98 protein-coding genes and 4 pseudogenes (1 of these 102 cut by a window edge) are annotated in these 115,343 nt (G+C 35.2%); 71 read left to right on the top strand and 31 right to left on the bottom strand.

Annotated features, from left to right (window positions below; genetic code table 11):
• Positions 1-334 precede the first annotated feature (334 nt).
• From A5880_RS06185 to A5880_RS06065, 25 genes are all read left to right on the top strand, one after another.
• Positions 335-634 carry a phosphopantetheine-binding protein gene (locus tag A5880_RS06185; RefSeq protein WP_179190453.1) on the top strand — a complete coding sequence of 100 codons (300 nt, stop codon included), beginning with the start codon at positions 335-337 and terminating at the stop codon, positions 632-634.
• 1 nt (position 635) lies between these two features.
• Positions 636-1,841, top strand: coding sequence for a beta-ketoacyl-[acyl-carrier-protein] synthase family protein (locus tag A5880_RS06180; protein ID WP_086331084.1), 1,206 nt, complete (start codon positions 636-638; stop codon positions 1,839-1,841).
• Positions 1,834-3,060, top strand: coding sequence for a hypothetical protein (locus A5880_RS06175; protein WP_086331085.1), 1,227 nt, complete (start codon positions 1,834-1,836; stop codon positions 3,058-3,060). The genes A5880_RS06180 and A5880_RS06175 overlap by 8 nt, the downstream gene beginning before the upstream one ends.
• A 5-nt stretch (positions 3,061-3,065) precedes the next feature.
• On the top strand, positions 3,066-3,512 hold the full coding sequence (locus A5880_RS06170; protein WP_086331086.1) for an acyl-CoA thioesterase: 447 nt from the start codon (positions 3,066-3,068) through the stop codon (positions 3,510-3,512).
• Positions 3,484-4,236: a hypothetical protein gene (locus A5880_RS06165; RefSeq protein ID WP_086331087.1), complete on the top strand. Its 753-nt coding sequence runs from the start codon at positions 3,484-3,486 to the stop codon at positions 4,234-4,236. The genes A5880_RS06170 and A5880_RS06165 overlap by 29 nt, the downstream gene beginning before the upstream one ends.
• A 2-nt stretch (positions 4,237-4,238) precedes the next feature.
• Positions 4,239-5,255: a BtrH N-terminal domain-containing protein gene (locus A5880_RS06160; protein ID WP_256924837.1), complete on the top strand. Its 1,017-nt coding sequence runs from the start codon at positions 4,239-4,241 to the stop codon at positions 5,253-5,255.
• 4 nt (positions 5,256-5,259) lie between these two features.
• On the top strand, positions 5,260-5,694 hold the full coding sequence (gene fabZ / locus A5880_RS06155) for a 3-hydroxyacyl-ACP dehydratase FabZ (protein ID WP_086331089.1): 435 nt from the start codon (positions 5,260-5,262) through the stop codon (positions 5,692-5,694).
• 5 nt (positions 5,695-5,699) lie between these two features.
• Positions 5,700-6,758 (top strand): beta-ketoacyl synthase N-terminal-like domain-containing protein, encoded by a 1,059-nt coding sequence (locus A5880_RS06150; protein ID WP_086331090.1) that lies wholly within the window; start codon positions 5,700-5,702, stop codon positions 6,756-6,758.
• Positions 6,755-7,495 carry a 3-oxoacyl-[acyl-carrier-protein] reductase gene (gene fabG / locus A5880_RS06145; protein WP_086331091.1) on the top strand — a complete coding sequence of 247 codons (741 nt, stop codon included), beginning with the start codon at positions 6,755-6,757 and terminating at the stop codon, positions 7,493-7,495. Before A5880_RS06150 ends, fabG begins: the two co-directional genes overlap by 4 nt.
• 19 nt (positions 7,496-7,514) lie before the next feature.
• On the top strand, positions 7,515-8,231 hold the full coding sequence (locus A5880_RS06140; protein ID WP_086331092.1) for an SDR family NAD(P)-dependent oxidoreductase: 717 nt from the start codon (positions 7,515-7,517) through the stop codon (positions 8,229-8,231).
• Positions 8,232-8,252: 21 nt separating this feature from the next.
• Entirely contained in the window at positions 8,253-9,599 is a 1,347-nt protein-coding gene (locus A5880_RS06135) for an aminotransferase family protein (RefSeq protein WP_086331093.1), read from the top strand.
• Positions 9,600-9,622: 23 nt separating this feature from the next.
• Positions 9,623-11,038: a phytoene desaturase family protein gene (locus tag A5880_RS06130; protein WP_086331094.1), complete on the top strand. Its 1,416-nt coding sequence runs from the start codon at positions 9,623-9,625 to the stop codon at positions 11,036-11,038.
• The gene (locus A5880_RS06125; RefSeq protein WP_086331095.1) at positions 11,035-11,730 is read left to right on the top strand and encodes an ABC transporter ATP-binding protein; all 696 of its coding nucleotides are present in this window, start codon (positions 11,035-11,037) and stop codon (positions 11,728-11,730) included. The genes A5880_RS06130 and A5880_RS06125 overlap by 4 nt, the downstream gene beginning before the upstream one ends.
• 2 nt (positions 11,731-11,732) lie before the next feature.
• Positions 11,733-13,997, top strand: a complete 2,265-nt coding sequence (locus tag A5880_RS06120) for an FtsX-like permease family protein (protein ID WP_086331096.1) — start codon at positions 11,733-11,735, stop codon at positions 13,995-13,997.
• Positions 13,998-14,039: 42 nt separating this feature from the next.
• A complete protein-coding gene (locus A5880_RS06115) occupies positions 14,040-14,822 on the top strand; it encodes a 4'-phosphopantetheinyl transferase family protein (RefSeq protein WP_086331097.1) in 783 nt (260 codons plus the stop codon).
• 15 nt (positions 14,823-14,837) lie between these two features.
• Entirely contained in the window at positions 14,838-16,586 is a 1,749-nt protein-coding gene (gene accD, locus A5880_RS06110) for an acetyl-CoA carboxylase, carboxyltransferase subunit beta (protein WP_086331098.1), read from the top strand.
• Positions 16,576-17,046 carry an acetyl-CoA carboxylase gene (locus tag A5880_RS06105; protein ID WP_086331099.1) on the top strand — a complete coding sequence of 157 codons (471 nt, stop codon included), beginning with the start codon at positions 16,576-16,578 and terminating at the stop codon, positions 17,044-17,046. The genes accD and A5880_RS06105 overlap by 11 nt, the downstream gene beginning before the upstream one ends.
• Positions 17,043-18,425: an acetyl-CoA carboxylase biotin carboxylase subunit gene (locus tag A5880_RS06100; RefSeq protein ID WP_086331100.1), complete on the top strand. Its 1,383-nt coding sequence runs from the start codon at positions 17,043-17,045 to the stop codon at positions 18,423-18,425. The genes A5880_RS06105 and A5880_RS06100 overlap by 4 nt, the downstream gene beginning before the upstream one ends.
• Before the next feature lie 613 nt (positions 18,426-19,038).
• Complete coding sequence (locus A5880_RS06095; RefSeq protein WP_086331101.1) at positions 19,039-19,641, top strand: accessory gene regulator AgrB; 603 nt, start codon at positions 19,039-19,041, stop codon at positions 19,639-19,641.
• Positions 19,638-19,772: a cyclic lactone autoinducer peptide gene (locus A5880_RS06090; protein WP_143353653.1), complete on the top strand. Its 135-nt coding sequence runs from the start codon at positions 19,638-19,640 to the stop codon at positions 19,770-19,772. The genes A5880_RS06095 and A5880_RS06090 overlap by 4 nt, the downstream gene beginning before the upstream one ends.
• 448 nt (positions 19,773-20,220) lie before the next feature.
• Positions 20,221-21,267, top strand: coding sequence for a sensor histidine kinase (locus tag A5880_RS06085; protein WP_218776226.1), 1,047 nt, complete (start codon positions 20,221-20,223; stop codon positions 21,265-21,267).
• Positions 21,268-21,276: 9 nt separating this feature from the next.
• Positions 21,277-22,011 (top strand): LytR/AlgR family response regulator transcription factor, encoded by a 735-nt coding sequence (locus A5880_RS06080; RefSeq protein ID WP_086331103.1) that lies wholly within the window; start codon positions 21,277-21,279, stop codon positions 22,009-22,011.
• Between the two features lie 656 nt (positions 22,012-22,667).
• Positions 22,668-23,645 (top strand): trypsin-like serine peptidase, encoded by a 978-nt coding sequence (locus A5880_RS06075; protein ID WP_179190456.1) that lies wholly within the window; start codon positions 22,668-22,670, stop codon positions 23,643-23,645.
• A 16-nt stretch (positions 23,646-23,661) separates the two neighbouring features.
• Positions 23,662-24,027, top strand: a complete 366-nt coding sequence (locus A5880_RS06070) for a hypothetical protein (protein WP_086331105.1) — start codon at positions 23,662-23,664, stop codon at positions 24,025-24,027.
• 150 nt (positions 24,028-24,177) lie between these two features.
• The gene (locus tag A5880_RS06065; protein ID WP_419469607.1) at positions 24,178-24,492 is read left to right on the top strand and encodes a DUF960 family protein; all 315 of its coding nucleotides are present in this window, start codon (positions 24,178-24,180) and stop codon (positions 24,490-24,492) included.
• Here A5880_RS06065 and A5880_RS06060 read toward each other — a convergent pair.
• A pseudogene (locus tag A5880_RS06060) lies at positions 24,455-25,134 on the bottom strand (transposase); the annotation flags it as partial. The gene A5880_RS06065 and the pseudogene A5880_RS06060 sit on opposite strands and share 38 nt — an antisense overlap.
• Before the next feature lie 618 nt (positions 25,135-25,752).
• Between A5880_RS06060 and A5880_RS06050 the strand changes: the two are divergent.
• The 6 genes and pseudogenes from A5880_RS06050 (at position 25,753) to A5880_RS06025 (ending at position 29,760) form a co-directional block, all read left to right on the top strand.
• A complete protein-coding gene (locus A5880_RS06050; protein WP_086331107.1) occupies positions 25,753-26,475 on the top strand; it encodes a GntR family transcriptional regulator in 723 nt (240 codons plus the stop codon).
• A gap of 17 nt (positions 26,476-26,492) precedes the next feature.
• Positions 26,493-26,909: a PTS sugar transporter subunit IIA gene (locus A5880_RS06045; RefSeq protein WP_086331108.1), complete on the top strand. Its 417-nt coding sequence runs from the start codon at positions 26,493-26,495 to the stop codon at positions 26,907-26,909.
• A gap of 15 nt (positions 26,910-26,924) precedes the next feature.
• On the top strand, positions 26,925-27,668 hold the full coding sequence (locus A5880_RS06040) for a BtpA/SgcQ family protein (RefSeq protein ID WP_086331109.1): 744 nt from the start codon (positions 26,925-26,927) through the stop codon (positions 27,666-27,668).
• 3 nt (positions 27,669-27,671) lie between these two features.
• Positions 27,672-28,145 (top strand): PTS sugar transporter subunit IIB, encoded by a 474-nt coding sequence (locus tag A5880_RS06035; protein ID WP_086331110.1) that lies wholly within the window; start codon positions 27,672-27,674, stop codon positions 28,143-28,145.
• Positions 28,146-28,161: 16 nt separating this feature from the next.
• Positions 28,162-28,935 (top strand): PTS mannose/fructose/sorbose/N-acetylgalactosamine transporter subunit IIC, encoded by a 774-nt coding sequence (locus A5880_RS06030; RefSeq protein WP_086331111.1) that lies wholly within the window; start codon positions 28,162-28,164, stop codon positions 28,933-28,935.
• Positions 28,919-29,760: pseudogene (locus A5880_RS06025) on the top strand (PTS system mannose/fructose/sorbose family transporter subunit IID). The gene A5880_RS06030 and the pseudogene A5880_RS06025 overlap by 17 nt, the downstream one beginning before the upstream one ends.
• Here the strand turns inward: A5880_RS06025 and A5880_RS16185 are convergent.
• The 6 genes and pseudogenes from A5880_RS16185 to A5880_RS16170 form a co-directional block, all read right to left on the bottom strand.
• A pseudogene (locus A5880_RS16185) lies at positions 29,752-30,773 on the bottom strand (transposase); the annotation flags it as partial. The pseudogenes A5880_RS06025 and A5880_RS16185 sit on opposite strands and share 9 nt — an antisense overlap.
• A pseudogene (locus tag A5880_RS06010) lies at positions 30,691-31,604 on the bottom strand (transposase); the annotation flags it as partial. The pseudogenes A5880_RS16185 and A5880_RS06010, both read right to left, overlap by 83 nt.
• Before the next feature lie 140 nt (positions 31,605-31,744).
• The gene (locus A5880_RS06005; RefSeq protein WP_336577007.1) at positions 31,745-32,677 is read right to left on the bottom strand and encodes a helix-turn-helix domain-containing protein; all 933 of its coding nucleotides are present in this window, start codon (positions 32,675-32,677) and stop codon (positions 31,745-31,747) included.
• A gap of 772 nt (positions 32,678-33,449) precedes the next feature.
• On the bottom strand, positions 33,450-33,722 hold the full coding sequence (locus A5880_RS16180; RefSeq protein ID WP_419469621.1) for a transposase: 273 nt from the start codon (positions 33,720-33,722) through the stop codon (positions 33,450-33,452).
• A gap of 119 nt (positions 33,723-33,841) precedes the next feature.
• Positions 33,842-34,060: a transposase gene (locus A5880_RS16175; RefSeq protein ID WP_419469620.1), complete on the bottom strand. Its 219-nt coding sequence runs from the start codon at positions 34,058-34,060 to the stop codon at positions 33,842-33,844.
• Between the two features lie 63 nt (positions 34,061-34,123).
• Positions 34,124-34,423 (bottom strand): hypothetical protein, encoded by a 300-nt coding sequence (locus A5880_RS16170; RefSeq protein ID WP_419469606.1) that lies wholly within the window; start codon positions 34,421-34,423, stop codon positions 34,124-34,126.
• Positions 34,424-34,759: 336 nt separating this feature from the next.
• Here A5880_RS16170 and A5880_RS05995 point away from each other — a divergent pair, with 336 nt between their 5' ends.
• Positions 34,760-34,903, top strand: a complete 144-nt coding sequence (locus tag A5880_RS05995; RefSeq protein WP_143353655.1) for a DUF960 family protein — start codon at positions 34,760-34,762, stop codon at positions 34,901-34,903.
• 428 nt (positions 34,904-35,331) lie between these two features.
• On the opposite strand, the gene A5880_RS05990 is transcribed toward A5880_RS05995, so the two are convergent.
• The 5 genes from A5880_RS05990 to A5880_RS05970 form a co-directional block, all read right to left on the bottom strand.
• Positions 35,332-35,550: a DUF1648 domain-containing protein gene (locus A5880_RS05990; protein WP_086331113.1), complete on the bottom strand. Its 219-nt coding sequence runs from the start codon at positions 35,548-35,550 to the stop codon at positions 35,332-35,334.
• A gap of 18 nt (positions 35,551-35,568) precedes the next feature.
• Positions 35,569-37,128, bottom strand: coding sequence for a hypothetical protein (locus tag A5880_RS05985; protein ID WP_086331114.1), 1,560 nt, complete (start codon positions 37,126-37,128; stop codon positions 35,569-35,571).
• Positions 37,121-37,831 (bottom strand): ABC transporter ATP-binding protein, encoded by a 711-nt coding sequence (locus A5880_RS05980; RefSeq protein WP_086331115.1) that lies wholly within the window; start codon positions 37,829-37,831, stop codon positions 37,121-37,123. Before A5880_RS05980 ends, A5880_RS05985 begins: the two co-directional genes overlap by 8 nt.
• Before the next feature lie 110 nt (positions 37,832-37,941).
• On the bottom strand, positions 37,942-38,559 hold the full coding sequence (locus A5880_RS05975) for a TetR/AcrR family transcriptional regulator (protein WP_086331116.1): 618 nt from the start codon (positions 38,557-38,559) through the stop codon (positions 37,942-37,944).
• A gap of 370 nt (positions 38,560-38,929) precedes the next feature.
• Entirely contained in the window at positions 38,930-39,751 is an 822-nt protein-coding gene (locus A5880_RS05970; protein ID WP_086331117.1) for a hypothetical protein, read from the bottom strand.
• Between the two features lie 738 nt (positions 39,752-40,489).
• Between A5880_RS05970 and A5880_RS05965 the strand changes: the two genes are divergently transcribed.
• The 7 genes from A5880_RS05965 to A5880_RS05935 all read left to right on the top strand — a co-directional run bounded on the left by A5880_RS05965 (position 40,490) and on the right by A5880_RS05935 (position 53,036).
• Positions 40,490-41,392: a MurR/RpiR family transcriptional regulator gene (locus tag A5880_RS05965; protein ID WP_086331118.1), complete on the top strand. Its 903-nt coding sequence runs from the start codon at positions 40,490-40,492 to the stop codon at positions 41,390-41,392.
• Between the two features lie 112 nt (positions 41,393-41,504).
• A complete protein-coding gene (locus tag A5880_RS05960) occupies positions 41,505-42,908 on the top strand; it encodes a 6-phospho-beta-glucosidase (RefSeq protein ID WP_086331119.1) in 1,404 nt (467 codons plus the stop codon).
• An 18-nt stretch (positions 42,909-42,926) separates the two neighbouring features.
• Positions 42,927-44,783 carry a beta-glucoside-specific PTS transporter subunit IIABC gene (locus tag A5880_RS05955; protein ID WP_086331120.1) on the top strand — a complete coding sequence of 619 codons (1,857 nt, stop codon included), beginning with the start codon at positions 42,927-42,929 and terminating at the stop codon, positions 44,781-44,783.
• A gap of 446 nt (positions 44,784-45,229) precedes the next feature.
• A complete protein-coding gene (locus A5880_RS05950; protein ID WP_086331121.1) occupies positions 45,230-46,120 on the top strand; it encodes a helix-turn-helix domain-containing protein in 891 nt (296 codons plus the stop codon).
• A gap of 500 nt (positions 46,121-46,620) precedes the next feature.
• On the top strand, positions 46,621-46,887 hold the full coding sequence (locus tag A5880_RS05945) for a hypothetical protein (RefSeq protein WP_086331122.1): 267 nt from the start codon (positions 46,621-46,623) through the stop codon (positions 46,885-46,887).
• Between the two features lie 736 nt (positions 46,888-47,623).
• Positions 47,624-52,417 carry a BspA family leucine-rich repeat surface protein gene (locus A5880_RS05940; RefSeq protein WP_336577006.1) on the top strand — a complete coding sequence of 1,598 codons (4,794 nt, stop codon included), beginning with the start codon at positions 47,624-47,626 and terminating at the stop codon, positions 52,415-52,417.
• 55 nt (positions 52,418-52,472) lie between these two features.
• Positions 52,473-53,036, top strand: a complete 564-nt coding sequence (locus A5880_RS05935) for a BspA family leucine-rich repeat surface protein (protein WP_179190457.1) — start codon at positions 52,473-52,475, stop codon at positions 53,034-53,036.
• 257 nt (positions 53,037-53,293) lie between these two features.
• On the opposite strand, the gene A5880_RS05930 is transcribed toward A5880_RS05935, so the two are convergent.
• Together A5880_RS05930 and A5880_RS05925 are read right to left on the bottom strand one after the other, a co-directional pair.
• A complete protein-coding gene (locus A5880_RS05930; RefSeq protein WP_086331125.1) occupies positions 53,294-54,139 on the bottom strand; it encodes a hypothetical protein in 846 nt (281 codons plus the stop codon).
• A gap of 23 nt (positions 54,140-54,162) precedes the next feature.
• Positions 54,163-54,975: a hypothetical protein gene (locus A5880_RS05925; protein ID WP_086331126.1), complete on the bottom strand. Its 813-nt coding sequence runs from the start codon at positions 54,973-54,975 to the stop codon at positions 54,163-54,165.
• 952 nt (positions 54,976-55,927) lie between these two features.
• Here A5880_RS05925 and A5880_RS05920 point away from each other — a divergent pair.
• The 3 genes from A5880_RS05920 to A5880_RS05910 all read left to right on the top strand — a co-directional run bounded on the left by A5880_RS05920 (position 55,928) and on the right by A5880_RS05910 (position 59,459).
• Positions 55,928-57,697 (top strand): DNA-binding protein, encoded by a 1,770-nt coding sequence (locus tag A5880_RS05920; RefSeq protein WP_336577005.1) that lies wholly within the window; start codon positions 55,928-55,930, stop codon positions 57,695-57,697.
• Between the two features lie 494 nt (positions 57,698-58,191).
• Positions 58,192-58,620: a hypothetical protein gene (locus A5880_RS05915; RefSeq protein ID WP_086331127.1), complete on the top strand. Its 429-nt coding sequence runs from the start codon at positions 58,192-58,194 to the stop codon at positions 58,618-58,620.
• 329 nt (positions 58,621-58,949) lie between these two features.
• Positions 58,950-59,459 carry a DinB family protein gene (locus A5880_RS05910; RefSeq protein WP_086331128.1) on the top strand — a complete coding sequence of 170 codons (510 nt, stop codon included), beginning with the start codon at positions 58,950-58,952 and terminating at the stop codon, positions 59,457-59,459.
• A gap of 87 nt (positions 59,460-59,546) precedes the next feature.
• On the opposite strand, the gene A5880_RS05905 is transcribed toward A5880_RS05910, so the two are convergent.
• The 3 genes from A5880_RS05905 to A5880_RS05895 are packed head-to-tail and all read right to left on the bottom strand — an operon-like array spanning position 59,547 to position 61,590.
• Positions 59,547-60,317: an ABC transporter permease gene (locus A5880_RS05905; RefSeq protein WP_086331129.1), complete on the bottom strand. Its 771-nt coding sequence runs from the start codon at positions 60,315-60,317 to the stop codon at positions 59,547-59,549.
• 13 nt (positions 60,318-60,330) lie between these two features.
• Positions 60,331-61,245 carry an ABC transporter ATP-binding protein gene (locus tag A5880_RS05900; RefSeq protein ID WP_086331130.1) on the bottom strand — a complete coding sequence of 305 codons (915 nt, stop codon included), beginning with the start codon at positions 61,243-61,245 and terminating at the stop codon, positions 60,331-60,333.
• Between the two features lie 21 nt (positions 61,246-61,266).
• A complete protein-coding gene (locus tag A5880_RS05895; RefSeq protein ID WP_086331131.1) occupies positions 61,267-61,590 on the bottom strand; it encodes an ArsR/SmtB family transcription factor in 324 nt (107 codons plus the stop codon).
• A 160-nt stretch (positions 61,591-61,750) separates the two neighbouring features.
• Between A5880_RS05895 and truA the strand changes: the two genes are divergently transcribed.
• Entirely contained in the window at positions 61,751-62,488 is a 738-nt protein-coding gene (gene truA / locus A5880_RS05890) for a tRNA pseudouridine(38-40) synthase TruA (RefSeq protein ID WP_086331132.1), read from the top strand.
• 167 nt (positions 62,489-62,655) lie between these two features.
• Here the strand turns inward: truA and A5880_RS05885 are convergent, their stop codons facing one another.
• The 3 genes from A5880_RS05885 to A5880_RS05875 all read right to left on the bottom strand — a co-directional run bounded on the left by A5880_RS05885 (position 62,656) and on the right by A5880_RS05875 (position 65,581).
• A complete protein-coding gene (locus tag A5880_RS05885; protein WP_256924829.1) occupies positions 62,656-63,564 on the bottom strand; it encodes an ROK family protein in 909 nt (302 codons plus the stop codon).
• A gap of 34 nt (positions 63,565-63,598) precedes the next feature.
• A complete protein-coding gene (locus tag A5880_RS05880; protein ID WP_086331134.1) occupies positions 63,599-64,471 on the bottom strand; it encodes an alpha/beta hydrolase in 873 nt (290 codons plus the stop codon).
• A gap of 222 nt (positions 64,472-64,693) precedes the next feature.
• On the bottom strand, positions 64,694-65,581 hold the full coding sequence (locus A5880_RS05875; RefSeq protein WP_086331135.1) for a LysR family transcriptional regulator: 888 nt from the start codon (positions 65,579-65,581) through the stop codon (positions 64,694-64,696).
• A 122-nt stretch (positions 65,582-65,703) separates the two neighbouring features.
• Between A5880_RS05875 and A5880_RS05870 the strand changes: the two genes are divergently transcribed.
• From A5880_RS05870 to A5880_RS05840, 7 genes are all read left to right on the top strand, one after another.
• Positions 65,704-66,303 (top strand): DapH/DapD/GlmU-related protein, encoded by a 600-nt coding sequence (locus A5880_RS05870; RefSeq protein ID WP_086331136.1) that lies wholly within the window; start codon positions 65,704-65,706, stop codon positions 66,301-66,303.
• Positions 66,303-67,049, top strand: coding sequence for an SDR family oxidoreductase (locus A5880_RS05865; protein ID WP_086331137.1), 747 nt, complete (start codon positions 66,303-66,305; stop codon positions 67,047-67,049). Before A5880_RS05870 ends, A5880_RS05865 begins: the two co-directional genes overlap by 1 nt.
• Positions 67,050-67,212: 163 nt before the next feature.
• A complete protein-coding gene (locus tag A5880_RS05860) occupies positions 67,213-68,151 on the top strand; it encodes a DUF4767 domain-containing protein (RefSeq protein WP_086331138.1) in 939 nt (312 codons plus the stop codon).
• A gap of 616 nt (positions 68,152-68,767) precedes the next feature.
• Positions 68,768-69,835 (top strand): WxLIP family cell surface protein, encoded by a 1,068-nt coding sequence (locus A5880_RS05855; protein WP_086331139.1) that lies wholly within the window; start codon positions 68,768-68,770, stop codon positions 69,833-69,835.
• A 1-nt stretch (position 69,836) separates the two neighbouring features.
• Entirely contained in the window at positions 69,837-74,102 is a 4,266-nt protein-coding gene (locus A5880_RS05850; RefSeq protein ID WP_086331140.1) for a hypothetical protein, read from the top strand.
• Between the two features lie 234 nt (positions 74,103-74,336).
• Positions 74,337-75,650 carry an NCS2 family permease gene (locus tag A5880_RS05845; protein WP_086331141.1) on the top strand — a complete coding sequence of 438 codons (1,314 nt, stop codon included), beginning with the start codon at positions 74,337-74,339 and terminating at the stop codon, positions 75,648-75,650.
• Positions 75,651-75,809: 159 nt separating this feature from the next.
• Positions 75,810-77,018, top strand: a complete 1,209-nt coding sequence (locus A5880_RS05840; RefSeq protein ID WP_086331142.1) for a WxL protein peptidoglycan domain-containing protein — start codon at positions 75,810-75,812, stop codon at positions 77,016-77,018.
• A gap of 195 nt (positions 77,019-77,213) precedes the next feature.
• Here A5880_RS05840 and A5880_RS05835 read toward each other — a convergent pair whose 3' ends face one another.
• Positions 77,214-77,624, bottom strand: coding sequence for a hypothetical protein (locus A5880_RS05835; RefSeq protein ID WP_086331143.1), 411 nt, complete (start codon positions 77,622-77,624; stop codon positions 77,214-77,216).
• A 111-nt stretch (positions 77,625-77,735) separates the two neighbouring features.
• Positions 77,736-78,605, bottom strand: coding sequence for a hypothetical protein (locus tag A5880_RS05830; RefSeq protein WP_086331144.1), 870 nt, complete (start codon positions 78,603-78,605; stop codon positions 77,736-77,738).
• 145 nt (positions 78,606-78,750) lie between these two features.
• Here A5880_RS05830 and A5880_RS05825 point away from each other — a divergent pair, with 145 nt between their 5' ends.
• From A5880_RS05825 to A5880_RS05760, 14 genes are all read left to right on the top strand, one after another.
• Positions 78,751-79,191, top strand: coding sequence for a GNAT family N-acetyltransferase (locus tag A5880_RS05825; RefSeq protein WP_086331145.1), 441 nt, complete (start codon positions 78,751-78,753; stop codon positions 79,189-79,191).
• Between the two features lie 100 nt (positions 79,192-79,291).
• Positions 79,292-80,476, top strand: coding sequence for an AbrB/MazE/SpoVT family DNA-binding domain-containing protein (locus A5880_RS05820; protein ID WP_086331146.1), 1,185 nt, complete (start codon positions 79,292-79,294; stop codon positions 80,474-80,476).
• Between the two features lie 266 nt (positions 80,477-80,742).
• Entirely contained in the window at positions 80,743-81,135 is a 393-nt protein-coding gene (locus A5880_RS05815) for a helix-turn-helix domain-containing protein (RefSeq protein ID WP_086331147.1), read from the top strand.
• Positions 81,136-81,178: 43 nt separating this feature from the next.
• Complete coding sequence (locus A5880_RS05810; RefSeq protein WP_086331148.1) at positions 81,179-81,670, top strand: AraC family transcriptional regulator; 492 nt, start codon at positions 81,179-81,181, stop codon at positions 81,668-81,670.
• 82 nt (positions 81,671-81,752) lie between these two features.
• Positions 81,753-82,202 (top strand): LytTR family DNA-binding domain-containing protein, encoded by a 450-nt coding sequence (locus tag A5880_RS05805; RefSeq protein WP_086331149.1) that lies wholly within the window; start codon positions 81,753-81,755, stop codon positions 82,200-82,202.
• A complete protein-coding gene (locus A5880_RS05800) occupies positions 82,199-82,606 on the top strand; it encodes a DUF3021 domain-containing protein (RefSeq protein WP_086331150.1) in 408 nt (135 codons plus the stop codon). Before A5880_RS05805 ends, A5880_RS05800 begins: the two co-directional genes overlap by 4 nt.
• A 280-nt stretch (positions 82,607-82,886) precedes the next feature.
• Positions 82,887-83,642: an ABC transporter ATP-binding protein gene (locus A5880_RS05795; protein WP_086331151.1), complete on the top strand. Its 756-nt coding sequence runs from the start codon at positions 82,887-82,889 to the stop codon at positions 83,640-83,642.
• Positions 83,623-84,465 carry an ABC transporter permease gene (locus A5880_RS05790; RefSeq protein WP_086331152.1) on the top strand — a complete coding sequence of 281 codons (843 nt, stop codon included), beginning with the start codon at positions 83,623-83,625 and terminating at the stop codon, positions 84,463-84,465. The genes A5880_RS05795 and A5880_RS05790 overlap by 20 nt, the downstream gene beginning before the upstream one ends.
• A 107-nt stretch (positions 84,466-84,572) precedes the next feature.
• On the top strand, positions 84,573-84,941 hold the full coding sequence (locus tag A5880_RS05785) for a MarR family winged helix-turn-helix transcriptional regulator (RefSeq protein ID WP_086331153.1): 369 nt from the start codon (positions 84,573-84,575) through the stop codon (positions 84,939-84,941).
• 86 nt (positions 84,942-85,027) lie between these two features.
• Positions 85,028-86,131: an NADH-dependent flavin oxidoreductase gene (locus tag A5880_RS05780; RefSeq protein WP_086331154.1), complete on the top strand. Its 1,104-nt coding sequence runs from the start codon at positions 85,028-85,030 to the stop codon at positions 86,129-86,131.
• 192 nt (positions 86,132-86,323) lie between these two features.
• Entirely contained in the window at positions 86,324-87,580 is a 1,257-nt protein-coding gene (locus A5880_RS05775) for a hypothetical protein (RefSeq protein WP_086331155.1), read from the top strand.
• A gap of 486 nt (positions 87,581-88,066) precedes the next feature.
• Positions 88,067-89,608: an ABC-F family ATP-binding cassette domain-containing protein gene (locus A5880_RS05770; RefSeq protein WP_086331156.1), complete on the top strand. Its 1,542-nt coding sequence runs from the start codon at positions 88,067-88,069 to the stop codon at positions 89,606-89,608.
• Positions 89,609-89,853: 245 nt separating this feature from the next.
• Entirely contained in the window at positions 89,854-90,657 is an 804-nt protein-coding gene (locus tag A5880_RS05765) for a helix-turn-helix transcriptional regulator (protein ID WP_086331157.1), read from the top strand.
• Positions 90,658-92,216: 1,559 nt separating this feature from the next.
• Complete coding sequence (locus A5880_RS05760) at positions 92,217-93,308, top strand: acyltransferase family protein (protein ID WP_086331158.1); 1,092 nt, start codon at positions 92,217-92,219, stop codon at positions 93,306-93,308.
• 80 nt (positions 93,309-93,388) lie between these two features.
• Here the strand turns inward: A5880_RS05760 and fabI are convergent, their stop codons facing one another.
• Positions 93,389-94,141 carry an enoyl-ACP reductase FabI gene (fabI, locus tag A5880_RS05755; protein ID WP_086331159.1) on the bottom strand — a complete coding sequence of 251 codons (753 nt, stop codon included), beginning with the start codon at positions 94,139-94,141 and terminating at the stop codon, positions 93,389-93,391.
• Between the two features lie 301 nt (positions 94,142-94,442).
• Here fabI and fabF point away from each other — a divergent pair, with 301 nt between their 5' ends.
• Together fabF and fabZ (A5880_RS05745) are read left to right on the top strand one after the other, a co-directional pair.
• Positions 94,443-95,681 (top strand): beta-ketoacyl-ACP synthase II, encoded by a 1,239-nt coding sequence (fabF, locus tag A5880_RS05750; protein ID WP_086331160.1) that lies wholly within the window; start codon positions 94,443-94,445, stop codon positions 95,679-95,681.
• 2 nt (positions 95,682-95,683) lie between these two features.
• Positions 95,684-96,118: a 3-hydroxyacyl-ACP dehydratase FabZ gene (fabZ, locus tag A5880_RS05745; RefSeq protein WP_086331161.1), complete on the top strand. Its 435-nt coding sequence runs from the start codon at positions 95,684-95,686 to the stop codon at positions 96,116-96,118.
• Between the two features lie 281 nt (positions 96,119-96,399).
• Here the strand turns inward: fabZ (A5880_RS05745) and hisS are convergent, their stop codons facing one another.
• From hisS to A5880_RS05705, 8 genes are all read right to left on the bottom strand, one after another.
• Positions 96,400-97,710, bottom strand: coding sequence for a histidine--tRNA ligase (gene hisS / locus A5880_RS05740; RefSeq protein ID WP_086331162.1), 1,311 nt, complete (start codon positions 97,708-97,710; stop codon positions 96,400-96,402).
• A 104-nt stretch (positions 97,711-97,814) separates the two neighbouring features.
• Positions 97,815-99,356: a histidine ammonia-lyase gene (gene hutH / locus A5880_RS05735; protein WP_218776231.1), complete on the bottom strand. Its 1,542-nt coding sequence runs from the start codon at positions 99,354-99,356 to the stop codon at positions 97,815-97,817.
• 793 nt (positions 99,357-100,149) lie between these two features.
• Positions 100,150-101,079, bottom strand: a complete 930-nt coding sequence (locus A5880_RS05730; protein ID WP_086331164.1) for a nitronate monooxygenase — start codon at positions 101,077-101,079, stop codon at positions 100,150-100,152.
• A gap of 14 nt (positions 101,080-101,093) precedes the next feature.
• Entirely contained in the window at positions 101,094-102,311 is a 1,218-nt protein-coding gene (locus A5880_RS05725; protein WP_086331165.1) for an L-lactate MFS transporter, read from the bottom strand.
• Positions 102,308-103,873, bottom strand: a complete 1,566-nt coding sequence (locus A5880_RS05720; protein ID WP_086331166.1) for an acyl CoA:acetate/3-ketoacid CoA transferase — start codon at positions 103,871-103,873, stop codon at positions 102,308-102,310. Before A5880_RS05720 ends, A5880_RS05725 begins: the two co-directional genes overlap by 4 nt.
• 362 nt (positions 103,874-104,235) lie before the next feature.
• Entirely contained in the window at positions 104,236-105,594 is a 1,359-nt protein-coding gene (locus tag A5880_RS05715; protein ID WP_086331167.1) for a sigma-54 interaction domain-containing protein, read from the bottom strand.
• 50 nt (positions 105,595-105,644) lie between these two features.
• Entirely contained in the window at positions 105,645-106,892 is a 1,248-nt protein-coding gene (locus A5880_RS05710) for a dicarboxylate/amino acid:cation symporter (RefSeq protein ID WP_256924830.1), read from the bottom strand.
• Positions 106,893-107,146: 254 nt separating this feature from the next.
• The gene (locus A5880_RS05705; protein WP_256924831.1) at positions 107,147-108,835 is read right to left on the bottom strand and encodes a PucR family transcriptional regulator; all 1,689 of its coding nucleotides are present in this window, start codon (positions 108,833-108,835) and stop codon (positions 107,147-107,149) included.
• A 157-nt stretch (positions 108,836-108,992) separates the two neighbouring features.
• Between A5880_RS05705 and A5880_RS05700 the strand changes: the two genes are divergently transcribed.
• From A5880_RS05700 to A5880_RS05680, 5 genes are all read left to right on the top strand, one after another.
• The gene (locus A5880_RS05700; protein ID WP_086331169.1) at positions 108,993-109,889 is read left to right on the top strand and encodes an oxamate carbamoyltransferase subunit AllH family protein; all 897 of its coding nucleotides are present in this window, start codon (positions 108,993-108,995) and stop codon (positions 109,887-109,889) included.
• An 84-nt stretch (positions 109,890-109,973) separates the two neighbouring features.
• Positions 109,974-111,524, top strand: coding sequence for an acyl-CoA synthetase FdrA (gene fdrA / locus A5880_RS05695; protein ID WP_086331170.1), 1,551 nt, complete (start codon positions 109,974-109,976; stop codon positions 111,522-111,524).
• Entirely contained in the window at positions 111,521-112,945 is a 1,425-nt protein-coding gene (locus A5880_RS05690; RefSeq protein WP_086331171.1) for a YlbE family protein, read from the top strand. Before fdrA ends, A5880_RS05690 begins: the two co-directional genes overlap by 4 nt.
• A gap of 22 nt (positions 112,946-112,967) precedes the next feature.
• The gene (locus A5880_RS05685) at positions 112,968-114,110 is read left to right on the top strand and encodes an ankyrin repeat domain-containing protein (RefSeq protein WP_086331172.1); all 1,143 of its coding nucleotides are present in this window, start codon (positions 112,968-112,970) and stop codon (positions 114,108-114,110) included.
• Between the two features lie 24 nt (positions 114,111-114,134).
• A protein-coding gene (locus A5880_RS05680) for a cytosine permease (RefSeq protein WP_086331173.1) crosses the window boundary here: on the top strand, positions 114,135-115,343 show its 5' portion. Its footprint extends 243 nt past the window's final position; 1,209 of the gene's 1,452 nt are visible here — the first part of the coding sequence; its start codon is at positions 114,135-114,137; its stop codon lies off the right edge, out of view.

The following is a 115,343-nucleotide window of genomic DNA, read 5'->3' as shown; positions in this document are numbered from 1 at the left end:
TTTTTGTATCAGAGACTTTATCGAAGTGTTACAAGGAAGTCTTGAAGTAAACTTGCTATTTTTTGGAAACTTTTTTCTATTTATTCATTCGTTTGATGAGTGCTAGTGCAAGTTTTTTTACTTTTATATAGCTTCAATGAGCTGCTTGGTAAAGGAAACGACGAATAAGATGGCAAAAGTGCGGTTGTTCGTGAAGAATAAAAGCAAAAATGTATGATTTGGACGATTGTATGAAAAATCGCATTGTAGTGATTCATTTGGCGATATAGTTAATGCAACAAATACATGGCATTAACCATTATTTGAAAAAATGGATTTATTGGAGGAATTTGAGATGACAGAACAAAACGTAAAGGTAGCAAAAGAAAGCTTGGAAATGAAAGTATTAGAAATGATTATTGACAAATTGGATCTTGATGATGTAGATGTAGAAAATTTTGATTTTGAGGCTCCGATTTTTGAATCTTATTCTGATGAAGAAATTGGTTTAGGTTTGGATTCAGTTGATGCTTTGGAATTAGTAGTGGGATTGAATGAAGTATTTGAATTGAAAGTAAGCGATGAAGACATGGCGATTTTCCGAAGTGTTCAAAGTATTGCTGATTACGTAAGAGAAGAAAAAGGAATGGAATAATATGACGAAACATCGAGTAGTTGTAACCGGAATCGGCGTTATTTGCGCAAATGGTAATAATAAAGATGAATTTTTTGAAAATACTATAAATGGTGTAAGTGGATTGAAGGAATGTTCATTATTTGATGGTTCAAAGCTTAGTACGTCCTTTGTAGGTGAAATTGAACGAGAGATGCCCTATCTTACTACAAGTTCTGATGAACCTGAAAGAATTGATCATATCGTTAAAAATTCTGTAGAAGAGTTGCTGGAAGACAGTGGATTAACGAAAGAAAATATTCAGCAAATGGAAGATCGAGCGTGTCTTTCATTTGCCACTTCTTTGGCATCGAATGGCCGGATTCTTGGGTATGTGAATGACAAAGAAAATGGCAAGAAAAATGCAGACTGGTTAGTCAAGATTCCTCAATTTGTTTCTACGATCAAAGAAGAAACAGGTGTAGAAGGTGGCTGTTATACAACCATGTCAGCTTGTGCAGCAGGAACAACAGCAGCTGGGATCGCTTTTGATTTAATACAACAAGAAAATGCTGAGTTGGTCATTGTTGGTGGAGCAGATCCAATGACGGAGTTTTCTAATTATGGTTTTCATGCATTACGTTCGTTGAGTAATAACCAATGTCGCCCATTCGATAAACAGCGAGATGGTATCAATATTGGTGAAGGCGGAGCGTTTTTCACTTTTGAGACATTAGAACATGCGAAAAAAAGAGGCGCTAAAATTTATGGTGAAGTTTTAGGCTATGGAATTAACAATGATGCGTATCATATTACTAGTCCAGATCCTAAGGGAGTGGGAGCTACGGCTTCTATGAATATGGCGGTAAAAGATCATCCACATGTGCTGGATAAAATTAATTATGTGAATGCTCACGGTACAGGAACAAAATTGAATGATGTGATGGAAGCTGGAGCCATTGATCGATTTTTCGAAAAATCTCAAAAACAGCCGTATGTATCATCAAATAAATCAATGATTGGTCATTGTTTAGCTGCCGCTGGTGCATTGGAATTGGCGTCGACGATGTTATCGATCCATCATCAAATCGTACCACCGACGATTCGATTGGAAGACAAACTGGATGAGTGTGGAGCGAATCACTTCAACACTTCTAAGGAAGAACTGGTTGTAGACTATGCACTCTCTAATTCATTTGCTTTTGCCGGCAATACAGCAAGTATCTTTGTAGGAAGACTTCATGAATAAGCGCATCGGAATTATTGGCAATAGTCTGTCAGGTGATTTAGCTGCGTCATTGTTGAAGAAGAAATATAAGGTTTATCGCTTTACTGACAAGACAGAGGATGTATCTGTGTACCCTTTTTTTGGAAATGATTTAAAAACAGGAATCATGAAACAGTTTTTTGAAGACACAGTTGAGGACTCATTAGAAATAAGAAAAAACGCTGTTCAGCTATCCATTGTATTAGATAAAGAAGAATATGTATATGAGATGAACATTCAGAGTTTTCAAAAAAAATTAGAAAACGATTTTCCGGAAGAGGTAGATGGTATTAACTATTTCTTTTCAGAAATTGAAAGAATAGGAGTTGAGTGGTCAGATTTTATTACAGGTAGATTTGATGGAAAGAAAGTAAAATTTTCCGCTTCTGCAAAATATTACAATAAAAATGTTGAGGATGTAATTGAGCATATTGGTATTCAAGATCGGACATTGATCAGGATTATAAAAACGATTATACCAGTTAAAGAAATTGCTTTTTCTGTTTTTGCAGGATATCTCTATACTCAATTCTTTGATGTTTGTGCGTTGCCATTTGATGCTTTGACTTATTGTCAGAAAGTAGGTAAACAATCCGCTGAGCAAAGAATGATTCATGATATATCAAGGTTTAAGATAGAAAAGTGTTCAAATGATACGGCTGAATTTGCAGAAACTATGGATGCCGTTATTGATTTGAGACAGACTATGAAAAGTAGTGGAAATTCAATCAAAGTCGGATCTTTATCCTCTCAGATAGAGTTGTCTTCGGATACGTTATATCTGATAAATCAAGGAGATCAAATCATCACGAAGGTATGGAACAGACAACTACTAAATTACAATGCTCCATCTCAATGGTGTTTTGAAGCAGTCTCTTATGCTCAAGAAACTATTTCCATGGGTCAAGTAGAAGAATGTTTGACACCTTTTGTGACAAGCAGCAGCGAAACTGGAGTCGTAGACGATTTAAAAATAAATCAAAAGTTTGACGTAGTCAATGGTGCAGGATACGCATGGGCCTTTAGTAAAAAAGAATCGCTCAAAGATCCTACTAATTTAATTAGAAAACATACTTCTACAGATTTTGGCTGTACTCATTGGGGATTTGCTTGGTTTTCAGCGGCTTATCACATTTTGAATGTTGTGGATAATCAAATGAATTTTACATCTGATAGATATAAAATCAGTGAAATGAGGTGAAAAGGATGAATTATGAATATAGAAATCAAGTTCGTTTCAGAGATACTGATGGTTATGGGATTGTTCATCACAGTAACTATTTCTGCTATTTTGAAGAAGCTAGAATGGCTTTTTCGAGAAACATATTAGGATTTAGTGGCAATATGTTGAATGGACGAGCGTTAAAATTTCCGGTAATCGAAGCCACATGTAAGTATCGTCAGGCGGTCCAGTATAATTTTGAGGAAACACTGATTCAATTGGAGTTTTCTATTATCAATAATTGCAAAGTCCGATTTACCTATAAGATGAAATCAGCTTCTGGGAAAGTCATCGCAACAGGTGAAACGATTCATGCCATGGTAGACGATCAAGAACAGCTACTTTTAAGTGTTCCAAAATGGATAATGGAAAGAATCGAAGCTTATGAAAGAGGTGAAATTGGTGAAAAGATGTTTTCCACGTTTAAGTAAGTTTTGGATTAAAAGACGCGATTTAGAGTTGAGCACCTATTTCAATGTATTGAAATATGCAGGTTCTTCCGTTGATCAGGATATATTATATCTAACTTATGGTGGCTTTCTTGTGAAAAACGGAGAGCATCAGGAATGTAGAATCGGTAAAGAAGCCAGTATGGCATACAGCTTGGGACTTTACTTGGAGAGTTTTCATCACGATGATCCGAAATTATTTATGGAGAATGTAAAAAAGAATATCAAGATGAGATTAGCGCCACCGATTGTTTTTGTAAAAGGAGAACTATTTGATGAATCAATACAGCAAGTCCCAGTTGTTTGTTGTGGTTACTCGGAGGATGCCTTGCTGATTGTTAATCCTAAAACTGGAGAGGAACAATGTATAACTATCGAAAGCTGTATAAGAACAAACGGACAATGGGAAATGATCATGTTGAACGTTCCCGGAATGAGTAAGATCACAGATGTTTCGATAAAATTTTCCGTTCAGTCAGCGGTGTCTTATTACTTAAAACGATTTAATGCAGCTATGGTTACTAAGAAACAAGAACAACTATTAAAAAATATTTATATGAGTCAAGGAAATTTGCAGCAGTTGAAATGGCTGGAAATCGCTGAAGCTTATCAAGAGCTTTTAACGAAAGAAACAAGAACACAGTTGCAGGCAATGGCAATCTATTATGAAACTGTGACCAGAATGAAAGGAGAGATAGTCGTTTGAGTATGTTGACAGTTGATGTAGCAAATACACATACACCAGGATCAAATTGTGGTACCAATGCTTCAAAGGTGCTGCTTCAGGCACAAGGCTATCCTTTTTCTGAAGCAATGATCTTCGGCTGTGGTTCTGGTTTAGGTTTCATTTATCAATATTACAAAGAATCAGATGAATGCTTTTTATCAGGAAAAAATGAGAGTTTGGAATTGAATTTAGCTACATTATTAGGTGGAGAGTATGTTAGTGGCAACTTTGACGATCCTGATAAAGCCTTTAGTACAATCCTTACAATGGTGGATGAAGGAATTCCAGTTATTTTAGACCTATCGATCAAACATTTGCCATACTTTAAACCTTATTTGGCCAGTTTGAATAATATCGGTTTTGGGCTACATAATGCAATTGTTACAGACTGTGATCGAAAGAATCAAACCGTGACATTATTGGATCATCGTTGGGCAGAACCAAAAGTTATTGCTATCGAAGACCTCAAATTGGCAATGGGGGCAACGGAAAGCGGAGTAAATCCAAGAAGCAATTATAGAAGTATTATTTTACCATTTTATTCAGGTAGTCATCATCAAGAAATTGTTCAAGCGGTAGAATTAAATATTCATAGATTGAAGTATCCGTTTGCCTTCAAAATGGGTTTGAAAGGACTTAGTGCATTCCGTAAAGAACTACTAACGATCGTATCAAATAATGAGCTTTATGAGGAAAAACAAGAAACTATAGCAACCTTCGGTATTTTAATGGAAAAATTAGGAACTGGCGGTGGCAATTTTAGACGTATTTATGGGCGCTTTTTACAAGAAGCGGCAGAAATTACTGGAGATAAGCGATTTTTAGAATCTGCAATTCATTATAAAGAAGCTGCCAAAGAATGGAAACTACTTTCAAAGCTTTTGACAGGTTCAATGATGAATCAAGAAGAACAACAACAGTTAGACCGTTGTTTGTCAAAAATCATAGAGATAGAAAATCAGGGAATCCAATTATTAGAGTGGATAGTAAAGGAGTAAAAGGATGGAGTACAGCAAAATTTTAGAAACCTTACCTCACAGATATCCAATGCTGTTTGTTGATGATATTCAGGAAATAGATTTTGGAAAATATGTAAGAGGAATTAAATGCGTCAGTGTAAACGAGCCTTGGGCACAAGGTCACTTTCCAGATGAGCCGGTTTTCCCCGGTGTGTTATTGATTGAAACGATGGCCCAAATTGGTGGCTTTATGTTTTACAGTGATGATGAACGTTCTTTAAAAGCCTATTTATCAAAAATTGAAGATGTTAAATTTCTTAAAAAAATTCGTCCTGGTGATCAAGTCATTGTTGAAGCAGAATTTGTACAAAAAGTATCAAAATTTGTTCGAGTGAAATGTAAAGCAAAAGTTGATGGGAAGATTGCTGCTAAAGGAATTATTACCTACTATTTTGATACTAATTTTGAATTGGAGTGAACACATTGGAAAATATAAAAGTAATGGGAATTGGTGTTATCAGTAAGCTTGGAAATAATCTTGATGAGATTTGGGCGAATTTAGATATGAGAGCTGAGTCAGCAGATAGTCACGGCAAAATCGACTTTGAATCTGTCGTTCCTAAGAAGAAAAGACGGAGAATGAACCGTTATTCAGAAATGACGGTTTACACAACACATAAAGCATTGGAATCGAGCCGAATTGATACGGAATCTTTAGACAAAACTAAAGTAGGAACAATTTTTTCAACAGGATATGGTCCCATGGTTTCTAACTTAGCTTTTGCTGAAATGGTTCATGAAGGAGATCAGGATTTATGCAGTCCAACTGTTTTTGCAAATACAGTTTCTAATACCTGTGTAGGACATGTATGTATGGAATATGGTTTCCAAGGTGTGAGCACGATTTTGATGGGCAGCAATAACATTGCTTATTCCAGCTCGTTATTGAAAAAAGATGTTGCAGATCATATTGTTACTGGATCGGTTGAGGAGTATTGTGAAGAACTTTATGAAGCTTTCAATCAAAAAGAGATTACGAAAGCTGTTCCTGTTCAAGAAGCCTCTGTTACCTTCGTTTTAAAGAAATCAGATAAATCAAACAAAGGATACTGTGAAATTATTGAAACGAAAGATTGTAATTTAGGAATCTATCCATTGATTGAAAAAGTGAACGAAGCAAGAGTAAAGCAAAATCTCACGAAACTTTTGAAGCAAGTGAATGGAGGAAATCACTCTGAAATTGATTTGATTATTGATTCCAGTAATGGCTCATACTTTGATGCATTAGAAAGTGGTATTTTGACGGATATCTTTGGAACGCAAATCTCTCGCATCGACAATGTGAAGCAGTTATTCGGTGAAACGTTAGGCTCTTCGTGTAATGTTGGACTCTTAGTAGGAGCATTGATTTTGAAGAACGGATATGTCCCATCAAAATTGGGGGGGAATATCAAAACAGACCATTTAAAAACTATTCTGGTCACTGGATATGATGTTTCAGGAAATTATACAGCAACGGTTATTACAAAGGAGAGATCATGAGATTAGATGGTAAGAAAGTCATTGTTACTGGCGGATGCCGCGGAATAGGCAAACACATTACAAAAAAGTGTTTGGAACTAGGCGCAACGGTTGCTGTTACATATGTACATTCAAAACAACATGCAGACCAGTTAAAAAAAGAATTGCCTGAATTTGAGAAAAAACTGCACATTTTTCAATTAGATGTTTCTAAAAAGGATGTTGTGAAAGCTCAGGTAAAAGAAATGATTGAAACCCTAGACGGAGTCGACTGCTTGGTGAATAATGCAGGAATTACAAAAGACAAACTGTTTTTCATGATGACAGACGAGGAATGGGAAACTGTTATTGAGACAAATTTAAATGGAAGTTTTTACATGTCCAAACAGGTGATTATGGAAATGGTTAGAAATAAATCTGGCTCGATTATTAATATGAGCTCAGTCAGCGGTGTTATCGGAGTTGCTGGTCAAGCCAATTACTGCGCCTCTAAATTTGGAGTAAATGGTTTAACGAAGTCTTTATCAAAAGAGCTTGCAGCAAAAAATATTCGAGTGAATGCTATTGCTCCAGGATATATTGATACGGAGATGGTGCAGCAAATTCCAGAGAAGAAGCTTAAAGAATTAAAAGGATCCATTCCCATGAAACGATTGGGAACGCCGGAAGAAGTGGCAGATTTGGTTGCGTTTCTTTGCAGTGATCATTCAAGCTATATTACTGGACAAACATTGGTGATTGATGGTGGTTTGACATAAAAGGGATGGGATAACTGAAATGAAAAAAAAGATACTTATTTTCGGCGGTTCTGGCGGGATTGGCTCAGAAATTGTTGTAAATCTGACTGAGAAATATGAGGTTATCGTTTTTGATAAGAATGAAAAAAAGCATTTAGCGTATCAGCGTGCGGGCATTAAAAGCTTTCTGGTTGATTTAACAGAAGAAGCATCAAAAAAGGTGGTGTTGGATTATGCTCATCAAGCTAGTGAACTATACGGAGTGATATTTGCCAGCGGATTGATGATTCCAGGAAGTGTCACCGAACTTTCGAAAGAAGAATGGCTGATGACAATGAACGTCAACTTAAATCTAGTGTTTGAATATTCTCAATTACTATTACCTTACTTAACGAAACATACACACGCCCATATTATTGCTTTAGCATCTCACTTAGGTGTTGTTGGCACCTATAATATGAGTGCGTATTCGGTATCGAAAGCAGCTGTAATCGAATTGGTTAAATGCATGGCGTTAGACTATGGAGATCAAGGTGTGTTGGTAAATGCTGTTAGCCCGGGTTTCGTAAAGACAAACATGCTGTCGAATGCAATGAAGCAGCTTACAAAGAATAAGAAATGGATGTTTACAACAGGCGGTCTCCCAAAACAATACATTCAAAACAGTGATATTGCCCAAGCAATTACCTTTATTTTAAAACAAACGAGCATGACTGGAGAGAATATTGTGATCGATGGCGGTTATACAGCTAGATAAGCAGTATAGAAAGGAGAAATAATGAAAAAACGATATAAGAAAGAACAAGGAAAAGCGGTTTGGAATTCATTTAAACAAATGAAATCATACTTAGATAAAAATTTTCAAGTATTAATAGAAGTTGATGAGGAAAATAATTTTATCAATCAAGATGGCAAAAAGATTTATGATGGGGTTTCCAATCTCTTAAGTGCAAATGTGGGTCACAAAAATCCACGCGTTATCAAAAGTATTGTAGACCAGCTGCATACGTTAGATAATTCTACGCTGTATACAACGACAAATGATCGAGCTATTGAATTTTCTGAAAAAATGAAGGAATTGACAGATCAACATTTTCATAGCTGTTTTTTTACAAACAGCGGATCAGAAGCATGTGATACAGCTATTAAGATTGTTAGAAAATATCGATATAACCAACAGAGTCGCAAAACAGGGATTCTCGCATTAAATGGTGGATTTCATGGTGCAACGATTGCTGCTCAAATGGTCGCACAGGATTGCTATAACAATGAAGAATATGCACTTTCACCTCAAGGCTTCTTTCAAGTAGAGCCACCCATCCTTTCATGTAATGATTCTGAGTCAGAAAAAGCGCAGAAGATTACAGAAGCTGTCAAACGTTTTGAGGCATATATAAAAAGAGAAGATGCTGCAATAGGTGCGTTTATTTTTGAATTGATACAGTTGTCAAATGCAGTTAATGTGTTGCCGCAAGACTATGTTGAGCAAGTATTCTCTATTTGTAAAGAAAATGATGTGCTAATTATTGTTGATGAAGTAGCCACAGGATTTGGTCGCACAGGTAAGATGTTTGCTTCACAGCAATACGAGGTATACGGAGATCTAATGATGACTGCTAAAGGGATGACTTCGGGTTATATACCGATGGGGTGTGTCATGGTTACCGAAAAGATTTTCAATGGATTTTGGAGTGACTCAGAAGGTGCAATGTTGGATCACGGCTATACTTCTGGAGGTCATCCGGTTGCTTGTGCTGCTGCGTTAGCCACAATTACTGAATTAGTAGATCAGAAGCTTTCTAAAAACTCGGAGAAAATGGGGAGCTATTTAACAGAAAAGTTGACGTCTGAATTGAAAAATAACTCTTTATTAGAAGAAGTAAAAGGCAGCGGTTTGATGATTGCGTTGATTTTTAAAGAAATTCCTATGAAGGGAATGAGTCAATGGGGAATTGCTGAAATTGCATCTAAATTTATGTTAAACAAAGGATTGATGCTTTATCCAGACGATACGAATGTCTTGATCGTAGCACCACCGTTAACAATCACTAAAGAAGCTTGCGATCAAATGGTAGCGATCATTACTGAAACATTGAAAAAAATTGAATTATTTGCAGAGACTTAGCATTAGGAAAGGAAGTCAATAGTATGAAGAAGAAAATCAGCGTCATCGGAGGTGGAATATCCGGTTTAATAGCGGCAGCGCTAATGTCCAAGGGAAATGAAGTGATTGTTCTTGAAAAAAGTGAGTCTCTAGGTGGATTATGTCAGACAATCACTTCTGGAACAACGAACTATTATCTAGGCGCTCACCATCTAGGTGGAATATCTAAATCTGGACCCATTGGAAAAATTCTTAATCAGTTGGCTATTGATTACGATGCAACATTCACTGAAACAGAATATTTGACGATCCTTCTTGCTGGAAAATCATACCAGTTACCGGTCAAACTTTCAGAGCTATCCATTTATATTAGAGCAAATTTTCCAGATGAGACAGCAGTTGAAGCGTTTATTCAAAAACTAATCAGCTACCAGAAAGCGTTCATTGCGAATGACGATGCGCTGCTTTTAAAAATGTTTATGGAAACATCTCAGAAAAGCTTTGATCAGTTTTTATCAGACTATTTTAGAAGTGATTTACTAAAAAAGTTGCTCCTTTCATTTGGACCAGGCTATGGTGCCGTTCTAGGAGAAGATTCAGCTTTTACAGTTTTAAGCCTCATTATTTCATATAGCATTGGTGCCTGTTATGTAAAGGGAGGACCACAACAATTAATTCAGAAACTGAAACAGCAAATCATCGCAAATGGCGGAAAATTTCAAAAAAATACAGAGTGCCTCGAGTTGCTTGTTGATAAGGGCAATACCGTTACAGGAATTCGTTGCAAAGAATTAGAAACAAACACAATTTTCGAGATAAAAGCAGATAAAATTATTTCCACTGTTTTTCCGTTCAATATTTTGCCAGAAAGCTGTCAAATGCTGAGAAATACTGTAAAAATGAAAAAACTGGAAAAAGGGCCGTCGGTATTTCGGGTTTTTGCGGAGTTGACGGAGGATGTCCAAGGTCTAACGAGTGATAACACGTATCTAGGAACAGATATGTCTCATTTGACGAAGGAACAACTGTATCTAACTCCTTACAGCAAACAATTGCCGATTTGCATGATTAGTCTTCCTTATAAAGCTGATCCTCTATTTAATAAATCGAAAAAAACAATAATGTTTACTTTCCTATTACATAATCATAAAGAAAAAGTAGAGATGGCAACGGCTCTAAAACTAATTAGAGAAGCAATGCCGGAAATCTTCGATAAATTAGAGGCACCATTTGCTTTGGAAAATGATGATTATTCTAAAGTTGTCTCTGTAGATGAAGGATCTGTGTTTGGCTGGGTCAGAACAGGAAAATCTGTACAGAATACGAATAGCTTTTCACCCGTCTTTAAAGGGATCAGCGGTCTGTATATCTGTGGTAACTGGTCAACCGATTTTGGCGTATATGGAGCATTTAGAAGTGCATATAAAATTTATACAATTTTGGAGGAGAACGAGACATGATCAAAATAGAAAATTTAGTAAAAAAGTATCTTAATGGAGAAAGTAATCTATATGCAGTAAATAAAGTGTCATTTACAGTAGAGGAGCAAGAATTTCTAGTCATTTTAGGCCCATCAGGTTCAGGAAAATCGACCTTGATGAACCTGATGTCTGGCTTGGATACAAGCGATCAAGGAAAAATCATCTATGAAAATAAAGAGATAAGCAAGCTTTCTGAAAAGCAACGGACAAAATTCAGAAGAGATAAAATTGGTTTTATTTTTCAAGGGTATTATCTAATGCCGGAGTTAAACGTACTAAACAATATTAGAATGGGCGCAAATCTAGTGAACAACCGTGACTTTTCTAAGATTATAACATCTTTAGGCTTGGATGATTTATTGGATAGAATGCCGCATCAACTTTCTGGTGGACAGCAGCAGCGTGTTGCTATTGCCAGAGCCTTGGCGAAAAAACCAAACTATCTTTTCTGTGATGAGCCAACTGGAGCACTGGACGAAAAAACCAGTAAACAGGTATTGAAGCTGTTGATCGAACTTCAAGAACAGTTGGGTTTTTCCATTGTGATGGTGACTCATAATACTGGTATCGCTGATATTGGAACAAAAGTGATGAGAATGAAGAACGGAGAAATTGAAGAGATTTATCAAAACACAAATAACAAGTCAGTCGATGAGATTAGGTGGGGATAATTATGAGCTTTTTATCACATTTCAAGAAAAATAAATTAGACACATTATGCACAATGGTTGTTGTATTTTTGGCGATTGCGATAGGTACGATATTCACTGAGAGCAACCTTGATCTGAAACAGTCATTAGATAACGTGAAAGAAAAAGGAGCAGTCAGTGACTTTAGCTATTATCCTTTAGTAACAGAACAGGACATGCTGGAAACAGGAGATGTGACTAAGTTCATTGAAGCAAAGAATCAAGAGCTAGCTAAAAAATACGATTTTACTTGGGAAGAACACAGATATTCCATGGTAAGAGAGAATAAACTTATTTACAGAGTAATAAGTGTCGATAGAAAAATGGATAGAATTCTTATCGAAGAAGGAAAGTTGCCAGTCAAAGATAGAGAGTTAGCTATAGATAAGAATTTTGCAAAAAACAACCAACTAAAAGTCGGCCAAAACTATATTTTAAATGATGCGAAATATAAAATATCAGGAATTATTACAGTTTCCAATATGCTATCACCGGTAGTGGATGATACTGGGGAACTTTACGATGAAGAAAGCCAAGGAATCATCGCGCTATCAGAATCCGCCTATGATCAGAAATATTCAAGCAGCAGTAGCAGTGCATTTGTCGGGAAATTTTCTGGTAAAACATCTAATTTCAGTGAAATGCAGAAGGACACACAATTTTATCAACTGGAATCAAACGAAGAAAATCCCGTGGTATATGGCACGATCACTTCTATAATGAATATGAATAGGATTATTGCTGTATTTGCAGTGAGCTTATTACTGATGATTGCGTTCATACTGATTATGGTTTCAACAAGAAAACAGGTTGACCATGATATTGTCAATATTGGTGTACTTAAAGCGATGGGCTATTCAAGTTTGGAAATCGTAAGAAAATACTTTGTGACATTCTTCATCGTGTTGATTCCAGCTGGGATCGGCTATCTGGTAGGAAATCTACTCTCATCATATTATTATGAAATGATGTTTCATTCTCTCCTTTTACCAAGGCATGAGCATGGAATAAGAGCGATGCTTTTATTATTGTTCGTTTTGCTTCCTTCAACTTGTGCGGGATTGTTTGCTGCTGCTACCTGTCTTTTAAAGATAAGAAAGCCGGCACTGCAATTAATGAAAGGTCAAGTGAAAACAAAGATAAGCAAGCGAATTGTGAAGGCAAATGTCAGAATAAAAGAAAATAATTTTCTGCTGGGATTGAAACGTATTGTTGTACGTTCTAGCATAAGCACACTATTCTTTGTCGGTTTTGGTGGATTTGCATTAGGCGTTCAAAGCCAATTTGCGTATATGACGTATTTTATGACTGAAAATATGGCGGAAAATGCCACAGAAGGTATTGATTATGAGCGAGAGGTTCATTACACAGAAGAATTGAAACCCAATGCAAACTTAGCGGATACCGTTTACTACTATTATTCATCTGCTTCTTTAAGTAAAGGAAATCAAAATCTGACGAATATCACTTTGAATATCTTACAACAGGAATCTGATTCGCTGTTGACCTTACATGAGAGGACGGGGGGACAAAAGAAAATTAACTTAGCTGACGAAAACGGATTGGTCATCAATCAATGGATGAGTCAACGATATGACTTAAATGTTGGTGATTCAGTATCTGTCACATTAAGAGGTAAGGAGCATGAATTAAAAATCTCGGCAGTGGACCAGAAAAACTACGGGAAAGCTGTGTACCTTTCACAAGACACAGCTTTGAAAACACGACTACTCAACAAAGAAACATACAACAGCGTGTTGACAAATCTTGCCCCTGAAAAGATTCAACGTAATCCTGTAAGTATCATCGAAACCAGTAGCTTAGAAGCTAAGATGCGTTCTGAGAACGAAACCTATCAACTGTTAGCTGTGTTCTTATTTATGTCTGGTTTAATTATGGGCTTGGCGATACTGATTCTGGCATTCTTAAATGTTCTAAAAAGCTATAAGAAATATATTGCAACGATGAAAATGATGGGCTATTCAGCAGAGGAATGTAATCAAGCGGTATACAGCGGTTTTAGAAAAATTGCCTTTATTGGTTATATTATATCAGTCCCATACTCAATCCTTTTATCTATGATGATGTTTGGGTTCTTATCTAAAACAACAGATATGCTGTATCCGATGAATGTTAGTCCGTTGTCTGTAGTTATATGTCTCGTACTGACGGCTGTATCGATTGAATTATCTATTATGATTGCTAAAAGACAGCTTAAAGAAGTATCTTACAAAGAAATACTAGAATAAAATGGCGTGAAAAAACTGTTCATCAGGAAGAAGTGAAATTAAATGATTATACAAGGAGAGATTACATGCTTCGAGAAAAGGCAGGATAAAATTGAAATTGTTGAAGGGGTATGGCATAGGTATGCATATACTTTCAAAGAGGATTTGGAAGAACACAGCAGAAATTACGAAGAGTTTTTAAGTGAAGAAGAACTGTCTATCCTAAAAAAGAAAGAACGTCGTAACAAAGGAAAAGAATATGTTCATAGCCGTGCGTTTGCAAAAGAATTTTTCCGTCAGATGATTGACAGTGAACATTTATTTCTTGATATGAAGGACGTTGAGATTCGAAATGATGTCAATGGTTTAACCAAGGGGAAACCTAGAATACATGTCAACAATCGCAGTATCAAAGGATCAACCTCACTTTCTCATAGTGATTCCAGCATTCTTATCAGTCATGGTAAGAATTGCTGGATGGGGGTTGATGTGCAGGAAGTGATTACCAGTGAAGCGATAGTAGAAAATGAAAGTATCTTTTCTTTTGAGGAACGCAGAATCATTGATTCTGGAGAGTGTTTTCCAAAAAATAAAACCTTGACAGCAACGTTAATATGGAGTATCAAAGAGGCTGTCGGTAAAGCTCTTGGCGTAGGCTTAAGTTTAGGCTTGAAATCAATCAGTGTGATGGAGATTCGAAACGGGCAGATCTGGATCAATCTAATTCCAGAAGTTGAGAATGTATTGCTTAGTCCAGATAATCGATTGATTATCTATTACAAACAACAGGGGAAAACATTTTTTGTCATATGCTGCATGTTTGAAAAAGCGAAGCTAGAAGCATAAAGGGAGGGGAGTCATATGACGACGTATAAAGTCAAGCCAAAGAAAAAAATATACAGACAATTAAAACAAGGAGATCAGACAACAATTATTGAAGATTGTTATATATCTTGTAAAAGTTGTAGTAGTCGCTTACTGCAAAGCGTGTATCAAGAAAACCACTATGTCTGTTATAAGTGCGGATGTCACCAGAATATACATGGGAGAGATCGAATAACATTATTGTGTGATAAAGGGTCATTTTTGGAATTTAATCAGGCGTTTAAAACCAAAGATCCTCTAAATTTTGATGGATATAATGACAAATTGATTTTTGATAAAAAAAAGAGTGGGTTACAAGATGCTATCATTACAGGTAAAGGAAAGCTTCAGGGGCAAGACTGTGTGATTGCTGTTATGGAAAGCTCATTTCGCATGGGGAGTATGGGTGTTGTTGTTGGAGAAAAAATATATAGAGCAATACAAAGTGCCTGTGAGCTTGAGCTGCCATTTGTAATTTTCACAGCTTCTGGCGGGGCACGTATGCAAGAAGGTATGTACAGTTTAATGCAAATGGCCAAAACAATTCAAGCTTTTGAGCTATTAAGAGCGAAAAAATTATTGAGTATTGTTGTAATGACTCATCCAACAACAGGTGGTGTTTCTGCTAGCTTTGCCAATGTTGCAGATATTATTATCGCGGAGCCTCAGGCGACGATCGGTTTTGCGGGGCGAAAAGTGATTGAGAAAACACTGAAGGAGAAGCTACCAGAAGATTTTCAAACTGCCGAATTTCTTTTCAAACATGGGCATATTGACGATATTGTCTCAAGGAAAGAACAGCGTGACTATTTAATAAAACTCTTTCAAGTGTTTGGTAAAAAAGGGAAGCCATCTCGAAAAGGAAAAACATTTCGAGCAAGGGCAGAAATGCCCTTAGATAAGAGTGGTAGTAATGCAAAGGATCATTTGGATTTGGTTAGAAAAATGGAGCGTCCGAATGCTGAAGATTACATTCAACGGCTGTTTCCGGATTTTATCGAATTGCATGGTGATCGAACATCTGCTGATGATCAAGCTGTTCTTACAGGGCTATCTGTATTTCATAATATTCCAGTAGCGGTCATTGGGCAAAACAGAGGAAAAAACTACAAAGAAAATAGTGAGCGAAATTTTGGAATGGTTTCACCAGCGGGATTTCGAAAAGTTCAACGAGTAATCGAATTAGCAGAAAAATTTAATTGCCCTGTTCTCTCTTTTGTAGATACCAAAGGGGCAGATCCTACTGCAAAGTCTGAAAAGTCTAACCAAAGTTGGGCAATCGCGCAATGCATTCAAACGATGTTAAGAGCAGATATTCCAACATTTTCTTTAGTGATTGGAGAAGGCGGCAGTGGAGGTGCACTAGCAGTGAGTGCAACAGACAAGCTATTCATGCTAGAAAAATCCGTTTATTCGGTTATTTCTGCTGAAGGAGCAGCTTCTATATTATGGAAAGATAGTAATTTAGTTGCTAAAGCAGCTGAAAGTTTAAAGATAACAGCGGCGGATTTGGCGGAACGAAAGATTATTGATGGAATCATACCTGAGATTACTCCAGATGCTAGTCAGGATATTGATAAACAAGCAGGAGTGATTGATGCATTTTTGTTTCATGAGTTATCAAAATTATTGTTGCTTGATGCTTCTGAAAGGATGCAGCGTAGAATTGAAAAATATTTATCTATGGGAACGGATCAAATCGTGGGTGACAAAAGTGAAGAGGAGCTGATAAAAGATGTCCAATAGCACAAAATTACTATTTGAAGCGATGAGGTATTGCGAGCAGACAAAAATCAAAAGTTTTGAATATGAAGCTGAAGGCTTGCGCATCATTATCAAAAAGGAACCGCAAGAGATGCTAATTCAAACGAATGACAAAGAGTCACCGAAAAAAAGCGTATCAGAAGCAACTGTTTTTGAGGCAGAGGAAAAACGTTATCAGAATATGGCCCCGATGAATAGTAAAGAACTGATATCAGAAATGACGGGTATTTTCTATGATCGTTCAGCACCTGATCAAGAACCGTATTTAAAAATCGGCAAAAAAATCAATGTGGGTGATGTTATTGGTCTAGTAGAAGTGATGAAGTGCTTTATGGAAATTAAAGCTGCAGCTTCAGGTACTGTTCAAGAAATTTTGATATCTAACGGAATGATGATTGAGTATGGACAGCCTCTAGCAGTGATTGAGGAGGCGTCAACATGATTCAAAAAGTGTTGATTGCCAATCGTGGTGAGATAGCTATCCGAATCATCAAAGCTTGTAAGGAGCTAGGAATCACTACGGTTGCTGTGTATTCAGAAGCTGACAAAGAAGCGCTTCATGTGGCGTTTGCTGATGAGGCTTATCAAATTGGGCCGGCTTCATCTATTGATAGCTATTTAAAAGTAGAAGCTATTGTTAATGTTGCAAAAATTACTGGTTGTCAAGCTGTACATCCAGGATATGGTTTTCTATCTGAAAATATGGAGTTATGCCGCATGTGTGAAGAGGAAGGAATTACATTTATTGGTCCATCCTTAGATAATCTGTCACAGCTGGCAGATAAGTTTGAAGCTAAAAGACTTGCTAAAACTGCAGGTATAACAGTAATTCCAGGAAATCATGAGGTGATTGAAACAACTGAACAACTGCAAAAAGAAGCTGGGAAATTAAATTTTCCGATTCTCCTTAAGGCTACACATGGCGGAGGTGGGAAAGGAATCAAACGTTGTGAAAACCTAGAAGAGTTACTTCATTATTATGAGATCATCAAAAAAGAAGCAGAAAAAGCCTTTAATAACCAAGGCTGTTATATTGAAGAATGCATTCAACAGTTTTTACATGTAGAGGTTCAAATACTAGGGGATTCGCAGGGAAATATCATCCACCTAGGTGAACGAAACTGTTCGATTCAAAGAAAGATGCAAAAAATTATAGAAGAAACACCGTCTCCGCTATTGGATGAAGAAATTCGGACGGAATTGTGTGAAGCAGCCTGCCGTTTTAGTGAACGTCTAAATTATCTTGGTGCTGGTACGGTAGAGTTTTTATACGATTATAAAAAGAAATGCTTCTATTTTATGGAGATGAACACACGTGTTCAAGTTGAGCATCCTATTACAGAAATGATCAGCGGGGTAGATATTATAAAAGAACAGATAACTATTGCTGCTGGACTTCCACTTAGCTGTACGCAAGAAAATATTCAATTAGCGGGATATTCCTTAGAATGTCGAATTAATGCAGAAGATCCGGAAAATAATTTTTTTCCATCGGCAGGAAAAATTGATTTTTTAGTATTGCCCACAGGTTCTCCAGGTGTTCGAGTCGATACATTCATTTATTCAGGGTATCAAGTCCCTCTATTTTATGATTCAATGCTAGGGAAAATTATTGTTCATGATAAAACAAGAGCAGGAGCTATTAAAAAGCTAAAAGTAGCATTAGAAACAACAATTATCAGCGGAATTAAAACGAATGTATCCTTTCTTTTGGCCGTTTTATCTGACCATGACTTTATTAGTGGTCACTATGACAATCACTTTATAGAAGAAAACATTCAGAATGAGTATTTTAATCCGAAGATTTTAAAAAGAGCATGAGAAGAATGGATATAGTAAGAATGTGAATATTACTGAAAGAAAGAGTAAAATCAATAAGAGAATTGCTAAAATCTGATAAGCTTCAAAGTAATGATAGAAAGTTCTTAAGCGAGTTAGTTCAAACCGGTGACTTTCGTCCGTTCCTTTTTGACATTTTTTTCAAAATGGACTCTTTATTTGATTTATCCAGTGATTGCGCACTGATAGTTATCAATGAGAATGTTTTTACATAAGAGAAGAAGAGATGATTGAAATACTAGAAAATGTAGATTTTCCAGAATTCGTTGCAGGTAGTTATTTACTTATGTCTCTACCAAGGATGATTTGACAACAAAGTCATACAGAAATTTGTTAAGCAATATTTAAAAGACAATGCCATATACTATGAAATTCAGGAAATTACGTTTAAAAATAAATATATGCTAGTTACTAAAATTGAGACAGAAACGATTCAGAGAATCAAAACATACTAGAAATAAGCACTTTTGCTTGCAAAAGTGCTTATTTCTAGTATGTTTTTTTGCAGTTCTGCTCATTTTTTGTATGCATATGAAAAAAGAAACAGTTTGTTCAAATTAGTTGTTATTATAAATTCAAGAGGTGAGCAAGTAAGATGGAAAAAATTAGTCAAAAGCTGTCATTTACAGATCGACTTGTCGATCAGAGCGCAGAAGCAATTTGTCAAAAATGCAATCTGGATAGGATTGAACAGTTGAAACTGAAACTGGGGTTAAATGTATTTGTAATCAATGTCACAAAATTAGTTATTATTTATTTTTTGGCATACTTGTTTCAATTATTAACAGCTGTCATTATTTTCCATGTTGGTTTTATGATGGTTCGAACATTTTCTTACGGTTCACATGCTAAATCTAGTCAGTTTTGTACGATATTCAGTGCCATTTTATTTTTAGGTTGTGCTAAATTTTGTATGATGGTTCCTTTTTCACTCTATGTTCTCATGATCTTGTTTGCAGGAACCAGTTCAATTTTATGGATCTATGCACCAGGAGTAACAAAAAAGAATAAGATCCGCTATGAAGAAAAGAAAAAACTGTTGAGACAAAAGGCGTTGTGTTCTAACATGATAGTTTTCCTTATTTCTTTAGGTTTTAATCAAACGTATATTGCAAACTTGTTAATGACAGGTGCTTTTGTGGCAGCCGTGCTGACCATGCCTGTACTATATAAATTATTGGGAGATGAAAAAATATGATGGAAAAATTAAAGGGAAAAATGATGGATTGGTTGGCGTTTTTATTAGTATCAGGTGGAGAATTATCGATTAATCAGTGTTGTTATTTTTTGAATTATGAAATTGAGATACCAGAAGAGTTGATTAAATAGTCCTAACTTATAATAAGTTTTCCCTCAATTACAACAACTATGATGGGTAGATTTTTAGAAACAGTTTATATAACTAAGCAAAGAAATTCATCTATTATGAATATTGATTTAGTTATTAAATGTATGCTAAAATATTTTTATTGTCTGATATTGTTTTTTTGGGGGAAGGTGTGTTATTTTGGGTTTAGATAATATCTATGTTTTTGGGTATATTCAATGCATACTCGTTTGGTTATTTGACTCTTACTGTGTTAATAATAAATTATTGAGTTTCAAGCAACATGTAATAGCTTTTTTTTCTAGCTTAATAATTTGTACAATGTATTTATATATGGGGGTATACGCTCAAATTATTGTCTTTTTGTCGTGTGTCATTTTGAATATGTCGTTGAAAAAAAAATGGAGTGAAGTACTTTTTTTTGCATCTTTTAGCGCTGGAATAATGATTTTGTTAGATCATCTGATTTCTTTTTTTCTCTTCTCTAATGAGCTAGAGATAATCGAAAAAATTGGTTTAGAAGGTGACTCACAGTTACGAATTCTATTAAGAGTAGGTTTGTATGTAGCATTTATGGTATTTACAGCTATCTGTTTTAAGGTGGGGCAACAATTTTTGGGTAAAAAAGTGAGATTTGATGATAATATTTTGAAAGTAATCGCCATACTATCTTTTGTTTTATACCTTATTTTGTATATTTCGATAATATTCACTGTTATTGAAGGCAATCAATTGAATACAATCCGTTTAAATAATATTTTTTTTTCTTTGTACGTTCTTTTTACATTTCTTCTTATTGCTATCACCTACTTCTACATGAAAAAACGTAGTGAAGATCAATACAAAGAGAAAGAGAAGCAGAACCTGAAAGAATATACAACATATCTTGAGAGTAATTACAATGAATTGAGAAAATTTCGTCATGATTATCAGAATATTTTAACGTCGTTAGAGAGCTTCATTGAAGAGGATGACTTTGAGCGGTTAAAAGACTACTATTATCAGTCTATCCAAAAAACGCAACGTTTGATGCAGAAAAATGATTTTAAATTGTCAGAGATCAGCCACTTGGAAGTCACGGAAATCAAAAGTATCGTGGTTTCAAAATTGTTGCAGTCCCAATGGGCAGGAATTGATACGGAGCTAGAGATGAAGGAAGTAATTGATGATATTAATATGGATCCGGTGACGTTGATTCGTTGTTTAGGTATTATTTTAGACAATGCGATCGAGGAGACCAAAGGAAACGCAGAAGGATTTATCCGAATGGCGATCATCAAAGAGATACACAGCCTCAGCTTTATTGTACAGAATACTATCAAAGCAGATCATCCAAAGCTTTTTGAAATGAACCGCAGTGGTTTTTCTACAAAGGGAGAAAATCGTGGTTTAGGATTAAGTAATTTGAAAGAAATGATTGACAAACAAGCCAACGTGACATTGGAAACTAGCATTGACGATAGATGTTTTGTTCAAAAAATTGAAATTACTAAATAGAGGTGAACTATGTTAAGTATATATGTGTGTGAAGATAACCCAAAGCAGTTAGAGAATTTAACGACGGCAATTAAAAATTACATATTGATGAAAGATTATGATTTAGAATTTGCTCTGGCAACGGCTGATCCTCAAGAAATATTGACTCAGGTAAAGGAACGCCAAACGATAGGACTATATTTTTTAGATGTGGATTTATGTAATGAAATGACGGGGATTGGTTTAGCAGTTGAATTGAGAAAACTTGATACAGCTGGGAAAATTGTTTTCTTTACTACGCATGCAGAATTATCCTATTTGACATTTTCTTATAAAGTTGAGGCGATGGATTATATTGCTAAGGATGATCCAAATGCAATCAGAAAAATAGAGGATTGTATCGATGTAGGTCACGAACGTTATTTGAACGATCTTAACCCCAATAAATCATTTTTTCAAATTAAATCTGGTGAAAAAGTTATCAAGTTGAATAAAGATGAAATTCTATTTTTTGAGTCTTCTTCAACACCTCATAAGGTTGTTGTTCATTTAGAGAACCGTCAAATTGAATTTTATGGAACAATTAAAGAGCTGGCGGAAAGAGATCGTAGCTTTTATCGATGCCATCAATCATTTGTCATTAATTTGAATAATATCGCAGAAGTGAAAAAAGCTGAGCGGGTAGTTATTATGAAGAATGGCGAAACTTGCTTTGTGTCGACTCGGTATTTGAAAAAGTTGTTGGGTTTGATTGATCAAAAATAGTTCGATGATGGCTATGGTTAAGAGCAATCTGTATATTCAACTTTAGAATTAGTGGTAGGTATTATTTTCTCAGCTTAAGTATTAGCTACACGTATCTTTGTAGAATCGATAGAATATTTTTAGAGTGTATCTTTTTAGAAATCTGAGGCAAGAATAGAAAAAATCAATAGATTTAACGATTAAAACCAGTACATCCAGTGTGCTGTTTTTTAAATATAAAGGCAAATTGTCTGATAGCGTGAGTCCGAGTGGTAAGCTATTCTATAATGCAATAGGTATTTAAGCAGTATATTCTAGAACTTCATAAATCAAATCCTTTTTTGAAATCTGCTCCTTTCTTTTGTTCAGTATTTCTGAGTTCTATTCTCAACCTGAAATTGTTTCATAGATGCTACTAAAAGAACTTTTTGCTGTTCTTCAAAAAATATAAATTTATAAAATCATATAACCATCACTCACGCAGAACCGTATCATAAGTAGGGATATTTTTTTGATCAAAGTTTCTTTTTACAGCAATGAGATATATTCTTTTGAAACATAAAATTTTTAAATTATGAATGCTAGTTTTTAAAATTAAACTAAAAGTGACAAAATGAATTGAATTTAATTTTGAAAACGGTTACGATGTTGCTATTAAGATGAAAGGGGTAGTAATTATGAAGAAAAAGTTTTGGGTTGAAGTATTAGTTATGTGTTTCTTAGTATTTTTTTTCTTGTTTCAAGGAGCTAGTCATTCAAATGCTGAAGAACAAATTATTAGTAATAAAGGAGATATATCTATACTGGAGGAATCAGATTCAAATTTACGAGCTATTAAAAGTTCAGAAGCATTTGCCGTTGAGACTCCTCCCACTTTATCAAGAGCAGTAAAAACAGAACTACCTGATGATATTGGATTTCCAAGAACATCTGAAGGGTTTGATTATTCATTTGAAACGATGCAACCTGATGTTAATTTAAACACTAGAGCAGCTGTTAATAACAGACAAAGGGTTTCAAATCCTAATATATTTCCATACAGAGCATCTGTTTTAATAATTTGTGATTTTAGAGCAAAAAATGGTAAGCTAGTTAGAGGTCATGGCTCAGGAAGTCTAATTGGTTCTAACAAAGTAGTTACAGCGGCTCACGTTGTCTACGATAGAAGTTATGGCTGGGCCGAAACGGTCAGAGTTTATCCTGCTGTAAAAAATAATGTTACTGATTTTGATATGGCATATAGAAGTATTTTATATACTTTTGGAGGCTATATTCAGTCAACGGGAACTTCAATTGCCGCTCAACAAAGAGATGTTGCAGTGGTAAAATTAACTAGCAATCTTGGTAATAGTACAGGTTGGTTTGGATATACTACTGCGAAAAGTAGTTACTTACGGCTTAACGGATACGATGGTGATATAGATGAAGGTAGGACATTAGTAACTAGATATGGAACAAATACTTGGATTGAGAATAGTATTTTGAAGTACCCGTGGTTAACTGTTGGAGGTTCAAGTGGAGGGGGAGTATACAATCTTAGTAACAATCAATTAGAAGCTAATCATGCATACGGATACTCACAAAATAATATAAAAACTGGTGGTGGTGGTGCAAAAATAAATAATGCTATTTTTGATTTTATGTCTAAGTACTAATTAAGGAGTATGATTTTTGATAAAAAAGAAAATAATTATCATTGCGAGTGTTGTAGCTATTTACTGTGTTTCCATCATATTCTATAATCGAGAACATAATGGAGATGACAATCTAACATCTGACATTAATGAAATAGAAAAACATACAAATACTGATAGAACCAGTACACAATCAGAAGAAGTATCAGACAATTTTAGAACCACTTTTACAAGTTTGTCTGATGAAAGAGAACCAAATATAATATTTAATAGTAATGAAGCAAAAGAAGTTGAAGACTCTGATCATACTGATAAATATTCAGAGGAAGTATCAGATGATTTTAGAACTACGTTCACAACTTTGTCTGATGAAAGAGAGCCGGATGTAAAAATAAAAGAGTAAAAGAGTACGTACTAGCAACTAGTTGAATCATTTATGCTCATTAATGTAAACATATTATTTTAATGGGGGGGGATTTTTAGTAGTAAATACTTAAAAGAAAAAATAGTGTTATGTTATTGAGTTTCATATTAACTTTACTAGATTATATCTATGAAGATCAATCATCTTAATCGGTGGTTGGTCTATTTTGTGTTTCAAGGAGGAAAGGGGATGTTTGATAACAAAGAAAAACGCTATGTTACGAAGGGAGTGAATGAACAAGTACCCAAAGAAATCCAACTCTATTGCTGGAATTTGATCGACAAAAAAAGAAGTGAAGCTGAAACAGAATTAGATCACTTACAAATCTTTGAGTTCAATCCTGATAATCAACGCCAAGCAAGTGAAGTGATTCATCGACAAGAAGAACCATTTTTCATTGATTATCATACCTACCTTTATCTTTTCTTCGACTATATCTTTTGAAGATTACAGGTCGTTTGGCTGGGCAAATATATTCATCTTGTTCTTCAAGATAGAGCCAATTTTCAACGTTAAACGGATTATTCTTATGCTTCTTTTTGCTTTCTTTATAATAGCTGTTATATGTGATTAAGGGTGTTTTATGGAGCACATCGTTGATATACATGTAATTTTCTTCGCTGCCATACCCTGCATCGGCCACGATATATTCTGGTAGTTCTTTATGTTGGTCTAAAAACAGATTTAAGGTTTTTGTATCTGTCGGATTTGGGAATAGATCATAGGATAAAACATACTGGTTTTTTGTTGCAATTTATAGATTATCCTCTGGTTTGAGCTGTCCATTACGCATATAATCGTCTTTCATTCGCATAAAAGTGGCATCTGTATCTGTTTTAGAAAAACTATTTCGTTCTTGAAACAGTTGACGGTACCGTTTATATTTTTGTTTTCTTGGGAGGTAATCGGTTTGTACTTGTCGGAGATATTTTTTGTACGTTCTTCTTTTTCTTTAATTGACGTTGTTTTTCTTTGCGTTTTTCATGTATTAATTGTGCTTCTGTTTCATGGAGTTCTGGCTTGTAAATGATGAGTGACCTCTTCCAATTGGTCGCTCGTCACTCCAGCGGATTGACTTTCTTCTTTAAAGGCAATAGTAGTACTTTTTGCTTCGGCAACTTTTTTTGTTGGCGTGAACTCAACATTGTATGTGATTTTATCTGTCAGTTCTCCTTCGATTGGATCCATTGCTGTGACACTTTTCAAGATAAAATCCTTATCAATTTTATCGCTAACTTTAGCTGTTTTAAGAATATCTTTAATGTTTATTGTTAGCTTTTTTCAGAAACAGAGGTTTCTTTTGAATCCTTAGCGACAGTTTCCTTTGACTCCCTTGTTTCAGGCTCTTTATTTCCTTATTTTGAAGCATTCCTTTTTCCTTGTTTTTTCTACCGCTTGTACGTGCGAACTCCCAACCGACAACGTCCCTACTAAAAGAACACTAGCAAATATTTGTCCAACTATTTTTTCTTAATACTTTTCATTCTTTTTTTACATTATACTATTTAAGATATACAAAAGAGAATGTTTTTTCCTTTATTAGCAAATAAATAGCCTTTTACTTTTACAGTTTTCTCATTCTAGGATACTTTAGTTTAATTTTTTTTAAAAAAAAGATTGACTTTCTATAGAAAACGTTTACAATAATACGTGTTAAGATAAGTTAATACAACGCAATACAAGTTTGGATTTGGAGGTGTATCTATGAATAATGAAATTTCAAGCAATAGCTCAGAGCCATTATATATTCAGTTAGCACATTTAATTGAAAATAAGATTTTATCTGGCATTTTCAGTTACGGTGAAAAAATTCCTTCTGAAGGGGACTTAGTCACTGAATATAACCTTAGCAGAGTCACAGTGAGAAAAGCACTACAAAAATTAGCAGATGAAGGAATCGTTGAAAAGAAACAAGGGAAAGGAGCATATGTTGCTTTTCCAGTTTATAAGGAAACATTCAGTGCTGGTGGAAGCTTTACCTCTTCTGGAAAGACAACACAAAATAACCCAACATCTCAAATTTTAAGTAAAGAGAACCTTTCGTTGTCAGATTCTTTAAAAATCGAACTTGGTTTTAAAGAACCTGATGTAATCATGGTCAAACGTTTACGAAAATTTGATCAACAACCAGTCATTTTTGAAATTGATTATTTTACTCAGGAGCGGCGTGAGCTAGTTAATTCTTTAAAAGATGATGATTCATTGATTGAAAAATTGCAAGCGCTAGATGATCCCATTAATCATTTCGATAATATTATCGACATCTTTTTTGCAACAAAAGAAATGGCACAACAGTTACAGTTAGAAGTGAATACACCACTTCTTCATATTCAACAGCAAGTCTTTGATTCTCATAATGAATTGATTTATACAAATGAACAATTTATTCATTCTGAGGTTTACAAAGCGGCAATACGTTCTTATTAATATAGGGGGGCAGTTCAATGAAACGAATTTATATCGCAAGTCACGGTGCATTAGCTGAAGGAATCAAGAACTCCTTACAACTAATCGCTGGTAGTATGTCAGATCAAATTATTACTTATTCTTTAACACCTGGCAAAAGTGCAACTGATTTTATGGAACAAATTGAACAAGAGTTACAATCTACACCAGAAGACCAATTTATCATAATGGGTGATCTTTATGGTGCTAGTGTTGTAAATGCTATGTTGCATTTAACAAAGTATGAGAACGCTATTTTATTAGCTGGTGTCAATTTAAGTATGGCTTTACAAGTTGTATTGGACAGTTCAGAAAAAATTTCTGATGAGACTGTTGATTTTATTATTCAAGAGTCTAAAAACGGGATTCAACGCTTAAATGCTTTGCCAGAGGATAACACAATAGAGGATTTTTAAGGAGGAGTAATAGTTATGTCGAGTAAAAAAGAATTTTTAGGGTTATTTCAACATAAAAAACCAATTATTGCCATGATTCATTTAAAAGGTGATACCCAAGAAAAAATCCAACAACGAGCTAAAGAAGAAATTGCTATTTTTGTTGAAGAAGGCGTCGATTGTATTATGATGGAGAACTATTATGGTGATTACGTCCAACTGGAAAAAGCCATTCAATACATCGTCTCCCTTAAATTATCTATTCCAATTGGGGTCAATTGTCTAAATGTAGATTCAATGGGCTTTTATTTAGCTAATAAATACAATTTAGATATTGTTCAAGTCGATTCTGTTGTAGGACATGTCAAACCGCGTGATGAAGCAACACTACAAGCCTTCTTTGATTTAGAGCGAGCAAAAACAAAAGCTTGTTTAATAGGTGGTGTCCGCTTTAAGTATCAACCAATGTTGTCTGAGAAGTCCTTAAAAGAAGACATAGAAATTGCTAAAACTCGTTGTGATGCTATCGCTGTTACGCAAAATGCTACTGGTGAAGAAACATCAATAGAAAAAATCCAAGAATTCCGTGATACTTTAGGGGATTTTCCATTAATTGTCGCTGCAGGAGTAACTGATGAAAATGTAACCAAACAACTAGCAATCTGTGATGCAGCTATTGTTGGTAGTAACTTTAAAGACACTAGAAAAGACACTGGTGAGGTCAGTCGTGATCATGTTCGTCATTTTATGTCTATTGTAAAAGAATATCGAGGAGTGTAAAAAATGCCAGTTAAATTAATTAGAGTAGATCACCGTTTAATTCATGGCCAAGTTGGCTTTACTTGGACCAAATTTTTACAAGCAAATTGTATTTTAATCGCTAGTGATGCCATTATGGAAGATCCTTTAAAAATGACTGCTATGAAAATGGCTACTCCTAATGGTGTCAAGTTAGTAATGAAAAATATTGAAGATTCTACAAAAGCTTTAAATTCTGGCGTTACAGATAAATACAGCTTATTAATCTTATGTGAATCTGTAGAAGATGTCTATCGCTTAACACAACAAGTTCCTTCTTTAAAAGAAGTCAATTTAGGGGGAATGAAAGATGCAGCTAATCGAAAACAAGTTTCAAAATCTGTTCATTTATCTCAACAAGATATTGCCTTGATTAAAGAAATGGACCAAGCAGGAATCACGTTGACTATTCAAATGGTACCAGATGAGCAAGCTATTAACGTCAATAAACTAATTTAAAATAGGAGTGTGACATATGGATATTACTGTTGGAAAAATCATTCTAATGTTTTTAATTGCCTTATTCGCTTATATGCATAGCTTTTTTGGTTCCACCATGTGGAATCGCCCAATTGTTGTTGCTCCATTAGTTGGATTAGCATTAGGTGATTTGGAGTCAGGTTTAAAATTAGGTGCTACACTAGAACTTGTTTTTATGGGGGCATTTCCTGTTGGTGCAAGCAATCCTCCAGATTTTGTCTCTGGCACTATTATTGCTACAGCTTATGTGATTATGAGTGGCAAATCCATTGCTAGTGCTGTTTTATTAGCAGTACCAATTGCAACACTAGTTTTATTAATTGATAATTTACAAATGACATTCTTACTCACTCATGCCAGTCATAAAGCAGATGAATATGCTAGCAAAGGAGATATTAAAGGGGTAGAACGCACACAAATTCTTTATGGTATTTTAAATAAAGTCATTCTAGCACTCGTTGTCGCAACCGGATTCGCTTTAGGAGTTCCTGCTATCGAAAAAATCCTATCCTTTGTCCCAGAATTTGTTACACATGGCTTGGATATTGCAGCAGGTATTATTCCAGCAATTGGTTTTGCCATGTTAGCTCGCATGATGTTAACTAAGAAAGTGGTTCCGTTTTTATTATTAGGATTCTTGTTAACAGCGTATTTAAATGTAACTGTTGTCGGTGTAGCTTTATTTGGAATTGCCGCCGTTTTGCTTATGCTTAATATGAAAGAAAATCAAATGCAACAGGAGGTATTTGTCGATGACAACGAATTCTAAATCAACGTCAAACACATTAACACCTGATTCTAAGTTAACTAAAAAGATTTTTGGTCCGTGTTTTTCAGATCACTAACCTTGGATTCTTCTTGGAACTATGAGCGGATGCAGAATTTAGCTTTTGCTTATACTATGGCGCCAATTATTAGAAAATTGTATAAAACAAAAGAAGAACGATCAGCTGCTTTGACTCGACATTTAGAATTTATGTCGATTACACCTCATATCTCCACATTGCTATTTGGAATAACTAGCGCAATGGAAGAAGAAAATTCTAAAAATGCTGATTTTGACTCTGCATCAATCAGTGCAGTGAAATCTAGTTTGATGGGACCTATTGCAGGAATAGGCGATTCCTTTTTCTGGGGAACGTTAAAAGTTATTGCAACAGGGATTGCGATTTCTCTATCTAAAGAGGGAAATATTTTTGGTCCTTTAGCATTTTTACTCATTATTAATATTCCTCACTTTGTCTTACGTTATATCTGTTTAGATAAAGGAATTAAGTTAGGCGCTAAATTTTTCGGTCAATTAGGCGATAGCGGTTTAATTCAATCTATTACACAAGCTGCTTCTGTACTTGGATTAATGGTTATCGGTGCAATGACTGCTTCAAATGTCAACTTTGAGTTAACCATGAAAGTTGGTGGCGGGAAAATCGCAGAATCTCTGCAAACATATGTTGATCAAATTATGTTAGGTTTTTTCCCAGCTGTTTTCTTCCTAGTGATTTACTGGCTATTAGGTAAAAAAGTAAAAACCACCACTTTACTATTAGGAGTTATTGCATTTTCAATTTTAGTTGCTTTAGTTGGATTAGCATAATTTTATTAAAATAACAAAGGGAGAACAATAATCTTCTCTCAAAACAAAAACGAGTCCAATTTTGATAAAACACATCAAAATTGGACTCGTTTTTGCTATTATGCGCACTTTTCTCTCCATGTATTTTCCTAATTTTCTCAAATTTAATGCCATAAGTGCCAAGCCAATGTCAGTCTTCGCTCCTTGTTTCCCTCGCAAGTGGGAACGATGGAACGCCAATTGAGCTTTTTGATGACTAAACACTGGTTCGACGTCGCTTTTACGTTTTTTGTAAATCGAACCGGTTTGTTCCTCTAAAAGCTTCTTCTTACACTCTGCTTTGAAATAGCGCCATGAATTGTTCACTAAAAGTTGTCGCTTTCGATCACTTTTCGCATTCGTACATTGGCTGCGAAATGGACATGTCCGGCAGTCCTCACATTCGTAGACTTTGAAATCTCGCACAAATCCACCTTTATCTTTTCTTCGACTGGATCTTTTGAAGACTATAGGGCGTTTGGCTGGGCAAATTCAAGATAGAGCCAATTTTCAACGTTAAACGGATTATTCTTATACTTCTTTTTGCTTTCTTTATAATAGCTGTTATATGTGATTAAAGGTATTTTATGGAGCACATCGTTGATATACATGTAATTTTCTTCGCTACCATATCCTACATCTGCCACGATACATACTGGTTTTCTATTGCGATTTGTAGATTATACCCTAGTTTGAGCTGTCCATTGCGCATATAAGCGTCTTTCATCCGCATAAAAGTGGCGTCTTTATCTGTTTTTGAAAAGCTGTTTTGTTCTTGGAACAGTTGATTGTACCGTTCGTATTTTTGTTTCCTTGGTAGGTAGTCGGTTTGTATTTTTTATACGTTCTTCTTTTTCTCTGTAATTAGCGTTGTTTTCTTTGCGTATTTCATGCATTAATTGTGTGTCTGTTTCATGTAGTTCTGCTTCTAAATGATGAGCGACTTCTTCTAACTGGTTGCTCATCAATCCATTGGATTGACCAGACTTTAGACAAAAAAGAGTTGGCAATCAAACCAGTTCCTTTTTGCTATCCTTTGTGTAAATGTGAAACAAAAAGCCATAGGCCTTTCTGCTTTCCATAGCCATGTGGCTAGTTTCTTTAAATTCATGACAGCAAACGTAAACATCGTGTGCGTGGCGACTTTTTCAAGTCCTCGATATTTCGTCCAACGCATGCCATGCTTTTTTTGCATCTGCAAATATTCGTTCAATGGTTTGTTTTCTCTTTTTGTGAATTTCTCTATTCAACGTTGTATGGCGTTGGTGCTCAAGCTCGTCTATAAGATCAGCCCAAACATGTCGAGCTACAACTTTTTGATGTGTTGCGCTCAATGTACAGGTTTCAAGTAATGGGCAACTTATACAGAATTTTGGATTTGATTTATATGTCCGATAGCCATCACGAGTGATTGTTGAAAATAAAAACGGTTGATTATTGGGGCATAAGTAACAATCAAAATAGTCATCATAGACAAAGTCTTTTTTACGAAACACCCCTTTCACACCATGAGGTACAGTATACGGAAGAACCGGATAAAGTTTCAAGTGTGTCAGAAAATGAACAAATTTCGGATTTTTATATCCCGCATCAGCGACAACACGCTTTATATTTGGAAAAGCTCTTTTTGACTGTTTAACCAGATTAATTGCGACTTGACTGTCATGTATATTTCCTTGTGTGACTAGTGTAGCTAAGATAAACCCGTTTTCATCATAGGAAGTATGTACAGAATATGCAAATTAATTTTCTCGCTCCCCTTTAACATACTAACCACTTTCTGGATCTGGATGACTTATTTTTCGAAGATTCAACTCACTAATAGTTTATATAATTAGTATAAAACAAAAACTGCAAACAACACTCCAAATTTAGGAGTTTGTCTACAGTCTGATGAAGCTATCATAAATAGTTTCAAATGAAGATGTTCTATAAACTAGTTAAAAATAAAATTCTTAACATATAGTTACTCTGTTCTCATATTAGTGGGTTTTAATTCTTTTTTCGGTGTTTTTCTTTGTGTTTCAAAAGCTAGTTTTTTTACTTCATCTTTTAAAACCTCTGCAAAGTCAGAATCATTTGTATTTTCAAGAAGAACAATAAATGTATACACTTTATTTAGGTAAGTAATATTTCCAGTAACAAGATAGTTTAGTAAATCTTCAAGATATCCCAATGAAAAATAGAACAGGAAATTTCTAGGATTAATTTGTTGTTGTTTTCCTAATTTAATGTAATAGAGGGCTTGTTTGTAATCTCTTTCGTGAAGAAAAGCTGTAACAGCATTAATGAAAGCTAGGGAAGCAATGTTAATTACCTTTTCATCACGAGTTTCTAAATTTTCGATTGGGAACATTTTGTCCAAGAGAAAACTGATTTTTTCTTGTGGGAAAAGAATGATTGTATTAGAAACTAGTCTATATTCATAATAAGTATAGTAACCATTTTTTCTATTTTTTATCATAGTAAATATTAAATGCAAATCGTATTTTGAAATAGGTTCTATTTCAGTGACTAGATTATGACACAGTGCTTTTATATCACAGAATAAACAAAGCTCAGATACTGTTTTAGTTTCAATATTATTTAAATAAAAATAATCATTTAGTAATTGTGCTTTATCTTCGTCATCTAGTTTAAAAGTTTTTCTTGAATAGCTTGAAAGGCGAGAATCAATTGTTTTAATTTGATTTCCTTGATAATCAGATACTAAAGTGAAAAATTCTGACGGGGTTACTTGTAAGGTGTTTAGTGATTCAAAAAGTTCATCAACAGAAATTTTTCGCCTGCCAGTTTCAATACGATTATAAATTTGGTGATCGGCTGTAGAAGGGAGCATATCTCTTTGTTTAATTTTTTTTGAAATTCTTATAAATCTTAAAGTTTCATGTACATTCATGTTGTATTGCTCCTTTTCTAAATGATTAGATTTGTATCGTATATATTGTTTTTTTAGATGTCTATAGTTAAAACAAAAAAACAAGACGTTAAATTATATAAATATAACACTTTTAGATTTTTATTATTGTAATCAGAATAGAACATGATAAACTAATTATAAGAAATATTTCTTTAAAGGTATAAGATGTTTTAGAATTCTATATTGCAAATAGAAAAGATTTAGTGATTCAGTCATCAAAATGTATAAAATGAAAAGCGCAGATTTAAGGTTGCAACCTTGAATGTTTATTTTTGACATTCACTATTAATTTAATAATAAATAACTATCTATCTAATTAATCAGAATAAAAAGAAAGCAGTGAGCCATAATTAAATCTTGGGGAAGAGTAAAAATGTACACCACTTTCTATTTACTATTTTAGAGTATATAAGACATTTTGTAAACAGTTTCAGTGATTAGTGGATAGGTAGCTATTTATTTAAAATATCATTAAGTATTTTTTTTGTATGCAAATTAAGAAAAAGATTGAACTTATTATTCTATATGTTATTCTTGTAATAGTGGTACACTTTTTATTACATTAGTAAGAAAGGAGAGAATAATAATGTTCTTATTTGATATTTTTGCTTGGGCTGTAGGGAATTAAACAGTAAATCTAATAATTGATTAAACAATAATCATTGTGAGGAACGGCTCTTTGTCAGCTAATGTTAGTGAAGAAAGTCCAAAGAATTAAATCGATTATTATGATTCCTAGAGGAACTTTCCTCTAGGTTTTTCTGTTTGTTTGAAAAAGAATGGTGCCAAAACATAAAGAAATTCTCAACTTGAAATTGTAAAAGTTACGAACCCTGTAAGCATTTCTCTTCAACACTTTAATATGATTATTTAAACATTCCAGTGGTTCATTAGAATAAGGCAATTCTAGCGCATTTTTAATTTCATTTTGGCACTTCTTAAAAGTACCAATAATCGTTTGATAGTAGGGAGGAAGACAGTGAAAAACTTCGTCTAATAAGTGCATAAAATCGAGCGAAATCATTTGTCTGTATGGCATAAAGAAAGTCCTGATAACAGGTGTAGTCACTTTTCAACTCGTCATCATACATCAACGATTTTAAATAGGTGCGGAAGGAAGAGCGCCAAAGGCGTTTTTCAAAATCAAGCTTCGATTGATTTTTTTTGAAGAAGTTTCCAATATTTCTTCAACTGTCGATATTTTTTTGTCTCTTCATTTCCCAGATGAAGAAAGGCGTTAATTCTCTGAATACGGTGTTTTAAAAAAGTTCGAGCAATGAGTTGGACAATATGGAAGCGATCAAGAATAATCTGAGCCATCGGAAACAGCTTTTTGACGAGAGAAAAATAAGGTGCGTACATATCGCAAACAATATATTTTACCTTTTTACGAACAGACAAAGGAAATCGTAAAAAAATAACGCTCTAAAAAAGGGAGCTGGCGATTTTCAACGCATCAATTAACTGTTTTGTTCGCCCATCCATCATGATGAAACTAATAGAAGCCGCGGCTTGCTTGACTGATTTAAATTCATCGAAACAAAGGACTTGGGGTAAGGTGAGTCGATCAGCAATGGCTAATTTTACTTTAGTAGAAATCGAACAACATTTTTCAACAAGACTCGTTTCAGCAACGAACGATCGATTGCAGGATTGACAGAAAAAACGACGTTTCTTCAAGCGTAAATACGTTTGATACTTCGAGACATTATTCAATAAGATCAAACACGAGGTATAGCCCCGACGAATAATCGAGCGTACCTGAAAAGACCTTACAGGTTTTTCCTTTGATTCGTTCCTTTTTTAAGCAATTTTCGTTAAAGGTAATGTTTAAGTCTAGAATAACTAAGGTATTTGACACCTTGATTTCACCTTTTGATTGGTTTTAGTCGACTGAATTCTAAAGGAAAACAGGGTGTCTTTTCTATTATTTTGCATTAAAAAAGATGCTGGCGATTTCTCACCAACATCAGAAAGTATAGAGCCCTATATATTATAACTATGAAGATCAATCATCTTAATCGGTGGTTGGTCTATTTTGTGTTTTAAGGAGGGAATAAAATGTTCGATAACAAAGAAAATCGTTACATCACGAAGGGAGTGAGCGAACAAGTATCAAAAGAAATTCAACTGTATTGCTGGCAATTCATCGACAAGAAGAACTATTTTTCATTGATTATCATACCTATACAGGAAATGGAATAATGCCAGATGTCCAAATTGAAAATTATGGGTGATTGATGATCGTAGTCATCAAACAATGTTATTACCAGAAGACTATTAATTAGCATTTTTCTAAGAACCAAATCCAACAATCATAAAGGAGAAAAACATGAAAACAAACAAACCAACCAAGAAAACGTGTGGCGATTGTTAGCCTTTAACTGGTGAAGGAGCCTCAACTTTTTAAGTAGCTAGCACCTTTAATCTATATATTCAAGAAGAGCACAACCTTAGCGATTTCAAATCGCTAAGGAAACTTTTGGAAGATGCATGATTTTTGACTGTATTCATTAAATATAGTATTTTCTGTTTTAGTTATATCAACGACATCTAAAAAAAGATAAGCATAAGGAATGATTGTGAAATTCCATTTCTTTTTCAACAATTACAACAAATAGAGGAGTTTTTTGTCATTTATTTTTTTCTATGCGTGCTCGCAAAAATTGGTAATATGCCGAGTATGGAATAACAGATCCGAACAAAAGAAAATATTTATTGATAAATGTATCTGCTTTTCCTTGCATATTAAAATGAATAGGTACGACATTTGGTAAGAACAAGCAAACAATGAATATTATAACGATTATTAGCAATAAAACTGCTAAATCTTTAAGAATAGATATTTTCATAAGAAATTTCTCCTTGAACTAAATATAGTTTGATCTAACCATTTTTTGATACAGATTGAAAGCAATAATGAGTAAAACAATTACCGTTAACCACAGTGTTAGCCCGAAAGGTACCGATAAAAACCAATTGAGAAATATAGGGAGACACACTGAAATCATCCCTATTACCCCAGAAATTATTACAGGCATACTTTGCTTTATAATCATTACCTCATTATCCCAATTATAGTTTGGGGACATTTTATTTAGAAAGATACCTAATACTGATATAAAAATTGAGTAACATACAGGAATAATTAGAAGTTCCATCAATTGCAACAGATTCATATTTAATTTTATGACAAAGGCTATTAATGCAAACAAATAACCAAAACCATGAATTGTAAAATTAACCACAAGTTTACTATTTAAAATCGTTCTTATAGAAACAGGAGAGCTTTCCAGTATCCAAACGTTTTTTCCTTCCAAAGAGATTGAAGAGGCCGAGGTACAACTTAAACAAAATAGCGAAGCAATCATAAGTGGTGCATAGTTAGAAAGAAAACTGTTTACATTGTTTACTACTATATAACTACCTAGTTGATTTAGAGGAGTAAATAATAAAAAAATACTTAAAGCACATAACAATATTACTCCCAGTCCCGTGTTTAATACCGTCATATAAGAATTAAAAAAACGCTTTAATTCTATTTGATATAGAGAAATAAAAGGGCTCTTTTTTTTAATAATACTCCTACGTTGTTTATACATTGTCGTTTTAGAAAGTGAATGAAGGGTTTCGTATTTTATGGAAACTATTTTTATAAAAAGGTAGAAAGTAACAATAGATAAAACAAGGAAAATTAACATGCCCATAACTACAGGTATTTTGAGCTTTATCGAAAATAAATAGGATAGCGGATAGATAGCTGTAATTTGTTCTGCAAGAGTAGCTCCGATGTTAGTCGTATTAGATTTCGTTTGCATACTATAGATTCCTATATAGACTACTATTCCAACAGCAATTAATGAGAGTACGAAAGAAAAGCCATTTCTATTTTTAAATCGAGCAGATACAATAATAATTAACACACCAATAAAAGAGGCTAAACTCATAGGTATTAGTGGAACAAAGAAGAGTGATGCAAAGTATACTATAAATCGAAAAATATCAATCTCAATATTCATAACCCAAACAATTCCACATGGAACCATAAAAACAAAGGTAATTACGAAGTTTAATAAATACACAAACATAAATTTACTTGTAATAATTTGACTGGCTTTTACAGGTAAAGACAGTAGCATGTCCATGTCTTTACTCCCAAATAATATATCGTTTGAATAAAATATGGTCATGAATAATAGTGCAAAACTGGACACAGCCACAGTATATGAGGGGATCAATTCTTGTTCACCAACTTGCACCAATATTTGAGCCGTTAAAATATTATAAAGACATACAAACAAAACAAGTGTAATAATACCAAAGCCCATTAAAGCTATCGAGTTTTGTTTCTTTCCGCGTGAGGCACGAATTTCATTAATCTGAGAAAAATTTATCAGTTGTGCTTTGAGCATCGCCCTTGTTTTATTCATGTGATACTACCTCCATAAAGAAAGCTTCTAAAGATTGGCTTCCCGTTACTTCTTTTGTGTTGCCACTTGCAATTAATTTTCCATTCTTAATAATAGCTATTTTATTGCAAAGATTTTCCGCAACATCAAGAACATGAGTAGAAAAGAAAATTGCTCCCCCAGCAGCAACTCTTTCCTGCATAATTTTCTTCAAAGTAAATGTTGCTTTAGGATCAAGACCAACAAAGGGTTCGTCTAAAATTAATAATTTAGGAGAATGAACTAGTGCAGCAATAATAGCTGTCCTTTGTTTCATACCATGTGAATAAGACGAAATAATAGTTGAAAGGTTTGTGGTCATTTCGAATAGATCACCATATTGCTTTATTTTCAATGTGCGCTCTTCAGTTGGTATTTCAAATAAGTCAGAAATAAAGTTAATGTATTGGTAACCTGTCAAATGTTCATACAGATCTGGATTATCAGGGATATATGCTATCAATTTTTTACAAGTAATTGGCTCTTTCTTAATTGAGTGATTGTTTATAAGGATAGTCCCTTTTTCAAAATCATGGATGCCGACTATAGCTTTAATTGTTGTTGTTTTTCCTGCACCGTTTCCTCCTATAAATCCGTAAATATCACCGTTCTCTATGGAAAGTGACAAATCATCAATAGCCCTTTTTTGTTCATATGATTTGGTAAGATGTTTTATTTTTAACATATTCAATCCTTCTTTCTTTACTGACAAAGTGTCAGTCTGTGTTTGAAATAATAACCGATAGTTTTTTACTCTATCGGACTATTAATTTGTGTATAAAATAATAAAAATCCTTAGTTGAAAATACCTTGTTTTGCACCTAAAGTTCGTGTTAAGAGTTCCTTAAATGCACTTAAATAGTTATCACCATTTTGTTCATTCAAGTACGAACTATTCATACTATTAGCCGTAAACACATAGCCTGTCATAAGTAGATAAGAGGTTTCATTTGGGTGTGCTACATTGAACGACTTTTCTGATACCCCTTGTTCAATAATATAAGCAAAATATTTTGTTACGCTATCAATAAATTTATGAGAAAATTTATCCATAAGATAACGATTTTGTTCAAGATCGACAGCTTTTTGTAATTCTATTTTCTCTTTTGTAATTGTATCAGGAGATATAAAGGTGACCGTCAGAAAATTTTTGATTTTTTCAATCGCTGAAACATCATTAGCATAAGCAATTACAGATAACTTTTTTAATAAGGGTTCCGAGTAGAGCTCAATCAAACAATATAAAATGTCATCCTTATTCTTAAAATGATAATATAATAGACCGCGTGAGATTCCCACTTTGTTTATAATATCTTGCGTTGTGGTATCCATATATCCTTTTTCCAAGAACAGTAGTAATGACGCTTCCATTATTTCGGCTCGACGTACTTGTGGTTCTTTTACATCCCGCATGTTTCTCCCTCCTTATGGCAAGTATAGTTTTTTACTGACACTTTGTCAATTGGTGGTATGTTAAATTTAGTTTCTGAAATAAAAACTAGGTATAGTTCTACTACTTTTTTTGGAGGCGATTAGTTCTGAGATAAATGTTCATCGTTCAAGTGGTTGTTGGTTACATATTACGGGGGAATCAAGGAGCAAAGATTGATATTGGCTTGACGCTCATACACTAAATTTGAGAAAATTAAGGAAGTACATGGAGCGAAAAGTGTAAATAATAGAAAAAATGAGCCCAATTTTGACATTAACATCAAAATTAAACTCATTTTCGTTTAGAGATAGGTGTATTGTGCTACTCGTGTTTGTAAACTAAGGGAGTAGGTTAGAATATATGAATCGGTGAGAATTTAGCAAGGATATAAACGTCACCAGTTTTATTAGATTTTGCAGTAATAGTATATTCTTTTGCTAAAAAAGTCTTTCCTTTTAGTGGGTGTACAAACAAGTACTCCATAAAAGGAGATACTTTTCCAGCAGCTTTACCTGAGGCATCAGTTAAAGTATACGTATAACCATTATTCATTTCTGGTTTAAAATCAAATTGTATCCCACCAGTCTGTGTAGTTATGCTACCGTCTTCTAAAAGATGATCTCCAGAAACCTCTTTTTTGTTAAAGAATTGATTGAAAGCATCTCCTTCGATAACATTAGAAGCTGTCCCAACATTTCCGTTTGCAAGAACGCTACCTAAAAAATGATAATTCAATAACTCATTTTTTAAGGCTTGATTTGTTAACTTAGTTGCTACTGGTGGAACATTAGCAGTTAAAGAATAACTGTGTATAGATAAAGAATCGAAAAGTATTTCTCTATCTGTAACAGTAGGATATTTTTTGATTAAATCATCAAGGTTAAGGTCAAATCCAATATATTTGCCTTTTTGTATCACTGCTGTCGCTTTAGGGAGTAGGGCGTCTGTTCCAAGAGATAGATAGTATTTAGTAGCAGAAACCGGTGTTTTTATTTTTGCTCTAAGTACGTTGTAATGTACGTAGCTCACTGAATCTATTTCTACTAAATTTTCAGCTTTGTGAGTAATTGCTGAAGTTGTTGCTTGTGCATCCGCTGTTTGATTTGTTAATATGGCACCTGAAAATAGTCCAGCAAATATAGCTGCTGTTGATAAAATATGTTTTGTTTTCATGATGTGAATCTCCTTTATTTTTTATATTATAAACCCGCTAATTAATAAATTAGCAGAGTGTTATTTAATTGATGAAAACATGTTATTTGAGTAGTATTTATCAAAGACAATTTTTAACTCCTGTTATCAAAAATAAGTTATGTTATTAGCAACGTTTATGTATGGCAATTATAGCATGTATATCAGCTTACCTTATCACCACTTTTTTGTTGTTTTTATGATATATATGAAAAACAAAGCAGTAATTTTTTTATTTTTTGAAATTAATGTAGTTATTTTTATAAATGAGTATTTTCAGGGGAGAGGTTAGTGTAGGTGATCAAAAGCAATCAAGAGAAGGAAAGTAGTATAATCTTGGTTATTATGAAAAAAGAAATCGACTGGTCAACCTAGTAGAAAGACGGTTAATTCAACTTTTTATTTGATCAGTTATAATCGTTTTCCCACGAATCTGTATTCAGAATATGACCTGCAGCGGATATATTTTGATAAGTATGAACTTTATGCCATTTATCTTCTTGCCAAAATGAATCCACTTCTTTGTGAAAATATTTTACTTTTTCTGTATTAATTTTTAGCGTATAGTATAAAGGAATTAGAGTTAGTTTATATGAGAGGAAAGAGCTTTACTTTATCGAAAAAGGTATATACTATTATTAGCAGGCGAATACTATTTTTGAAACAAGAAACATCACTAGCCCAAATAGCAATAAATTGTGTTTAAAAGGGAGATTAAAGATGTTAATTATTGAGAAGTTAAATACTAAAGAAGATATGACAGAGGCGGAAATAATAATCGCCGATTTTATTATTATGATAGGAAAGAAAATATCAAAAAGTTCGACAAGAAGCATTGCTGAAGCAACTTATACGTCCGCCGCAACAGTTGTTCGTTTATGTAAGAAATTAGGCTTTTCAGGATTCAATGATTTCAGAAATCATTTCCTCGTGGAGTTAGATTATATCGACAATCAATTTGGCAGCATTAGTGCAAATTTTCCCTTTGAGAAGAAAGACTCCTATTATAAAGCGGCGAATAAAATAGGGAGCTTGTACAAAGAAACAGTAGATGATACGTTATCTTTGTTAAATGATGAGATTCTTCAAAAAGCGGTGAATTTAATCAAATACAGTTATGCCATTCATCTCTTTTCTTATGGGACGAATTTAAATATTGCTGAGACGTTTCGAGAAAAAATGTTGAAAATTGGTAAACCCGTCTATCTTTCTACAAACTTAAATTATCAACGTTATGAAGCACGTGTTATTGGAAAAGAAGATGTTGCAATTATTATTTCATATTCAGGTGAAACTGCGAATATCATAGAAATTGCCCAAACTTGTAAGCAAAATAATATTCCTATTATTTTGATCACATCACTTGGAGAAAATACAGTATCTAAATACAGCGCATGTAAATTAGTGATATCTACCAAAGAGCATTTATTTCAGAACTTAGGTAATTTTAGTACAAATATTTCTATCTCTTTATTGTTAGATGTTCTCTATTCGACATTTTTTTTGACGGCGTATGACTTGCATTATAAGAACAAGTTGGGAATTGTAGGACAATTAGAAAATAAAAGAAAATCATCAAATTCCACTATTAATGATTGGGAGAATGATGAAACTGTGTTTTAAGATAATAGCTTTTGTTTTCTTATATTTTGAAACACTGTAACATTATGTTTTGATAGCCTTTTCAACCTCCTTAACTTTGCCTATACTTAGGTCAAGTTAAGGAGGTTTTACAATGACATTAAATAAAAATTTTTTATGGGGTGGTGCTACAGCCGCCAATCAATACGAAGGTGCTTATCTTGAAAATGGAAAAGGAATTTCAATTGCTGATGTAGAAACAGCTGGATCACACACGTTACCACGCGAGATACACGATTCCATTAAAGAAGGGACTTACTATCCTAGCCATGAAGGGGTGGATTTTTACCATCGCTATGCAAAAGATATTCAACTCTTTTCTGAAATGAATTTTAATTGCTTTAGAATGTCTATCAATTGGGGAAGAATATTCCCTAATGGTGATGAAACATTGCCAAACGAAGAGGGATTGCTATTTTATGACAAGGTGTTTGATGAATTATTAGCCAAAGGAATTCAGCCAGTAGTGACTCTTTCCCATTATGAAACCCCTCTATATCTCGTGAAAAAATATGGATCATGGCGAAATAGAAAACTGATTACGTTTTTTGAGAATTATTGTCGAGTAGTATTTACACGATATAAAGATAAAGTGAAATACTGGATGACCTTTAATGAAATCAATGAAGTGATAAACCAAGATGAGCCGTATCATCAAGCTGGAATTCGATTTGATGAATCCGAAAATCGAAATGAAACAAAGCTGATTGTAAGTCACAATTTATTTTTAGCAAGTGCCAAAGCGGTGAGTATCGGTCATGAAATCAATCCGGACTTTAAAATTGGCTGTATGGTTCAATACCCAACGACGTATCCAAAGACTTGTAAACCAGAAGATGCTTTGGCTCAAAGAGTTAATATGATGAACAATTATTATTATACTGATGTAATGTGCAGAGGAAGATATACCAATCTTTGTAAAGCTCAGATGAAAAAAATGGACGTATCGTTGGAAATAACCGATGAGGATAAAAAGATATTGTCAGAGGGGACAGTTGATTACATTGCGTTTAGTTATTATTTTTCTTCTATTGCTAGTCTAGAGCATAAATCTTGTGTAGTTGAGCGTTCCAACCCTTATTTAGAAAGAAATGATTGGGACTGGCCGATTGACCCACTTGGTTTACGTATTGGGATGAATGAATTGTACGATCGATATCAGTTGCCGTTATTTATTGTTGAGAATGGCCTGGGAGCTGTAGATACATTCGATGAAGAAGGGTTGATTATTGATGACTACCGAATTAAGTATCTGGCTTCTCATATTGAAGCCATGAAAGATGCTGTGAATGAAGATTATGTTGAATTGATTGGCTACACTTGTTGGGGACCCATCGATATCATCTCTGTAGGAACTGGAGAAATGAAAAAACGATATGGCATGATTTATGTAGATAAACACGATGATGGCAGTGGGACACTAGAACGTTCTAAGAAAAAATCGTTTGATTGGTACAAAAAGGTAATTACGACAAATGGCGAGGACACCACGTTTTAAAAGGGAGGGGAATACAAAATGGATGCAAAGGAAAGTGCCAAAAAAATCTTAACGGAAATTGGTGGAGCTGAAAATATCCTATTTATTACTCATTGTGTTACACGATTGAGATTCAATTTACAGTCTGAGAATAAGGTTGATGAAGAAAAACTGAAAAAAGTTCCTGGTGTTGTGGGGGCAGTTAGTCAAGGTGGGCAGTACCAAGTAATCATTGGGCAGGAAGTAGGGAATGTTTATTCAGAGCTTATCAAATTAGATGGTTTAGAAGATAAAATTTCGGGTAATGTAGCAGAACAAGCACCAGAAGAAAAAAAAGGTATCGTTAATAAATTATTAGATATTTTAGCAGGTATTTTTACTCCGATTATGCCGATTATCGCTGGAGCAGGTATGTTGAAAGCCTTGCTTTCAGTTTTGCTCCTATTCAATGCAATCGATAAAGAAGGAACAATGTACTATTTTCTTTCATTTATTGCAGATGCTTCTTATTATTTCTTGCCAATCTTTTTAGCAGCTTCAGCCGCTAGGAAGTTCAAATGTAATATGCAGATGGCAATGTTGATGGGTGCGATTTTATTACATCCTAATTTTATAGCATTAAAAGAGACTGGTGGATTCTCCTTTATTCACGGAGTTCCGATAAAAATTGTTACCTATTCAGCTTCAGTAATTCCAATTATTTTGATTGTTTTTGTACTTTCGTATGTCGAAAAGTTTGTAGAACGAATTACGCCTTCTGTAGTGAAATTCATTTTGAAACCTGTGTTAACGATTTTGATAATGGCACCAATCAGTCTGATTATTTTAGGACCGATGGGTAGTATTATCGGAGACGGAATCGTTGGTGGATTATTAGCAGTTGAAAAGGTAGTACCTTGGATATTACCAACAATTATTGGCGCATTTATGCCATATCTGGTTATGACAGGAATGCACTATAGTTTATTGCCAGCTTATGTTAATGAACTTGCGGCTCATGGCTATGAAACTGTAATCGGTCCTGGAAATCTGCCTTCAAATATCGCACAAGGTGCAGCTGCATTATGTGTTGCTATAAAAACAAAAAATAAAGAATTTCGTGAGTTAGCTATTTCCTCTGGGGTAACGGCTTTGCTAGGTGTTACTGAACCCGCTTTATTTGGGGTGAATTTACGATTGAAAAGACCTTTGATTGCAACAACAATCGGAGGTGGTTTAGGTGGACTTTATGCAGGGATTACAGGGGTTCAACGTTTTGGTGGAGGAGGAGCTGGACTGGCAGCAATTGGATTGTATATTGGAAAGGATTCAATGAATGTCATTAATGCTTTAATTTCTGCTGGGATTGCTTTTTTCTCTACTTTTGTCATTCAATGGTATTTAGGGTTTGATGATATTGAAAGTGAAGTTCCAAGCAAAAAGTCGGAAGCTAAAAAAGTTGATTCAATTCAAGAAATTTATAGCCCGCTTGACGGAACCATAATTCCATTGTCTGAAGTTCCAGATCCTGTATTTGCAAATGAAATGATGGGAAAAGGTGTAGCTATTTTACCAAAAGGAAACGAAGTTTATGCTCCTGTAGGTGGAAAAATAATAAGTATTTTTGAAACGAAGCATGCTATTGGAATTGAAGATGATAATGGTGCAGAAGTGTTGATTCATATTGGCTTGAATACGGTTGAATTAAAAGGAAAATATTTTGAATTGTTTGTTCATGTAGGGGATTCGATTAAAGTTGGTGATAAATTAGTTAGTTTTAGTAGGGAAGAAATTGAAAAAGAGGGTTATTCAATGGTTACCCCTATAATTGTTACAAATTCAGCGAACTACGAAGAAGTATTAGTAATGGCTAAAGGCGAAATTAAACAGGGAATTCCACTTATGACAGTGTACTAGAAGAATAGTATCATTATATCTATAAAGATCAATCATCTTAATCGGTGGTTGGTCTATTTGATATCTTAAGGAAGACACTAATTATATAATGAATGGACAAATAAATAAGTGTCAAATGAAACTCAGCCCTATTATTGACTGTTGATTAACAAAACTACCTAATTAAAGAAAAGTGATCTAGTTCTCAGATGAAAAAGCTATGCTACTTTCTTCTTACTTAAACACCCTTGTATCTTTTGAGATACAAGGGTTGTTTAGTAAAATAACTAAATAGTTATCTCAGGAATGTTGGTTTAATCAAATTAAATGTTAACCCAAATAAAAACTGAAATAGTAACTGCAACAGCAACTGTAATCATGGAAATCCCTCCTTTCAAAAATAGAATATTTCAAACAATTTATATGTAATAATGTGCTATACTTATACAAAAGGGAGTGAAATTAGAATGAATGTAGAAGAAGCACTTTATTTTTTTAGAAAAAATAAAAATTTAAAGCAAAAAGATATCCTTACACATACTGATACTTCCGTCTATTCTAAAATTGAGACAGGAAAAAAGATATTAAGATTTTCTGAGTTAATAGATATTTTAGAACGCTTCTCTATTCCGTTAGAAGAATTTTCAGAATATTTAGAAGACAGTATGGAACAAAAAAAGTATCGTAAACTATTTAAACAATGTGGTAATAATCCAGCTGATAACGCAAGTAAACATGAGTTACTGGAGTACTATAACAAATTAGCATTTTCTAAAGAAATGCATCTTAGGGAAATGGCTAATTTTATTGGTATAAAAACATTATTCTCCAATTTTTGGAAAGAAATTTCTCCTGTAAGCCAAGAAGAGTTAGATCAAATTTATGAACTGCTAATGGAAAAAGAGTATTTTTTTCAGTATGATTACGCTGTATTATCCAATACAATTTTTCTGTTTGATGATAAACAAATCAAGAGCCTAGCTAAAAAAGCCTTACCTGTTAAAGATATAGAAGTCAGGAATGTAGAGACAACAGAATTTATTAAAAACATGATCAATAATTTAATCACAACTCTGCTACGTAAAAAAGAATATGAAGAAAGCCGTTATTACTTAAAATTAGCAACTAAAAAAGAAGGCAATTTTACGTTTGATTATAAAATGGTCATTCGGTACTTAGATAATTTAACAAGCTATTTAATTACTGGTGACGATAAGTATAAAGAAAATATTTTTGACTACATCCATTTATTAAATAAACTTGGAGAGCAACAGTTTGCAAAAAGTATTGAACGAGAAGTTACCTCTATCCTTTCAGAAAGCAAAAATATTCCTATTTTTATTCAAGCTGACCTGTAGATTACTTGCTATTATAGCAAATACCATTACTTTAGCTAACATTTCGTTTAAAAATTAGCTATACTTGTAAATAAGATTACAAGTATAATGTCCCCTAGCATATGCGCTTTTTGGTGATTTATGCTAGAAGACTTTTTAAAGGATTTGCGCACCTTTTTGTAGTTTTCATTATACTATTAGCATACCACATTATTCACATTTTTTTCACTCAAATTGTAAATAATGTGAGTTTATATTTGTAATCTGTCTTATTTCTGGTGATTCGGTCAATAAGACATCCAGAGAGGTACTTGTTTGAGTGCCTTTTTTTTATGAATGTTGCTTATATTCAAATCAACATTTTTTAATATCCCAAAGATTCTTTCACAGCTTCATTCGTCCTATATTGATAGTTTTCCTCATGCTCTGACATAATACAGAAAAAATCCACGTTATTTACAAATAGAATCTACGGTGTTTTGTTAGAATTGCTATATCAAGATGATAGGAGGAATTCAGCTATGAAAAAAAGAAGACTTACCTTAATAGCATTGTTATTATTAGTGGTAGTTACATTAGCTGCTTGTGGAAGTAAGGAAAATAAGAAAGATGAGGAAAGTCCCAAAATGGGAGAAAAATTAGACAAAAAAGAATCAGATGTAGTAAGTGAACGTACAGAAGTAATTGATGGACAAGAAATGACGATTAAAACGTTTAAAGATGGAACTGAGGTAACCTTGCCGAAAGGGATCAATCTTGATGATGTCGAGATTCAAAGGATGGACTAAACTCAACCAAAAAGGGAAAGGCCTTATGTTTAACAACCATCCCTTAATCAAGTGGCTATTAGTATTAAATCTTAAACAATTTTTCGTAAAGATAAAAATAAATTTAACTTATCTTATCTATGAGAGCATGAATTTTTATGATCCAATACGCTGAAGACTTTCGATAAATGATTCGTGTATTCAACTAAAAAATACCTATATATAGATCAATCGTCGTAATCGATGGTTGATCTATTTTTATGCTTTGGAATGGAAACTAGCGTCTGACAGTAGCAAAAATTTGTTATTCATCAAGAAGAGCCGTTTTTCATTGACCGCCATGACTATAGGATAAAGAAAAAAGTACCTGATTCCAGATTGGAAAATTGTGAGTTATTGATGAGTGTAACAATTAAACCATGGTGGTAACAAAATGCTACTGATTGGTACTTTTCTAAAAATAAAATATAAAAATGAAGAAAACAAATCAACCAAGAAAACATGTGAATGTTGAATTTAACGCTAAATTGGAAACATATGTCGTTTATTTCAAATAGGACTAAAAGGTCATTTGATTATTGATAGTAATGAACGAATAGTTGCCAGTTTTTGTTTGTTGGATTATTATCCTTCTTTTTTAGTAATATATGGAATTTGTAAATCGAACGTTATGTTATATTTGTATTGTAATAGTTATTATTTTATTACATAAAGGGGATATTTATTGAATGAAACTATTAAAAACAGGAGGAAGAAAATGAAAAATTTAATGTTGGGAACCGCAGTATTTTTTGGAATATTCTTTTTAACCCCAGAAATAGGTAAAGCGGAAAGTGTGTATGACTTTGTGGAGTACGATGTGAAGACCAAGACAGAAAGGATTATTCCTTTTGATGAGAGTCTGTATGAAGGAATGCCTGAATTTTTAGAAGCAAAGCGACCGCAAGGTATGCCTGAAACGAGAGGGATAATAGGAGAAGATGGTAGAGAGTTAGTTCAAGACACAACAAAATTTCCTTTTTCAGCGGTTGCGCAATTAGAACATCCTAACAGCATTGGTAGTGGTGCTTTGATTCAAAAAAACATATTTTTGACATGTGCACATGCGGTTTATAATAATGGTTTTTTTTCGGATGGACTTATTGTACCAGGGCGTATCGGTTATTGGAATAAACCATTTGGAGAAGCCAAAATGGAGAAAATTTATATTTTAAAAGAATATATGACTGATAAACAAGTTGGAAACGATTTTGCTTTAGTAAAATTAGATAGGCCGATTGGTGAAAAAACAGGTTGGCTTGGTTTAAATTACGCTAATAAAGCAGGAGAAACATTCACAATAAGTGGATATCCAGGGGATAAAAATTTTTATATGTACACAGAATCCCAACCAATTCATGAGACGCTCAGATATGAATATGGTAGACATATATTTGAACGAGTAGGTTGGGGAAAAGAGGCATTGTTTTACCTTCTTGATTCTGTTGGGGGGCAAAGCGGTTCGCCGGTCTATGATTCTAATGCACAAATTAGTGCAGTGCATAATTCTGGAATATCTTTATCACGACCTATATATAATGGTGGATCAAGAGTTTCCAAGGAAAAATTTGCAATGGTCAATAATATCATGAACCAAATTCAAAAAGAGTATGTTCCTATTGAAAAAATAGAAATCCAGCAACAGGATATCATACTGGAACAGGGGGATTCGATTGATTTAAAAGTTACTGTAACACCAGAAAATGCTACGTATAAAGAGATTGAGTGGAGTGAAGAAAAAGAGTCAGCGTGGTGGCTTCCCGAACATTATGTTGATCCATATGGAAAACTGACGGGACATAGGACTGGGTTAGGAACGGTAAATTTAAAGGTTATAGCGAAATCTGTAGACGGTGGGAAAATTGCAACAAGTCAAGTGAAAGTTGTGCAAAAAAAGGTAACAGGAATATCGCTCACACCTGAAAAAGTGACGTTAGATATTGGTGATACTCAAAAATTAAATTATACCATTCAACCATCAAATGCCTCGAATCTAGCAGTTAGCTGGTCAAGTACAAATAATCAAGTAGTCTCAATAACAAATGATGGAGTCATGACTGGAAAAGCCGCTGGAACAGCAAAAATTATCGTTACAACTAGTGATGGCAATAAAACAGCTTCAAGTGAAATTACGGTAAACGAACCGAGAGTACCAGTAACAGGAATAAGTGTTACTCCAGAAAATAAAGAACTATTTGTAGGAGAGAAGGAAACGCTAAAAGCCACTGTAACACCAGAAAATGCCACTAATAAAAAAGTGAAATGGAGTAGTTCTAACGAAAAAATAGCGACAGTGACAGATAAAGGTGATGTAACTGCGATAGCTCAAGGAACAGCAACAATTACAGCTATAACTGAAGATGGCCAAAAAAGTGCAATAAGTAAAATTAAAATTGTTGACAATATAGGGATTGAGTGGACCTGGGATGAAGCGAGTCAAACAATCACTTTTGGCGCAGGAAAATTTCCAGACCAACCATATTGGAGATATAATATCCAGACACATATTGAATCTCAAAGTCGATTAAAAGGGAAGAAAATCAAGAAAATTATTTTCTCTCAACCAGTAAAACTAGCTTCAAGTGCTCGAGAATTATTTTGTAATTTGTCAGAGCTAGAAAGTATAGAAGGCGGGAATTTATTAAACACTTCCACAGTGAAGGATATGAGAGGCGTGTTTTATAATGCCCCCAAGCTGAGAAGCGTGGATGTATCAAATTGGGACACGAGTCAAGTAACTACTATGTCCAATATGTTTGATGGAACATTAACTTTAGAAAAATTAAATGTATCGAATTGGGATACAAGTCAAGTGACAGATATGCATCATATGTTTAATAATGCAAATAAACTAGAGAGTTTGGATGTATCAAACTGGACGACAGATAAAGTAACGAATATGTCAAATCAATTTAATGGTGCGGCCATAAAAGCATTGGATTTAACGAACTGGAATACCTTATCTGTAAAGCAAACACATAGTATGTTTCCTAGCTATTTAGAACAGTTAAAATTAGGAGAAAATATTCGTTTTACTGGAGATCCAGGATTGAAAGAGATGCGTAAAGTCCCATACTCAGGCTATTGGACAGACCCAGAGGGAAAACCTCAAACGATGAAGGCATTTAACGAATTTCTTCAGAAATATGATGGAACAAAGAGTGGAGAGTATGTACGTGAAAAAAATGGAACGAATTTTGGGACGGTGCCATGGACCTGGGATGAAGTGAGTCAAACAATCACTTTTGGCACAGGAGAATTTCCAGACCAACTATATTGGGGATATAATATCCAGACACATATTGAATCTCAAAGTCGATTAAAAGGGAAGAAGATCAAGAAAATAATTTTCTCCCAACCAGTAAAACTAGCTTCAAGTGCTCGAGAATTATTTTCTAAATTGTTAGAGCTAGAAAGTATAGAGGGTGGGAATTTATTAAACACTTCCACAGTGAAGGATATGAGAGGCGTGTTTTATAATGCCCCCAAGTTGAGAAGCGTGGATGTATCAAATTGGGACACGAGTCAAGTAACTACTATGTCCAATATGTTTGATGGAACATTAGCTTTAGAAAAATTAAATGTATCGAATTGGGATACAAGTCAAGTGACAGATATGCATCATATGTTTAATAATGCAAATAAACTAGAGAGTTTGGATGTATCAAACTGGACGACAGATAAAGTAACGAATATGTCAAATCAATTTAATGGTGCGGCCATAAAAGCATTGGATTTAACGAACTGGAATACCTTATCTGTAAAGCAAACGCACAGTATGTTTCCTAGCTATTTAGAACAGTTAAAATTAGGAGGAAATATTCGTTTTACTGGAGATCCAGGATTGAAAGAGATGCGTAAAGTCCCATACTCAGGCTATTGGACAGACCCAGAGGGAAAACCTCAAACGATGAAGGCATTTAACGAATTTCTTCAGAAATATGATGGAACAAAGAGTGGAGAGTATGTACGTGAAAAAAATGGAACGAATTTTGGGACGGTGCCATGGACCTGGGATGAAGTGAGTCAAACAATCACTTTTGGCACAGGAGAATTTCCAGACCAACTATATTGGGGATATAATATCCAGACACATATTGAATCTCAAAATCGATTAAAAGGGAAGAAAATCAAGAAAATTATTTTCTCTCAACCAGTAAAACTAGCTTCAAGTGCTCGAGAATTATTTTGTAATTTGTCAGAGCTAGAAAGTATAGAAGGCGGGAATTTATTAAACACTTCCACAGTGAAGGATATGAGAGGCGTGTTTTATAATGCCCCCAAGCTGAGAAGCGTGGATGTATCAAATTGGGACACGAGTCAAGTAACTACTATGTCCAATATGTTTGATGGAACATTAGCTTTAGAAAAATTAAATGTATCAAATTGGGATACAAGTCAAGTGACAGATATGCATCATATGTTTAATAATGCAAATAAACTAGAGAGTTTGGATGTATCAAACTGGACGACAGATAAAGTAACGAATATGTCAAATCAATTTAATGGTGCGGCCATAAAAGCATTGGATTTAACGAACTGGAATACCTTATCTGTAAAGCAAACGCACAGTATGTTTCCTAGCTATTTAGAACAGTTAAAATTAGGAGAAAATATTCGTTTTACTGGAGATCCAGGATTGAAAGAGATGCGTAAAGTCCCATACTCAGGCTATTGGACAGACCCAGAGGGAAAACCTCAAACGATGAAGGCATTTAACGAATTTCTTCAGAAATATGATGGAACAAAGAGTGGAGAGTATGTACGTGAAAAAAATGGAACGAATTTTGGGACGGTGCCATGGACCTGGGATGAAGTGAGTCAAACAATCACTTTTGGCACAGGAGAATTTCCAGACCAACTATATTGGGGATATAATATCCAGACACATATTGAATCTCAAAGTCGATTAAAAGGGAAGAAGATCAAGAAAATAATTTTCTCCCAACCAGTAAAACTAGCTTCAAGTGCTCGAGAATTATTTTCTAAATTGTTAGAGCTAGAAAGTATAGAGGGTGGGAATTTATTAAACACTTCCACAGTGAAGGATATGAGAGGCGTGTTTTATAATGCCCCCAAGTTGAGAAGCGTGGATGTATCAAATTGGGACACGAGTCAAGTAACTACTATGTCCAATATGTTTGATGGAACATTAACTTTAGAAAAATTAAATGTATCGAATTGGGATACAAGTCAAGTGACAGATATGCATCATATGTTTAATAATGCAAATAAACTAGAGAGTTTGGATGTATCAAACTGGAATACCTTATCGGTGAAATACACGCATAGTATGTTTCCTAACTATTTAGAACAGTTAAAATTAGGAAAAAATATTCGTTTTAATGGAGATACAGGATTGAAAGAAGTACGTACATTCCCATACTCAGGCCGTTGGGTTGGTCCAGATGGGAAAACAAATCCAACAATAATCTACCAAACAAGCAAAGAATTCACTCAGAATTACGATGGATCGAAACCGGGAACTTATGTAAGAGAAAGAACCAAATGAATATTTCTAATTAGATTATGGAAAGAAAATAAAAAAAATTACTTTTGCAGAGCCGGTGAGAGCAAATGTCAATTCCCGTTCAGTTTTTGAAGGATTAACCGAATTAACCACTATTGAAGGAATCGAAAAGCTAGACGTTTCAAGTGTGATAAACATGCGAGGGATGTTCTATAATCTACCGAAGCTTAAAACCCTAGATTTGTCGAAATGGGATACGTCAAATGTTACTAGCATGTACGATATGTTTACAGGAGCAGTGGCATTAACAGAGTTAAAATTGGCTAATTGGAATGTTCAAAAAGTGACGACAACAGAAAGAATGTTTGAACACGTGAAGTCGCTAGAAAAACTGGATTTATCTCAGTGGAATACACGTAATGTGACAGGAATGTTTAAGATGTTTAATGGTATGACCTCATTAGAAGTGTTAGTACTTGGTAAAGATAGCTTATTTCAAAAAGGTGATGTGTGTCTGGGGGAAAGAAAAGACAGTCTGTATACAGGATCTTGGGTAGGTCCAAATAGTGAATTCTACAGGTCTTCTACAGAGTTTATGAGGAATTATAATGGAGCGAATGTTGGGCTATTCGCAAGAGAACAAACAGCAGAGTTACCCTAAAAAATTTAAAATACACTCTTTTAGATATTATCTGTTATATAAGCGACAATTAAAGAAAAGAGCCGAGAAAAAATTGGATAGTTAATGCTATATTTGGAATTTCTGAAAAGATAGTATAGAAAAACGTGAAGTAACCCTTATTTAATAATAGGAGCTACTTCACGTTTCTGTTTCTATTTGTTTAATTATCTAATGCAAAGTAGGCAATATGATTTTTCCTATCTAAAAAAACATAACAGTCACCACTTTAAACCAGTTTAGAATACATTAAACGGTGTAAATGTAGCAAGGTTGTAAACTTCGCCTGTTTGATTAGATTTTGCAGTAACCCGATATTCTTGCGGTAAGAATGTTGTTCCGTTCGGTGAATTTACAAAAAAGTGATCTTGAATAGCCCAAGCTCGACCAGAAGTTTTACCAGATTCATCTGTTACAGAAAAAGTGTAACCTGTTTCAAATTTTCGATTAAGTGTAAATTGTAACCCTTGTGTTTCTGTCGATATAAAGCCATTTTCTAAAATGGAATCTCCAGAGACTCTTTCTTTATTGAAGAAGGTATTAAATGAACTTTCTCTGGTAATGTTAGTCACTTCTTTAGCTAATCCCTTATTAATAATATTACCTAAAAAGTTATAACGTAAGAATTCAGTTTTTAATTGTTGATTGGTTACTTTAGGTGTTAACTTAAATCCACTACCGTCTAAAGAAAAACAACGAAAACCTAAAGAATCAAAGAAATTTTCTCTATCTGAAGCAGTAGGATATTTTTTAACTAATTCATCAAGGTTAAAATCAAAACCAACATATTTTCCGTTTTCTACGGCAGCTTTGACTATTTTGTCATCAATACTTGTTGCGCTATTTGCTGTTCCCTGCGATAGATCCAGGTAGTAATCAGTTGTAGAAAGTGGTGCGTTTAGATTTGCTCTAAGCACATTGTAATGTTTAAAGTGTACTGAGCTGATTTCAATCGAGTCAATATGCTTTTGTTGAGTAATTGTTTGATTAGTTGCTTGTGCGTTTGCTGTATGCGTTGTTAAAACAGCTCCGGAAAGTAGTCCAGCGAATATAGAGGCTGTGAATAAAAGATGTTTTGTTTTCATGATATAAATCTCCCTTAAGTTTTTTAGAAAATATGGACAGGTGTAAATGTAGCTAGTTTAAACACTTCACCTGTTTTAGTAGATTTTGCAGTAATTGTATATTCTTTTGGCAAGAAATTTTTGCCTTCGGGTGGGAATACAAAGAAGTATTCTTCGAAAGGCCATGTTTTTCCAGCAATTTTACCTGATGCGTCGATTAAAGCATACGTATACCCATTTTTCATTTCTGGTTTAAAGTCAAATTGCATTGAAAGGGTCTGGGTAGTTAAGTAACCATTATCTAAAAGATGGTCTCCATAAACTGGTTTTGCATTGAAAAACTTATTGAAAGCATTTCCTTTGATAAGATTAGATACTGACTCATCATGGTCAAAACTACCTAAATAGTTATAGTTCAATAATTCATTTTTTAAATCTTGATTTGTTAGTTTCTCTGTTACTGGTGGTTTATTGGCAGTCAAAAAGACGCTGCGAATAAATAAAGAATCGAAAAGTTTTTCTCTATCTGCGACAGTAGGATATTCTTTGACTAAATCATCAAGGTTAAGATCAAACCCGATATAGTTGCCGTTTTGTTTCACTGGTTCGCCTTTAGACACTCCTTTTGCTGCAAGCACTAGATAATAATCCTTTGCAGAAACAGGGGTTTTTAGTTTCGCTCTAAGTACATTGTAGTGCTCGAAATAGACTGAGCTGATTTCTGTAGGATCAAATGCTCCTTTTTGAGTAATTTCTTGTGTAATAGACTGTGCATTAGCTGTTTGAGTTGTTAATGCAGCTCCTGAGAGTAGTCCTGCCAATACAGCAGCTGTGGATAAAAGGTGCTTTTTTTTCATAATGTGAATCTCCCTTACTTTATTATATATATGAACTCAACAAATTATTAGCCTAAAAAGCATCATAAAATAACAATAAATTTTTAAATTCGTAAGTTGTTGAAGTTTCACCTAATTGCAGAAAATCGCATAGTCTGAACTTTTTTAAACAGAAAAAATGGTTCAGCTATATTTTTAAGCATGTGAATTATAACATTCATTTCTGAATGGATTGTTATCAGTGTTTTGTTATTTTTCTAAAAATAATGATAATGATAAATTAAAAGTATAATTAAAATAGTAATGAAAAAATTATTTAACCTGTAAGAGCCCTTTGATATGGGAAGTTATGTTTTTTATAAAGTGTTTTTATATATCACTTTGTCAATGTGACAAAGAATACGAGTGGAAAATTTTTTTTGAATAGATAAATAAAATGTTGATTTACCAGTCGTTATTTTTTTGTTAAGTGTTATTTAAAAAAGGTGGAGAATAATATTTTTTTCTTAACTAAACTGTTTTATTGCCTATTATTTAAGTAGGAGAGAACAGGAAAAATATGGGTATAGATATAACAAGTCAGACAGCCTTGACTATTGACGAATGTTAAATAGAGTAATTAGTTTGTTTTTAAAATAACGGTGATAAGGATGGTTCGAGCTGATTTATAATGAGGCGTGAGGCATTGATTGGGGATCTATAAGAAATGATAAAACTAGTAGAAATTAAGGTGTTTATTTTATTAATTATATTTTTTTGCATAGGAAGAGGATGGGGATCAAAGGAGGTTGAGAAAAAAGTATGTCGCTTATTTCCTAAGAGATTTTTTTTTCACTGGTTATTTCGTTAGTTTCAGTCTAGTTATTGTATGTAAAAGGGCTATCTTGTATAATGAAACCAATACAAAAAGTTGCTTCTACTACTGTATAGTGGAAGTACTTTTTTTATCTTAGATTTAAAAGGGGGAGAAAAAATGTTTTTTAATTTTATTGGGTTAACGTTGTTTTTTAGTATTGGGATCATCGTTGCAAATGGGGTCAGTTTAGTTGCTACTAAAGGAATAAAAGCTAAAAGTACAATTGCGTTGCTACTTGTCGAATTATTATTGATGGGAAGCTTTTTATTTGTTGCGTTACCAAGTAAAACTCTTTCAACAATTTTGTGGATCAATTTACTTGGTGCGTTTATTGCTAGCAGTTTGTTAGTGTCACGTCGTTCTGTTAGCAAAGCATCTAAGAAATTGTTACAAAAAGGGCGTAAAAATGCTGAGATTGAAGAAATGAATGATTGGTCTGGACGTGTACTAGGCTTAAGTATTGCGGCAATGGTTTTACTATTTATCGTTAGCTCTATCACTCAGGTAACAGCCATTGATGATGTGTATCAGACAATTCCTTTGAAGACAGAGGAAAAAGCGGAAGTGTTAACATCGACAAAGGAAACACCGATTGCTATTGCACCGAAAACAGCGAAGCGTAAGATGCTGCAAAAATTTTCAGTGATTCCTAACTCAAATATGTTTACATTAGATGGCATTACTGCACAAGTAGTTAATGGTGAATATGTGTATGTTGCTACAGTGGAATTTAATGGATTTTTTAAATGGTCAAAATTAGGAGCGGTTCCAGGATATTTTATTATTAGTGCAACAGATATTAATGCACAACCAAAGTTTGTTGAAAAGCCGATTATTTATACACCATCCGCGTACTTTAATAAAGATGCGGCACGTAAAATTTATGCGGCATATCCTAGTTATGCTGCTACAGGAAAAATCAACTTAGAGATCGACGAAAAAGGAAATCCCTTTTATATTCAAACACTGTATAAAGAATATGGTGTTTCTGGACGTATGAATTACAATGAATTTAAAACAGCTGTTTTAAATGCGACAACAGGTGAAGTGAAGGTTTATGACAGTAAGGATGCACCTAGTTTTGTAGATGCACCAATTACCAGTTCTGCTGCCAATAGCATTAATGAATACTTCGGCCGCTATAGTCAAGGGTGGTGGAATCAAACGATGTTTGGTGCGAAAAAAGACGTTAAAGTGCCAACAGAAAATGGTATCTATGCTTCAGGTCAAATTACACCTATGATGAACAAAGAGGGTAGTCAATTGTTGTATTTTACCGATTTTACAAGTGGAGATGAAGATCAAGACTCAGCGTTGGGCTACTCACTAATTAATGCCAGAACAGGTCAAATCACGTATTATCGTGATACTAAAGTAGGAATTATGGATAGTGATGGGGCTATTTCGATTGCGGCAAAAATTTATCCTGAGAAAAAATGGAAAGCAAGTATGCCAGTTCTTTATAATATTGATGGGGTTCCAACTTGGATTGTCTCATTGATGGACAGTAAAGGAATTTTCAAAAAATATGTGTATGTTAATGCAGTAGATAATGATATTGTAGTGGATGCAGATGCTGCGCAAAATGCATTGGATGCTTACCGGATTGAATTGGCAACAAAAGGAAGTAATAATACCAGTACAGATGCTGCCGATTTACAGAAAATCAAAGGAACGGTCTCTCGTGTAACGATTGTTGCTAGCGAATCTCAAACGGTTGTTTCTTTCTTATTAGAAAAGGAGAAAACAATCTACAGTGTGACAACGAATAACAGTCCAATGGCTCTGTTCCTAAAAGAAGGAGATACTGTTGAATTTCAAGCAGTCGTTACAGCAGATGCAAAAGCTGCTAGTATTGAAAACCTTGTGATTGAAGGGTTAGAGTAGCAATATAAGACAGATAAAATATTCAATAGAGACTACTTGCTTTAAAAACACTACGTTGCTATGATAACGTGGTTTGTAAATAGAGAGCTGGGCAACCACTCATGGCGGGAACTGTCATGGTGGGTTTCCCAGCCTTTTTATAGGTTGGGAAAATAAAATCTATTCATAGAGAATTTCTTAATTAGATTTATAAAGGAAAGAATTTCTCAACAATATATGATACGATGCATTTCAAATGAATAATACAAGAACTAGTTTTAAACAATAAAACAATTGCATAATAAATATTTTTTGACAACAGTTCATAGCAGTGTAGCAGAATAAATTAGTTTAAATAACAAAAAAAGTATTGACACAAAGTTTTTATTTTAGTACATTTTATAGATAATCGATTTTCTGAATATGCTGTTGGAAGCCATTTAGATAATGGAGTGATGATGGAATATTAAGGAGAAAAGGTTAAAAATAAATTTATTTTTTAAGGAGTTGGGAGTATGTTGTTTGGTAAAAAAAATCCTGTTAATATTTTGTCTGGAGGGTCTTGGATTTTTCCTAAAGCAAAGGACAATGTAGTGGTTTCTGTAAAACGTGGAAGTAATAATATGATTGGATTTTCTTATAAATCTTTGGATAAGTTCTTTTATCTTCGTGAAATTATCATGGAGAATGTTTCGCCAGATAGCGGTAAGGCACAACTTGCTGGTGCTGCATTTGGTGCTGCTAAATCGCTTTTAACTGGTGGAGGTCTTGGGGATGCTAGGTCAAGCGCTATTAGAGGGAAAAAATTAGGTAAAGAAATTGTTGGAACGTCAACAGCTAAACTTATATTATTTGATCCAGAAGAAAATAATGAATTCCAAATAACAATTGATTGTTCGGCTGAAACTCACTCAATGTTATCTAATTATATTGTTTCTGAGTAGCAATAAGTATTTATAAGATGAAATTAAAAACAAACGATGCTAGCTTTGAGGCTAATTAAAAACAATACTATATGTTTTAATATTGTACAAATTAGTTTGAAATTGAAGCGATTAAAACGAAATGTAACATACGATTAAAGCTATTGTTTATTCAGCTTCAGAAACAGGTATATTTTTTGATGAACCAGTCAGAAAACGTATTAATGGTTAAGATTAAATAAAGTGATCCTTAGTTTAAAAAATTGATGTGAGAAGCGCACTGTAGTATGGTATGGATTAGATACTTTGTTACAGTGCGTTATGATTTTAACTATCCAAAGGAGGATCATATGAAAATCACACAATTATCTATTGATACGTTAAAAAGAGCACAAGAACGTTTCGAAGAAACACTTGGTCAAATGACAGTAGATGAAGCGAATACTATGCCAGAGCCCTTGATCAAATCGGTTACTTGGCTTATCTGGCATACAGCAAGAGAGCTAGATTATCAAATGTCAGAACTCAATAAGACAAAACCGTTGTGGCTAAATTCTGGTTGGAGTGAACAATTTACTTTGGAATTACCCGATGATACAGAAGATTGGCATCATACTCCGGAGGAAGCAGCAAAAGTGGTAGTAAGAGATAAAGAATTGCTACGTGATTATTTAACTGCAAGTGTCAACTTCACCATTGCTTATTTGGAGACACTAGGTGAACATAGTCTTGATGATGTTATTGATACGAGTTGGACACCAGTTGTGACTAGGCAAGATCGGATAGTTTCAGTGATTGATGATGCAGTGATGCATTCAGGACAAGCTGTTTATTCAAGAAGATTAGTGATTGGAAAATAGGGGCTTATTCATAAAGAATAGAAAGAGAAAATCTATCTAAGCATTGTAGCTTAAAATAGATTTTCTCTTTCTATTTCAATAAGCGTATTAACTCCTCAATCCGCGCCCTCTATCAATCAAATACCAGCATACAGCATACAGTACAGAAATGAAAAGAACCAGAATGAGCATAGAAAACATAATTGGGACATCGATGGTGCCAAGGAAACCATATCTAAAACCAGAAATCATATAGACAATCGGGTTGATTTTTGAAATAGTTTGCCAAATCGGTGGCAGCATGGATATTGCGTAAAATACGCCCCCAAGATAGGTTAAAGGTTGTAACACAAAGGTTGGAACAATCGATACATCATCAAATGATTGAGCAAAGATGCCGTTTAATAGACCTGCTAATGAGAATAAAATAGCGGTCATTAGAAGTGTGATAATGACAATAGACCAAGAATAAACATGAAGGGGCACAAAAAATAGCGAAATCATAGTGACTAACGTTCCTACTAAAACACTTCTACCAAGTCCGCCGATGACAAATCCCCAAATAATAATGTGTGTTGGTACGGGTGCAACTAGTAACTCTTCAATATTTTTCTGGAATTTTTGTGAGAAAAATGAAGATGAGACATTAGCATAGGAACTAGTGATTACAGACATCATAATTAGACCAGGGACGATAAACTCCATATAGGAGAAACCTTCCATCTGACCGATACGCCCGCCGATCAGATTGCCAAAAATAATAAAGTATAGTGATGTAGTAATTACAGGTGGAACTAAAGTTTGTACCCAAATGCGTAAATAACGATTCGTTTCTTTTACCGCAAGACTTCTTAAAGCCGTAAAATATAATTTAAACATGTGTTTCCTCCAATTAACGTTTTTCTTCTGTGATTTTTAGGAATAGTTCTTCCAAACGATTGGATTTATTACGTAATGAAAGTACTTTTATTCCTTGTTGTGTTAGTTGTTTAAATAATTCGTTGATCCCTTGATTGCGTTCAACTTCTACAACCAGTGTTCGCTCGTCTTCAAACGTATGTTTATATCCTGTAATTTCAGGCGTTTGATCGAATTCATCTAAGTCGAAGATAAATGTTTCAAATTGTAGTTTTGATAGGAGAGTCTTCATACTGGTGTTTTCAATAAGTTCACCAGACTGAATGATTCCGATATTGCGACACAGCATTTCAGCTTCCTCAAGGTAGTGAGTCGTCAGAATAATTGTCGTACCCTTTTCATTTAATTCTCTCAGGAAATCCCACATATCTCTTCTTAATTCAATATCTACACCTGCTGTCGGTTCGTCTAAAATGAGTAATTTCGGTTCATGCATCAATGCACGAGCAATCATTAGTCGGCGTTTCATACCGCCAGAAAGCATGCGTGCACGGACGTTCCGTTTTTCCCATAAATTGGATTGTTTTAGATATTTTTCGCTACGTTTCAAGGCTTCTTTTCGAGACACACCGTAATATCCAGCTTGATTAACAACGATTTGTTCTACAGTTTCAAAAGGATTGAAATTGAATTCTTGAGGGACTAGTCCAATTTGTTGTTTTGCAAGAACTAAGTCTTTATCAAGATCATAGCCGAAAACCTTTACCTTGCCTGAAGTTTTATTAACAAGGGAAGTGATAATTCCGATAGTAGTAGATTTTCCAGCACCATTTGGACCTAAGAGTGCATAAAAATCGCCTTCTTCTACAACTAAATCAATTCCTTTTAGTGCTTCTACGCCTGTTGCGTATACTTTTTTTAAGTCTTTTATTTCAAGTGCATAAGTCATTTAATTAAAATCTCCTTATTGTTATGATTCTTCTATCTGTGTTTCTTTTCTTTGGCAAAGACAATCTGTATCATTATCAGAAAGTAATTGTGCCATGGTATTCATAAAGTCTCTTGCGAATTCTTCTTTTAAAGTGTAATGATGCCATTGTTTTTGTTTGTTTACTGCAACGATCCCAGCAGCCTCTAGAACTTTCATATGGTGAGAAAGTGTTGGTTGTGTGAAATCAAAATGCTCTAATACGTCACATGCGCACATACTGTTATATGAAAGAAGATCGATTATTTTCATTCGTTTTGGATCAGCCATAGCTTTTAACACCAGAGACATTTTTTCATAATCCATATCTATCCCTCCGTTATATAGATGGTTGCCTATGTATAATATAGATCAGTATGAATATAATGTCAATGATGAGGGTATAAAAGAATTTTTAATACGACTCATCATAGCGTATACTAAAGTAGCGAGAAATTTCTAAACTAAGGAATACGAGGAGAAAAAGATGAGAAATATTAAATTAACAATCGAATATGATGGGACTAGGTATTTGGGCTGGCAAAGGCTTGGAAATTCAGACAAAACAATCCAAGGAAAAATCGAAAATATTCTGACTCAAATGACTGGAACCGTGATTGAAATCATTGGTTCAGGTAGAACGGATGCTGGAACACACGCAAGAGGACAAATTGCTAATTTTAAAACGAATAATACGCTAGGTTTGGCAGAGATGGTTGAGTTTCTTAATCGTTACCTTCCGCGTGATATTGTTGTGAAAAAAGCAGAAGAAGTATCTGAACGATTCCATGCGAGATACAATGCAACAGGTAAAAAATACAGTTACCATGTTTGGAATCAGGCAATTCCGTCTGCATTTGAACGTCATTATAGTTTTCAGTATCCTCAAGAACTTGATATTGAATTAATGAATAAGGCGTGTCAAAAACTGATTGGCACCCATGATTTTATTGGCTTTTCCTCCCTTAAAAAGACGAAAAAATCAACTACTCGTACGATTGAAGAGCTTTCGATTCAAAAAGAAGGAGATATGATTCATTTCACGTTTGTTGGAGATGGCTTCTTATATAAGATGGTGAGAATCATTATGGGGACACTTTTAGAAATTGGCTCTGGAACGATGCAATTGGAGGTAATTGATGAAGTGTTTGAGCGGAAAGTTAGAAGTGACGCAGGGATGACCGTACCTTCTCAAGGACTTTTTCTTGATGAGGTTTATTATTAAGGTGTAAACAGTAAGATCAGAAGCTTTATAAAAAATAAAACCGCTACCCTTGCAAAATGAGCTGGATAGTGGTTTTTTTGTTTTCTCTAGAGATATTTAAACCTTGCAAGCAATTCTGTTTTGTAAGTGTGTGTTCTAAATTATCTGAATTAAAAAAAGAGTGTCGTTTAGCTATGCTGATTATCGATTTCAACAAATAACTGATATAAAGCACCTAATAAATTTGAAGAATTTCTAAATGCACAAGCTTCAATAATAAGAGGAGCAAATGTTTCACCCAGCATAGGTTCTTCTTGTCTAATAGTGGAATACTGTATCCGGATCATTTCAATCAAGTCATCTTGCGCACTGATCCCACCACCAATCACAATTTTTTCTAAATCCAACAAGACTTGCATATCGATCAGAAGAATTGCGATCTCACGACAGTAATTTTCAAATAAGGCAGTTAAGGTAGTCGAGGCTTGGTCTGCTATGGCTGTAAACACAGTCTGATGGTCGTCTTTTGGAACGTCTAATATGGTTGTGGCTTCTTTCATGAATTTTACAGCTGAACCATAAAAACCCAATATTTGTGGTTGCTTTGGATTTGAAGGATGTCGAATTAGAAAACTGAGCTCGCCAGCTTGAAAATTAGGTCCTTGATGTAAATGATTATCTAAAATCAACCCACCACCGATGCCCGTTCCTAAAACAACAGCTGCGCCATTTTCAATTCCTTTCAAATTACCGATCCACCATTCAGCTAAAGCCGCAGCTTTTCCATCATTGATTATTGCAAAGGGTAAATCACTTATGCTGGTTATCCATTCTTTCATCGGAAAATTATAGAGAAATAATAAAGCGCCGCCTGTGTGGATATATCCCTTAGTGGAATCAATTCTTCCTGGGCAACTCATAGCAATTCCTTTGATTTTACCTTCTTGTCCTTTTAATTCAGATTGGATAGTGTCTTTGAAACGATCCAATGATTTAGGTGTTGGTTGCCGCCACGTTTGGATGAAGTTACCAGCCCGATCAATCAACCCAAATTTAATGTATGTGCCACCGATATCAATACTTAAATAATGCATCATCCAATCCTCCGATTGTATATATTTATTTTTCAAATTAGAGAAATTTTCTGAAAAACGTAAGCGTCTCATTGTTGCACTGTTTTGCGATGTCACTTTTTTGATTTATGTGAAAAACATGTTCAAGTCTAGTATTGTCTTGATTTGCATAAAGCCGATAGGTTGTTTCGACATTTTTTGACTGTAACAAATCCACTAAAGGTTGGGCTAAGTCTTTTAAGAAATCATGTGTAGCTGTTGTAATAAAGGCGGGTGGAAAGGCTTCAGTAATATAGCTTTCTATAGGAAATTGACTCTCAAGTGTGGATGAAATCGTTTCGCCAAAGTAAAATGGAAAGTCTTGATTGATAGGATCGCTTTGACCGATAAAATAGGCTCCGCAATTCATAGCAACGGCTTTAAAGTGAATAGGAGCTATTTCAAATGGAAATTTCTGAGCATAAACGGGATTACTCGTCATTGTAGCGTATTGTTCGACCAGTTGGGCACCAGCGCTATCGCCAACTAAAAATAGCTGATCTAGATTAACATAATAATTTTTTCCATGTTCAATCAGCCAATGCATCAAAGCATTAGTATCTTCTAAAGGGGCAGGATAGTGATGATCTGGTGCTAAACGATAATTGAAGTTCACTACGGTAAATCCCTGTGTGGCTAAATACATTGTATAAAAGCGATAAAGCTCTTTGTCACCATAAAAAAATCCACCGCCGTGAATATTGATAATTGTCGGCAAACAATGAGTTGTTCCTTTTGGATAGTAGATATCAAACGTATTTTCGGTACCATAGGATCCATAAGATAAGTTTTTGAATGTTTCTAAAGTATCGGGTTCAATCAATCCGGCATCGCGTTTGGCATCGTTTTCACTCATTTGGGTGCGCATTTTTGGAATATCAAAGGTTAACATAATTTTGCCTCCTAATGGATAGTTACTGTAAACAAATTTTTTCCTTACTTGTATTATAAATGAAATCGGTTACTAATCAAGAGCTGGAATAGCTACCCAGGTGACGTAATAAAGAATACTGTCTTTAATTAAGGCAGTGGTAATAAAGTTTCGTTTACGCTTGATATATCTAAGTTAAATAGAAACCGAATAAAAGGAAGTGGTAGATTAGAAGCAATAACTTCAGAAATGGCCTTCTGATCTATCTTCTCTTTTAAGTAAGGTTAACAGTGCGTTGGATGCATTAGAAAAAACTTGATTTTTTTTCCATACAATATTGGTATTAGCCGCTAATGGCGGCGATAGAGGAATGAAAGTTAAATTTGTCTCAGCGGTATTGATGATCCCGTCAATACAGAGTGCACTGGCTACATTTTGTTTTACTAATAATGAAGCATTGTACAATAGATTATATGTTCCCATTACATTGAAATGATCAATATTTCCACCAAGCCATTCTGCTAGCTGATTATCCACTAGTGATTGATTTGAGATGAGTAGCGGAATATGTTGGATATCTTTTGGTGTAACATTTTTTAAGGAATGTAAAGGGGTTAAATCATTTACTAAGATTCCCCACCGGTCAGCTGAGGGCAGTCGCAAATATTCATATTTTTGTTTTTCTACAGGATCAATGACTAATCCAAAATCCAGTAATCCCTTATCAATTTTATCCAGTACATCATCAGCATTTCCACTGTATAGATGAACGTTAATATCAGGGTGTTTTTTCCTTAATTCGTACAAATGTTCAGCAATACATTTAAAGGCTTGCGTTTCTCCTCCTCCTATAGTAATTTCTCCGCTCACGACATCATTTTTTAATAAGTTAGTCGTTGTCGATTCCACTAAAGATAAAATTTCTTTGCCCCGATTTACTAAATAAATTCCTTCTTCGGTTAGTGTGATAAAACGATTTCCACGTTCAAATAAAGTGACACCTAGCTCTGCTTCTAATTCCTTCAATTGTTTTGACAAGGTAGGCTGAGACAGATGGAGGACTTCTGCGGCTTTGCTGATTGTTTTTTCTCGTGCTACTGTTAAAAAATAATTTAATACACGTAAGTCCATAAGTTTCTTCCTTTCTATAGATAAAAAGCATGAATGGGTATTCGATATAGATATTAGTCAAGTATAGTATATCCGATTAGAATGATTATAGTAAATACGTTTATTTATAAAGGAGGGCATATATGTCAGTCAGTGACTTACAAAAGGAAATGGTCGGTAAAGATATTTTAAAGGATTCCCCTCTTTATCGTGATATTCATTTAGTGAAGCAAAAGAACGAGCAACTGATGATGGAACTTAATACGCAGTATCGTACGAATGAAGAGGTAAGAGCATGGATGAGGAAAATAACTGGTCAAACCATCGATGAATCCGTTGTAATCTCACAACCCTTTTATAGTGATTTTGGAAAGCATATTATATTTGGGAAAAATATTTTTATTAACAAGCAAGTGACTTTTGTCGATTTGGGCGGGATTGTTATTGAAGATGATGTGTTGATTGGACCAGATTCAAGACTGGTTACAGTGAATCATTTAATGAATCCGGAAAAAAGGCGGGGGATTCGAGTAGCACCTATTCATATTAAAAAGAATGCGTGGCTCGGAGCGAATGTGACGGTTTTGCCTGGTGTGACCATAGGCGAAAATTCCATTGTTGCAGCCGATTCAACGGTAACTAAAAATGTTCCTGACAATGTAATTGTAGCTGGAAGTCCTGCAAAGAAATTGAAAGAGATTGAGTATAAAAATAATGTGACTAATCATAAGGAGGAAAAATAATGGCTATCAAAGATAAAGTGGTAATTATTACAGGAGCTTCATCAGGCATTGGTGAAGCAACGGCAAAATTATTAGCAGAAAAAGGAGCAAAACTTGTGCTAGCCGCTCGCCGGGAAGAGAAACTGATTAAACTCGTTGAAGAAATAAATGCTACTGCAGGTGAAGCTGTATATAAGGTTACAGATGTTGCAAAACAAGAAGATAATCAGCAATTGGTATCTTTTGCGAAAGAAACATATGGAAAAGTAGATGTAATTTTTCTGAACGCTGGAATTATGGCTAATTCTCCATTATCTGCACTAAAAGTAGATGAATGGAATCAAATGATCGATATCAATATCAAAGGCGTTCTAAATGGCATTGGGGCAGTATTACCCTCGTTTATTGAACAAAAATTTGGACATATCATTGCTACATCTTCTGTTGCTGGATTAAAAGCCTATCCAGGTGGTGCTGTGTATGGTGCGACGAAATGGGCAATACGTGATTTAATGGAAGTGTTGAGAATGGAGTCAGCCCAAGAAGGAACCCATATTCGGACGGCAACAATCTATCCAGCCGCAATTAATACCGAATTATTAGATTCAATCACACACCAAAATACAGCAAAGGGAATGACTAAATTGTATAAACAATATGGCATAACACCTGACCGGATAGCGAATATTGTTGCTTATGCGATCAATCAACCTGAAGATGTCAATATTAGTGAGTTCACGGTTGGGCCTGCTGATCAGCCGTGGTAAGTTGTAAACAAATGGATGTAAATCAATCACTTATAGTTCTGACAAATGAAACATTTGGGATAAAAAGTCCTGAGTGTTTTTTTACAATAAAGCTTGTCATAAAGATCGGATTAATGGATAATAAGACTAGGAAAAAAGGGAAGATATAAAGGGAGTGTATGGGATGAAAAAAGGATTGATTGGGCTAGTTTCATGCTTGATGATTGGTTTAGTGACAGGATGTTCAAGTAATAAAACAACGACTTCGGCAACTAGTGAGACAACAACTGCAACAACGAATGAGGAAAAACAAACAGATTATAAGTATAAGTCAGCGATAGATAACGGAAAAAAAGCCATTGTTGATAAAGACATGTCTAAGGCGATTGCCGCATTTCAATTAGCATTGGAATACAAAAAAGACAGCGCCGAGGCTCAACAAATGGTAGAACAAGTCAAGTTGTATCAAACGATTGTTTCTTTAAAAGAGAAGAAAGAGCACGCTAAAGCGTTAAAAGAATTATCAGAATTGGTAAGTTCTAAAGACGGAGCGGCAGGGCTCAAACAATATGGAAAAGAATTGATGGACGAAATAACACAAGAAGTAATGAAAGAAAATGAAGAAAATAAAAAAGCGCTTGAAAAAAAAGAGGAACAAACCCCGCCAAAAAAAGAGACCACAGCGCCACCCACTGAAACAACGACGAATACATTATGGAATGCGCAAAAAAAATCAGAATTACGTTCATTTATGCAAAGTTGGGGAAATATAATGGGACAATCCTATATTGAATACTACCCTGGTTTTGAAGCAAATTGGTACGGGTACAGTTTTCCTAGTGAATTAGCCAACAATAACATTGCTGTTGGAGGAAACAGAGCGACTGTTCAATGGTCTGATACTGGAGAATCAAGCAGTGGTTATAATGTAGTCGCAGTATATTCAGATATTACTACTACACAAAAACTTGAGAGGCATTTATATCTCTTTACAATTCTAAATGGGCAACCGGTCGTATTAGTTACAATGCAAAACCAAGGAAATAATGAAAATCTTATTTATTTTAAGCAGACGCAAAATGCTGATTTAAGTAACGGATTTTCTGCGATTGTTGGTTCATAAAGGATAGATAATCATTAATAGAAAAGACGCAGACAAAAGCGTTGATTTCCAATAAAGCTACGTTTTTATAATCGTTTATTCAATTTTAGAGGCAGAAATAAAATTATTTTTTAATTTTAATTCTGCCTCTTTTTTTAATAGTTTATTCAATATAAATATTTTTATATCTTGAATAAAAAATAAAATAGCGAAAAAACCGATTATAATAGTATGGAATATAAATAACATCATGAATAATAACAATAAAATAAGAAGAGGTTAGTTCTTGGTGGATTAGTCTCTTTTTTTGTTCTGAAAAATAAACATTCGATAATAGAAGAATCTCATTTTTATTTCCTTTTTACGTTATTTATTAATCGTTTTAAACGTTGTTTTTTAAGTTTTTTTGTGGACTTTTTAAGTTTTTTTTTGTTATACTTTCCAAGTGCTTGAGTATTTTCAAAAAGGATACAAGAAATAGTGATATGTGTGTCGTGAAGGTCAAGACCGATAACAATTATACGTCCATTTTGATATAGAGTGAACAAGTAGTCGCATTAAAAATTAATGGCGTTGTAACAATATGCTTAGAAAAAATGGAAATATATTTATTTTAGAGTAACTGGAGGAGAAGAGAATGAGGAGAAAACAATGGATGATTGCGCTGATTACTATATACACAGTTCTTTTATTCACCCCAAATTGTAGCTTTGCTCAAGAAGAGTCTGCTCGTTTGATTACTGGATTATCTTATGACGTCATTTATCCAAAAAATCAAACGGATACAAGTTTAGGCTACTTTGATATGAATGTTCAATCTGGACAAGAGCAAAAAGTTGTCCTGAAATTAACGAACACCTTATCAGAAAATGTGACGGTAAAAGTTCAATTAAATAGTGCTAAAACAAATAGTAACGGTTTCGTTGAGTATGGACCAAGTACTATAAAAAAAGATGCATCATTAAAGTATGACTTAGCCGATATTGTAAAAGCACCAAAGAAAGTCATTGTTCCGGCAAAAGGCAGTACAGAAGTTGAATTGGCTATTTCTATACCAAAGCCAGCGTTTAATGGGTTGATTTCTGGTGGGATTCAGATAAAACCTGTAGAACAAAATGAAGATTCTCAACAACAAGAAAAAGATGTTGTAGTAAATGAATTTGCCTTTTTGGTAGGAATGTTACTAAGAGTTGGCGAGACAAAAAATATAGAACCAAAACTAGAATTAAACAAGACTTACGTAGCGTTTAAAGAAGGCAGTAGTCATTTGTTTGTGAATATTTCTAACACTCAGCCGGTTTATGCGGAAGGGATGAACTTCTTTATTCAAGTGAGAAAAGCTAACCGGCAGAAAACGCTTTTTGAGGATGAGTTAAAAGAGATGCGTATGGCACCAAATTCGATGATTGATCTTCCAATTGAATTACAAGACAAAGAAATAAATGCAGGAGAGTATACAGCTCAGATTACGGCTTCTGCAAAAAGTGGCGTCTCGTGGTCTTGGACAGATAATTTTACGATCACATCGTTAGAAGCAAATCGCATAAAAGAACAACGGAAAGAAAGAACGATAACTTCTACTAGCGCATTTTGGTACTTTGGGGCTGGATTAGTCTTGCTGTTGTCATTTGCAAGTTATTTATTCGTTAGACGCAAAAAACGAAGAGTAAATTTCTTCAAAAATGATAAAAGTAAAGGAGTGTAAAATGAGTAAGAAAAAGAAGCAGTCTACCCAGATAAAGCGAACTTGGCGATTTATCGGAATGTTTGCTTTGCTAGTTGCATTGCTAAGTATATGGTCTATTACACAAAAACCAATATCGGCGAATAATAAAGAACACACAGAGCGCCAAATGAAACAGACGAAACCAACATTGTTTCCTAAAGATCCATCTCCATTACCTAAAGTAAAAAAGCATTCGACCAAAGCGTTAGAACCAGTTGAAAATGAAAAAGGTTTAAAGGCTACACCCAAGGTATATACACTCATGCAAACTAACCCTTTTCCTGATTTGACGAACCCTTATTCTATCTATGAGCTAGTTTCAGATCTTGTTCTCCCTGAGGCAAGTTATGAAGTGGAATATGAATATGTGACCGAAAAGGGTATACCTAGCGCCCCGGATAGTTCAAAACTGGGTTTTCAAACAATTTATGTGAAAATTACAGAAAAAAAAGAACAATCGAGTATTATTGTTCCAATACCAGTAACGGTTATAAATGGAATGACTACAATGTTGTTCAATAATGAAGTGGCGTTGCAAACAGAAGATTTTGGAGGCTACATTGCGTTTACTCCTGAAGAGCTAAAGGATAAAACGGATAAAGAATTAAAACAAATACTGAAAAGTAAATCGAAGGTAAAAGCTTGGCGATTGGACGATGGATCAACTGTTTTGGTAGATGTTACCGATACAACGGTCGAACAATTCTCTAATGCGAGTACAACTGCGGGGCATTATTCAATAGAGTTTGAAGCAATCCTAGACTCTGAAACTGGCGCAAGGAAAGAGACCACGTCAAAAAGTGCGATGATTATCGGATTTGAAATGCAAGAGAATATCGAGTTTCAACAAAATACAGAAGCAACTGCGCCGTCAATGCTAGTGACATCAAATTATACAATCGGTTCGACAGATTTCCAATATGTAGATAAAAATGGTGTTGCATTGGAAAAATTTGATACAAGTAAGGTTGGGTTCCACTGGGCATATGTCAAAATGATATCACAGGACTTTCCAGAATTAACGACAATTAAGAAAGTACCTATAAATATCAGAAATATCAACACAAGTGATCATTTTAATAATGAAGTATTGGTTGCTACAAATGAAAATATCGTTTTTTATCCTGATGAGCTCAAAGGAAAAAAGGAAACAGAAATACTCCAAATGCTTCAATCGAAATCGGACTTGAGAGCTTGGGATAAAAAAACAGGAAAAGCAGTTTCTGCATCTTTCAAAAGTACAACGTTACAAAAGGACCCAGGGATATATTATGGAGAGGTTGTAGTGGAAAAAGATGACGTTCAAGAGACTATCACAAAGGATGTCAAAGTTTTTGGAGGCGTATTACAAGAGCCTAAGTATTTTCAAGTAAAACAAAATGAACGTTTAGAAATAGACGCATATGGCTATCCTTTTTTTAGCAGTGTACAAACAGTAAGTGGTTATACAAAATTTGAATGGGTGAAGAATGGGCAGGGAGAAGAAACAGAGCCTAAGAATACATTTGATTCTAGTAAAGCGGGGTTTCACTGGGGATATATTAAGATAATGGATGAATTGTACGAACAATATTCAACAGTTATTCCTATACCAATAATGGTTACAGCAGAACCTGATTCAATCGTTATAGATAATTCTACGTCCAAAGTAGGATTAATGTTTGAAAAGAATCAGAACCTTATATTTATGAAGGAGCTAGAAGGGAAAACAGTACCCGAAATCACTCAATTACTAGAAGAAAAACTTAATATTAAAGCTTGGGAATTGACTTCTGGGAAGCGATTGCGCACTAAACTTGAAAATACCACAATTAATAGTGAGAGCACAGGAGGAGGGAAAGTAGTTGTAAAAATAGAGGCAGAAACGGAAGAATTAAATCATGAAATTGAGTTTTTTATTTTCCCGAAAGAGATTTTTGGAGACGAGGGAATGAAGGGCTGGCAAGATATTCCGTTAAATTCTACTACAGCAATTATTACTAACCCATTTAATGGATCGCAAATGTCTTTTCCTAATAGAGGATTAATAGATAGTGTTGTAAATGAAGATGGGTTTATTATCAAAGATGGTGTGGGAAAAGGTTATCTTTATAGGGATGATAGGGTTTTAAATATACCTGGGATGGATGGTGCCCCCATTTATAACCAATTTAATATTTGGGATAGAGGTTCTGGTTTAAACGGGAAAGAGTCTATTTCTAAAAAATGGTTTTTGCAAAAAGGAAACCAGTTGAAACAAGTACTGTATGATTCAGAGCATGAACTTATATATGTTTACAACTTATCAATGAGTCGAAACTTAAACTTTTTTGTTCAGCTAGAGACATACAATGTATCTAGAAAAAAAAGACGTTTAGCAATGTTGGAAAGTGTGGACACAGACTACTATAACGATAGCGTTCCCATGTATTCATTAGGAGAGGGAGCAGGTTTTTACATGGAGCCGGAACCAGGGAAGAGATTTACGATTAGATTGAAAAATTCTCAAGGAAATTGGCTCTCGGATTATACGAAATATTATGCTGGATCTCTTGGCAATATATATGATAATTTTTTTGGAAATGATTTTACTGGTAAAGGAACAGAAAGTGAAGGACACAAGGCTGGGGAAGAAATTGTATCAGGTATTGACTCGGCCTATCAGTTAGGCGCTCCTTGGCAACAAATAGCTCCTGGTGAAGCATTAAAAACAGGATATGAAATTTTTGCCGGAGCTGAGCTTCCTTACATGGAAATCAAAGCCAAACCTGAAACGTTTAATGTATATCCCGACTACACGGGCGAATATAAAGCAACGTACAAGTTAAGCAAAATTCCTACAGAAGAAAGTCAAGGGAAAATCTATGTGACCTATCCTGATAAAAGTGAAGAGATTGTTCCATATACGAGCAATGCTCTAAAAGAATTTGATGGGAAGTTGACGATTCCAAGAGAAACCTTACCCAAAAAATTAAATGAAGAGCCTGGAACAATCCAAAAATATTCGACCTCGTTATTAGGGATCAATGAAACCGAAGGGCCGATGAATGGTCTTCCATCAAAAGATTATGCGGTAACGATCAATGTGTATAATTTAGGCGGAAAAGCAATTCCGCAAATTATGCAAAAGGGGACAAAATTTAATAAAAAACCGCAAGAGTTGATTAAAGATCCAGTTATACTACCTGGACATAAAGCAGTCTTTGAATATGAAGGCGACATGCCCGATACCTCTTCAACAGGAATGCAATATGTGAAAGTTCGTATGACGGATACGAATGAGCCAGATAAGACGACCATAATTAACATTCCCATACTAGTAATTGATGAAACACCACCTACGCAAGGCTTGTATTTAATTGCCAATGATTTTCAAAAGAGACCAGATGCCTTTCAAGACAAAACAGAAAGTGAAATAAATGAACTAATTTTGAAATACTCTGAAGCAACTGCTTGGGATGTTACGTCTGGAAGCAGTGACGACATCCACTTATCAGTCACTCATACAAACTTAACGACAAATCCTAAAGAAGGAAAATACTCAGCGACTGTAAAAGCAGAAAGAGGAACAGAGACAACAGAAAAAACAATTAGTATAGACATTCAAAGTAACCAAAAAGTAAAGGTCGAATTTGTTGATGAATCAGCTGAGAAGCTGCATGATCCGATAATTTTTGACGAAGCTGTCGGATCAACGATTGATTTGACAAAAGAGGAAGAGGTACAAAAAGCAGTGACATCAATTCTTGATAAGAATTATCAGATTGATAAACGACCAGAAAATGAAGAGTCTATTCCGGTACAGAGTGAAGAAAGTACGGTGCAATACAAATTTAAAGGGAAACTATTTATTCAATCATCCCCGACCTTCTTAAATTTTGGGCGCAAATCATTGGGATTGCCATTTATTAAAGTCGAAAAAGCGAAATACGATCAACCGCTGATTGTTTGGGATAATCGAAAAGGGCGTGGGGCGTGGAAATTGACAGCTACGCTAAGAAAACCTTTAATGAGTCTAGAAGATCCAAGTAAAACTCTTCCATCTGCTATACGATATAAGATTGATGATAATCAAACGGTCATTTTATCTGAAAATACAACACAGCCGATTGCAGTGAGAACACATGGGAAAGACGATGAATACAATATCAGCCAAGAATGGGATCAAAATAAGTCTGGTTTAATATTAGAAGTTCCTTCTGGTCAAGTGTTACAATCAGGCGCTTATCGAGCAACGATTTTATGGCAACTAGGTCAAACACCTTGATCAAATACAACGACGAAATTCTTGAGATTAAATAGAGGGAAAGAAGGTAGGAAGTTCCATCATCCTGCCTTTTTTCTTACTTATTAGATAGTTAACAAGGGATAATCTAAATCGTAGAACCCATCCTTTTTATTTACTTATTCCATGGTTTATTATATGATTGAACACGTTGTTTAAGTTATTATATGGCAATTTTATGAACAGTTTATTGTTCAGATTCTAGGAGGATATTAAGTGAAAGAAAAAATGATTTCCTATTTTGAGATTGATAAGCTAAACACGACGGTTAAACGTGAGTTTTTAGCTGGATTTACGACATTTATTTCAATGGCGTACATTTTATTTGTAAACCCAACTGTGCTAGGGGCATCTGGAATGGATGAAGGAGCTGTGTTTACTGCAACAGCGCTAGCTAGTGCGTTAGGGTGTATTTTGATGGGGATTTTTGCTAAATATCCAATAGCAACAGCGCCAGCCCTTGGAATCAATGCTTTTTTTGCTTATTCTGTTTGTGTGGGAATGGGTGTTCCTTGGGAGACTGCTTTGGCAGGCGTTTTTGTGGCTTCGCTGATCTTTATTTTGATCACCATTTTTAAATTACGTGAATTGATTATTGATGCGATACCAGCGGATTTGAAATATGCGATTTCAGGAGGCATCGGATTGTTTATTGCTTTTCTTGGATTGAGCGAAGGCGGTATTATTGTTTCGAATGAATCAACACTTGTGGGGTTAGGTTCGCTAACGGTAGGCTCTACTTGGCTGACTATCTTTGGTTTAGTGATTACTGCGATTTTGTTGGTACGACGTGTGCCAGGGGGAATCTTTATTGGAATGGCCGCGACAACGATTTTAGGTTTAACAACGGGATTGATCCAAGCACCAGCGAAGATTGTTTCTAGTGCTCCAAGTCTTAAACCAACCTTTTTAGTGGCTTTAAAACATGTAGGGGACATTAATTCTTTACAGCTATGGGTTGTTGTTTTAACCTTTTTGTTGGTTACGTTTTTTGATACGGCAGGAACGCTTGTTGGGTTAGCTAATCAAGCTGGCTTTATGAAAGATAACAAGATGCCTCGAGTTGGCAAAGCCTTAGCTGCTGATTCAACGGCTATGTTAGCAGGTTCTCTTTTTGGTACATCTCCTGTTGGGGCGTATGTAGAATCGTCTGCAGGGATTGCAGTTGGCGGACGGTCTGGATTGACAGCTGTAACAACGGGGCTGTTTTTTATTGGTGGATTATTTTTCTCTCCATTGTTATCAGTCGTAACGCCACAAGTAACGGCACCTGCATTAATTGTTGTAGGTGTATTGATGGCTCAATCTCTTAGCCAAATCAAATGGACAGAAATGGAAATAGCTATTCCATCGTTCATGATTCTTTTAGGAATGCCACTAACATATAGCATTTCTGATGGGATCGCTCTTGGGTTCATTTTTTATCCAATCACAATGGTAGCAGCAAAACGTGGCAAAGAAGTGTCACCAATTATGTATGTGCTATTTTTTGTCTTCATTGGGTTTATGTGGATTTTGAATGTAAAATAAGTAAAAAACTAGTTAGTGTCCTGTTAAGGAAGCTAACTAGTTTTTTTGTAAATATTATATGTATTTGTTATAAATAAGTTTTCATTGAGTATTGATTTCATGCTAATGGTAATGGATAATATGAAAGGAATACGAAATTTTAAAAAGGAGTAGTTGGAAATGAAAAAAAGAATAATTGGGATAAGTTTATTTTTAATGCTTAGCATCATGGCTGGATGTTCAACTAAAAAGGAAACGACAGCTACAAAAGAAACAACAAGTGAAGAGAAAAATACAGCTAAATATGATTCAGCAATGGAAAAAGGTAAAGAGGCAATAGTGGATAAAGACCTGACCCAAGCTATTGCTTCATTCCAATTGGCATTGGAGTATGAAAAAGACGATGAAGAAGCGACTAGTTTGATTGAACAAGTGGAACTTTATAAAGAGGCTGTTGCGTTGAAAGAGAAAAAAGAATATTCAAAAGCTCTAAAGAAAGCTGTAAAACTGGTGGATTCTAAAAAAGGCTCTACATCCCTAAAACAGTATGGAAAAGAGTTAATAGAAGAATTAGAAGCACAGAAAGACACAAAACAAGCAGTAGAAGCAACAGATGGGAAAATGAAGTTTAACGTCACTAAGAAAAAGAATAATACATCTGACAATCCAGACATTGGTTATTTTGAGCTGACAACGAAAAAGGGAACAAAACAGAAGATTCAACTTGATGTGGAAAATTTAGAAGAGGAAGAATTAACGATTGAGCAAGCTATTTATAGTGCGTGGACGAGTGAGAAAGGAACGATTGAGTATAAGGACAATCCAGAGGGTTATGATTCTAGTTTGACTCATAAAATGTCAGAGTATATCACTTTTGAGGAAGGGAATAACTTTACACTAGCACCGAAAGAAACGAAAACGATAACGGCGATTATCACTATCCCAAAAGATATCACTGATGGAGATGCACTTGGCGGTTGGCACTTAGAAGAAAAGATAAATAGTGATAAGAAACCTCAACATAGGTATGCTTCCATTACTGGTGTTCATCTATTTGTTGGCCAAACACCGAAAGACAATAAATTATCTATAGCTGAAATTGAGACGGACGATGATCTGTCAGAAATGATGGTGAAAATAGAAAATCCAATTGCTAAAACAGAAGTATTCAAACATTTAACTATTGAACTGCTCTCAAAAGAAGGTGAAAGTATTATTAAAAAGACAGAAGAAGGGTTTAAAATGGCTCCGAATTCTTCTTTTGAGTATGAGCTTGCATTAGATCAGCAAAAAGAAATCAGCTCAGGTAAATATGTCGTGAAAATGACCATTGAATTGGAAGATGGACAAGTTGCTACACAAGAAAAAGAAGTCAAAATCACTCAATAGGAGATGACTTAAAATAACAATATAAAAATAAAGTTGCACCAAAAGAGGTTTGGGCTAGATTAATGGGATTGAAAAAGAGCGAAACAAAACGGATTGTTAGTTTTGTTTCGCCCTTTAAATTCAAATAAATAATGATAAAATTAACTATTACTTATAAGCTTGGTCACGTTTAAAAAAATGAACGATTAGATAAAATCATACTTGGATTTTTTGCTTCTTACTAGTCGCTAACATGATTATCCCACAAATAAATAACAACCCAGCGCCAACAAATAGTAGAATCATCCCTTGACCTGGTGTGATATCAATTCTGTTAAAACTAAACAGAAAAAAGCTATTTACTAATGCAAGAACAATAGAACTAAGAATACTTACAATTCCAGTTAATATGCTTAACCATCTTTTTTTTGTTAAAATAGTTGCTACCGACCAGATACCAACAAAAGCACAGATACTTATCACGAACTTTCCAACGCCGCCTCCGCTATCTGTAATGTAGGTAGAACTTCCTGGATACCCCGCTGAATATAACGGTAAAAATACACTCACAACATTTACTGCAATAGCTAAAAGTACGCTAACTGCAGGCCACCTTTTTACTCCCATAATTTCTCCTTTTTATTAAAAAATTTGTTACTAAAATAGAATAACATAACGTATGAAATCTTAAAATAGTAAAATTAGAAAAATTTATTTAATTTTGTTGGAAAATATTAATTAATCTGCAAATACAGCAGGTAATTTATCCGTTTCAATCAGGAGTTGATTATTTTTATCTACTATTTTCATCCAACTATCGTACCCTTTCCAGCTAGAAATATCACCACCATATTCTTGGATGGTTTCTGAGAGTTCTCCAAAATCAGTAATAATATCTGTGTAATCGGTCATAAATGTTGAGTATTCAGACAGTGTGTAGGTACTAGGTGTAGCTGCGTATCCTTTGACTTTTTCAATGAGTCGATCATATTTATTGTTCAATTCAGTTACTTGGTCAACAACCTCATCAGGAAGTGATGGTGAGGCGTTCTTTTTTGCGGACGTCTTTTGGTTACTAGATTCGGATGTTTCGTTTGTTGAGGATGGGAGAGTAGATTTCTCCGTTTCTTTAGCCTTTTTCGGCGCAGGTGTTTCTTTTTTAGTACCATCAAAATCATGATCCGAATAACCTATGATAATAGTGTCTCCTTTTTCAGCGTAGTAGCCAGCATTTTTTAGTCCAACTTCGGAGCTATTATAGTAGGTCGCTCCATTATCTTGAGACAATTGATCACATTCTCCTTTTCTTAAAAAACGCTTATTTATTGTCGCTTTATCATCAAAATTAGAAACGACGTAGTTGATTTTCAATCCTTTTGCTTTATACTCTGCTGATACTTGTTCCTGTGTTTTAAAGTAAGGATCGGGCACTTTTATTTTATTTTTCAGTAACTTTTTGGCCTTTTTCTCCAGTTTTAGTTCTTGCCGTGCTTTTTCCTTTTTTTGTGCTTCAAATTTTCTTTCAGAATTGAAAATAAGGAAAGTAAACCCGACGATTAGTGTAAATACAATCCATACCCATTTTCTTTGCAACAACGGTTTTTTCATTAAATGCTCCTCTTTTCCATGATATAATTGGGCGTGTATCCGGCATATAAGGCAATATAAAGCGCCTTTTTGTGACGTGTAATTCATATTCTACGTAAAAAATAGGTGGATGTAAATATAGGATTAATAAAAAAAGGATGAGTGTATGCAGTTAATAAAATATAAAACGAGTGATAAAACCTATTACGAGCAAACCTTACACCTTAGAAATTTGGTGTTAAGAAAGCCCTTGGGGAAAAATATTTTTGATGAGGATTTGAGAATTGAAAAAGAGAATGATTTTTATGGGTGGGAAACAGGCAATCGGATTATTGCAACGTTAAGTGTTTATAAAGGGGCAGAAGGCGTTGCGAATTTAACGGCATTTGCAGTAGAACCTGTCTATCAACATCAAGGCTATGGAAGGCGCTTAGTTACGTTTCTTATCGCTGACCTTAAAAAAAATGCCTATAAAGAACTGAAAGTACAGGCGCGGGAAACGGCTAGACCATTTTATGAAAAATGTGGCTTTATAGTAGAGTCGGAACCACTAATAAACAAGACGTTAAAAACAACGGATTATATTATGAGTTATTCGATAAACTAAGCAAGAACAATGTTGTTTGCAGAAGAGCCCTTTTGTTGCATTTAACCTAAGATAACTATACTATTTATGAGATGATAAGTTATGTGTAGGGGGAATGGGCATGGAAGAGAAGCAATTTAGTATAACATTACCAGAAAAAATAGTTCAGGAATTTCAGCTAGAAAATGAAGATGAAGTAATGTTGAGTATTAAAGATCAAAAAATAGTGATTGAACCTAAGAAGAAACGAGCGGGCAATCAAACATTGTCACTTAGATGGTTTTTGATTCCGACGATAATAGTAAGCCTGTTTTTTTTAGGTTATTTCTTTGTTTATAATCGACCGCAAATTGCGTTGGTCGGACCTTATTCCATTGCTAACTTTGTTCTTTCTCTGGGGACGTTAAGTGGTGTGATCAGTTTTTTGATTTTCTTCGTGAAGGGCAAGAGAAACCAAATCACGACGAAATCCAATGATATTTATTGGCGGAATTTTCCAGCGATTTTGTTGTCATTTATAGTCATTTTACTCTTTTCATTGTTAGTTTTTTTCAAAGTCATTGATCTGGTCTTTACAGGTGCTACGTTTGATCGATATACTGCAACGCTTCTTTTTTTCATCTTTGTTGGAGCGGTCAATTATTTTATGATTTACTCGGCTTTATCGATTACGCCTTCTAAGTTGACCAGGTTGCTGATTTTTGTGATTATTGGTGGTGTCTTGCTTGCGATGATTACAAATAGAGATTATCAATGGTGGCAATTTAATTTTAGCTTTTTAGGAACGATTGAGGCGAAAAATAGTTGGCAATTCAATGTTACGTTGATGTTTTCGGCATTGTTGATGGTCGCTTTAATAGATAGTCTGTTTGTTGAACTGCAAAAAACGATTCCTCATAGTAAACGTTTGCTGATTTTGAGAATTCTTTTAACAGTGACAGCGTTGGATTTAGGAGCTGTCGGGTTATTTCCTTATACAGAAACAGGACCGTTTCAAGGGGTTCATAATCAGGTTGCTGGCTATCTTGTTTATTTGATCGTTGTTTTGATTGTGGGGATTAAGTGGCTGTTACCTCATGTAACCAAAGAATTTTTATCGATTTCTTATATGATTGCAGCGGTGTTAGTTGTAGTGGTTGTATTATTTCAATGGACGAGTTATCTGTCACTGACAGCATTTGAATTGTTGTCATTTATGCTGGCTTTTAGCTGGATCATTTTGTTACTTCAAAACTTGCAGAAAATGGCTGAGAATTTGAACAACTCCTTCCGAACAACTGTGAAACAAGTGGAAGAGGAAAAATAGTTTTTGAATGTATCTTATGCAGTGGAAAACTGAATAAACGCTTGGAATAGAAGCACCGTTATCAAAGCGAAGGAGAAATTCACAAAAATTTGAAAAAATTTTTCGTGGATTTTTTCTTTTATCTAGAAGTTCAATGCTGTTGTCCCCTCTTCCATTCATTGATGTATTTTTGCTATGCTATAATGACTCTAAATTAAATAAGGAAAGATTAATCACTACTTCTTCATTAAAGTTCAACGAGTGATTAGTAGATAAGGTGTAGTAAAGTGAACAACCAAACGAAAGAGCTGATTTCTAGGCAAGCCTACATCCGTTTAATAAATAAAACAGAGGATTATATTGAACAAAACTTAAAAGAATCGCTGTCTTTAAAGAAGTTAGCAGAACACGCGAAATTATCTGAATTTCATTTTCATAGGATTTTCAAGAGATACTCTACAGAGACAATCAATGAATTTGTGACTAGAGTTAAAATAGAACGCGCTGCCATTTTTTTATGTGTCAGTCCTAAAATATCCATCACCACTGTTGCTATGGAATATGGCTATGGTGATTCTAGTTCATTTAGTCGAACATTTAAAAAACATTTTGGTGTAAGTCCAATAAAATATAGAAAACAGCAAGAATTGTCAAGAAATGCAAATAGGTTCATGGAATAATAGGAGCTGTAAGAGAGATTAAAAAACAAGGAGGACGATTATTATGATTAAACCAATCACTATTACCACAGAAGAACTAAACAACCAACGAATTATCTACAATCGATTTAGAGGGAGCTATGTTGAGTTTAGGAAACATAGTAGAAAACTATTCAAGGAATTATTTGACTTTGCGACTGAAAATAAGCTAATTGTTCCTGATCAAACAAAGGTTTTGACGATCTATGACGACAACCCATTTATTACAAATGAGAAAAATCTTCGTACTAGCGTGGCAATGACAATTTCAGAAGATGCAAAAGTAATTGAAAGTGGGACTATTTGCGAATCCAGTATTTCAGGTAAATTTGGAGTGGGGCATTTTGATATATCTGCTACTCAGTATGGTGAAGCTTGGCAGTATATGTATCAAGAATGGTTGTTTAAAGACAAAGCTAAATCCAGAGATGCAGTGCCATTTGAAATGTACATCACAGAACCACCTAAGAATCTAAAAGACACTAGTCTAACGGATATTTATATTCCGATTCTTTAAAAGTATAAGATTCGAGAAGTGAAAAGTTACGTTATAAAATGTGATATAATAAGCAAAATTAACCATAAAAGAGGATACAAATGTGAAAACAAGCGTTGAATTTATTGACTCTAATGAAGAGGAACTAGCTAAATTTAAGGTTCATAAACTAACACCCGCATTGGAAAATGTATTAGCCATCTTAAATAAAGAAGACCAATTTCTTCTAGGAGAAGAAGCGGGTTCGCTCTACAAATTACCTATTTCCGACATTCTTTATATTGAAGTAGTGGATAAAAAAAGCTTTATTTATACTCAAGATTTAGTCTGTCAAAGTAGTGATAAATTATATCAACTGGAAGAGCAATTAGCACCATTTAAATTTATCCGAACATCAAAATCTATGTTGCTCAATATCGAAGCGATTAAAGCAATCTCTCCTACTTTTAGTGGTCGTTTTGAAGCGTTATTAACCAATGAGGAGCGAGTGGCTATATCTAGAAAATATGTGCCAGATTTAAAAAAAGGGCTAGGAATGGAGCGTAAAAAATGAAAATTGCTGCGTATTTGAAACAAGCTTTCCGTCTAACATCGATGGTTTTTACAATCCAAGTTGTTATGAATCTGCTATTAAATAAAGCAATTTTGTTTAATATCATCGAATTTTCGTTATTCGTTTCTATCGTTTCGGGCTTGCTGCTATTTCTGGTTGAGGATCGCGAAACATACTCAAATCAACGGATGATTGTTAATCAATTTATCTATATCGGTATTATATTTATGATGATTATTATTGGCGATTTTTTCTTTAGCTGGGAGCTTGGGGTCAAGGGCTTAGTGAGCAACTTTATTATTGTCTTACTTATATTTTTCTTTATCAAATTTATTATGTTCAGTAATGATAAAAAAGAGGCTGATGAAATGAATCAGTATATTCAAAAGAAAAAGAAGGGATGAAAAAACAACTGATATTTTCAAGCCATGTATTCAACTTTATAGTGAGGTCACATCAAAACGTTTAGCTCCGAGAAATTTCGACTTATTTTCTAAAGAGCTGTTTTTGTACCACCGTTTATTCAGTTTTAGAGTGTGAGACAAAAAGTATTTTTTATTTTTGTCTTACACTCCTTTTTTTGCATCTTAGTTGCCTTTTTCGACCACTTAGACAAAGTCGATTGTTTTTGCTTCAACGGTTGCTTATAGTTGATTTATCAACCAAAGCAAAGGAGTAAATAATATGGCAGAACTTGTAACGATTACAAATATAGCGAAGAAGTACCATCAACAACAAGTCTTAAAAGATATATCTTTTTCAATCCAAGAGGGAGAATTATTTTCAATTCTCGGACCAAATGGTGCTGGAAAATCTACATTAATTTCATTGATCTTAGGATTAACTAAAGCTAATTCAGGTGAGATATTACTAGAAGGCAAGCAACTAGATTCCAATTCTATCGAACATAAATCACTGATTTCAGTCGTTTTTCAAAATAGTATTTTAGATCAAGAGTTGTCAGTCAGAGATAATTTAGTAATAAGGGCTTACTTTTATACAAATAATTGGAAGAAGGCGAAAGACTTAGCGAATGAAAAGTTAACAGATGTGCAAGGACAGCATCTGTTAAACAAACGTTACGGTGTTTTATCTGGTGGTGAAAAAAGAAAGGTAGATATCGCTAGAGCTTTACTAAATACACCTAAACTATTGTTTTTGGATGAGCCAACTACAGGGTTAGATATTGTTTCTAGAGCGGATATGTGGAAATTGATTCATAAACTAAAGGAAAAATATAAAATGACCATCGTTTTGACTACTCATTACATGGAAGAAGCGAGGGATTCAACAAATATTTTAATGTTAGGGGCAGGTCAAATTATGGCTTATAATACACCAGAAAAATTAAAGGAAGCCTATGATTGTGGCACATTAGAAGATGTCTTTTTAACCACTGTCGAAAAAAGGAGAGAGCAAGATGAACGCATTAGTGTATAGAGGGTTACTATTATTTTTTAAAAACAAACAAGCCGTTGTCGGTTCATTTATTGGTGCATTGATTATGATCGTATTATACGTATTTTTATTAGGAGATAGCTTAGTAAAACAACTGTCTGTTTTAGCTAATCCACAATTAGTGATAGATACTTGGATGTTAGCAGGAGTGATTGGCATTGCTTCTGCTAGTTCTACACTAGGTTCGGTTAGTTTGATGATTCGTGATAAGGAACGAAATGTGTATACTGATTTTATGATTTCGCCGATTTCTAAAAGTAAAATCATGTTGGGGTATTTCTTTAGTACCTTCTTGATTTCATTTGTGATTACGATAGCGGTTATTTTAGTCGCTGAGTGTTACCTTGTGTTTATTTCAAATGGTGCATTTTTATCTATAAGCCAGTTTGCTTTGTTGATTTTAGTTAGTCTTTTGACCGTTTTTTGTTCTTCTGCGTTTATGTTTTTTGTTGCTAGTTTTTTCCGTCGTATTGATACTTTTTCTACGATGACCTCAATCATTGGGCCGTTATTAGGCTTTTTAACAGGTTGTTATGTGCCGATAGGAAGCTTACCTGAAACAGCGCAATTAGTGGTTAAATACTTTCCACTGACAAGTGGGGTTGTTTTGATTAGACGGATTTTTACAGAAAATGCTTTTGCCTCTTCCGATCAACAAGCGATGAAAGTTGTACAAGAAGAGTTAGGAATTGTAATGAACTATTCTCATGAGGTGTTCATCCCGATTGCGCTACTTATTGTTTCAAGTCTTGTCTTCTTGGGAATTGCTTTGTTCAATGTGAAAAGAATAGAAGTCAAACGCTAGGTATTTAGTCGTCAGACCTTATAGTCATTTTTTGTAACCTTTGACATTTCTCCTAAAAACAAGCAAAATGGAATTGTTAAAGAGAATAATTAGCAAGGAATGATCAAATGGATACACCTCTGATTTCACAGTGGTTAGATTATACAAAAAAACATTCTACTGTCGAAAAAAAATTAGAAGACGTGTTAAAGAAAAAAAGCCAACTGACGATTAGTGAGTATTATGCATTATATCAACTTCATCAAAATGGATGCCATATGCGCTTGAATGATCTAGGAAACTATTTGTGTTTAAGTCAAAGTGCGTTGTCCCGTCTGATTAAACGTTTAGAAGAAAAAGAGCCTCAAGTGATTATAAAAAAAGATTGTTCTGCTGATAAGCGTGGATTTTATGTTGATTTAACAGATCAAGGATTAGAAGAATTAATAGCGATTGAAAAAGATGTACAGGCTATCTTAGAAGAAAATTTTAAATAAAGGACTAAAACATTGCTTTTTAGTCCTTTTTTGGTTATTCTAAATATAGATGCATGCGCATGCAAGTTCAGGAGGAGGAAATTCAAATGGATAAATTAGAATCAGGAATTACATTTAAACGAGGATTGCATTTGAAAAATAGACTGGTTGTTGCACCTATGACCACTAAAATGTCTTTTTTTGATGGGGTAGTAACAAATGATGAGATTGCTCATTATGAGTTACGTTCTGGGGAAGTTGGCGCAGTGATCACTGCAGCGGCCAATGTACACGAAAGTGGGAAAGGCTGGGAAGGTGAATTAGGTGTATATGATGACCGTTTTATTCCAGGGCTTTCTAAATTAGCTGCTGCGATCAAGAAAAACCATACGAAAGCGATTCTTCAGATTTTTCATGCTGGACGAATGACGGATTCTAAGGTGTTAGGGGGAAATCAACCTGTTGCACCAAGTGCGGTTGCTGCACAAAGACCAGATGCACAGACGCCTAGAGAATTGACCGAGGAAGAAATTTTTACTATTTTAGATAGTTTTAAAAAAGCGACAGAAAGAGCCATCAAGGCAGGTTTTGATGGTGTAGAAATCCACGGTGCAAATACGTACTTAATTCAACAATTTTTCTCTCCACATTCGAACCGACGAACAGATGATTGGGGCGGAACACTAGAAAAAAGAATCAAATTTATTAATGAACTTGTAGATGGCGTGACAAGTGTAGTAGATGAATCAGGTGTTAAAGACTTTATTGTTGGGTATCGCTTTTCGCCAGAAGAGTACGAAGAACCAGGGATTCGTTTAAGTGATACGTTGTATTTAGTGGATCAGTTGTCTAATAAACCACTAGATTATTTGCACTTATCTGTTGGCAACTATAGAAATCATTCTGTAAATGATGCGTTCAAAGACAAACCAATTATTGCGTATATAAATGAAACAATTAATGGTCGTCTCCCACTAATTGGTGTTGGCGATATTAGGAATGGAGCAGATGTTGAGTCTATTTTAACCTCTGCAGACTTAGCAGCAGTGGGACGAGCAGTATTGATTGATCCACATTGGGCGCAAAAAGTTTTAGATAAACAAGACCACTTGATTCGGACAGAACTTTCACACTATGATCAAGAAGAGTTAAGAATCAGTAATGGTGTTTGGGCATTTTTAGAAGGAATGATGCCTGAACGACTTAATTAGAAAAAGAAAAAACTAGGCAATTTATAGAGCGGCAAAAAAGGGCTAAAACAAACACTAAAAAAGAAAATGTGTTTGTTTCAGCCTTTTTTTTGCGTTCTTTTTGAAAGATCTAAAAAAATTTAAAAATAGTGTAACCTTTTTCCGTTTGAAAGGTATTACTAGTGTAAGACACAATTTAAAGGGAGTTATAAAATGAAAAAAATCGTATTACGTTCAATAATCCTACTTTCAATAGCCGTTTTAACAGCTTGCGGAAACAATCAGAAAAAAGAAGTCAAAACAGAAGTTTCATCAACGGCGGTTAGCAGTACTAGTGCTACCAAAGAAAGTACTAAGGCGAGTAAAGAAACGAAGAAATCAGAAACACCGTTCGCTGAATTAGCCAAAGCGATTCAAGAGAATATCGAAGCAGAAAAAATGTCTTCAATTTATGCAAATACTGATGAGCAAAACTTTGGCACCGATGAGTACAAGGTAAGGATCAAAGGATATGAATATTATGAAGTTGAAGATTTTTCCAGAAATTTAAGTATTCCTTTTGGCGATCAAACAAAAAATGGCGGGATAGTGATCTTAGAAGCTGAGGTTGAAAATAAATCGAACGAAAGCGTGTATACAGCTTCTGGTTTTGATCTATCCGTGGTTGGATATGATCGCAGTCTGACATATACGAAAAGCTTGATTAACGACGATATAGAAGAAGAGTATCCACTGTTTACTAGCATCATGCTTAAGCAAAAACGAGAAGTTAAAGCGGGTGAAAAAGTTACAGGCTACATTACGTATGCTATTCGACCAGAGGCAGTAGAAAAAATCAAAGAATATGGAGAAGTAACGATAGAAACAGCAGGACTGTATTCAAAACCAGATAGTTACTCTAAAGCTGATGCAATTTACGAATCGGAAAAAGTAAAAATACCAGTGAGTACTGAAGGGGAGCAAACCGTTAGTGAGAGTGGAGAATTTTACCCAGACAAAGCTAGTGCTGCTAACATGGGTGTGAAAAAAATGATTAGTGCTGAAAAAACAGAGCAAACAGTTGATTTTGAAGGAATCAAGGTGGTATTAGAGGGGTATCAATTCGTAGATTTTGAGCCAAATGAAGATACTGCTGCGAGATTCAAGGACTTCGAATCAGGGGTTGTCCTTTTAACCGCGAAAGTAAAAATAAAAAATGAAGGCAAAGAAAAAGTTCGATTGGAAAATATGTCAGGTGGATTAAAAATCGGCAGCCTTGGCAAAGTACTAAGTCAAGGGATGTTAGAAGAAAAACCGGAGAAAGCATTAGTAGATATTGGGGAAGAAGGCGAAACGTATCTTGTTTTTGCTTTAAACAAAGAAGATTACGATGAAACATTTAAGAAAAAAGAATTTGAGCTAGAAGTAAAATTAATGGATGAACGTTTTGCTACGATGACAAAATTAGGGGATATTACGTTTAAGTTATAATCGCGTTTATCGTAGAATGAGTAAAAATAAATAGAGCTAAGTAGAAAAATAGTGATAGTTCATTAATTCAAACAATTTTTTAGAAGCTGAATAGCTTATGGATGTTATATCTCTTTCATTTGACTCATATAGACTAGTGATAATTACCATCATTTATCCTGCATTTGACTATTTTTTTCCAAAATGATAAAGTAACCTCTGAGGAAGGTGTTTCAAATGTACGTATTATTTATTTCAACTCTTAGCTCCCTACAACTTATTTTTGATGAAGTGTTGTATGGAGCTTAATCGGAAAGCGTAAGAGCTTTTCTTATTCATCAGTAAATTTAGTATGCTTAAAAATAGCGCGTGTGTGCTATGTTTTTAGTGTACCTATTTACTGAAGGATATATAGATTAAAAAGGCCCTAGACATTTTGTCTGTGGGTCTTTTTTGTATGTTCTTTAGTAAAAAATGCAAAGAAACCACATGAAAGAGGAAATTAAAATGGAATTATTACAAGTCAAAGATTTAACCTATGCAGTACCAGATAAACAGCTTTACGAAAACAGTTCATTTACTCTTCGCAGTAATGAACACATGGGCATCGTTGGGAAAAATGGTGCAGGGAAAAGTACCTTATTAAAGATGCTCTTAGGTGATGTTTTACCAGATAGCGGATCGATTTCATGGAATCCAGCTGCTACTTTAGGTTATTTAGATCAGTATGTGGACATGGATCAGTCGTTGACAATTAGTGAGTTTTTAACGTCTGCCTATCAAGAGTTATTCAACACCGAAAAAGAAATGGTAAAATTATATGAAAAATATAGTGAAACAGGGGATGAACAGCTTTTAACAAGAGCTGCAACGTATCAAGAACAGCTAGAACTCAAAGGATTTTATGAAGTAGAAAATGACATCAGTAAAGCTATTGCAGGCCTTGGAATTACGGATGCGACCCAACCATTAAGTGCACTAAACCGTGGGGATCAAATCAAAGTGATTTTGGCAAAATTATTGTTGGAGAAACCATCTGTTTTAATCTTAGATGAGCCGACGAACTATTTAGATCAGGAACATATTGACTGGCTGACAGATTATCTAAATGGCTTTGAAAATGCCTTTATCATTGTTTCTCATGACACCAACTTTTTAAGCAACATTGCAACATGCATCTGTGATATCGATTTTGGTTCGATCAAAAAATATCACAGTAATTACAACGATTTCTTAAAACAAAAAGCGCACTTGGCAGAAGCGTATCAAAGTCAATTTGAGGCCCAACAACGAAAAATTAAAGAAACAGAAGCCTTTATTCAAAAGAATATCGCTGGTATTAAAACTAAAATGGCACAAGGTCGTAGAAAACATTTAGAAAAAATGGATCGCTTGAAAGAACCTGAAAAGAAAGTTAAATCGAATTTCTCTTTTAAACTATTGCCGCAAAGCTCACCAAATGTTATGACGATTGACGAATTGACAGTAGGCTATAAATCACCTTTGTTGACTGTACGTGATTTACAAATCAAAAAAGGAGAGAAATTAGTGATTACCGGTGCAGATGGCTTGGGTAAATCAACATTGGTAAAAACACTTCTTTCAATGATTCCTGCGATTTCTGGAAAAGCCCAATTTTCCCCACAAGTCGCTATAGGCTACCATTCACAAGAAATCGAATGGGAAAATATTGAATGGACACCGATCGAAGCCTTAGCCAATAAATACACGAGGCTAACGTATGAAGATGTTCGTCGTGAATTAGCAAAATGCGGATTAAAACGAGAGATTGCTTCAAAAAATCTATACATGCTAAGCGGTGGAGAACAATCCAAAGTGAAACTATGTGATCTAACGATGCAACCAAGTAATTTCCTGATCTTAGATGAGCCGACGAACCATTTAGATGTCGATTCAAGAAAATCCTTGCAAGATGCCTTAAAAGCTTTTAGGGGAAGTGTTTTAGTGATTTCAAATGATGAAGAGTTTTATTTACCAATTGCTGATCAGGTTTATACGATTGCGGATAAACATTTGATGAGACAATAATACTCTAGAAATTAAAAAAGCGAAAACTAATTAAGGTGAAACGCACTAACCAAAGACTATCTCTACTGCATTTATTGATGAATATAAATGTGGTGGAGATTTTTGTAACGCAGATTAGTGAATGACTAAAAATAGGATTAAATTAGCATGCAACGCATCGTTGCGTAAAGATTTCATGTATAATCAAGGAAAGCAACGTATTTGTGCGGTGAAAAAGGTAGACGCAAAATAAGGAGTCGATTATAGTGACTGTAGAAATTGGCAAACAAATTAAAAAATTCCGTCAAGAACGAGATATCTCACAACAGGAACTGGCTGACTATCTGAAAGTTTCGCGCCAAACGATTTCTAAATGGGAACTTGGAAAAAGTCTTCCAGATTTAGAGAACGTCGTTCGACTTTCTGAGTATTTCAATAGTAGCGTAGATAATTTATTGGGACGTAAAAAGTCTGGTTTCTTTAGAAGCTTGTTCGAAGGGAAAGAAAGAAGGCACAATTCTATGGATCAAAATAAGCAAGAGAATCAGAATGCTGCATTTTACAGCGCCTACACTCAAGAGCTCAAACCATTGTTTTTAGAAGGGAAACGAGTAAATACCTTTGTAAAAATCGAAGATAAGCTATTTCCACAAGCGACATTTTCAAAATTGCTTGGTTATGCAAATTGTTTGTGTAGCTTTAGCAGTGAACAAGTGTCCATCAAGCAAATTGGAAAAGCAAAAGTGGTCGTAAATGCCGCTGTCGACGAACAGATTGCAGTATTTCCTCTTCAGGATATTAAGGAAGTAAACCTACAATTTGGCAAGTATATTCGGAATGTAGGAGGAAATTTTGTAACATTGATCGATATTATCACAACGGATCAAGAGTACCATCTTTGGGTAGAGTCGTTGAAAGTAGCCCATGAAATTTGGCATCATGAGACGTTTGCTTCTATAAAACTTAATGTAGATCCAACATTTAAAGCGGCTTTAAACTTATTAAATGAAGAAGAATCTGTTGAAGCTATTCGGTCTCAGGCGGATGCTATCCAGCTTTTTTCTAGGTAGTAAAAGGCCACCAAGACTTTTATAAATCAGAAGTAACATTTATTCAGGCACACGGTCATTCATGGTTTAATGGAATCAGTGATTGAAAGAGCAGTGTGCTTTCTGATAAAATAAAAAACAAACAGCTATTTACCATATGTGTGAATAAATGGTTGACATGTTTTGGTAAAAACATTAATTGGCAAACAGCTGTTTGAAATAGCAAGTTCTGCAAAGCCTGCTATTTTTTATCGGGAAAGTAAGAAGCTAAAAAAATCAGTTTCTTACTTTACTGGGTCACAAGGAACAATGGACTACTTTTGGTCATTCAATCATGGAACTCGGAAAATAATTATTTGCATGTTGATTTTTTCTTCTAATTGTATACGCATTGACTTGGCAAACCTTTTTTTGATTGAATAGTAAAAGTATGGCGAGCAGTTGATCCTAGTAACTCCAGCTCGTAAACACCAAGTGTTAGAATATGAAAAAAAGGTATTCGAATGAAAGGAGTTTGGTGTTTACTATTTATAAAAAGAGCGAAAAAATACGGTATTAGTCACCAACTAATACCGTGCAAAAGTTCAATAAATAACCATTAACTATTCAAATCCCTTGAATTGTAAAAAAACACTAGTATTTCTTACAAAAATTAGGTAAAATGAATATGTCAATGCATTGACTCGGGCAACTTATATTATTAGTTCATGCTGATAATATAGGGCTCTGCAAGAGGATTACTGTCCTTTTGTAGAGTGCCTGTTTATTTTGTTTTTCGCTCTAATTATCTGACTCATTAGGACAACAAAAAAATGGTACTAGTCAGCAACTAATACCATGAAGCGTTCGCTAAAGAAATATCAACTAGTTTCATTGAATATGCAGAAAGGACTAGTAATCTTTTCTAACATTTAGTACAATGATAACAGTCAATAGTTATATTGACGAGGCAACTTGTATTATTAGTTCATGCTGATAATACAGGGCTCTGCAAGAGGATTACTGTCCTTCTGCAGGGCGCCTTTTTTTATTTCTTGTTGTAATATTATCTTAACTTAAAGGTACAAGGGTAGTCAATAACTTTTTTTGAATTGTCAAAATGTTCCTCGTGGAATGGACAAATTTGACAAAAGCATATAAAAAGTGGAGAAATAACTTGCAAAATCTCGTCTTTTCGTCTTGTAGTTATTCATGAAAAAATGGAAAATTTAAGCGATTATTATAGTAGGAGAGAAAATATTCGGGTGTTAAATAGTGTTTTTTTATATAGAGCGAGATAATTAGAATATATCGACAGAAACCAAGAATCTTTAGCTGTTTGCTGCGTTGTTTTAAAGTGTAGAGTTATAGCAAATAAAAGAGCAAAATTGTAAGAAAGTGAAACTAAGTTGATGAAAGAAGAGAGATAGGAATGGGACGATGATATTCCGTTCCTTTTTTGACTCATAAAAATAGTCCTAAAGAAGTGAGCAAATCTCAGACTTAAAGCCGATAACATCGAGCGTCTGTTTTGCTACAATTAAATGTAATAGGAGTAGGGAAGAGTACATTTAATTGTAGCTTTTTTATGAAAGTCAGGGGTGAGTGGTATCAATACGCAAGTTAGCAAACAAACCAACAGTAATAATGGTATCGATTTAATAAAATATGGCGCAGCGATTTTAATTATCTGTTTTCATTGTGAACGGGTCATCCAAGATCCCGTTGTTCATCATTTGTTTAAAAATGTGTTATGTCGAATTGCTGTTCCGTATTTTTTGATTTCAACGAGTTATTTTGTTAGAAGAGGATATGATGGTTCGCCGGGGTATTTGAAAAGGTATGTAACGTCGTCCATTCGCTCGTATTTATTTTGGAGTTTGATTTATTTGCCGATTGGGTTTGTGTGGATTCAGGAGAATTATTCACTAGAGCCGTATTTATATCCAATAGCATTGTTGGCAGGATTGGTTTATACAGGAACGTATTACCATCTTTGGTATATTCCAGCCATGATTTTTGGACTCATTTTTGCTCACTGGTTCATTAAGAAAAAAGGATATGCTCTGTTGTTTGGGTTAACGTTTATTTTGAGTCTGTTTGGGTCGTTAGAAACGTATTATGGGTATATTGAATTTGAACCGTTGAAAGCTTTTTTTGATCAGTACTTGAATTTATTTATCACGACTCGTAATGGATTGTTCTTTACTTTGGTATTTGTAGTTGTTGGGTATTTTTTATGGGATTACCATGAAAAGATTGCTGCGTTTCAGAAGTATTTTGGATTGTTGGTTGTGCTTTTTGGAGGATTATTAGTCGGTGAAGGATTGATCGTTTATGCAAATACAGGAATCGATAAAAACTTTATGTGGTCACTTATTCCATTTACGGCGATCTTTTTCTGTTGGAGTATGACATTGAATCTTAAAATAGCTGTTGATTTTAAACAGTTACGAGACTTAGGAAAATATTATTTTTTCATCCATCCATTATGTATTTTATGGGCGGCAAGTTTAGTGGATAGTTATCATTTTTTGGCGAATAGTTGGTTGCAGTTGATCGTGACATTGGTCGCTACGCATTTACTAAGTTCATTAATGATTACGATCAGTAAGCAACTGCCAGGCTATTATTTTGGTTTACAGATGATGCTTAGGGTCAATAACGGGTATCTGAATTTAGGAAAAAGATAAAGTAAAGTTGCGGTTGAGACAAACGATGATAAGGGCATAGCCTTCATTAGTGTTTGTCCCAACAACAGCTTTTTTTTTGCTTAAGTTAAATGAACCCCTTTGTCCACATAAATAATATCACCAACAATCCCTGCCGCTAATTCACTGACAAGAAAGGCACAAGTATTTCCGACTTCTTCTATTGTTACGCCAGCTTTATCTGGTGTACGGTCTTCTGAAATTTTGATTAATTGATCGTAATCTTTCACACCTGTTACAGCTAATGTTTTGATTGCACCTGCTGAAATACCGTTGACACGGATTTTATCTGCAGCAAATTCATAGGCTAGATATTTTACAGCTGTTTCTAAAGAAGCTTTGGCGATTCCCATCATGTTGTAGTTAGGGATTGCTCTTTCTGATCCTAAATAGGTCATCGTAACAATTCCAGAACCAGGATTTAATAATGGTTTTGCATAGTGAGCAACCGCTAATAATGAGTAGCTGCTGATGTCTTGGGCTAATAAATAACCTGAACGAGTGATGTCGCTGACATTGCCGTCTAATTCTTCTTTGTTGGCAAATGCGATGGCATGAACAACACCGTCGATTTTGTCGAATCTCTCTTGGATCGTGCTGAATGCTTGAGCGATTGATTCATCAGAAGAAACGTCACATTCAACAAGTAGATCAGTTGGTTCAGCTAGTTTTAATACTTGTTTTTTCATGCGTTCATTTTGGTACGTATAGATAATTTCTGCCCCTTGTTCTTTTAAGGCTTTGGCACAGCCCCAAGCGATACTTCTTTTGTTTGCTACGCCCATTACGACGACTTTTTTATTTTTTAGAAACATATGATTTTTCCCCTTTAAGTATTATTTTTAGTGTGTGAAGAGTTTCGTGCATCTTAATAAAATCTAAATTTCTAACTTTATTTAAGTTGACGGATAAAATTGCAACTGGTATTATCTGTTTGAGAATGATAATATAATTCTCGAATTGATAATGCTAACCAGACAGACATTTTATCGGATGTCTGAATTATTAACTAAAATACTTTGAAAGTCAAACTATTTTACTTAAATTTAAACAAAAAAGTGTTGGTTATGCAAGTTTTTTTTAATTTGAACATCAAAACAATAGCGGAGGTGCATGATGAAACGAGTTGTAATAACCGGAATGGGAGCGGTGACTCCTTTAGGAAATACGGTGAAAGAATACTGGCAAAATTTAGTTAATGGAAAATTAGGAATCGGTAAAATTACTAAATTTGATTCTGAAGATACTGGTGTTGCTTTAGCTGGGGAAGTCAAAGAGTTTGATCCAAGTGGTGTGCTTGATCGTAAAGAGCAAAAGCGGATGGATTTATTTTCTCAATATGGTCTAGTTGCTGCATTAGAAGCGTGGGATATGAGTGGTTTGACTTATGAAAGCATTGATCCAAAACGTTTTGGCGTAATCGTAGGTAGTGGTATCGGCGGTATGACAACGTTACAAGATCAAGTGAGAGTGATGGATAAAAAAGGAGCCAAACGAGTAACACCATTTTTCGTACCAATGGTAATTGCCAATATGGCTTCAGGAAATATCTCAATCAAACTTGGGGCAAAAGGTCCTTCTCAAACAATCGTCACAGCCTGTGCATCAGCGACAAATGCGATCGGAGAAGCTTTCCGCACAATCAAATACGGCTTGGCTGACGTGATGATTACAGGAGGAACAGAGGCGACGATTTGTGAAATCGGGATTGCTGGTTTTGCGGCATTAAGTGCATTAAACACAACTGAAGATCCCACAAGAGCATCGATTCCTTTTGATAAAGAAAGACATGGTTTTGTTATGGGCGAAGGTGCTGGTATGTTGATGCTAGAAGAGCTTGAGCATGCACAAAAACGTGGTGCAACGATTTTAGGTGAAATTGTTGGCTACGGTAGTAATTGTGATGCTAGTCATATGACCGCACCATTAAAAGATGGAAGTGGCGCAGCAGATGCGATTGAATTAGCGTTAGCCGAAGCGTCAATTGATGCCTCAGCAGTGGGCTATGTCAATGCACATGGCACCTCAACACCCGCTAATGATGCTGCAGAAACCGCAGCTTTAAAACGAGTATTTGGTGAACGTGCGTATGAGATTCCAATCTCAAGTACAAAGAGTATGACAGGACATTTACTAGGTGCAGCCGGAGGGATCGAAGCGATTGCTTGTGTGAAGACATTACAAGAAGGCGTAGCGCATCCAACCGTTGGCTATAAAGAAGCAGATCCAGAATGTGATTTAGATTATGTAACAGAAGGTTCACGCTCCGTTCAAGCAGAATATGCAATCAGCAATTCATTCGGCTTCGGCGGTCACAATGGCGTTATTTGTATGAAGAAATGGGAGGAAAACTAACAATGACAAGATTAATGAATGCAACAGAAATTATGGAAATGATTCCAAACAGATACCCAATTTGTTTTATCGACTATGTGGATGAAATTATTCCAGAGAAAAAAATTATCGCAACAAAAAACGTAACGATCAATGAAGAATTTTTCCAAGGACATTTCCCTGGAAACCCAACAATGCCAGGTGTTTTGATTATTGAAGCGTTGGCGCAAGTAGGGTCAATCTTGATTTTAAAAATGGATCAATTCAATGGTGAAACGGCCTATATCGGCGGTATCAATAAAGCAAAATTCCGTCAAAAAGTAGTGCCAGGTGATGTATTGAAACTACATTTTGAAATCGTGAAAATCAGAGACTATGTTGGAATCGGAAAAGCAACGGCTTTTGTTGAAGATAAAAAAGTTTGTGAATGTGAATTGACTTTTATTGTAGGTAGATAAAAAACATATCAAGGTTAGAAGGTTGGAAAAGAAGCGTCTAACTCCGAGAATCTAGTAGGTACTGTGTAACATCAACTCGTACCTCGTTGTGTTTTACAGCAATAAGAAGGAGTTGCTTCTGCTCCCACCGTTCATTCTGATACTAAGAGCCTGAAACATAACTTTTAAGTTATGCTCCAGGCTCTATTTTCCAGTTTTCATGAGTTTCTTATTTCCGAAGAACTTACTTTTGTTTCCACCATTTATTCAGTTTATAGAGGTCTGAGATGTAACTGTTAGAGTTATTTCTCAGATTCTTTTGATTTGTATCCTAACTCTTGGAAAATGTTTTCTGGTTGGTTATACAACGCATTTAAATTATAGTGAACTTCTTTACTAGTGGCCATATTTTTAATCGTTGCTTGTCCTAATTCAAGTTCTTCATCGCCAAGAATCACGGTGAATGCTGCGCCTAATTTATTAGCTTGCTTAAATTGTGCTTTGGCCTTACGGGCTAAATAATCTCGTTCAACTGAAAATCCCGCTCTACGAAGGTGTTCCGTCAATTTTAAGGTTTCTAAAGAGGAGCGTTCTCCCATGCCGACTACATAAATATCAATGGCATTATCTAAGTGTTTTTTCTCTTGCTCTGCTTCTAGGGTCAAAATGATTCGCTCAATCCCACTACCAAAACCAAAGCCAGGAATGCTTGGGCCGCCAATTTCTTCAACTAATCCATTATAACGTCCACCAGCACAAATCGTTGTGTTTACTCCTTGGAAAGCTTCTGAATCACTCATAATCTCAAAGATTGTATGGTTATAATAATCAAGTCCACGTACCATATTGCTATCAACTTCAAATGGGATATCTAATGCTGTCAACATTTCCTTGACCGTTTCAAAATAGGTGGTTGATTCAGGATTTAAGTAGTCTAAAATAGAAGGCGCATCTGCTACGATTGGCTGGTCTTGTTCTTCTTTACTATCCAAAATACGCAAAGGATTCGTTTTTAAGCGACGTTTTGAATCAGAACTTAGTTGATCTTCTAAAGGTGTTAAGTAGTCTAAAAGAGCTGCTCTATGGGCTTGTCGACTGTCCTGGTCGCCTAAGCTGTTGATTACTAGTTTGAATTTTTTTAAACCTAAAGAAGAGAATAGAGCCAATGCCACAGAAATCCCCTCAACATCAATAGCTGGATTGTCAGCGCCTAAGACTTCAATTCCGATTTGATGGAACTGACGCAAACGTCCTGCTTGGGGACGTTCATAGCGAAACATTGGTCCCATATAATAAACTTTGTATGGGTTTGTATGTTCTGGACCATAGAGTTTATTTTCGACATAGGCACGAACGACAGGGGCAGTTCCTTCTGGTCGTAAAGTGATATGTCGCCCGCCTTTGTCCTTAAAGTCGTACATTTCTTTGGTGACAATATCTGTTGATTCACCTACGCTTCGGGTAATCAATTCTAAATGTTCAAAAATCGGTGTTCTGATTTCTTTGTATTGATAGCGTTTGAATACTTCGCGAGCTTTTTGCTCCACATACTGCCATTTCTCACTTTCACCTGGTAAAATATCTCGAGTTCCCTTAGGTTTTTGATACATCATCGTGGTCACTCCAATCTTTTTTATTTATGTTAAAAAATCCAATCTCGCTTTGGACAAGATTGGATTAACAAACAATAACAGAGGATAGAAATGTTGTTTTATTTTTAGTAGTTTACTGAAACAACATTTTCCACAGCATCGATAAATTCATCGTTCATGATCAAATTAGTGATAATATCTAATTCTTTATACATCTCAATGTTTTTATCTTCTTCTAGGAAACCACAATGTTTACGGACAACATCATAGGCAGCTTGTGTTCCTTTTCCTAGTTTGAAACTTGGGTCTTGCGCTTTTCTCATGTCGATGGCCTGACAAGCAGCTAATACTTCAGTTGCAACGACACGAGAAGTATTTTGATTGATACTTTTCGCTTTACGTGCAGCGATTGTCCCCATACTTACTAGATCTTCTTGGTTTTCACAAGATGGAATGGAATCCACAGAAGCTGGATGTGCTAAGATTTTATTTTCTGATACTAAAGCTGCAGCTGCGTATTGAGTAATCATAAAGCCAGAGTTTAGCCCACTTTTCGCAACTAAGAATGAGCTTAAACGATTATGTGAGGCATTGACTAAACGCTCTAAACGACGTTCTGAAACATTAGCAATTTCAGCGACTGAAATACCTAAGAAATCAAACGGAAGTGCCATTGGTTGACCATGGAAATTCCCGCCAGAAATGGCTTCTTTGTCACGAGTGATAATTGGGTTATCTGTCACTGAATTGATTTCAATTTCGACTTTATCTTCAACGAAACGAATGGCATCTTTACTGGCACCATGAATTTGCGGAATACATCTTAGAGAGTATGCATCTTGAACACGTAGTTCTCCTTGGTGAGTAACAAAGGTACTTCCTTCTAATAAATGGCGCATATTTTCAGCAGTAATAACTTGTCCAGCTTGAGGACGAATCACGTGTAACGCTTCTTTAAAAGCATCAATGATTCCGTTATGCACTTCAATTGATAAAGCACCAGCCACATCGCTGACTTTCAATAAACGAATCGCATCATAAACGGCTAAAGCACCAGTTGCAGTTAAAGCTTGTGTTCCGTTGATTAAGGCTAATCCTTCTTTAGCAGCCAATGACATTGTAGCGATACCCGCTTTTGTCATCGCTTCTTTTCCGTCACAAACCTCACCTTTATACTCCGCTTCACCTAACCCTAGAATCGGTAAAACCATATGAGATAACGGAGCTAAATCACCAGAAGCTCCTAATGAACCTTTTTCTGGAATAATTGGATGCACGTGATTGTTTAACATCTCAATCAATTTTTCAATGACTTCTAAACGAATACCTGAATAACCTTTTGTTAAAGAATTGGCACGAATTACCATAATTCCGCGAACGATATCTGTCGAGAAGGGATCACCATATCCACAAGCGTGAGTGCGAATCAAGTTTTCTTGTAACTGAACAGAATCTTCTTTTGAAATCGACACATTACATAATGAACCGAACCCAGTGTTGATTCCGTAAGTAACACGCTCTTCTTCAACAATCTCATCAACAATTTTACGAGAACGTTTTACCTCTTCAACAGCTTCTTCACTGATAGATACTGTTGCATTAAACCGCGATACTGCGACCAATTCATCTAATGTTAAATCATTTCCTGTTAATACTACATGTTTGATTGTTTGTGCTTTTGACATATTTTTTCCTCCTAAATTTAAAAGCGTAGCAGGCTCGTTTATCCTCGACAGAAAAATAGGAAAATCAGAGAGTGGCGCTTTTGGCCACAATCGGATTTTGTCTTTTTTCCGAGAGGATAGCCTGCGAAGCTAGATAATAAAAAGCGTAAAGTACTCGTTTATCCTCGACAGAAAAATAGGAAAATCAGAGAGTGGCGCTTTTGACCACAATCGGATTTTGTCTTTTTTCCGAGAGGGTAGCCTGCGAAGCTAGATAATGAAAAGCGTAAAGTACTCGTTTATCCTCGACAGAAAAATAGGAAAATCAGAGAGTGGCGCTTTTAGCCACAATCGGATTTTGTCTTTTTTCCGAGAGGATAGCCTGCGAAGCTAGATAATAAAAAGCGTAAAGTACTCGTTTATCCTCGACAGAAAAATAGGAAAATCAGAGAGTGGCGCTTTTGACCACAATCGGATTTTGTCTTTTTTCCGAGAGGGTAGCCTGCGAAGCTAGATAATGAAAAGCGTAAAGTACTCGTTTATCCTCGACAGAAAAATAGGAAAATCAGAGAGTGGCGCTTTTAGCCACAATCGGATTTTGTCTTTTTTCCGAGAGGATAGCCTGCGAAGCTAGATAATGAAAAGCGTAAAGTACTCGTTTATCCTCGACAGAAAAATAGGAAAATCAGAGAGTGGCGCTTTTGACCACAATCGGATTTTATCTTTTTTCCGAGAGGGTAGCCTGCGAAGCTAGATAATGAAAAGCGTAAAACCTTTGTCCAACGGGTGAACGTTACTAACTAATCTCAACGTTTCTAAGTGCTGCGTGTGCGTCATTCAATACATCTTCAATTAATTGTTTCGCTGGTTTCACTTGATGAAGTAAGCCAGAAACTTGTCCCGCCATAACCGAGCCATTCTCGATGTCACCAGCAGCTGCTTTACGAGCTGATCCCATCGTTAATTCTTCTAGCTGTTCACGAGGCATGTTGTCTTTTTCCCATTGGATGTATTGTTCGATCATTTTATTTTTCAAACTTCTCACTGGAGCTCCGCCATTACGTCCAGTAACTGCGGTATCCATTTCCTTTGCATTGGCGATAAATTCTTTGACGTTTGCTGGAATTGGACATTCTTCAGCTAACATGAAGGCTGTGCCCATCTGAACCCCGCTAGCACCCAGTACATAAGCTGCGGCTATATTTTTTCCTGTACCAATCCCGCCGGCTGCAATAACTGGAATGGACACAGCGTCAACAACTTGTGGCAATAAGACCATCGTGGATAACTCTCCAATATGTCCACCAGCTTCTGAACCTTCAGCAACAACGGCTGTTGCGCCTATATCTTCCATTTTCTTTGCAATTGCTGCACTTGGCACAACAGGAATGACTTTGATACCTGCTTTATCAAAAATCGGCATATATTTTTTCGGTGTGCCAGCACCTGTAGTAATGATTTTTACCCCTTCATCGACAATGACTTCAATCAACTCGGGAACATTTGGCGCCATTAGCATTAGATTGACAGCGAAAGGTTTATCCGTATGTTTTTTACAATTTCTGATTTCTTCCCGTAGTTGTTCATCGCTCATCCCGCCAGAAGCAATAATGCCAAGACCTCCAGCATTTGAAACAGCCGCAGCTAATTGATATTTCGAAATTTGCGCCATTGCTCCTTGGAAAATCGGGTATTTGATTCCTAAAGTTTCTGTTATCCGTGTCATTTTCTCGACTCCTTTTAATTTAGTATCTGATTCCTTTTTATTTGTTTATAAATAAATGTAAAGAGGATCCCTGCAATCGCTAAAGCTAAACCGATGATAAACGCTTGTGTAAAGTTCCCATCGTTATTTTCGCCAATCATTGCTGACAATCTCGGGGCAACCATTGAAGCAATCGAATACCCAGCAAAGATGAAGGAATAATTGACGCCTTGATTTTTATTACCAAAACTTTCGATTGTAATAGGTGGCATAACTGCAGCAACCCCACCTTCACAAAGGCCTAATCCAATCATCCCAATAGCAAAACCAATAACCGAATGTAAAAAGATAAAAGCCAGTAAAGACAAGCTAATACAAGCGAAAATCAACATCATGGTATTGGTTCTGTTGATTTTATCGGATAAGGCACCCCAGATAACACGTCCTAAACAGTTGCTTAAGGCATAGACGCTGACAAATGTTGCTGCGACAATGGGAGTCAACTCAAACATATTTTGACCGATATCCGCCGCATTCGATGAAATCATCAATCCAGAAAAGCCGCCAGCTGCATACATTAAAACGATGATATAAAAGAGTGGATGCTTAATCATTTGCTGCCAAGTGTAATTTTTTTCTGCTGGTTGCTCATTTATTTCTTCTGATTCTTTTTCAATTGGTGCATTTTGAATGATTAGGGAACAAACAAGAGAAATCCCAGCATAAACGATACCCAAAATTACAAAGGTCATCTTAATATCAAATTGTTCGATCATCCAAGCCGATAATGGCGCAAATACCGTTGTACCAAGACCAATACCTGTAATGACCAAACCAGAACATAACCCTTTTTTATCTGGGAAAAAGCGAATCGCATTATTAATACAAGCGATATAACCAAGATTTAATCCAAAACCGCCTAATAAACCATAGGTGACATACAGCATCCATTTTGTCGTAGCAAAACCAGTTAAAATAAATGCTGCTGCCAATAACATCGAACTAAATAAAATCAGCTCTTTAGATTTTCCTTTGTCCGAAATTCTTCCGCCGATCACCATTGGAATTGGTGAGATGGAAATGGCAATCGTAAAAGCAATCATCACGTCAGCAACGTCCCAGCCATGTGCTTTTGCGATCGGTGTAGCGAAGACACTGAAAGCATAGATTCCACCTTGACAAAAAATAATTCCTACAGAAGCAAATAAAACAGCCCAGCGATTGACTTTAGGAAGCGATTGTTCTGTACTCATACATTAGCCTCCATTATTTCTGCCAATTTTCCCCAGTTTTCTTGGAAAAGTTCTGCTGGCATCTCTTTTAGGTTCTCAGCTAGTTTGACAGGAAATTCCATCTGTGCCAAAACGTCCTTTTCAAGATCAACACCAGGAGCGATTTCAGTTAAGACTAATTCGCCGTGAGCTAGTTCAAATACAGCTCGTTCTGTTACAAATAGAACTTCTTGATTATTTTTAGCTGAAAAGCCGCCGTTAAAGGTGATTTGATTAACTGCTTGAACGAATTTTTTATTTCGTCCTTCTTCTAGAATAGTTAATTTGCCATTAGCTACGGCTGTTTTTAACCCACCTGCTGTAAACGTTCCGGTAAAAATTAATTTCTTAGCTGTTTGAGAAATATTGATAAATCCACCGCACCCAATCACCTGACTACCTAACTTGCTGACGTTAACATTTCCAGATTGATCTGCTTCAGCTAGACCTAAGACAGATAAATCAAGACCTCCGCCATCATAAAAATCAAATTGTGAATGATGATCAATAATCATCTCAGGATTATAGGCATGACCAAAATCTTTCAAACCAGCAGGAATACCACCGATAGTTCCTGCTTCTGTTGTTAAAATAAAGCGATCACTGACCTTTTCTTCCGCTGCGACAATGGAGACATTCACAGGAATACCCACACCTAAATTTAGAACTGTCTCAGGTTTAAGTTCCATCGCTGCCCGACGAGCAATGACTTTACGAGCATCTAGTGGTAAAGGTGGTACATCGGCTAATGGGATTTTGACATCGCCACTAAAGGCTGGTTCAAACTGAGTTGTGCCAGTTTGAAAATGATTTTCCGGTTCCGATACAACAAGATAATCAATCAAAATGCCGGGAACACGGACATCTTTAGGATGAAGAGTTTCATTTTTTACGATTTTTTCTACTTGGGCAATCACGATGCCACCGCTATTATGAACGGCTTGAGCGATTGGAAGAACTTCCATGTGCAGTCCTTCTTTACCTAACGTTAAATTGCCATTTTCATCCGCGTATGTTCCACGAATTAAGCCAACTTGAATCGGGAAAGACGGATAGAACATCCATTCCTCATCTAGTAGATCGATGACTTTCACTAAGTCCTCTGTGGTAACTTCATTCATTTTTCCGCCTTCAATACGAGGATCAATGTAGGTTTCTAAACCGATTTTTGTAATCAGACCTGGTCTTTTAGCTGCAATTTCACGGTAAAGCTGGGCTAAAACACCTTGAGGGAGATTGTAAGCTTCGCATTCATTATTTTGGATCATTTCAGATAATGCAGGCGATGAAGCTTTGACAATTCCGCCAATCCATCGTTTTAATAATTGCTTGTGGGAAAGATGAGACATTCCTTTTTCTTTACGGTCGCCCCAACAACTTGAATGCATGACAGTCAAATTCTTAGGAGAGCCTGTTTCTAGAAAACGTTGCTCTAGAGCAATCGCTACTTCTTCATTCGCACAAGCCAATTCAAAACCGCTAAAAGCCAGAGTATCATTGTCCTTAATTAGCTGTGCTGCTTCTTTTTTAGTGATTACTTTCACATGTAACTTCCTTTCTTTCAATAATTTTTTTGAGATGGGAAATTCTATACAAAGGGATAAAGCAACCTAACTCTACCTCTTTGTATCAGGGTGATGCTATTTTTTCAGTAGAAAAACAATATATAGTGAATTTGATCACATGTATTCTTTTACAGCTTTCTATAAAGCAAGTAGTGTGCCAACTTTATAAAAAAGAATTTATCAATGAAGGTTTTACCAATTTTTTTCTGGTTATTAAGGCGTGTTGTCAGTACTTGTGACTTTAATTAAGCCTTTATTTTTTTTGTGCGCCAATAAAGGGAATCAACAAAATAAAAAAAGTTCAAGTGTAATGTTCGTTTACACTTAAACTTTAAATATTCTTAAAGTGTATCTGTTTGTTCCAAGGCTAATTCAGTAATTTTTTTATAAATGAATGGTCGGCTGACGTGGGTCGTTTCGGCAGTTTGACTGATATTCCAATGGTGTGCGTTCAAATGCTGTTTAAAATAAATCGTCTCTACATAAGCGATAAATTCTTGATAGGTTGATGTTTCAGCAGTCAAGGACAATAGCTCTTCATTTGAAGCCTTTGTTTCGTGTTCTTGTTGATATCCAATAGAAGGTAACTCAAGATCAGCTGTAACAACAAGATATTCAATATAATTTTTTAATTCCCTCACATTCCCTGGCCAGTCAGAGGTAATCAAGTGTTTAATATGTTGGGCTGTTAATGTTACGTCATGATGATAATAAGCATTAAATTGTTCAATAAAATGGTTTGCTAGAGCGAGCACATCTTTTTTTCGTTCTCTTAAAGGTGGAATCAAGACAGGGATCGCATTGATACGATAATAAAGATCTCGTCGAAACTTCCCTTGTTCGACTAAGGTAAGAATATCCTGATTAGATGCTGAAATCAGACGGAACGAAACGGGAATTTCTTCCAGACCTCCAACACGACGAATGACCATCGTTTCTAATGCTCGCAACAATTTTGCTTGCAAGTCTAAAGGCATTTCAGAAATTTCATCAAGAAATAACGTTCCGCCGTTAGCCGCTTCGATCAAGCCCATTTTGCCTTCTTTGGCTCCTGTAAAGGTTCCTTTTTCATAGCCAAAAAATTCAGACTCGAATAAACTATCTGGAATAGCGGCACAGTTTACAGCGATAAAAGCATTATCTGCTAATGGGCTATGCTGGTGGATGTAATTTGCCACAACTTCTTTACCTACACCAGATTCTCCCAATAGTAAAATGCGGCTATTGTATTTAGAAACCTGTTTACACACACGTAAGACACGCTTCATTTCTAAACTTTCAGCGATAACACCAGAAATATCATTTGGTGTGTAAGAATGCTCTTCGGCTACGATGGGTTGCACATCTTCAGTCCATTGTTTCACTTCTTCTTCAGTTAATGGGTCTGACTTTGTTACAACTAAATGTAAGGTGCCATCTGGGTAAAAAATTGGATTAGATTTTGAATTAATTTGATAACCTGCTTGTGTAGTTAAATTAACATTTGCACTTTTATGTGTTTTTAACGTTTCAATCGTCGCTGATGCATTATAGATATTTGTCGCGACTAAATCATAAACATTAGAATTTAATAAATCATTTAAAGGCATACCTAAAGTCATTGCGGTAAATTCATTAGCAAGTAAGATGTTGCCTTCACCATCTGTTACAAAAAGAGTAGTGATATCTTCATTCATCAATTTTGTCACAGTTTTTGTCATATAGATTCTCCTTATCTTGCTTAGGTTAAGAATGAGAAAAGAGTCTGTATTTATTCACTGGGCAGTTGTACTTGTTCGTAGTATTTATTCTTTTCGACAATCCGTTGAACCATCATGGCGCAGGTGATATTACTGGTGGAATTAATAACGGTTGCTGTCATATCGGTAATTGTAGTAATCACCGCAATAACAGGGATTACTTCTACAGGGAATCCAAAGAGCGCAACTAAGAGTACTTCCGCTGTAAACCCACCGCTTGGAATCGACCCCATAACCACTCCAACTAAAAAACCACCGGCGATAATAGAAAGAGCAGAAGTTGGCGTACCAAGATCTCGATCAAATAACGTAAATAATAAAACAACTTGTAAAACACCACTCATGGCTGAACCATCTTTATGAATATTGGCACCAAGGGAAATTACGGTTTCTCGAATATCTTCGGGGACACCGATTTTTTTTAAAGCTGCTAAATTAACTGGAATGCAAGCTGCACTGGAGCTAGTCCCTAAAGCCTGTAAAGAAGGGTTGAAAATATTTTTCCAATACTCTTTTAAGCGATAGATACCGCCACTCATATACGCATAAATCGACAAGACAAATACATAATAAATGCAGCATATAATGATAAAAAGAATGAGGCTTTTTAAATAACCACCCAAAATTTTGGGGCCTAGATTCCCTAAAGTATAAGCAAAATAAGAACCTAAACCAATCGGTGCAAAGCCCATAACAAGGGTAATCATCTTCATGATCACGTCATTTGCTGCAGTAATCACATTTGTTAAGGCTGTAGCCTTTTCACCAATTGATGACAATGTGATACCAAAGAAAAGGGAAAATAAAATAAGTGCTAATAAATGACTTTTATCAAATAAGTCTAAAAAGTTACCAACTGTAATGGTATCTACAATAACCATAGGCAATGATTTTGGTTCAGCGCTTATCGTTTGGTCCATTAATTCGGTGAATTGACCTGTATCAATGTCAGCAAATGGATTATAAATCAATGTTGCAAGGTACATCAAAATGACTGCAACTAATGTTGTTAGTAGAAAAGTCACTAGGGTGAAACTTAGTATTTTTTTGATTCGTTCCAAACTCTTGTTACTAGCGACTGCCAAAGTCATACTACAAAAAACTAAAGGGACAATCAATACAAAAATAACATTTAAAAATAAGCGTCCCACAGGTTCCAACAGTAGTGCTAAATCACTAAAGAAAACGCCAATAAAAGCTCCAACGGCTATACCAGCTAAAAGTTTCAATGAACTTTGATAGTTTTTGATAAATTTCATCATTCTTCCTCCAAGTGTTACTTTATTTTTTAGTGATTTAGGTTGGAATCACTTATTTAGGAGTGAAAAGAATGTGATTTCATTCACAATCGAGTGTGCTTTCTACTGAATAGTTTCAGATACATAGTCAATATAACATGCTTACATGGTCACGTCTACATCTTCCGCCAATTTTATGTAATCGTTTTAGTAAATTAGAAAAGAACTATTCAACAGTAACAAAAACTGAAAAAGCTTTGTTATTGTTGAACAGCCTAACGATGTAATTCATATAATTTCAATGCTAACTGTAGGGCAAAAGTATTTTTTTCCTCTTCTAAATCTACAGGCAGTAATCCTTTAATCTTTTCAATTCGGTACAACAATGTATTTCGATGGATAAACAAAGCTCTAGATGTTGTAGCGATATTTAAATGATGGGCTAGGTATGCTTTTAATGTTGGGGTGAAGCTTGTTTTATTTTTTTGGTCGTAGGTTAATAAGGTATTTAAATAATGGGTATAGAATTTTTTCCCTTGTTCTTTTGAAATCGAGTCTACTAAAAATGAATCGAAGTAGAAATCATTAAAAAAATAGATCTTCTCTTCTTTTGAGTCATCTTCAAGTAACTGAATGACTTTTTTTGCCTCTTCAAAACTTTGGGATAACGATAGAATCGGCAAGGTTGAGCCAATAGTGCAAAAGATATCTCGTTCTGCTTTTCCTTGTTGTTCCAAATACATGCGGATTCGTTCAGCTGTATCTGATAGTTCATTATGGGTTTTTAAAGAGCTTAGCGATGGATCTGTCCCTAATAGCAGTACTAATTGATTTTTCCGACTAAATAAATGGAGATGAGGGAAACGATTGGTCGTGTAAGTCGTCAATGAAGAAAGTAAGCCTTTCATTAATCGATCTTCCATTTGTTTTTTCTGCATCAAAGAATCAGCTGGATTTCCTAATGTCTGAACCGAAAAAATCAACACTGTATAATTCAAACGTGGATCAATCGTTGTATCATATGTTGCTAAAGTGTCTAAGTCTTTGATTTGCCCAGATAATAATTGATCAAAAAAATCGCGACGGATTCTATTTTCGGTCCGTTCAATTTCAAATAACCGCATCTGTTCTAAGGCAAACGCCATTGATCCATTTTCTAAAGCGACATAATCAAGATCTGTTAGTGGACGTTCAATTTGATAAACCAGAATAAAACCGTAATGGATCGTGTCAAAATAAACAGGCATGATCACACATGGATAGTCACTTTCTTTAACTGAAAGTGAGCGGGTAAAAGGTTTTTGGATACGTTCAAAATTTGTTGGTAGATCGGTAAAGGTTTGGATAGGAAAAGTAAAGGTATCTCCTGTTTGTTTGATTGTTTCTTGAATTAGCGGTTGTTCGCGATCGCTCACAGCTGTCACCGTCCAATCTGTATCAACTAAAACAACTGGATTGTGTATCATTTGAGCTAAACCTGCAGCGATTTTTTTCATTCCGCCGCCATGCAATGAAATCTCAAAAAATTGTGAATGAATATCTAGAGAGGCTTGGTTTAATTGATCCCTTCGACCTGAGATTTCTGCCATAACGATATTCATGATTTTAGAAAAGGCGATACCGTAAGGAATTTCTATAATTGGTAAAGCTAATTCATCAGCTAACTTGCGTATGCTCTCTGGAATCTCTTTTAAATAGATATGAGGTTTGATGCAAATTGCAGAACAATTTATTTCTTTAAACCGCCGAATAAATCGTTGCTGAATCTCAGTATTTTCGCTGAAAAAATAACCAGAAGTAATCAATAATTCTCCAGCTGATAACCAATCTGAAGCATCTGGATTATCTAAAATATTGACACCAGTGATTTCATTTTTAATTCCTTTTTGTCCAGCAACCAAGTGGAATGCTTTGAAAGAAGGAAGCTGCAAGAAATGTTTGACCGTTAACAATAGTAACACCATCTTTCTACTACCTAATAATTACTTTAACTATAAGATAGTTGGTCAAAGTATACAACTATAAACGAAAATATTCAGCTACTCTATCTGTGTTTGAAAAGGCTTTCTTACTGTAAATTTACAGTGTAAAGAAAATATAGAGACCAAGTAGGTGAATGAGATGCATACGTATCAATCTCTATCTGGAGAACGAAATTTCTTGTCTATAGTTCAAAATAAACAATGGAAAGGAGAAGTCCACAGTATATTTAACCGAACGATAAATATTATTAGTAACTCTGGCGAATTGTATACAATCGCTGCTGCCGAATTAGATAATGTGCCCAATACTTTACGAGTATCAAGTTTTTTTAATGATCCACCTCATCTAACTGTTGAAACGTCAGTTTTCATTAAAGAAGGACAATTAGTAATTGACAAAGTTGCTAGAATCGAGCTTAAAAATGTGAATGAATGGCAGTATCCCAACATCGAATTTCCGAAAAAACAAGAGTATTCAAGACTTAATGAACGAGTACTCCTTGTGAATAAATGGCTTGAGGAGATAAACGATGCTAGCGGTTATTTGTTAAATCCGAAAGGAACGGCTTATGAAAAAATGATTTATTCGATGCTTTGGAACGAGTCGAACCAATTATTGATGTATTTAAAAGAAAAACAATTATTCCAAGCAATGAAACAATTGAATCGTTTAATTGGCTTAGGCCCTGGGTTGACCCCTTCTGGTGATGATTTTTTGGTTGGTTTAGCTCTTATTTTTACAACTACAAATTATCCCTATCATTCGTTACAACAATGGCTGATCAATAGTCGCTACACACTAAAAAAAAGAACGAATATTATTAGTTTTTCTACATTAGATTGGGCAATTAAAGGCGTTGCTCGTGAGCGAATCGGGTTGTTCTTAGAAGAATTATTTTATGGAGAAAGACAAGATGTGTTGAAGGAGAAAATGGCTGCGGTCTTATTGATAGGAGCAACGTCAGGAGGAGATATGTTATCAGGAATGTTGGCAGGGATTAAATTAACTTTGGATTTGCAAGGTACTTTCAAATAAAACATAGAATTGAATGAGGCAAACGCGTCTCAAACACTTTTCTACCAAGTTCACTACACGTTTATTAAACAAGGAGGAATTCAAATGACAATCAGCATCAAAATTCAACCCAATACTTACATTGATTCCGTTTCGCTAATGGCTTTATCTACAAAAGCGAATCAATTGTCAGGTGTTGACCAAGCAATTATTGCAATGGCGACAGAAATGAATAAAGAGGTTATGAAAAATGTAGGGTTATTTACAGCCGAAGTTGCCCAAGCGCAGACGAGTGATTTGATCATTGCTCTAGATACTACAGATGAGGAAAATTCAGCTGAATTGATGGGAAAAATCGAAACGCTAATGACTGAGAAAAAAGAAAAAAATACCAGTCAAACGATTGAAACGTATACAACCATAGAATCAGCGAAAAAAGCTATTCCAGAAGCGAATATAGCAGTGATTTCTGTCAATGGTCAATATGCTGCTCGTGAAGCGAAAAAAGCATTAAATAATGATTTACACGTCATGATGTTTAGTGACAATGTCAGTGTAGAAGAAGAAGTCCAGTTAAAGGATTTGGCTCATGAAAAAGGCTTGCTAATGATGGGACCGGATTGTGGCACAGCAATCATCAATAATGTGGGGTTATGTTTTGCTAATCATGTACGGAGAGGCAGTATTGGGATTGTAGGGGCTTCTGGAACAGGCAGTCAGGAAATCAGTGTTCGTATTCATGAATTTGGTGAAGGCGTCTCTCAATTGATCGGTACTGGTGGGCGTGACTTAAGTGAAGAGGTTGGAGGAAGAATGATGTTGGATGGGATTGATGCTTTAGAAGCAGACCCAGATACAAAAGTTATTGTTTTAGTTTCAAAACCACCAGCAAAAACAGTAGAAGAAAAAATTCTTATTAAAGCAAGAAAAACGACCAAACCGATTGTTATCTGGTTTATCGGTAGCGAAATACGTACAAATGAAGAGGGTATCTACTTTGAAAAAATGTCTAAAGAGGCGGCTTTAAAAGCTGTAACGCTGGCTGGAATTGATCGAAACAGTATAGATGTACATCCGTTGAATCTGGCTTTAATTGATGAAGTTCGAGAAAAATTGGCGCCCAATCAAAAATATATTCGAGGGTTATTTACAGGTGGAACACTTTGTGATGAGGCGATGTTTACAGCCAAAGAACGATTTTCTGATATTTACAGTAATATCGCTTCAGATCAAGAACACCTTTTGCATTTTGGCGATGTCAGCAAGGCACATACATTTATTGACTTTGGAGCAGATGAATTTACGAATGGCAAACCTCATCCAATGATCGACCCATCCAATCGAATCGCCCGCTTTAAAGAAGAGGTAAAGGATCCCACTGTGGGAGTGATTTTGATGGATTTTGTATTAGGCTATGGTGCTCATCCAGACCCTGTTGGCGTGATGATGCCGGCGATGAAGTCAGCTAAAGAAAACGCGGCAAAAGAGGGGCGGCATTTAGAAATCATCGGCTATGTTTTAGGAACAGATATAGACAAACAAAATATTGATGAACAAGTAGAAAAATTGACTTCAATTGGTGCAACATATGCTAGCAGTAGCCAAAATGCAGGTTTATTAGCTAGAGAATTCGTCGTGAAAGGAGCAGGACAATGAGTAAACTAACTAAATTATTTAAAGAAGAGCCAGTGATTATTGATCTTGGCATCGAAGCGTTTCAAGAAGAATTAATTGAACAAAAGGTACAAGCAGTCTATCTAGACTGGGCACCTCCAGGACAAGGTAAAGCAAATATATTAGCTGCTTTAGAAAAAATCGAAATGCCGGAAAATTTGGAGAAAATCAAAAAGGCTAATGAAGAAGCAGTCAATCGAATTATTTCTTCACAAATTTCATTAATTGGCTATGATCAGGCAATTAATGTTGTTCCAGGGATGACGAAAAATACGATTTTACATGCAGGACCACCGATTACATGGGCTAAAATGAATGGACCAATGAAAGGAGCTGTCAAAGGGGCTCTAGTCTTTGAAGGATTAGCGGCTGACTTAGAAGATGCTGAAAGAGTGGCTGCATCTGGTGAAATCATTTTCTCACCATGCCATGAACATCAATGTGTAGGATCAATGGCTGGTGTAACGTCTGCATCGATGTATGTGCATATCGTAGAAAATAAAACATACGGAAATTTGGCCTTCACAAATCTAAGTGAACAAATGTCAAAAATTCTACGCATGGGTGCCAATGACGAAAGTGTAATCGAACGATTAATTTGGATGAGAGATGTCTTTGGTCCAATATTAAAAGATGCGATGAAATTATGTCCAGAAGGCATCGATTTGAAACATATGTTGGCTCAAGCGCTGCACATGGGAGACGAATGTCATAACCGTAATAATGCAGGAACAACATTATTGATCCAAGCATTGACACCTTATATTATTCAAACGGATCATTCCATCAAAGAAATGAAAGAAGTGTTTGATTTTGTTGCTAGCAGTGATTATTTTTCAGGACCGACTTGGATGGCGATGTGTAAAGCTGCGCTGGATTCAGCGGTTGGAATTCCATATAGCACAGTTGTGACAACGATGGCTAGAAATGGTACTGAGTTTGGGATTCATATCAGTGGAATTAATGGCAATCCATGGTTTGTTGGCCCTTCTCAAAAAGTAATTGGACCAATGTTTGCGGGATACAAACCAGAAGATGCTGGGCTGGATATTGGGGATAGTGCGATTACAGAAACTTATGGAATTGGTGGTTTTGCGATGGCAGCAGCGCCAGCAATTGTCGCCTTGGTTGGCGGAACAATTGCAGATGCACTACGTTTTTCTACAGAGATGCAAGGAATTACAACCGCGGAAAATCCTAATATTACGATTCCAACCTTAAACTTCATGGGGATTCCATCAGGGATCGATAGTTTAAAAGTTATACAAACCAATACCTTACCTATCATAAATACAGCGATTGCCCACAAAGAAGCTGGCATCGGTATGATTGGCGCAGGTATTACACACCCACCTATGGAAGCATTTGAAAAAGCAATCATAGCTTTTAGTGAACAATTATAAATGAAGAGAAGGGGGTAAAATCATGCATAGTGTAAAGGAAAATCAATCGTTGATTGAGGCTGTAGCCTTAGGTCAACTAAAAAAAGTTGTGCAACTATTAAATGAAGACATAAATGTTTCTGAAACAGACGAAGTAGGTCGTTCACCTTTAATGCTGGCGGTACAGCAAAATAGTTTGCCAATCGTCAAAGAGCTGATCATCTTCGGGGCAGATGTAAACCAACGTGATAACACGTTTCTTACTCCATTCATTTGTGCTGCGGCGAATGGTTTTGACGAGATCGTTAGCGAAATCCTAGCATCAGGGAAAGCAGAATTGACATCAGTAAATCGTTTTGGTGGCACAGCACTTCTTCCATCAAGTGAAAAAGGTTATTTAAGAACAGTCCAGCTATGTTTGGACGCTGGTGTACCCGTTAATCACATCAATCGTTTGGGGTGGTCAGCGCTATTAGAAGCAACGATTTTAGGTAACGGTGGTTTTTTATATCAGGATGTGATTCGTGAATTAGTTCAGCATCAGGCCGACGTTACCCAAGTCGATGATCAAGGGAAAAATGCCCTTGATTATGCTAAAGAACGTGCTAACGAGAATTTGGTGTCCATCATAGATAAACAGGAAGTGGAAGAAGTACGTTTCCATGAAATACGAATGCTTTTAAGCAAAGGAGAAATGAAACAAGCGCTAAAAATATTGGAAGAACAAGACCAAACGGATTTAGAGGTTCTTTATTATTTAGGCTATACGTATCAACGTCTAAAAGACTATTCTACAGCGATAGCGTACTATGAAGAAGGGCTAAAACGAGATAAACAATTTGCTTTTTATGTCGGAAATAGTTATCGTATGATGGGAGAAATAAATAGTGCATTACAAGTATATGATCAAGCAATTGAAACAGATAGTAGTTTCTTTTACCGTTATCATAAATCGAATTTTTTAAGAGAATTAGGTCAACATGAAGAGGCAATCAAAATCATGGATAATTTGTTGGAAGACGATCCTGATAGAGTTGATTTTTATTTTCATAAAGCAAATAGCCTACGTAGTTTGAATCGTCACCAAGAAGCTATTGAAGCAATGGAACGAGCGATTCAGATTAATCCAGCTAATCCATTATTTTCAGAACACCTAGCACAATCACTTCAATTAGTAAAAAACTAAAGAAATGTATTGGAGGAAAAGACAATGGAATCAGTAGAAAAACAAACCATCGCGACAGCACCGACGTATTCCACAGAATTACTGCCAAAAACGGGAACAGATAAAAATTGGGGGATCTTCAATTATGTGACCTTATGGATGGGGGCTGTTCACAATATTCTTTCTTATATGACAGTAGCAGGATTTTTCTTGTTAGGTTTGAATACTAAGCAAGTACTAGCAGCAGTAATGTTGTCTGCTGTGATTGTCTCAGTTTTCTATGTGTTGAATGGCGTAGCATCAGCTAAATACGGGCTGCCGTTTCCGATGTTATTACGTTCTGTTTTTGGAGTGAAAGGAGCGATCATTCCTTCGTTATGCCGTGGTTTGATTGCAGGTGTTGTTTTCTTTGGAACTCAAAGCGTGGTGAGTGCTCAGTCGTTAGATGTTTTATTCAGTCGGATTTTTCCAAACTATATGAATATCGGCGGTGGAATGACGGTTCTAGGGATGCCAGCGCCAACGATGCTTAGTTATTTGATTGTTTGGTGTGTAACTGTGGCACTATTTTTAGGTGGAACAAAAGTATTGGATAAATTTGGCAATTGGTCTTCACCAATCGTATATGTCTTTATTATCGGTGCGGCTGTTTGGACAATCCAAATTGCTGGTGGATTTGGCCCAATCTTATCTTATGCACCAGCCAATGCAACCACAAGTCCAATTGTATTTATAGCTTGTGTTAGCGCCTTAGTTTCAAATTGGGCAGGCCCAATTGTTAATATTGGGGACTTTACTCAAAAAGCCAAAACAACCAAAGCAATGATCGTGGGCTTACCGTTAGGATTCATTCTTTCGTATATCTTATTTGCAATTACGTGCGTAGGGTTGATTGCAGGAACACAGATTGCATTTGGAGAACCAATTTTTAATATTGTGAATGCATTTGATAAAATTGATAACACATTTGCTGTATTTGTACTGATACTTGCTTTAAATATGGGCGCTTTAGCTTTTGTTGTTTTTGGTAATTTGTTTCCAGCGGGGTTACAAATGTCTTCTCTCTTTCCCAAACTATTGGATGTAAAAAAAGCAGGTGTGTTGACTGCAATTATAGGTACGATGATATTGCCTTGGAAATTAGTGGAAAATGCTTCTACCTTATTTTATTTCTATAGCTTTATCGGTTCAATGTTTGGCCCGATTGCAGGGATTATGTTAGCTAGTTTTTATGTAGAACATAAAAAAATCATT

The organism is Enterococcus sp. 4G2_DIV0659, assembly GCF_002140715.2.
GTDB lineage: Bacteria > Bacillota > Bacilli > Lactobacillales > Enterococcaceae > Enterococcus_L > Enterococcus_L mansonii.
This window is presented reverse-complemented; position numbering and strand designations above follow the sequence as displayed.

Excerpts from the sequence above, each read along its gene's own strand:
- A5880_RS05980 (WP_086331115.1), bottom strand. The coding sequence starts at position 37,831 with ATGTTAAAAATAAAACATCTTACCAAATCATATGAACAAAAAAGGGCT.
- A5880_RS05715 (WP_086331167.1), bottom strand. The coding sequence starts at position 105,594 with ATGACAAAAACTGTGACAAAATTGATGAATGAAGATATCACTACTCTT.
- A5880_RS05730 (WP_086331164.1), bottom strand. The coding sequence starts at position 101,079 with ATGACACGGATAACAGAAACTTTAGGAATCAAATACCCGATTTTCCAA.
- fabZ (WP_086331161.1), top strand. The coding sequence starts at position 95,684 with ATGACAAGATTAATGAATGCAACAGAAATTATGGAAATGATTCCAAAC.
- A5880_RS06135 (WP_086331093.1), top strand. The coding sequence starts at position 8,253 with ATGAAAAAACGATATAAGAAAGAACAAGGAAAAGCGGTTTGGAATTCA.
- fabZ (WP_086331089.1), top strand. The coding sequence starts at position 5,260 with ATGGAGTACAGCAAAATTTTAGAAACCTTACCTCACAGATATCCAATG.
- A5880_RS05960 (WP_086331119.1), top strand. The coding sequence starts at position 41,505 with ATGACATTAAATAAAAATTTTTTATGGGGTGGTGCTACAGCCGCCAAT.
- A5880_RS05920 (WP_336577005.1), top strand. The coding sequence starts at position 55,928 with ATGTTTTTTAATTTTATTGGGTTAACGTTGTTTTTTAGTATTGGGATC.
- A5880_RS05850 (WP_086331140.1), top strand. The coding sequence starts at position 69,837 with ATGAGTAAGAAAAAGAAGCAGTCTACCCAGATAAAGCGAACTTGGCGA.
- A5880_RS05810 (WP_086331148.1), top strand. The coding sequence starts at position 81,179 with ATGATTAAACCAATCACTATTACCACAGAAGAACTAAACAACCAACGA.
- A5880_RS05950 (WP_086331121.1), top strand. The coding sequence starts at position 45,230 with ATGAATGTAGAAGAAGCACTTTATTTTTTTAGAAAAAATAAAAATTTA.
- A5880_RS05885 (WP_256924829.1), bottom strand. The coding sequence starts at position 63,564 with ATGATGCATTATTTAAGTATTGATATCGGTGGCACATACATTAAATTT.
- A5880_RS06140 (WP_086331092.1), top strand. The coding sequence starts at position 7,515 with ATGAAAAAAAAGATACTTATTTTCGGCGGTTCTGGCGGGATTGGCTCA.
- A5880_RS06050 (WP_086331107.1), top strand. The coding sequence starts at position 25,753 with ATGAATAATGAAATTTCAAGCAATAGCTCAGAGCCATTATATATTCAG.
- A5880_RS05895 (WP_086331131.1), bottom strand. The coding sequence starts at position 61,590 with ATGGATTATGAAAAAATGTCTCTGGTGTTAAAAGCTATGGCTGATCCA.
- A5880_RS05705 (WP_256924831.1), bottom strand. The coding sequence starts at position 108,835 with ATGGTGTTACTATTGTTAACGGTCAAACATTTCTTGCAGCTTCCTTCT.
- A5880_RS06005 (WP_336577007.1), bottom strand. The coding sequence starts at position 32,677 with ATGAATGTACATGAAACTTTAAGATTTATAAGAATTTCAAAAAAAATT.
- A5880_RS05800 (WP_086331150.1), top strand. The coding sequence starts at position 82,199 with ATGAAAATTGCTGCGTATTTGAAACAAGCTTTCCGTCTAACATCGATG.
- A5880_RS05770 (WP_086331156.1), top strand. The coding sequence starts at position 88,067 with ATGGAATTATTACAAGTCAAAGATTTAACCTATGCAGTACCAGATAAA.
- A5880_RS05725 (WP_086331165.1), bottom strand. The coding sequence starts at position 102,311 with ATGAGTACAGAACAATCGCTTCCTAAAGTCAATCGCTGGGCTGTTTTA.
- A5880_RS05780 (WP_086331154.1), top strand. The coding sequence starts at position 85,028 with ATGGATAAATTAGAATCAGGAATTACATTTAAACGAGGATTGCATTTG.
- A5880_RS05970 (WP_086331117.1), bottom strand. The coding sequence starts at position 39,751 with ATGAAAACAAAACATATTTTATCAACAGCAGCTATATTTGCTGGACTA.
- A5880_RS05915 (WP_086331127.1), top strand. The coding sequence starts at position 58,192 with ATGTTGTTTGGTAAAAAAAATCCTGTTAATATTTTGTCTGGAGGGTCT.
- A5880_RS05785 (WP_086331153.1), top strand. The coding sequence starts at position 84,573 with ATGGATACACCTCTGATTTCACAGTGGTTAGATTATACAAAAAAACAT.
- fabF (WP_086331160.1), top strand. The coding sequence starts at position 94,443 with ATGAAACGAGTTGTAATAACCGGAATGGGAGCGGTGACTCCTTTAGGA.
- A5880_RS05790 (WP_086331152.1), top strand. The coding sequence starts at position 83,623 with ATGAACGCATTAGTGTATAGAGGGTTACTATTATTTTTTAAAAACAAA.
- A5880_RS05945 (WP_086331122.1), top strand. The coding sequence starts at position 46,621 with ATGAAAAAAAGAAGACTTACCTTAATAGCATTGTTATTATTAGTGGTA.
- A5880_RS16180 (WP_419469621.1), bottom strand. The coding sequence starts at position 33,722 with ATGATTTCGCTCGATTTTATGCACTTATTAGACGAAGTTTTTCACTGT.
- A5880_RS05840 (WP_086331142.1), top strand. The coding sequence starts at position 75,810 with ATGAAAAAAAGAATAATTGGGATAAGTTTATTTTTAATGCTTAGCATC.
- A5880_RS05940 (WP_336577006.1), top strand. The coding sequence starts at position 47,624 with ATGAAAAATTTAATGTTGGGAACCGCAGTATTTTTTGGAATATTCTTT.
- A5880_RS05795 (WP_086331151.1), top strand. The coding sequence starts at position 82,887 with ATGGCAGAACTTGTAACGATTACAAATATAGCGAAGAAGTACCATCAA.
- A5880_RS05955 (WP_086331120.1), top strand. The coding sequence starts at position 42,927 with ATGGATGCAAAGGAAAGTGCCAAAAAAATCTTAACGGAAATTGGTGGA.
- fdrA (WP_086331170.1), top strand. The coding sequence starts at position 109,974 with ATGACAATCAGCATCAAAATTCAACCCAATACTTACATTGATTCCGTT.
- A5880_RS06065 (WP_419469607.1), top strand. The coding sequence starts at position 24,178 with ATGAAGATCAATCATCTTAATCGGTGGTTGGTCTATTTTGTGTTTCAA.
- A5880_RS05900 (WP_086331130.1), bottom strand. The coding sequence starts at position 61,245 with ATGACTTATGCACTTGAAATAAAAGACTTAAAAAAAGTATACGCAACA.
- A5880_RS06125 (WP_086331095.1), top strand. The coding sequence starts at position 11,035 with ATGATCAAAATAGAAAATTTAGTAAAAAAGTATCTTAATGGAGAAAGT.
- A5880_RS06080 (WP_086331103.1), top strand. The coding sequence starts at position 21,277 with ATGTTAAGTATATATGTGTGTGAAGATAACCCAAAGCAGTTAGAGAAT.
- A5880_RS05995 (WP_143353655.1), top strand. The coding sequence starts at position 34,760 with ATGTTCGATAACAAAGAAAATCGTTACATCACGAAGGGAGTGAGCGAA.
- A5880_RS06075 (WP_179190456.1), top strand. The coding sequence starts at position 22,668 with ATGAAGAAAAAGTTTTGGGTTGAAGTATTAGTTATGTGTTTCTTAGTA.
- A5880_RS05835 (WP_086331143.1), bottom strand. The coding sequence starts at position 77,624 with ATGGGAGTAAAAAGGTGGCCTGCAGTTAGCGTACTTTTAGCTATTGCA.
- A5880_RS06105 (WP_086331099.1), top strand. The coding sequence starts at position 16,576 with ATGTCCAATAGCACAAAATTACTATTTGAAGCGATGAGGTATTGCGAG.
- hisS (WP_086331162.1), bottom strand. The coding sequence starts at position 97,710 with ATGATGTATCAAAAACCTAAGGGAACTCGAGATATTTTACCAGGTGAA.
- A5880_RS05820 (WP_086331146.1), top strand. The coding sequence starts at position 79,292 with ATGGAAGAGAAGCAATTTAGTATAACATTACCAGAAAAAATAGTTCAG.
- A5880_RS05965 (WP_086331118.1), top strand. The coding sequence starts at position 40,490 with ATGTTAATTATTGAGAAGTTAAATACTAAAGAAGATATGACAGAGGCG.
- A5880_RS06120 (WP_086331096.1), top strand. The coding sequence starts at position 11,733 with ATGAGCTTTTTATCACATTTCAAGAAAAATAAATTAGACACATTATGC.
- A5880_RS05880 (WP_086331134.1), bottom strand. The coding sequence starts at position 64,471 with ATGTTAACCTTTGATATTCCAAAAATGCGCACCCAAATGAGTGAAAAC.
- A5880_RS05830 (WP_086331144.1), bottom strand. The coding sequence starts at position 78,605 with ATGAAAAAACCGTTGTTGCAAAGAAAATGGGTATGGATTGTATTTACA.
- truA (WP_086331132.1), top strand. The coding sequence starts at position 61,751 with ATGAGAAATATTAAATTAACAATCGAATATGATGGGACTAGGTATTTG.
- A5880_RS05985 (WP_086331114.1), bottom strand. The coding sequence starts at position 37,128 with ATGAATAAAACAAGGGCGATGCTCAAAGCACAACTGATAAATTTTTCT.
- A5880_RS06175 (WP_086331085.1), top strand. The coding sequence starts at position 1,834 with ATGAATAAGCGCATCGGAATTATTGGCAATAGTCTGTCAGGTGATTTA.
- A5880_RS05700 (WP_086331169.1), top strand. The coding sequence starts at position 108,993 with ATGCATACGTATCAATCTCTATCTGGAGAACGAAATTTCTTGTCTATA.
- A5880_RS06045 (WP_086331108.1), top strand. The coding sequence starts at position 26,493 with ATGAAACGAATTTATATCGCAAGTCACGGTGCATTAGCTGAAGGAATC.
- A5880_RS05875 (WP_086331135.1), bottom strand. The coding sequence starts at position 65,581 with ATGGACTTACGTGTATTAAATTATTTTTTAACAGTAGCACGAGAAAAA.
- A5880_RS05925 (WP_086331126.1), bottom strand. The coding sequence starts at position 54,975 with ATGAAAAAAAAGCACCTTTTATCCACAGCTGCTGTATTGGCAGGACTA.
- fabI (WP_086331159.1), bottom strand. The coding sequence starts at position 94,141 with ATGTTTCTAAAAAATAAAAAAGTCGTCGTAATGGGCGTAGCAAACAAA.
- A5880_RS05685 (WP_086331172.1), top strand. The coding sequence starts at position 112,968 with ATGCATAGTGTAAAGGAAAATCAATCGTTGATTGAGGCTGTAGCCTTA.
- A5880_RS06090 (WP_143353653.1), top strand. The coding sequence starts at position 19,638 with ATGATGGAAAAATTAAAGGGAAAAATGATGGATTGGTTGGCGTTTTTA.
- A5880_RS06040 (WP_086331109.1), top strand. The coding sequence starts at position 26,925 with ATGTCGAGTAAAAAAGAATTTTTAGGGTTATTTCAACATAAAAAACCA.
- A5880_RS06180 (WP_086331084.1), top strand. The coding sequence starts at position 636 with ATGACGAAACATCGAGTAGTTGTAACCGGAATCGGCGTTATTTGCGCA.
- A5880_RS16175 (WP_419469620.1), bottom strand. The coding sequence starts at position 34,060 with ATGTACGCACCTTATTTTTCTCTCGTCAAAAAGCTGTTTCCGATGGCT.
- A5880_RS05690 (WP_086331171.1), top strand. The coding sequence starts at position 111,521 with ATGAGTAAACTAACTAAATTATTTAAAGAAGAGCCAGTGATTATTGAT.
- A5880_RS05855 (WP_086331139.1), top strand. The coding sequence starts at position 68,768 with ATGAGGAGAAAACAATGGATGATTGCGCTGATTACTATATACACAGTT.
- A5880_RS06035 (WP_086331110.1), top strand. The coding sequence starts at position 27,672 with ATGCCAGTTAAATTAATTAGAGTAGATCACCGTTTAATTCATGGCCAA.
- A5880_RS05975 (WP_086331116.1), bottom strand. The coding sequence starts at position 38,559 with ATGCGGGATGTAAAAGAACCACAAGTACGTCGAGCCGAAATAATGGAA.
- A5880_RS06160 (WP_256924837.1), top strand. The coding sequence starts at position 4,239 with ATGTTGACAGTTGATGTAGCAAATACACATACACCAGGATCAAATTGT.
- A5880_RS06130 (WP_086331094.1), top strand. The coding sequence starts at position 9,623 with ATGAAGAAGAAAATCAGCGTCATCGGAGGTGGAATATCCGGTTTAATA.
- A5880_RS06170 (WP_086331086.1), top strand. The coding sequence starts at position 3,066 with ATGAATTATGAATATAGAAATCAAGTTCGTTTCAGAGATACTGATGGT.
- A5880_RS05910 (WP_086331128.1), top strand. The coding sequence starts at position 58,950 with ATGAAAATCACACAATTATCTATTGATACGTTAAAAAGAGCACAAGAA.
- A5880_RS05870 (WP_086331136.1), top strand. The coding sequence starts at position 65,704 with ATGTCAGTCAGTGACTTACAAAAGGAAATGGTCGGTAAAGATATTTTA.
- A5880_RS06185 (WP_179190453.1), top strand. The coding sequence starts at position 335 with ATGACAGAACAAAACGTAAAGGTAGCAAAAGAAAGCTTGGAAATGAAA.
- A5880_RS05930 (WP_086331125.1), bottom strand. The coding sequence starts at position 54,139 with ATGAAAACAAAACATCTTTTATTCACAGCCTCTATATTCGCTGGACTA.
- fabG (WP_086331091.1), top strand. The coding sequence starts at position 6,755 with ATGAGATTAGATGGTAAGAAAGTCATTGTTACTGGCGGATGCCGCGGA.
- A5880_RS06095 (WP_086331101.1), top strand. The coding sequence starts at position 19,039 with ATGGAAAAAATTAGTCAAAAGCTGTCATTTACAGATCGACTTGTCGAT.
- A5880_RS06030 (WP_086331111.1), top strand. The coding sequence starts at position 28,162 with ATGGATATTACTGTTGGAAAAATCATTCTAATGTTTTTAATTGCCTTA.
- A5880_RS05990 (WP_086331113.1), bottom strand. The coding sequence starts at position 35,550 with ATGAAAATATCTATTCTTAAAGATTTAGCAGTTTTATTGCTAATAATC.
- A5880_RS05825 (WP_086331145.1), top strand. The coding sequence starts at position 78,751 with ATGCAGTTAATAAAATATAAAACGAGTGATAAAACCTATTACGAGCAA.
- A5880_RS06100 (WP_086331100.1), top strand. The coding sequence starts at position 17,043 with ATGATTCAAAAAGTGTTGATTGCCAATCGTGGTGAGATAGCTATCCGA.
- A5880_RS05860 (WP_086331138.1), top strand. The coding sequence starts at position 67,213 with ATGAAAAAAGGATTGATTGGGCTAGTTTCATGCTTGATGATTGGTTTA.
- A5880_RS06115 (WP_086331097.1), top strand. The coding sequence starts at position 14,040 with ATGATTATACAAGGAGAGATTACATGCTTCGAGAAAAGGCAGGATAAA.
- A5880_RS05905 (WP_086331129.1), bottom strand. The coding sequence starts at position 60,317 with ATGTTTAAATTATATTTTACGGCTTTAAGAAGTCTTGCGGTAAAAGAA.
- A5880_RS05865 (WP_086331137.1), top strand. The coding sequence starts at position 66,303 with ATGGCTATCAAAGATAAAGTGGTAATTATTACAGGAGCTTCATCAGGC.
- accD (WP_086331098.1), top strand. The coding sequence starts at position 14,838 with ATGACGACGTATAAAGTCAAGCCAAAGAAAAAAATATACAGACAATTA.
- A5880_RS05775 (WP_086331155.1), top strand. The coding sequence starts at position 86,324 with ATGAAAAAAATCGTATTACGTTCAATAATCCTACTTTCAATAGCCGTT.
- A5880_RS05710 (WP_256924830.1), bottom strand. The coding sequence starts at position 106,892 with ATGAAATTTATCAAAAACTATCAAAGTTCATTGAAACTTTTAGCTGGT.